Source organism: Actinomadura rugatobispora, from assembly GCF_055379765.1.
In genome coordinates this window covers 4,203,851-4,318,544 of record NZ_AP029191.1, presented here as the reverse complement: position 1 = coordinate 4,318,544, position 114,694 = coordinate 4,203,851, and the positions used below count along the sequence as shown (strand labels likewise).

Annotated in this window: 99 protein-coding genes and 1 pseudogene (2 of these 100 cut by a window edge); 62 read left to right on the top strand and 38 right to left on the bottom strand. The window is 73.2% G+C overall.

Translation table 11 applies throughout. From position 1 onward, the window contains the following. Positions 1-116, bottom strand: the 5' end (the start) of a protein-coding gene (locus tag ACZ466_RS18895) for a metallophosphoesterase family protein (protein ID WP_464044018.1). Its footprint begins 1,441 nt before the window's first position; the window shows 116 of its 1,557 coding nt (coding positions 1-116); the start codon lies at positions 114-116; its stop codon lies off the left edge, out of view. Positions 117-213: 97 nt separating this feature from the next. Between ACZ466_RS18895 and ACZ466_RS18890 the strand changes: the two genes are divergently transcribed. After that, complete coding sequence (locus ACZ466_RS18890) at positions 214-546, top strand: metallopeptidase family protein (protein ID WP_378283378.1); 333 nt, start codon at positions 214-216, stop codon at positions 544-546. Positions 547-662: 116 nt separating this feature from the next. Beyond that, the gene (locus tag ACZ466_RS18885) at positions 663-2,345 is read left to right on the top strand and encodes an MFS transporter (RefSeq protein WP_378283323.1); all 1,683 of its coding nucleotides are present in this window, start codon (positions 663-665) and stop codon (positions 2,343-2,345) included. 90 nt (positions 2,346-2,435) lie between these two features. Here ACZ466_RS18885 and ACZ466_RS18880 read toward each other — a convergent pair whose 3' ends face one another. Further along, complete coding sequence (locus ACZ466_RS18880; protein WP_378283324.1) at positions 2,436-2,795, bottom strand: PspC domain-containing protein; 360 nt, start codon at positions 2,793-2,795, stop codon at positions 2,436-2,438. Positions 2,796-3,125: 330 nt separating this feature from the next. Here ACZ466_RS18880 and ACZ466_RS18875 point away from each other — a divergent pair, with 330 nt between their 5' ends. Next, positions 3,126-4,145 carry an aspartate-semialdehyde dehydrogenase gene (locus ACZ466_RS18875; protein WP_378283325.1) on the top strand — a complete coding sequence of 340 codons (1,020 nt, stop codon included), beginning with the start codon at positions 3,126-3,128 and terminating at the stop codon, positions 4,143-4,145. A gap of 35 nt (positions 4,146-4,180) precedes the next feature. Here the strand turns inward: ACZ466_RS18875 and ACZ466_RS18870 are convergent, their stop codons facing one another. The 4 genes from ACZ466_RS18870 to ACZ466_RS18855 all read right to left on the bottom strand — a co-directional run bounded on the left by ACZ466_RS18870 (position 4,181) and on the right by ACZ466_RS18855 (position 8,681). After that, positions 4,181-4,399 (bottom strand): DUF2277 domain-containing protein, encoded by a 219-nt coding sequence (locus tag ACZ466_RS18870; RefSeq protein ID WP_378283326.1) that lies wholly within the window; start codon positions 4,397-4,399, stop codon positions 4,181-4,183. 79 nt (positions 4,400-4,478) lie between these two features. Continuing rightward, positions 4,479-5,447 carry a M28 family metallopeptidase gene (locus ACZ466_RS18865; protein WP_378283327.1) on the bottom strand — a complete coding sequence of 323 codons (969 nt, stop codon included), beginning with the start codon at positions 5,445-5,447 and terminating at the stop codon, positions 4,479-4,481. A gap of 80 nt (positions 5,448-5,527) precedes the next feature. Then, positions 5,528-7,189 carry a M4 family metallopeptidase gene (locus ACZ466_RS18860; protein ID WP_378283328.1) on the bottom strand — a complete coding sequence of 554 codons (1,662 nt, stop codon included), beginning with the start codon at positions 7,187-7,189 and terminating at the stop codon, positions 5,528-5,530. A 457-nt stretch (positions 7,190-7,646) separates the two neighbouring features. Continuing rightward, positions 7,647-8,681: an alpha/beta hydrolase gene (locus ACZ466_RS18855; protein WP_378283329.1), complete on the bottom strand. Its 1,035-nt coding sequence runs from the start codon at positions 8,679-8,681 to the stop codon at positions 7,647-7,649. A gap of 259 nt (positions 8,682-8,940) precedes the next feature. Between ACZ466_RS18855 and ACZ466_RS18850 the strand changes: the two genes are divergently transcribed. From ACZ466_RS18850 to ACZ466_RS18820, 7 genes are all read left to right on the top strand, one after another. Continuing rightward, positions 8,941-9,360, top strand: a complete 420-nt coding sequence (locus tag ACZ466_RS18850) for a T3SS (YopN, CesT) and YbjN peptide-binding chaperone 1 (protein ID WP_378283330.1) — start codon at positions 8,941-8,943, stop codon at positions 9,358-9,360. 130 nt (positions 9,361-9,490) lie between these two features. Continuing rightward, on the top strand, positions 9,491-10,261 hold the full coding sequence (locus ACZ466_RS18845; RefSeq protein WP_378283331.1) for an isocitrate lyase/PEP mutase family protein: 771 nt from the start codon (positions 9,491-9,493) through the stop codon (positions 10,259-10,261). A gap of 140 nt (positions 10,262-10,401) precedes the next feature. Continuing rightward, entirely contained in the window at positions 10,402-13,395 is a 2,994-nt protein-coding gene (locus tag ACZ466_RS18840) for a LuxR C-terminal-related transcriptional regulator (RefSeq protein ID WP_464043890.1), read from the top strand. A gap of 159 nt (positions 13,396-13,554) precedes the next feature. Beyond that, positions 13,555-14,022, top strand: a complete 468-nt coding sequence (locus tag ACZ466_RS18835) for a hypothetical protein (protein ID WP_378283333.1) — start codon at positions 13,555-13,557, stop codon at positions 14,020-14,022. Positions 14,023-14,138: 116 nt separating this feature from the next. After that, positions 14,139-16,808 carry a DUF4132 domain-containing protein gene (locus ACZ466_RS18830; protein ID WP_378283334.1) on the top strand — a complete coding sequence of 890 codons (2,670 nt, stop codon included), beginning with the start codon at positions 14,139-14,141 and terminating at the stop codon, positions 16,806-16,808. An 84-nt stretch (positions 16,809-16,892) separates the two neighbouring features. Continuing rightward, a complete protein-coding gene (locus tag ACZ466_RS18825) occupies positions 16,893-18,143 on the top strand; it encodes a preprotein translocase subunit SecY (RefSeq protein ID WP_378283335.1) in 1,251 nt (416 codons plus the stop codon). Positions 18,144-18,221: 78 nt separating this feature from the next. Beyond that, positions 18,222-19,034, top strand: a complete 813-nt coding sequence (locus ACZ466_RS18820) for an FHA domain-containing protein (protein WP_378283336.1) — start codon at positions 18,222-18,224, stop codon at positions 19,032-19,034. Here ACZ466_RS18820 and ACZ466_RS18815 read toward each other — a convergent pair. Further along, the gene (locus tag ACZ466_RS18815; protein WP_378283337.1) at positions 18,961-19,617 is read right to left on the bottom strand and encodes a DUF805 domain-containing protein; all 657 of its coding nucleotides are present in this window, start codon (positions 19,615-19,617) and stop codon (positions 18,961-18,963) included. The two genes, ACZ466_RS18820 and ACZ466_RS18815, sit on opposite strands and share 74 nt — an antisense overlap. 184 nt (positions 19,618-19,801) lie before the next feature. Between ACZ466_RS18815 and ACZ466_RS18810 the strand changes: the two genes are divergently transcribed. Genes ACZ466_RS18810 through ACZ466_RS18770 form a run of 9 tightly spaced genes read left to right on the top strand, consistent with a single transcriptional unit; the run spans position 19,802 to position 27,823 of the window. Beyond that, on the top strand, positions 19,802-20,647 hold the full coding sequence (locus ACZ466_RS18810; RefSeq protein WP_378283338.1) for an ABC transporter ATP-binding protein: 846 nt from the start codon (positions 19,802-19,804) through the stop codon (positions 20,645-20,647). After that, positions 20,644-21,408, top strand: coding sequence for an ABC transporter permease (locus ACZ466_RS18805; protein WP_378283339.1), 765 nt, complete (start codon positions 20,644-20,646; stop codon positions 21,406-21,408). Before ACZ466_RS18810 ends, ACZ466_RS18805 begins: the two co-directional genes overlap by 4 nt. Then, entirely contained in the window at positions 21,405-22,247 is an 843-nt protein-coding gene (locus ACZ466_RS18800) for an ABC transporter permease (protein WP_378283340.1), read from the top strand. The genes ACZ466_RS18805 and ACZ466_RS18800 overlap by 4 nt, the downstream gene beginning before the upstream one ends. A 28-nt stretch (positions 22,248-22,275) precedes the next feature. Next, a complete protein-coding gene (locus ACZ466_RS18795; RefSeq protein WP_378283341.1) occupies positions 22,276-23,343 on the top strand; it encodes an ABC transporter substrate-binding protein in 1,068 nt (355 codons plus the stop codon). Positions 23,344-23,385: 42 nt separating this feature from the next. Then, positions 23,386-24,756, top strand: coding sequence for an allantoinase AllB (gene allB, locus ACZ466_RS18790; protein ID WP_378283342.1), 1,371 nt, complete (start codon positions 23,386-23,388; stop codon positions 24,754-24,756). A gap of 17 nt (positions 24,757-24,773) precedes the next feature. Then, positions 24,774-25,649, top strand: a complete 876-nt coding sequence (locus ACZ466_RS18785; protein WP_378283343.1) for a hypothetical protein — start codon at positions 24,774-24,776, stop codon at positions 25,647-25,649. 5 nt (positions 25,650-25,654) lie between these two features. After that, positions 25,655-26,299 carry a GntR family transcriptional regulator gene (locus ACZ466_RS18780; RefSeq protein ID WP_378283344.1) on the top strand — a complete coding sequence of 215 codons (645 nt, stop codon included), beginning with the start codon at positions 25,655-25,657 and terminating at the stop codon, positions 26,297-26,299. Between the two features lie 49 nt (positions 26,300-26,348). Continuing rightward, complete coding sequence (locus ACZ466_RS18775; protein WP_378283345.1) at positions 26,349-26,747, top strand: allophanate hydrolase-related protein; 399 nt, start codon at positions 26,349-26,351, stop codon at positions 26,745-26,747. After that, positions 26,744-27,823: an acetamidase/formamidase family protein gene (locus ACZ466_RS18770; RefSeq protein ID WP_378283346.1), complete on the top strand. Its 1,080-nt coding sequence runs from the start codon at positions 26,744-26,746 to the stop codon at positions 27,821-27,823. Before ACZ466_RS18775 ends, ACZ466_RS18770 begins: the two co-directional genes overlap by 4 nt. On the opposite strand, the gene ACZ466_RS18765 is transcribed toward ACZ466_RS18770, so the two are convergent. Beyond that, positions 27,820-28,695, bottom strand: a complete 876-nt coding sequence (locus ACZ466_RS18765) for an NAD(P)-dependent oxidoreductase (RefSeq protein WP_378283347.1) — start codon at positions 28,693-28,695, stop codon at positions 27,820-27,822. The two genes, ACZ466_RS18770 and ACZ466_RS18765, sit on opposite strands and share 4 nt — an antisense overlap. Positions 28,696-29,352: 657 nt before the next feature. Between ACZ466_RS18765 and ACZ466_RS18760 the strand changes: the two genes are divergently transcribed. From ACZ466_RS18760 to ACZ466_RS18745, 4 genes are all read left to right on the top strand, one after another. Continuing rightward, positions 29,353-29,622, top strand: coding sequence for a GntR family transcriptional regulator (locus tag ACZ466_RS18760; protein WP_378283348.1), 270 nt, complete (start codon positions 29,353-29,355; stop codon positions 29,620-29,622). Positions 29,623-29,652: 30 nt separating this feature from the next. After that, positions 29,653-29,898, top strand: a complete 246-nt coding sequence (locus ACZ466_RS18755) for a winged helix-turn-helix domain-containing protein (RefSeq protein ID WP_378283349.1) — start codon at positions 29,653-29,655, stop codon at positions 29,896-29,898. 144 nt (positions 29,899-30,042) lie between these two features. Then, positions 30,043-30,429: a DUF2255 family protein gene (locus tag ACZ466_RS18750; RefSeq protein WP_378283350.1), complete on the top strand. Its 387-nt coding sequence runs from the start codon at positions 30,043-30,045 to the stop codon at positions 30,427-30,429. 88 nt (positions 30,430-30,517) lie between these two features. Beyond that, positions 30,518-30,700 carry a hypothetical protein gene (locus tag ACZ466_RS18745; protein ID WP_378283351.1) on the top strand — a complete coding sequence of 61 codons (183 nt, stop codon included), beginning with the start codon at positions 30,518-30,520 and terminating at the stop codon, positions 30,698-30,700. Here ACZ466_RS18745 and ACZ466_RS18740 read toward each other — a convergent pair whose 3' ends face one another. Both ACZ466_RS18740 and ACZ466_RS18735 read right to left on the bottom strand, forming a co-directional pair. After that, a complete protein-coding gene (locus ACZ466_RS18740) occupies positions 30,701-31,228 on the bottom strand; it encodes a hypothetical protein (protein WP_378283352.1) in 528 nt (175 codons plus the stop codon). A 35-nt stretch (positions 31,229-31,263) separates the two neighbouring features. Next, entirely contained in the window at positions 31,264-32,301 is a 1,038-nt protein-coding gene (locus tag ACZ466_RS18735) for a hypothetical protein (RefSeq protein WP_378283353.1), read from the bottom strand. Positions 32,302-32,447: 146 nt separating this feature from the next. Between ACZ466_RS18735 and ACZ466_RS18730 the strand changes: the two genes are divergently transcribed. After that, on the top strand, positions 32,448-33,458 hold the full coding sequence (locus ACZ466_RS18730; RefSeq protein WP_378283354.1) for a hypothetical protein: 1,011 nt from the start codon (positions 32,448-32,450) through the stop codon (positions 33,456-33,458). Positions 33,459-33,474: 16 nt separating this feature from the next. Further along, positions 33,475-33,990 carry a hypothetical protein gene (locus ACZ466_RS18725; protein ID WP_378283355.1) on the top strand — a complete coding sequence of 172 codons (516 nt, stop codon included), beginning with the start codon at positions 33,475-33,477 and terminating at the stop codon, positions 33,988-33,990. Positions 33,991-34,011: 21 nt separating this feature from the next. Here the strand turns inward: ACZ466_RS18725 and ACZ466_RS18720 are convergent, their stop codons facing one another. The 3 genes from ACZ466_RS18720 to ACZ466_RS18710 form a co-directional block, all read right to left on the bottom strand. Further along, on the bottom strand, positions 34,012-34,980 hold the full coding sequence (locus ACZ466_RS18720) for a hypothetical protein (protein WP_378283356.1): 969 nt from the start codon (positions 34,978-34,980) through the stop codon (positions 34,012-34,014). Positions 34,981-35,018: 38 nt separating this feature from the next. Next, positions 35,019-35,681: a hypothetical protein gene (locus tag ACZ466_RS18715; RefSeq protein WP_464043889.1), complete on the bottom strand. Its 663-nt coding sequence runs from the start codon at positions 35,679-35,681 to the stop codon at positions 35,019-35,021. Between the two features lie 846 nt (positions 35,682-36,527). Further along, positions 36,528-37,457: a sigma-70 family RNA polymerase sigma factor gene (locus tag ACZ466_RS18710; protein ID WP_378283358.1), complete on the bottom strand. Its 930-nt coding sequence runs from the start codon at positions 37,455-37,457 to the stop codon at positions 36,528-36,530. Between the two features lie 329 nt (positions 37,458-37,786). Here ACZ466_RS18710 and ACZ466_RS18705 point away from each other — a divergent pair, with 329 nt between their 5' ends. Then, on the top strand, positions 37,787-38,524 hold the full coding sequence (locus tag ACZ466_RS18705) for a hypothetical protein (RefSeq protein WP_378283359.1): 738 nt from the start codon (positions 37,787-37,789) through the stop codon (positions 38,522-38,524). 77 nt (positions 38,525-38,601) lie between these two features. On the opposite strand, the gene ACZ466_RS18700 is transcribed toward ACZ466_RS18705, so the two are convergent. Next, positions 38,602-39,360 (bottom strand): hypothetical protein, encoded by a 759-nt coding sequence (locus ACZ466_RS18700; protein ID WP_378283360.1) that lies wholly within the window; start codon positions 39,358-39,360, stop codon positions 38,602-38,604. 99 nt (positions 39,361-39,459) lie between these two features. Here ACZ466_RS18700 and ACZ466_RS18695 point away from each other — a divergent pair, with 99 nt between their 5' ends. The 4 genes from ACZ466_RS18695 (at position 39,460) to ACZ466_RS18680 (ending at position 45,790) form a co-directional block, all read left to right on the top strand. Continuing rightward, positions 39,460-41,475 (top strand): outer membrane protein assembly factor BamB family protein, encoded by a 2,016-nt coding sequence (locus ACZ466_RS18695; RefSeq protein WP_378283361.1) that lies wholly within the window; start codon positions 39,460-39,462, stop codon positions 41,473-41,475. Beyond that, on the top strand, positions 41,472-42,878 hold the full coding sequence (locus ACZ466_RS18690; RefSeq protein WP_378283362.1) for an outer membrane protein assembly factor BamB family protein: 1,407 nt from the start codon (positions 41,472-41,474) through the stop codon (positions 42,876-42,878). The genes ACZ466_RS18695 and ACZ466_RS18690 overlap by 4 nt, the downstream gene beginning before the upstream one ends. Before the next feature lie 2 nt (positions 42,879-42,880). Continuing rightward, the gene (locus tag ACZ466_RS18685; protein ID WP_378283363.1) at positions 42,881-45,112 is read left to right on the top strand and encodes a serine/threonine-protein kinase; all 2,232 of its coding nucleotides are present in this window, start codon (positions 42,881-42,883) and stop codon (positions 45,110-45,112) included. A gap of 72 nt (positions 45,113-45,184) precedes the next feature. Then, entirely contained in the window at positions 45,185-45,790 is a 606-nt protein-coding gene (locus tag ACZ466_RS18680; protein WP_378283364.1) for a TetR/AcrR family transcriptional regulator, read from the top strand. Positions 45,791-45,961: 171 nt separating this feature from the next. On the opposite strand, the gene ACZ466_RS18675 is transcribed toward ACZ466_RS18680, so the two are convergent. Then, positions 45,962-47,584, bottom strand: coding sequence for a GMC oxidoreductase (locus ACZ466_RS18675; protein WP_378283365.1), 1,623 nt, complete (start codon positions 47,582-47,584; stop codon positions 45,962-45,964). 237 nt (positions 47,585-47,821) lie between these two features. On the opposite strand from ACZ466_RS18675, the gene ACZ466_RS18670 reads away from it, so the two are divergent. The 5 genes from ACZ466_RS18670 to ACZ466_RS18650 all read left to right on the top strand — a co-directional run bounded on the left by ACZ466_RS18670 (position 47,822) and on the right by ACZ466_RS18650 (position 54,810). Then, complete coding sequence (locus tag ACZ466_RS18670) at positions 47,822-49,081, top strand: lipase family protein (protein ID WP_378283367.1); 1,260 nt, start codon at positions 47,822-47,824, stop codon at positions 49,079-49,081. Between the two features lie 254 nt (positions 49,082-49,335). Then, complete coding sequence (locus ACZ466_RS18665) at positions 49,336-50,802, top strand: class I adenylate-forming enzyme family protein (protein ID WP_378283368.1); 1,467 nt, start codon at positions 49,336-49,338, stop codon at positions 50,800-50,802. A gap of 10 nt (positions 50,803-50,812) precedes the next feature. Next, the gene (locus tag ACZ466_RS18660) at positions 50,813-51,817 is read left to right on the top strand and encodes an LLM class flavin-dependent oxidoreductase (RefSeq protein ID WP_378283369.1); all 1,005 of its coding nucleotides are present in this window, start codon (positions 50,813-50,815) and stop codon (positions 51,815-51,817) included. A 260-nt stretch (positions 51,818-52,077) separates the two neighbouring features. Further along, positions 52,078-53,544 (top strand): MFS transporter, encoded by a 1,467-nt coding sequence (locus ACZ466_RS18655; protein WP_378283370.1) that lies wholly within the window; start codon positions 52,078-52,080, stop codon positions 53,542-53,544. Positions 53,545-53,784: 240 nt separating this feature from the next. After that, a complete protein-coding gene (locus ACZ466_RS18650; protein ID WP_378283371.1) occupies positions 53,785-54,810 on the top strand; it encodes a phosphotransferase in 1,026 nt (341 codons plus the stop codon). Here ACZ466_RS18650 and ACZ466_RS18645 read toward each other — a convergent pair. The 11 genes from ACZ466_RS18645 to ACZ466_RS18595 form a co-directional block, all read right to left on the bottom strand. After that, entirely contained in the window at positions 54,791-55,615 is an 825-nt protein-coding gene (locus ACZ466_RS18645; protein WP_378283372.1) for a TetR/AcrR family transcriptional regulator, read from the bottom strand. The genes ACZ466_RS18650 and ACZ466_RS18645 overlap by 20 nt on opposite strands. Beyond that, positions 55,612-56,064 (bottom strand): nitroreductase family deazaflavin-dependent oxidoreductase, encoded by a 453-nt coding sequence (locus ACZ466_RS18640; RefSeq protein ID WP_378283373.1) that lies wholly within the window; start codon positions 56,062-56,064, stop codon positions 55,612-55,614. The genes ACZ466_RS18645 and ACZ466_RS18640 overlap by 4 nt, the downstream gene beginning before the upstream one ends. Before the next feature lie 34 nt (positions 56,065-56,098). After that, on the bottom strand, positions 56,099-57,355 hold the full coding sequence (locus ACZ466_RS18635; protein WP_378283374.1) for a cytochrome P450: 1,257 nt from the start codon (positions 57,353-57,355) through the stop codon (positions 56,099-56,101). Positions 57,356-57,373: 18 nt separating this feature from the next. Then, a complete protein-coding gene (locus ACZ466_RS18630; RefSeq protein WP_378283375.1) occupies positions 57,374-58,162 on the bottom strand; it encodes an SDR family NAD(P)-dependent oxidoreductase in 789 nt (262 codons plus the stop codon). Further along, on the bottom strand, positions 58,159-58,383 hold the full coding sequence (locus tag ACZ466_RS18625) for a ferredoxin (RefSeq protein WP_378283376.1): 225 nt from the start codon (positions 58,381-58,383) through the stop codon (positions 58,159-58,161). Before ACZ466_RS18625 ends, ACZ466_RS18630 begins: the two co-directional genes overlap by 4 nt. Positions 58,384-58,399: 16 nt before the next feature. Then, complete coding sequence (locus ACZ466_RS18620; protein WP_464043888.1) at positions 58,400-59,614, bottom strand: amidohydrolase family protein; 1,215 nt, start codon at positions 59,612-59,614, stop codon at positions 58,400-58,402. Positions 59,615-59,657: 43 nt separating this feature from the next. Then, on the bottom strand, positions 59,658-61,094 hold the full coding sequence (locus ACZ466_RS18615) for an aldehyde dehydrogenase family protein (protein WP_464043887.1): 1,437 nt from the start codon (positions 61,092-61,094) through the stop codon (positions 59,658-59,660). A gap of 95 nt (positions 61,095-61,189) precedes the next feature. Next, entirely contained in the window at positions 61,190-62,392 is a 1,203-nt protein-coding gene (locus ACZ466_RS18610) for a thiolase family protein (protein ID WP_378289230.1), read from the bottom strand. Continuing rightward, complete coding sequence (locus ACZ466_RS18605) at positions 62,389-62,820, bottom strand: Zn-ribbon domain-containing OB-fold protein (protein WP_378289232.1); 432 nt, start codon at positions 62,818-62,820, stop codon at positions 62,389-62,391. Before ACZ466_RS18605 ends, ACZ466_RS18610 begins: the two co-directional genes overlap by 4 nt. Further along, positions 62,817-64,028 (bottom strand): CaiB/BaiF CoA transferase family protein, encoded by a 1,212-nt coding sequence (locus tag ACZ466_RS18600; protein WP_378289234.1) that lies wholly within the window; start codon positions 64,026-64,028, stop codon positions 62,817-62,819. Before ACZ466_RS18600 ends, ACZ466_RS18605 begins: the two co-directional genes overlap by 4 nt. A 134-nt stretch (positions 64,029-64,162) precedes the next feature. Further along, positions 64,163-66,850, bottom strand: coding sequence for a LuxR C-terminal-related transcriptional regulator (locus ACZ466_RS18595; RefSeq protein WP_378289236.1), 2,688 nt, complete (start codon positions 66,848-66,850; stop codon positions 64,163-64,165). Positions 66,851-67,058: 208 nt separating this feature from the next. Between ACZ466_RS18595 and ACZ466_RS18590 the strand changes: the two genes are divergently transcribed. Continuing rightward, a complete protein-coding gene (locus ACZ466_RS18590; protein WP_378289238.1) occupies positions 67,059-68,381 on the top strand; it encodes a diacylglycerol/lipid kinase family protein in 1,323 nt (440 codons plus the stop codon). On the opposite strand, the gene ACZ466_RS18585 is transcribed toward ACZ466_RS18590, so the two are convergent. Both ACZ466_RS18585 and ACZ466_RS18580 read right to left on the bottom strand, forming a co-directional pair. Next, positions 68,374-68,814, bottom strand: a complete 441-nt coding sequence (locus ACZ466_RS18585) for an SHOCT domain-containing protein (RefSeq protein ID WP_378289240.1) — start codon at positions 68,812-68,814, stop codon at positions 68,374-68,376. The two genes, ACZ466_RS18590 and ACZ466_RS18585, sit on opposite strands and share 8 nt — an antisense overlap. A 112-nt stretch (positions 68,815-68,926) precedes the next feature. Further along, the gene (locus tag ACZ466_RS18580) at positions 68,927-70,543 is read right to left on the bottom strand and encodes an ADP-ribosyltransferase domain-containing protein (protein ID WP_378289242.1); all 1,617 of its coding nucleotides are present in this window, start codon (positions 70,541-70,543) and stop codon (positions 68,927-68,929) included. Between the two features lie 287 nt (positions 70,544-70,830). On the opposite strand from ACZ466_RS18580, the gene ACZ466_RS18575 reads away from it, so the two are divergent. Both ACZ466_RS18575 and ACZ466_RS18570 read left to right on the top strand, forming a co-directional pair. Continuing rightward, positions 70,831-71,502, top strand: coding sequence for a macro domain-containing protein (locus ACZ466_RS18575; RefSeq protein WP_378289245.1), 672 nt, complete (start codon positions 70,831-70,833; stop codon positions 71,500-71,502). Positions 71,503-71,753: 251 nt separating this feature from the next. Further along, a complete protein-coding gene (locus ACZ466_RS18570; RefSeq protein WP_378289247.1) occupies positions 71,754-73,019 on the top strand; it encodes a PucR family transcriptional regulator in 1,266 nt (421 codons plus the stop codon). Between the two features lie 32 nt (positions 73,020-73,051). Here the strand turns inward: ACZ466_RS18570 and ACZ466_RS18565 are convergent, their stop codons facing one another. After that, positions 73,052-74,203, bottom strand: coding sequence for a Clp protease N-terminal domain-containing protein (locus tag ACZ466_RS18565; RefSeq protein WP_378289249.1), 1,152 nt, complete (start codon positions 74,201-74,203; stop codon positions 73,052-73,054). Between the two features lie 125 nt (positions 74,204-74,328). Between ACZ466_RS18565 and ACZ466_RS18560 the strand changes: the two genes are divergently transcribed. The 5 genes from ACZ466_RS18560 (at position 74,329) to ACZ466_RS18540 (ending at position 80,122) form a co-directional block, all read left to right on the top strand. Next, on the top strand, positions 74,329-75,804 hold the full coding sequence (locus ACZ466_RS18560; protein ID WP_378289251.1) for a sensor histidine kinase: 1,476 nt from the start codon (positions 74,329-74,331) through the stop codon (positions 75,802-75,804). Between the two features lie 4 nt (positions 75,805-75,808). Continuing rightward, on the top strand, positions 75,809-76,462 hold the full coding sequence (locus tag ACZ466_RS18555) for a response regulator (protein ID WP_378289254.1): 654 nt from the start codon (positions 75,809-75,811) through the stop codon (positions 76,460-76,462). Between the two features lie 237 nt (positions 76,463-76,699). Continuing rightward, positions 76,700-77,188 carry a peptidoglycan-binding domain-containing protein gene (locus tag ACZ466_RS18550; RefSeq protein WP_378289256.1) on the top strand — a complete coding sequence of 163 codons (489 nt, stop codon included), beginning with the start codon at positions 76,700-76,702 and terminating at the stop codon, positions 77,186-77,188. Between the two features lie 138 nt (positions 77,189-77,326). Further along, positions 77,327-77,731, top strand: a complete 405-nt coding sequence (locus tag ACZ466_RS18545; RefSeq protein WP_378289258.1) for a hypothetical protein — start codon at positions 77,327-77,329, stop codon at positions 77,729-77,731. A gap of 102 nt (positions 77,732-77,833) precedes the next feature. Then, the gene (locus ACZ466_RS18540; protein WP_378289260.1) at positions 77,834-80,122 is read left to right on the top strand and encodes a peptidoglycan recognition protein family protein; all 2,289 of its coding nucleotides are present in this window, start codon (positions 77,834-77,836) and stop codon (positions 80,120-80,122) included. A 27-nt stretch (positions 80,123-80,149) separates the two neighbouring features. Here the strand turns inward: ACZ466_RS18540 and ACZ466_RS18535 are convergent, their stop codons facing one another. Next, positions 80,150-81,091, bottom strand: coding sequence for a cation diffusion facilitator family transporter (locus ACZ466_RS18535; protein WP_378289262.1), 942 nt, complete (start codon positions 81,089-81,091; stop codon positions 80,150-80,152). 190 nt (positions 81,092-81,281) lie between these two features. Here ACZ466_RS18535 and ACZ466_RS18530 point away from each other — a divergent pair, with 190 nt between their 5' ends. The 7 genes from ACZ466_RS18530 to ACZ466_RS18500 all read left to right on the top strand — a co-directional run bounded on the left by ACZ466_RS18530 (position 81,282) and on the right by ACZ466_RS18500 (position 91,229). Further along, positions 81,282-81,776, top strand: coding sequence for a hypothetical protein (locus tag ACZ466_RS18530; protein WP_378289264.1), 495 nt, complete (start codon positions 81,282-81,284; stop codon positions 81,774-81,776). Then, on the top strand, positions 81,776-83,167 hold the full coding sequence (locus ACZ466_RS18525; RefSeq protein ID WP_378289267.1) for a hypothetical protein: 1,392 nt from the start codon (positions 81,776-81,778) through the stop codon (positions 83,165-83,167). The genes ACZ466_RS18530 and ACZ466_RS18525 overlap by 1 nt, the downstream gene beginning before the upstream one ends. Beyond that, entirely contained in the window at positions 83,164-84,546 is a 1,383-nt protein-coding gene (locus tag ACZ466_RS18520) for a VWA domain-containing protein (protein ID WP_378289269.1), read from the top strand. Before ACZ466_RS18525 ends, ACZ466_RS18520 begins: the two co-directional genes overlap by 4 nt. An 18-nt stretch (positions 84,547-84,564) precedes the next feature. Next, the gene (locus ACZ466_RS18515; RefSeq protein WP_378289271.1) at positions 84,565-85,680 is read left to right on the top strand and encodes an ATP-binding protein; all 1,116 of its coding nucleotides are present in this window, start codon (positions 84,565-84,567) and stop codon (positions 85,678-85,680) included. 337 nt (positions 85,681-86,017) lie between these two features. Then, the gene (gene iscB, locus ACZ466_RS18510; RefSeq protein ID WP_378289273.1) at positions 86,018-87,388 is read left to right on the top strand and encodes an RNA-guided endonuclease IscB; all 1,371 of its coding nucleotides are present in this window, start codon (positions 86,018-86,020) and stop codon (positions 87,386-87,388) included. Then, positions 87,385-90,150, top strand: a complete 2,766-nt coding sequence (locus ACZ466_RS18505; RefSeq protein ID WP_378289275.1) for a DUF5682 family protein — start codon at positions 87,385-87,387, stop codon at positions 90,148-90,150. The genes iscB and ACZ466_RS18505 overlap by 4 nt, the downstream gene beginning before the upstream one ends. Positions 90,151-90,368: 218 nt before the next feature. Further along, positions 90,369-91,229 carry an LLM class F420-dependent oxidoreductase gene (locus tag ACZ466_RS18500; RefSeq protein ID WP_378289277.1) on the top strand — a complete coding sequence of 287 codons (861 nt, stop codon included), beginning with the start codon at positions 90,369-90,371 and terminating at the stop codon, positions 91,227-91,229. Positions 91,230-91,872: 643 nt separating this feature from the next. Here ACZ466_RS18500 and ACZ466_RS18495 read toward each other — a convergent pair. Beyond that, positions 91,873-92,895, bottom strand: a complete 1,023-nt coding sequence (locus ACZ466_RS18495) for a DNA polymerase IV (protein WP_378289279.1) — start codon at positions 92,893-92,895, stop codon at positions 91,873-91,875. Positions 92,896-93,065: 170 nt separating this feature from the next. Between ACZ466_RS18495 and ACZ466_RS18490 the strand changes: the two genes are divergently transcribed. Continuing rightward, positions 93,066-94,097, top strand: coding sequence for a hypothetical protein (locus tag ACZ466_RS18490; RefSeq protein WP_378289281.1), 1,032 nt, complete (start codon positions 93,066-93,068; stop codon positions 94,095-94,097). Here the strand turns inward: ACZ466_RS18490 and ACZ466_RS18485 are convergent. Continuing rightward, entirely contained in the window at positions 94,094-94,555 is a 462-nt protein-coding gene (locus ACZ466_RS18485; RefSeq protein ID WP_378289283.1) for a cupin domain-containing protein, read from the bottom strand. The two genes, ACZ466_RS18490 and ACZ466_RS18485, sit on opposite strands and share 4 nt — an antisense overlap. A 60-nt stretch (positions 94,556-94,615) precedes the next feature. Here ACZ466_RS18485 and ACZ466_RS18480 point away from each other — a divergent pair, with 60 nt between their 5' ends. After that, positions 94,616-95,179: a TetR/AcrR family transcriptional regulator gene (locus tag ACZ466_RS18480; protein WP_378289285.1), complete on the top strand. Its 564-nt coding sequence runs from the start codon at positions 94,616-94,618 to the stop codon at positions 95,177-95,179. A 40-nt stretch (positions 95,180-95,219) separates the two neighbouring features. On the opposite strand, the gene ACZ466_RS18475 is transcribed toward ACZ466_RS18480, so the two are convergent. Continuing rightward, positions 95,220-96,068 carry an LLM class flavin-dependent oxidoreductase gene (locus ACZ466_RS18475; RefSeq protein ID WP_378289287.1) on the bottom strand — a complete coding sequence of 283 codons (849 nt, stop codon included), beginning with the start codon at positions 96,066-96,068 and terminating at the stop codon, positions 95,220-95,222. Between the two features lie 99 nt (positions 96,069-96,167). After that, entirely contained in the window at positions 96,168-96,611 is a 444-nt protein-coding gene (locus ACZ466_RS18470) for a MarR family winged helix-turn-helix transcriptional regulator (RefSeq protein WP_378289289.1), read from the bottom strand. A 118-nt stretch (positions 96,612-96,729) separates the two neighbouring features. Here ACZ466_RS18470 and ACZ466_RS18465 point away from each other — a divergent pair, with 118 nt between their 5' ends. Then, the gene (locus ACZ466_RS18465) at positions 96,730-97,575 is read left to right on the top strand and encodes an NAD-dependent epimerase/dehydratase family protein (RefSeq protein WP_378289291.1); all 846 of its coding nucleotides are present in this window, start codon (positions 96,730-96,732) and stop codon (positions 97,573-97,575) included. Positions 97,576-97,755: 180 nt separating this feature from the next. On the opposite strand, the gene ACZ466_RS18460 is transcribed toward ACZ466_RS18465, so the two are convergent. Further along, on the bottom strand, positions 97,756-98,727 hold the full coding sequence (locus tag ACZ466_RS18460; RefSeq protein WP_378289293.1) for a zinc-binding dehydrogenase: 972 nt from the start codon (positions 98,725-98,727) through the stop codon (positions 97,756-97,758). Positions 98,728-98,810: 83 nt separating this feature from the next. Then, positions 98,811-99,410, bottom strand: coding sequence for a CGNR zinc finger domain-containing protein (locus ACZ466_RS18455; RefSeq protein WP_378289295.1), 600 nt, complete (start codon positions 99,408-99,410; stop codon positions 98,811-98,813). An 85-nt stretch (positions 99,411-99,495) separates the two neighbouring features. Between ACZ466_RS18455 and ACZ466_RS18450 the strand changes: the two genes are divergently transcribed. Further along, positions 99,496-100,290, top strand: a complete 795-nt coding sequence (locus ACZ466_RS18450; RefSeq protein ID WP_378289297.1) for an MBL fold metallo-hydrolase — start codon at positions 99,496-99,498, stop codon at positions 100,288-100,290. A 174-nt stretch (positions 100,291-100,464) separates the two neighbouring features. Beyond that, positions 100,465-102,288 (top strand): DUF6745 domain-containing protein, encoded by a 1,824-nt coding sequence (locus ACZ466_RS18445; protein ID WP_378289299.1) that lies wholly within the window; start codon positions 100,465-100,467, stop codon positions 102,286-102,288. 15 nt (positions 102,289-102,303) lie between these two features. Here ACZ466_RS18445 and sigJ read toward each other — a convergent pair whose 3' ends face one another. Next, positions 102,304-103,263: an RNA polymerase sigma factor SigJ gene (gene sigJ / locus ACZ466_RS18440; RefSeq protein ID WP_464043886.1), complete on the bottom strand. Its 960-nt coding sequence runs from the start codon at positions 103,261-103,263 to the stop codon at positions 102,304-102,306. Positions 103,264-103,407: 144 nt separating this feature from the next. On the opposite strand from sigJ, the gene ACZ466_RS18435 reads away from it, so the two are divergent. From ACZ466_RS18435 to ACZ466_RS18405, 7 genes and pseudogenes are all read left to right on the top strand, one after another. Beyond that, positions 103,408-103,788: a DoxX family protein gene (locus ACZ466_RS18435; RefSeq protein WP_378280441.1), complete on the top strand. Its 381-nt coding sequence runs from the start codon at positions 103,408-103,410 to the stop codon at positions 103,786-103,788. A 56-nt stretch (positions 103,789-103,844) separates the two neighbouring features. Continuing rightward, positions 103,845-104,105: an NADPH-dependent FMN reductase family protein gene (locus ACZ466_RS18430; RefSeq protein ID WP_378280439.1), complete on the top strand. Its 261-nt coding sequence runs from the start codon at positions 103,845-103,847 to the stop codon at positions 104,103-104,105. A 60-nt stretch (positions 104,106-104,165) separates the two neighbouring features. Continuing rightward, a complete protein-coding gene (locus ACZ466_RS18425) occupies positions 104,166-104,636 on the top strand; it encodes a nuclear transport factor 2 family protein (protein WP_378280438.1) in 471 nt (156 codons plus the stop codon). 265 nt (positions 104,637-104,901) lie between these two features. Further along, a pseudogene (locus tag ACZ466_RS18420) lies at positions 104,902-105,453 on the top strand (class I SAM-dependent methyltransferase); the annotation flags it as partial. Between the two features lie 61 nt (positions 105,454-105,514). Beyond that, positions 105,515-105,736 (top strand): hypothetical protein, encoded by a 222-nt coding sequence (locus ACZ466_RS18415; RefSeq protein WP_464044077.1) that lies wholly within the window; start codon positions 105,515-105,517, stop codon positions 105,734-105,736. A 443-nt stretch (positions 105,737-106,179) separates the two neighbouring features. Next, positions 106,180-113,394, top strand: coding sequence for an acyltransferase domain-containing protein (locus tag ACZ466_RS18410; RefSeq protein ID WP_378280434.1), 7,215 nt, complete (start codon positions 106,180-106,182; stop codon positions 113,392-113,394). Between the two features lie 106 nt (positions 113,395-113,500). Next, positions 113,501-114,511, top strand: a complete 1,011-nt coding sequence (locus ACZ466_RS18405) for an NADP-dependent oxidoreductase (protein ID WP_378280431.1) — start codon at positions 113,501-113,503, stop codon at positions 114,509-114,511. 14 nt (positions 114,512-114,525) lie between these two features. On the opposite strand, the gene ACZ466_RS18400 is transcribed toward ACZ466_RS18405, so the two are convergent. Beyond that, positions 114,526-114,694, bottom strand: the end of a protein-coding gene (locus tag ACZ466_RS18400) for a hypothetical protein (protein WP_378280429.1). The gene runs 902 nt beyond the window's last position; only the last 169 of its 1,071 coding nucleotides appear in the window; its start codon lies off the right edge, out of view; the stop codon is at positions 114,526-114,528.

Below are 114,694 nucleotides of genomic sequence, written 5' to 3'. Positions count from 1 at the left end.
ATACGGCCGCCCAGGAGGAGTCCCACGAGTCCACCGGCGAGGCCCGCGAATATAACGGCGAAGGCAGCACCCCAACGGCGTGCCCTGCGGCTGGTGAGGTAGCGCGGCAGCCTGATCCTGGAGAGCGCGGTCCGGACCCTGGCGAGGGCGGTCCGGAGGTGCGCGACGAGCACGGTGTCTCCTTTCGTCAAGCACAATGATGACGTGATCCAGATGACGCGAGAGGCGTTCGAGGAGCTCGTCGGGGAAGCCCTCGACACCGTCCCGCCCGAACTGACCGCGCACATGCGCAACGTCGTCATCGTCGTTGAGGACGACGCGCCAGAGCCCGGCCTGCTCGGGCTCTATCAAGGAGTACCCCTGACAGAGCGGGGCGACTGGTACGGCGGGGTCCTGCCCGATCACATCTCGATCTATCGCAACGAGATCCTGCATATCTGCGAGACGGAGCAGGATGTGATCGACGAGGTGCGGATCACAGTGGTACACGAGATCGCCCACCACTTCGGCATCGACGACCACAGGCTGCACGAACTCGGCTACTGAGCCTCCGCGGCGGCGACGGGTTCCGCGAATTGCGCACTGTAGGTCACATAACTGCCACGCAGCGTGAGTTAATAGGGAGGCCGTCCGGGAACGGGCGGACCCCGACGGGAGCGCGTGTGGCGGAGAGGCAGACCGGTCGGCATCGCCGTCCACCGGAATCGCAGGCCACCTACCGCGAGGTCTTCGCGGTGGGCGAGTTCCGCGCGCTCTGGCTGGCCCAGGCGCTGTCGTTCGTGGGCGACCAGCTGGCCCAGGTGGCGCTGGCCGTGCTGGTGTACGAGCGGACCAACTCCCCGCTGCTCACCGCCCTCACGTACGCGCTGACCTACATTCCGCCGATCGTCGGGGGGCCGGTGCTGTCCGGCCTGGCCGACCTGTTCCCGCGCCGCCGGGTGATGGTCGTCTGCGACGTCCTCAGGGCGGGCCTGGTGGCGCTGATGGCGCTGCAGGCGATGCCGTTCTGGATGCTGTGCGCGCTGGTGTTCCTGACCGTGCTGCTGGGGGCGCCGTTCAGCGCGGCCCGCGCGGCCGTATTGCCGGACGTGCTGCCGGGCGACCTGTACGTGGCCGGCTCGGCGATCACCAACATCACCCACCAGGGCACCCAGATGCTCGGCTTCCTGGCGGGCGGGGCGGTGGTCGCGGTGGTGGGCACCCGGGAGGCCCTGGCCCTCGACTCGGTGACGTTCGCGGTCTCCGCCGTGATCCTGGTGGCCGGGCTGCGGCGGCGTCCCGCGCCCAAGAAGCGGCCGGGACGGCAGGCGCTGGGGCTGTGGAAGAGCACCGTGGACGGCGGGCGGCTGGTCTTCGGCGACCCCACGCTGCGCTCGCTGGTGTCGTTCGCGTGGCTGTGCACGTTCTACGTGATCCCGGAGGGGCTGGCGGCGCCGTACGCGGCCACCTTCGACGGCGGCGCGGTGACCGTGGGGCTGCTGATGTCGGCGATGCCGACCGGGATGGTCGTCGGCGCGTTCGTGTTCAGCCGCTTCGTGCGTCCCAGCGACCGGATCCGGTCGATGGGCTGGATGTCGATCCTGGCCTGCGCGCCGCTGATCGGGGCGGCGGCCCATCCGCCGCTGTGGATGGTGGTGGTGCTGTGGGCGGTGTCGGGGGTGGGGAGCGCCTACCAGCTCGCCGCCAACGCCGCGTTCGTGGCCGCGGTGCCGCCGGCCGGGCGCGGCCAGGCGTTCGGGCTGGCGCAGTCGGGCATCCTGGCCGGCCAGGGCCTGGGGATCCTGGTCGCGGGCGCCGCCGCGCAGGTGCTGGGGCCGGAGACGGTGGTGGCGTTCGCGGGGGCGCTGGGGCTGTCGCTGGCCGCGGTGCTCACCGTTTCCTGGAATCAGGTGCGCGGCAAGGTGATCGCGTCCATGTACGAGCGGGGTGGAGCCGGGGTGGCCTCGGGGCCCGGCGGCTCCGGTACGGATTCGGGGCCCGGGGCGCCGCCCGGTGGTCCGGGGGATGAGGCCGATGCCGACGCGGGTGTCGAGCGCGTGTCGACGATCGTCGCGGTCGGAAGGGGCCGGCACGAGTCCGGGAACGGTGCGGATGCGGCGGGCGGACATGAGCCCGTGCCGGAGGGCGAGACCGGCGGCGGCGCCAACGGTGCCGGCGGTACGAAGGGGGCGGAGGCCACGGCAGCCGGCGGGAACGAGGAGGCTGCGCTGAGCGTGGAGGAGGCGCCCCCGGAGGTCGAGGTGCCCCGCCAGGCCCGGGGCAGCGGCCGGGCCAGGCGCGCATCGTCCACGGACGGCGACGAGAGGCCGCCGCGCGGTGCCTGGCGCTCCGCGCCCGCCCCCTGAGCGGGGCCGGGAGCCGGGCGTGTCCTGGGATGGAGCCGCCCGGCTCGGTCAACGGGCAGGGACGCCGGGAGCCTGAGCCGGTGCACGGGCTCAGATGCGCGTGTGGTCCCGGGTGTCCTTGGTCTCCTTGGAGGTGGTCTTGCTCACGGCGTCCTTGGTCTTCTGGACGGCGTCCTGCACGGTCGGGTTGTCGTTGGCCTTCTTGAGCAGGTCCTCGCCGATCGAGGTCGTGTGGCCCTCCTCGGGGATCAGGATCCAGGCGATCGCGTACAGCGCGATGCCGGCGCCCCCGAAGATCGTGAAGATGCCCAGGGCCAGCCGCAGGATGTTGGGGTCCACGCCGAGGTAGCGGGCGGCGCCCGAGCAGACCCCCGCGACCATCCGGCCGTCCTGGGTGCGGCGCAGCTTCTTGGGGGCGGTGCTTGAGGTGGTGCTCTTCTCCATGTTCATGCTCTGATCCTGCCCACCTGGGCGCCGCTATGACATCGGGATTCGCCCTGATTCACCCCTGAGAGAACCCCGGGTGGCCGTCCCCGCGGCCCCGACGTGCCCTGGCGTACCCGATGCCTCCCTGGCTTCTCCTGGCGATACCGCGCATGGGACGGCCCGTTCCGCGGTACTACGGCACAGGAGCGGCGGGGGACGGTGAAGCGTTGCTTAAGGTTGTGTGGAAGGGTTTTTGGCTGGACGGTCCGGCGTCACCCTGGGCAGACTCGCTGTCCCGGGTCGATGACCTGGATGGTTGACGGGCGAAGGTACGACAGCGACAGAGGGAGCGGCATGAGAATCGGGATCGTCGGCGCCACCGGTCAGGTGGGGGGCGTCATGCTCAGGATCCTGGCCGAACGCGGGTTCCCGGTGGACGAGCTGCGGCTGTTCGCCTCGGCCCGTTCGGCCGGGCGGAAGCTGGCGTGGCAGGACACCGAGGTCACCATCGAGGACGCCGCCGCCGCCGACTTCGGCGGGCTCGACATCGTGCTGTTCTCCGCGGGCAAGGGCAGCTCCAAGGAGCTGGCCCCCAAGGTCGCCGCCGCGGGCGCCGTCGTGATCGACAACTCCTCGGCCTGGCGGATGGACCCGGAGGTGCCGCTGGTGGTCTCCGAGGTCAACCCGCACGCGGCCCGCGTGCGTCCCAAGGGGATCATCGCCAACCCCAACTGCACCACCATGGCCGCGATGCCGGTGCTGCGGCCGCTGCACGCCGAGGCCGGGCTGACCGCGCTGGTGGTGTCCACCTACCAGGCGGTCTCCGGGAGCGGCCTGGCCGGGGTGGCCGAGCTGCACGAGCAGACCCGCAAGGTCGTCGAGGGCGCCGACCGGCTGACCCACGGCGGCACGGCGGTGGAGTTCCCCGACCCGCAGGTGTACGTGCGGCCGATCGCGTTCAACGTGCTGCCGATGGCCGGGGCGATCGTCGAGGACGGGCTGGCCGAGACCGACGAGGAGCAGAAGCTCCGCAACGAGAGCCGCAAGATCCTGGAGATCCCGGAGCTGAAGGTGTCCGGGACGTGCGTGCGGGTGCCGGTGTTCACCGGGCACTCCCTGCAGATCAACGCCCGGTTCGAGCGGCCGATCGGGCCGGAGCGGGCCGCGGAGCTGCTGTCGGGCGCCGCGGGCGTGGTGCTGTCGGACGTGCCCACGCCGCTGCAGGCCGCCGGGCAGGACCCGACCTACGTGGGGCGCATCCGCCGCGACGAGACGGTGGAGAACGGCCTGGCGCTGTTCTGCGCGGGCGACAACCTCCGCAAGGGCGCGGCGCTCAACGCCGTGCAGATCGCCGAGCTCGTCGCCGCCGAGTGATCTGATGACCGCCCGGCCGGACGAGCCTCGCTCGGTCAGGCTGGGCGGCGGCCTCGGACTTCCAGGGTGGCGAGGAGTTCGGCGGTGGTTCGGGCGATCTCCTCGACGGCGTGGTCGAACGCCTCGGCGTTGTGGGCGGCCGGGGCGCGGAAGCCGGAGATCTTGCGGACGTACTGGAGCGCCGCCGCACGGACGTCGTCATCGGTGACGGCCTCGGTGAACGGCGGTCGAAGGGTCTTGATGCTGCGGCACATGCCCCCATTCTCGCCAATGGGTACGACGTTCCGATCCGGCCCCGCACCGGGGCCGGATCGGAGGCCCGGCGGAACCGGGTCAGGCGCCGCCCGCCAGGGCCCAGATGGTGTGGGCGATGGAGTCGGCGTTGCGGTCCAGGGCGGTGTCGTTGATGTTGGCGGTCGAGTCGCAGGACGCGTGGTAGCAGCGGTCGAACGCGACGCCCGCCTGGCCGCCCCACAGCTGTGCCTGGGCGGTGGTCTTGCGGCCTTCGGCGCCGGTGAACGTGCCGCCCGCGGGGATCCCGGCCCGGATGAACGGCCCGTAGTCGGAGCGGCCGTCGAAGTCGGTGCCCCGGGTGGGGACGCCGATCCCGGTGAAGTAGGCGTTGATCGTGCGTTCGATCTCGGCGGATCCGGCCGGGCCGGGCCCGGCGCCGACGCCGTCGGAATTGTCGCCGTCGTAGACGAAGTAGCCGGCGTTCGGTGAGCCGATCATGTCGTAGTTCAGATATCCCTTGATCTTCGTGCGTTCCGCGGCGGGCAGGGCGGAGACGTACCGGCTGGAGCCGATGAGGCCGAGTTCTTCGGCGCCCCACCAGCCGAAGCGCAGGTGCTTGGCGGGCCGGTAGCCGCTGCGGGCGACGGCCAGGGCGGTCTCCAGGACGGCGGCGGAGCCGGAGGCGTTGTCGTTGATCCCGGCGCCCGCGCGGACGCCGTCGAGGTGGGCGCCGGCCATCAGGATCTGGTTCGGGTCGCCGCCGGGCCAGTCGGCGATCAGGTTGTATCCGGTGGCGCCGTTGTAGCTGAACGACTGGATGGCGGTCTGGTATCCGGCCGCGTCCAGCTTGGCCTTCACGTAGTCGAGGGAGGCCCGGTAGCCGGGGCTCCCGTGGGCGCGGTTCCCGCCGTTGGCGGTGGCGATCGACTGGAACTGCGACAGGTGGGCCTTGACGTTGGCGAGGGGGATGTCGGGGGCCGCGGCGTCCTGGGCCAGGGCCGGGGCCGTGGCGGTGAGGGCGGCCGTCAGGGTGGCGGCGCCGGCGAGGGCGAGAAGGCGGGATTTCATGCGGTCTCCTCCGCGGGGGCGGGTGGTGGCGGCCGTACGGGGCGGGCCGAGATCACGCCCCGTACGGCCGCGTCCGAGGGTCAGCCCGTGCAGGTCGTGGGCTCACCGCTCGCGGCCGGGACGCTGACAGCGGTCCAGGCGTCCCGGGTCCTGGTGAAGTCGGTGCAGGTGGCCTTGCCGACCTGGACGAGGTTCAGCACGGCCTGCAGGGAGGCGCGGCGGGCGGTGCCGTGGGTCCAGGTGGTGGTCTTCAGGTTGAGGGTCTCCATGAAGATCCGTCCGGCCTTCTGCACGCCGACTCCGGTGACGGTCGACCCGTTGCAGGTGGGGCTGTTGGGCCGCCCGTTGGCGGCGTCGTTCGCGTTCGAGCCCTCGGCCAGCAGGTAGAACCAATGATTTTGGACGCCGGCCGCCGCGTGCACCTCCATGCCGGGCACGGCGGAGGTGTAGCAGTTGGGGTTGTTGCGGATCGCCGAGGGGTTGTACATGTTGCGGATGGGCCCGCTGCCGGACAGGTCGACCTCTTCGCCGACGAGGTAGTCCGGCGGGTCGTAGTTGAGCAGCGCGGTCGTCCCGGAGATCTGCTCGGTGACGCGCGGTTCCCGCAGGTACCACTCGGTGAGGGCGCCGAAGATGTCGCCGGTGGACTCGTTCAGCCCGCCCTTCTCGTTGGAGCCGCCCGAGCCGCCGGGGGTGGTCTGGAAGATGCCGTGGCCGAGCTCGTGCGCGACCACGTCGGTGGGGGTGGCCTGGCGGGTGCCAGCGCTGTTGCGGCCGAAGTTGGCGTAGCTGCCGTTCCAGTAGGCGTTGGCCTGGTTGAGGCCGACGCGCATGGGCCAGCCGCGGCCGCTGCCGTTGAGGCCGTTGCGTTCGAGCCAGGTCCGGACCATGTCGGACTCGGCGGCGGCGGCGCGCATCGCGTCCACGCAGGCGGTCTCCAGGCTGGTGCCGGTGGCGTTGCCCCAGAGGTCGTCGGCGCCGGAGTAGACGGTGCCGGACTGGTTGGCGCAGCTGATCCCGGGCCGGTTGGGGTCGCGCATGCTGTACGTGCCGCCGGACGCGGTGGTGTCGATGTGCGTGGGCTGCTGCCGGCCGCCGTGGTAGAAGCCCTGGTCGTCGTCGGCGTCCTGGACCTCGTCCCACTGCTGGACGACGGCGCCGTCGCGGGCGTCGACGAGGACGTGCAGGCGGCTGGGGCGGCCGCCGGGGCCGTTGCCGTCGACGACCGTCTCGTACACCAGGCGGCCGCCGCCCGCGGCCTCGGCGAGGACGGTCAGGACCGGCGCGGAGGCGCGGCCCGGCCGGGAGATCCGGCCGCGCGAGATCGAGGCCGCCTTGGCGGCGCTCAGCTCCGGCTCGGTGGACAGCGACAGCGGGGCGCCCTGGTCGACGGAGGTGCTGAGGACGTTCCCGGCGGCGTCGGTCGCCACGACGAAGTCGCCGCCGCGGACGGGGAGGCCGGCGTGGGTGCGTTCGTAGGCGACGTACTGGAGCCCGCCGGATCCGGACGTGACGCCCAGGCGGACGATCCGGTCCTTGGGCGAGGCGTGGATCCGGGCGGCGCCGGAGGACACGGCGCGGTCGGCGGCGGCGGTGGCCGCGGCGCGGTCGATCTTGTACGAGGGGGACGGGGACGGCGGCGCGTCGGAACGGCCGCCGGCCGCCCCGTTCGCGGGGCCGGCCATCGACATGGCGAGGCCGGCGGAGAGCGCCGCGGCCGCGAGCGCGGTTCGGGGTCTCACTGGGGGGTGCTCCTTACCGAGGGCCGGAGGGCGCGGACGTCCCGTGAAGGTCCTTGTGGGAGGGCTCCGCGGGGGTTCGGGTCCGTCCGGCGACGACTGGGGAGGGACCCCGCTCAGGGTCGGCACGGACGCGGTCAGGGGGGAGGGCGCCGCGTCCGCGAGCTCCCGTGGCGGGGCACGGGACGCTTGGCGCGGGCTCCGGAACCCGCGCCGAACGACAGGGGGACGATCAGCTCATGTGAATGAGTTGTCCAGAAGTGCACCCCGATGCGGATGAAGTGTCAATGAATCCACCTCAGACCGAAAATTCAATATTTGCCAATGGCGCTGTGGAATCCCTGAAACATCCTTTTGAGCAGTGCGAACGCCGGTCGCGGCCGGGGCCTGTGACGGCCCGGCCGCGACCGGCGCGGGGGAGGTGCGGAGGAGGTGCGGGGGCGGCGCTCGGGCCGCCGGGTCAGGAGGCGGGGGCGATGCGTTCGCAGAGCCAGGCGAGGGCGAGCGGGTAGCGGTACTCGATCCCGCCGTGCGCGGCGTCGAAGAGCTCGAAGTAGACGACGTCCTCGTCCACCCCGTTGTCGAGCAGGGCCTGCCGGAACGCCTGGGCGCCGACGTCGAGGTGCCACTCGTCGCGGGTGCCGCCGTCGATCCAGATGGCCCGCTGCGAGCGCATCGCCTCGGCGTAGCGCGGCACCATCCGGACCGGGTCGAGGTCGAGCCAGCGCTGCCAGACCTCCGGCCGCAGCACCCCCGTGACCGGGTCGAACGGCAGCTCGGGCGTGCCGTCGTCGCGGGCGGAGTAGGCGGCGGTGTAGCCGATGATCTCCAGCAGCTTGGCGTCCTCCGGCCGGGTGAAGGCGACGCGGGAGGTGAAGTCGTCCCACCAGCGCGTCAGGTCGTGGTCGTAGGCGCGCAGGTGGCGGACCACGTCGGGGAAGTCGACCTGGTAGCAGTACTCGAAGAGGGCGTCGCCCGCGTGGGTGGCGAGGGCGCCGAACACGTCGGGCCGCAGCATCGGCGTGATCATCGCGCCGTAGCCGCCGGACGACTTGCCGGTGATGGCGCGGTGGGCGGGCTCGGGCAGCGTCCGGTAGTGGGCGTCGACCCACGCGACGACCTCGTCGCACAGGTAGGTGTGGTAGCGGCCGGTGCCGGGGGAGTCGAGGTACTGGCTGCCGCCGTAGGACGTCCAGGCGTCCACGTACACCACGATCGCGGGCGGGGTGCCGCCGCCGGCGAAGACCTCGTCGGCCAGCTCGGGGTAGGGGCGGCGGAACGCCGTGCGGTTGCGCCACATCGTGACGTGCCCGGTGAACCCCTGGATCACGTACACGGCGGGGTAGCGGCGGGCGGGGTCGTCGTCGTAGCCCGGCGGCACGTACACCCACAGCGGCCGCTCGTGCGGGTCCTTCAGCGGGTTGCCGCGCAGGGCCTCGCTGGTGACCGTGTGCTCCTCGACGCGTCCGGCGAGTTCGGCGGACCAGGGCAGCATGAAGACTCCTTCGTCATCGTCCGTCCTACTTCGCCGACGCTAACCCACGATGTCCAGTGACGTTCCCTTATGCGTCTCCGGGGCCTTCTGTCGAATTCGCCGGGCATTTATGGTGATACGTGAGGGCGGCGTGTCGGTCGATTCAACGCTAAGTCGTGGTTGAGCGGGGTCTGCTACCCTCTCCGGTTCGGCGCCGCGGCCATTTCGGTCATCGGCGCCTGCTGAAAAGGATGAGACCGATCCGGAAGAAAGGCCGCCCATGAGCCGAGAGACCACCGTCGCCTACGTCGACAAGATCCTCGCCGCCTACCTGGAGACCGACAGCCTCGTCAAGGACGAGGAGGGCGACGTCCCGGTCCGCCGGGGCAGCGCCCTGTACTACGTGCGCGTGGGCCACCGCGAGCCGTACCGCGTCGAGGTCGTCTCCTCGGTGCTGAGCGACGTCGAGGAGAGCTACGAGCTGCTGAAGGCGCTCAACGAGATCAACTCCGGCATCTACGGCATCCAGGCCTACCACCGCAAGGGCCGGGTGATCTTCGCCACCGACCTGCTGGCCGACACCCTCCAGGCCGAGGAGCTGGAGCGCGCCTGCGCGCTGATCAGCGGCTGCGCCGACAAGTACGACGACGAGCTGCAGGCCAGGTTCGGCGGCCGGAAGACCTTCGAGGACGAGGGCTGACACCCGCCGCGTGACACGTCTCTTCCCCCGGCGCGGGGCCGATGTCACAAAGGACCTCGCCGAGAGGTCTTCATCGTGACAGGACCGTCGCCCTGAACGGGGGGCGTCACCGTACAAGGGGGAAGAGACCGTGACCGAACGCAACGAGAAGGCCGCCCGGCTGCGCGAGCTGCACCGCCCCGGCGAGCCGCTGATCCTGCCGAACGTCTGGGACGCGGGCAGCGCCGGCGTCGTCGAGGAGCTCGGCTACCCGGCGATCGCCACCGCCAGCGCCGCCATCGCCGCGATGCTCGGCTACCCCGACCACGAGGGCGCCCCCGCGGACGAGATGTTCGCCGCCGCGGGGCGGGTGATCCGCGCCGTCACGGTGCCGGTCACCGTCGACGCCGAGGCCGGGTACGGGCTCCCGCCCGCCGAGCTGGTCGAGCGGCTGGCCGACATCGGCGCGGCCGGCTGCAACCTGGAGGACACCGACCACCGGACGGGCTCCCTGGTGGAGGTCTCCGCGCAGGCCGACCGCATCGCCGCGGTCCGGGCCGCCGCCGACGCCGCGGGCGTGGACCTGGTCATCAACGCCCGCGCCGACACCTTCATCGGCAAGGCGCCCGACCCCGTCCCGGCCGCGATCGAGCGGGGCCGCCGCTACCTGGAGGCGGGCGCCGACTGCGTCTACCCGATCATGGTGGCGTTGGCGGACGACATCGCCGCCCTGGTCGAGGGCATCCCGGGGCCGATCAACGCCAACCAGCTCCCGGGGATGGACCTCGCCCGGCTGGCCGAGCTGGGCGTCGCCCGCGTGTCGTACGGCCCCATGCCCTACCTCATGGGGCTGGACACGCTGAAGGGAATGGCCGGGCGGCTCCTGGACGGCGGGGACCCCTACGACACCTCCGGAAAATGATCGCCCGGTGAGCGTTCGCCGGGCGTTTTTAGCATCCGGCATCAAGCGTCCGGCACCTGTCCACGGGGGCGCGCTCGGGAACTAGGCACGGCGAAAACGCCGTGTGAAAATCCGAGCGAGTGGCAGGAAGGACCCCGCTGATGCCGCCTGACGACCCAGCGTTGGTGGAACGTGACGCCGACCTGGCGGCGCTGGTGGCGGCCCTGGCCCGCCCGCCCGCCCTCGTGGTGGTGGAGGGCGAGCCGGGCGCGGGGAAGACCCGCCTGGTCCGCGAGGCCCTCGCGGACCGGGCGCTGGCCGGGCGGCAGCGGCTGGCCGGGCATGCCGGGCCCGCGCCGGCCTCCTGCCCGCTGGCGCCGGTGATCGAGGCGCTCGCCGCCGCGCGCCCGCCGCCCGCGGGGCGGCTCGGCGCGCTCACCGGGGTGCTGCGCCCGCTGCTGCCCGACCTGGCCGCCGCGCTGCCGCCCGAGCCGCCGCCGCTGGAGGACCCGCAGCTGGCCCGGCACCGGCTGGTGCGGGCCGTCGCGGAGCTGCTGGCCGGGCTCGGGCCCGCCCTGCTGGTGCTGGACGACCTGCGGCGGGCCGACGAAGGGACGGTGGAGCTGCTCCGGATGATCGAGGCCAGGCCGCCGCCGGAGCTGTCGGTCGTCATCACCTGCCGGTCCGCGGCGGAGCTGCCGGTGCCGGGGCTGGGGCCGGGGGCCGTCCGGGTGCGGCCGTCGCCGCTGTCGCCCGCGGGCGCCGGGCGGTTGGCCGGGAGCGTCCTCGGTGAGCCCGGCACCGCGGTGCCGCGCGCGCTCGCCGTCCTGCTGCACGAGCGCAGCGGCGGTGTGCCGTCCGTGGTGTGCGAGGACGCGGAGCTGCTGCGGCGCCGCGGCCTGCTCCGTCCGGTGGACGGCGAATGGACCCTCGCCTCGGCCGAGCCTGCCGCCCTTGGGTCGCCGGCGCTGGAGACGCACGCGCCGGACGCGCTCGCGGTGGTGCCGCCCGCGGCGGGTGCCGAGATCGTCGAACGGGCCCGCGGGCTGGGGGCGGTCGGGGTCGCCGCCCTGGAGGCGGCGGCCGTCCTGGCCGGGGCGGCCGAGCCCGAGCTGGTGGCCCGGGTCGCCGGGATGGACGCCGAGCGGGCCTGCGCCGCCCTCGGCGACGCGGCGCGCCGCGGGCTGCTGCGCGACCACGGCCCGGACGCCGCGACCGTGCGGTTCCGGCACGAACTGGCGCGGCTGGCCGTCTACCAGGCGATCCCCGGCTACCGGCGGCGCAGGCTGCACGCCGTCGCGGCGCGGGAGCTGCTGCGCACCCGGCGCGGCGCCCTGGCGGTGCCGGCGGCCGAGCACCACAAGCGCGCCGGGGACGTCCGGGCCTGGGTGGAGAGCGCCGAGGCCGTCGCCGAGCTCGCCGCCGCCGACGGCGCGTTCGAGGCCGCGCACGCCTGCCTGCGCGAGGTCCTCCAGTCGGACGCGGTCGCCGCGGACCGGCGGGCCGGGCTGGCCGTCAAGCTGGGCTGGGCGGCCGCGGGCGGCGTGGACCGGAGCGGGACGACCGCGAGCCTGCTGGGCGCGGTGCGCGAACGCGGCAGCGGGTCCGCGGCGCAGCGGGCCGAGCTGCTCCTGCTGCACGCCTGGTCGTCGGTGGAGTCGGCGGTGCCGAGGCGGGAGACCGAGAGCGTGGTGGCCGGGCTGCGCGCCGCGCTCGGCGACTTCACCGGGCGGCCGGACCTGCGCGCGATCGCGCTGGCCGTCCTGGCGCTGCCGGACCGGCCGCCGGGCCGCGACCTGCCCGCGCGGACCGCGGACCTGAGCGAGGCCAGGGCGGCGCTCGCCGAGACCGCCGATCCGATGGCGCACGCGGTCGTCCAGATCACCACCGCGCGGCTGCTGCTCACCCTCGGCAGCCCCGCCGCCGGGCACGCGATCGCGGCGCTGCCCGCCCGCGGCGACCGCCCGGAGGTGAACCGGCAGCTCATCCGGGGCCTGCTCGACCTGGCCGAGGCCGCGGTGCACCTGGGCCAGCACGCGCGCGGGCTGGAGCTGGCGGAGCGGGGACGGCGCCTGGCGGCCGAGGTCCGGTCGCGCACCTACGAGCGCTCGCTGCTGGCCGTCACGCTGCGGGCCCGCTGGACGACCGGCGACCTCGGCGCCGAGGAGCAGGCCGGTCTGGCCGACGGGGAGCCGCCCGTCCGCGGCACCCTGCACCCGCCGTACCACCTGCACCCGCGCCTGCTGGCGGCCCGGATCGCCGCGGGCCAGGGGCGCCTGGACGCCGCGCGCCGCACGTTCCGGGCCGTCGCCGAGGACGCGTGCCGGGACGGCGAACTGGCGCTCGCCGCGGACGCCGCCGCCGAGTTCAACCGGGTCGCGCTGACCGGGGCCCACCGCCGGGACGGGCACGAGCTGGCCGTCCAGGTGCTGAACGAGCTGGCCCGCGGGCGGCTGTGGATCTGGGCCGCGCCGCTGCTGCCGTTCGCCCCCGTCGACCTGGTGCGCGCGGTGCTGCCCCGGTACCGGGGCGCGCTGGCGGGCCGGGACGCGCCGCTGGCCCGTGCCGCGCTCGGGTTCGCCGAGGCGCGGGCGCACGAGCGGCACGGCGACCCGGGCCGCGCCGCGGCGGGTTACCGCCGGGCCCGCCACTGGTACGCGGCGCTGCCGGACCCGCGGATGGCGGCGCACGCGGGCGCGGCCGAGGTGCGCGCGCAGATCGCGGCGGGGCAGGCGCCGGACGCCGAGGTGCTGCGGCAGGCGTGGAGCACGTTCACCGGCCTCGGCGCGGTCTGGGACGCCAACCGGTTGAAGCAGCTGATGCGGGCGGCCGGGCTGCCGGTGCCGCACCGGCGCGGCCGTCCCGGGTACGGCAACGAGCTCTCGCCCCGGGAGCGGGAGGTCGTCGGCCTGGCGGCCTCGGGCCACACGAACCGGGACATCGCCGCGGACCTGTGCCTGTCGGACCGCACGGTCAAGTTCCACCTGGCCAACGCCATGCGCAAGCTCGAGGTGAGCAGCCGGCGCCAGCTGCGCGACGTCCTGGAGGACGCGCCGCGCGACGGGGCCCGCCGGGACGAGGTGCGCCGCGACGACGTGCGGCGGGACCACGTCTGCCGGTGCGCGAGCTGCGGTCGCCGACTAAACCCGTCCTGATCGGACGGGTTTTCCCCCGTGAACTCCAACGATTATGAGAGAGATTCACGTTCGGCGAGAACCGGTACCGGCCCCCACTCCGCTCCCCGGCCGGTACGGGCCCGGTCGCGCCGGGCGGCGGCGGAAGGACCGCCGCGCGAGTCGAGGAGGAGGACCCCCATGAGACCCGCCAGCTACCTCGTCGGCCTCTCCGTCATCGCCGCCGCCGGCCTGATGTCGGCCCCCGCGCACGCGGCCGCCCCCGGGCTGGTCGACGGCACGGTCAGCGCCGCCGGCGCCACCTGCTCGTGGACCAACGCGACCACCAGCAACACGCCGCCGAACACCCTCACGATCAACCACACCACGATCAGCCCCACCTGCAGCGGCGGCGTGACCGTCACCCTCAGCAGCTCGCCCACGGTCACCTTCAACGACAACCCGCCGGGCACCGCCTCGGCCGCGCAGATCGACGTCACCGCCAACCTGGGCATCACCTGCGGCTACCGGGTCACCAACGTGACGGTCAACCGGCAGGGCACCACGCGCACCTACACCGGCGGCCCGTACACCGCCACCAAGACCTCGGGCAGCTTCCTGTGCCCGGGCAGCGCGACCGTGGACTCCGCCACCTTCACCTTCCACTGATCCAGGCCACGGATCACCTTCCCTGAAGGCGTCGTGCGGGGCTCTGCTCCCAGGAGCCCCGCGCGACGCCGCTGGCGCGCGCGGTCTGTCGGTGGGCTGCCCTACCGTGAGGGCGCATGAGTGATCACGGTTCCCCGTTCCACGATGAGGACGTTCTGGCCACCCCCAAGTCATGGCCGGCGGCGCTCATCCCCCGGCGCGGGGGCCGGATCTCGGTGCCCGAGGCCGTTCCGGACGGGGAGGCGATCGCCGGGCTCCGCGAGAGCCTGGAGGCGGTGCGGCCGCTGGTCCGGGAGGTGCTGGAGCGCCCGTCCCGCGATCAGGACGCCGCGGAGGCGGGCCTGGCCTACCTGCGCGGTGACGCGACCCCGCTGGGGGCGGCGGTGGTCGCCTCGGTGGAGGCGATGGAGCGCGGGCAGTCGCGGTTCACCACCGACGCCGCCTGGGCCGACCTTCTGGCCGCCGACCACGGCCTGGCCTTCGCCGCCTGCGCGTTCGCCGAGATCGACGGGATCTGGATCGAGGGTGACGGGCCCTCCGCGTTGAAGGAGCAACCCCATCATGTGGGGGGCTGCGCCTGGCGTACGGTCGCGTACTGGGCGGCGAGTCCCGCGGGCAGGCGGATGCGGGCGCTGCTCGCGGCGTCCGGCGACGGCGCGTACGCCGAGGCCGCGCGGGCGCTGGAGGGGCACCGCCGCGAACCGCTCCAACGGGTGGTCGTGTCGTTCCTGGTGCCGACGCGCACCGACTGGGTGGACGAGTGCTGCGCGGAGCCGCCCGAGCGCGAGACGTACTACACCTCGCACGGCGCAACGCTGCTGTGGCACTCGCTGAGCACCGCCGGGCAGGTCGAGGCGCTGGGTGACTGGGCGGTGCTGGAGCAGAGCGAATGCACCCCCGAGCTGGTGTTCACCCTGGTGGACGGGCTGGGTGAGGCGGCGGCCCCGGTCCTGGCGCGTTCCCTCGACGGCGACGCCGAGCCCAAGGGCCGGAAACTCGTCCTGGACGCGCTGTCGCGGCTGCCGGGCGACGAGGCGTTCCGGCTGATGGGCGGATGCCTCGACAAGGTGAACGGGCTCCCCGCGATGGAGGCGATGATCGAACGGTTCCCGGCGCGGGCCCTGCGGGTCCTGCCGGAGCTGAGCACGGGCACCTCCAAGCGGGCCGTGATGGCGGCGGGGCTGCTGCGGGCGCATCTGGCGGCACGGCCCGGCCTCGCCGCGCAGATGATCCCGAAGCTGGAGGGGGACGCCCGGGCGGCGATCGAGGCCGTCCGGGCGGCGGTCGTGCCCGAGGCGCCCGAGGACCGGGTGCCCAAGGCCCTGCGGACCGGCGGGAAGAAGGGGGCGCCGGACTGGGCGCGCCCGGAGGCGATGCCGCAGGTCCTGCTGCGCGGCCGGGAGCACGCCTTGCCCGTGGCGGCGACCGGCCACCTGATCGAGGCGTTGAGCAAGGCGAGCCCGGGGCGCGCGCCGACTAAGGGCGTCCGGGAAGCGTTCGACGCGCTCGACCCCGGATCGCTCGCCGAGTTCGGCTGGAACCTGTACGAACGCTGGCGCGTGTCGGGCGAGTCCACCCGGATCGCCTGGGCGCAGGCACAACTGAGCTGGACCGGCGACGACGAGACCGCGCGGCGCCTGGGCGGCCTGGCGCGCTCCTGGCCCGGCCAGAACGGGATCCAGCTGCCGCTGAAGGCGCTCGACGTGCTGGCCGCGATCGGCACGGACGTGGCGGTGATGCAGCTGCACATGGTCTCCGAGAAGGCCCGTCCCAAGCGGCTCAAGAAGAAGGCGGGTCAGCTCCTGGTCCGGGTGGCCGACGACCGCGGGCTGACGATGGAGCAGCTCGGCGACCGGATCGTCCCGGACTTCGGGTTGGACGCCGACGGCGGCATGACGCTCGACTACGGGCCCCGGCGGTTCACGGTGGGCTTCGACGAGCAGCTGAAACCGGTGGTGTTCGACGGCAGGGGCACGCTCCGCAAGACGCTGCCCAAGCCGGGCGCCAAGGACGACCCGGAGGCGGCGCCCGCCGCGCACCGCGCGTTCACCGGGTTGAAGAAGGACGTGCGCATGGTCGCCGCCGACCAGATCCGCCGGCTGGAGCGGGCCATGGCCGAGCAGCGGCGGTGGACGGTCGAGGACTTCCGGCGGCTGTTCGTGGGGCACCCGCTGCTGTGGCACATCGTCCGGCGCCTCGTCTGGCTGCACGACGACGGCGGAGCGGGCGACGGCATGGCGTTCCGCGTCGCCGAGGACCGCTCGTTCGCCGACGTGGACGACAAGGCGGTGGCGTTGCCCGAGACCGGTGAGGTGCGGATCGCCCACCCGGTGCATCTGGGGGCGAGCGTGGCGGCCTGGGCGGAGGTCCTCGCCGACTACGAGGTCGTCCAGCCGTTCCCGCAGCTCGGCAGGCCCGTCGACGCGTTCACCGAGGAGGAGCGTGCGGGCAACCGGCTGAGCCGGGTCGCGGACGTGGAGGTCGGCGTCGGCAGGGTCCTGGGGCTGGAACGCCATGGCTGGGAGCGCGGCACGCCGCAGGACGCGGGAATCCAGCACTGCATGACCTGGGAGGTGGCGGGCCGCACGGTCGTGCTGGACGTGAGCCCCGGCTTCCCGGTCATGTCGCCGGGCGAATGGGCGGAGCAGACGCTCGGGAACGTCTGGATCGGCGAGTCCGAGGCGGCCCACGGCCACGAGACGAAGGCGACGTTCGGCGAGCTGGACGACGTCACCGCCTCCGAGCTGCTGCTGACGCTGCGCACGCTCGCCGATTCCGCGCTCTGACCCGCCGACCCGCTGTCGGATTCGTCATCCGGTGTTCACGGGGGCGGCCCACATGTTTAAAAGACAGGGCTGTACAGTCGATCCGTGAGCGGCTTCCTGCGCACCCCCGGCCTTCCCGCGAAACTGCCGCTCACGGTCCTGGCCGTGGTGCTCTTCCGGATCGGGCAGGCCCTTCCGGCCCCGGGCGTGGACGTCGCCGCGCTCCGCGACTCCGCCGGCGCGGCCGTGCGGGACGACCCGCTGTACGCCCTGGCCGGCCTGTTCACCGGCGGCGGCCTGTTCCGGCTGTCGGTCTTCGGGCTCGGCGTGCTCCCGTACGTCGCCGCGCTCTTCGTCGTCCAGTTGCTGGTCCTGACCGTCCCGCGGATGAAGGCGCTCGCCGCGGAGGGCCCGGCCGGAGCCGCCAGGATCGAACGGCACACCGGCCTCGCCACCGTCGCCATGGGCGCCCTGATGGGCACCGCCGTGGCGGTCGCGGCGGTGCACGGGCATCTCCCGGGCGGGGGCGGGCCGGCGGGCGAGGGCCTCCCCGCCGTCCTGTCGATCGCCGCCTGCATGACCGCTGGAGCGGCGGTCACCGCCTGGCTGATCCGGCTGATCACCTCGCGCGGGCTCGGCGAGGGCCTCGCGGTCCTGTTCCTCGCGCAGCTCGCCGCCGTCTTCCCCGGCCTCCTCTGGGACGTGCGCGAGAGCGAGGGCGGCGGGGCGTTCGCCGCGGTGACGGCCGCCGTCCTGCTCTCGGGACTGCTCGTCGTGCCCGCCGTGCTCGTCCTCGACAGGGCCGAACGGCGGGTGCCGGTCCAGTTCGCGCGGCGGATGGTGGGAGTCCGCCCGCCGCCGCCCCCGGGCACGACCACCCACGTCTCGCTGCGCCTCAGCCACGCCGGGCTGCTTCCGGTGTTCACGGCGCTGGCGATGCTGCACCTGCCCGCGCTCGCCGCCCGGCTGTGGCCCGGCGGCGGGCGGCCGGACGGACTCTGGACGCTGCCCGACCAGGGCAGCCCCTGGTTCCTGCTCGCACTGTTCGCGCTGGTCGCCGTCCTGACCGTGATGAACTCGGCGGTGGCCGCGGACGTCGTCGGCGTCACCGACCGGCTGAAGCGGGACGGCGCGTTCGTCCCGGGCATCCGCCCCGGCCGCCCGACCGCCGAATACCTCGGCTACGTGCAGGGGCGCCTCGCCGCCGTGACCCCGCTCGCCCTCGGGGCCGTCGCCGTGCTGCCGTCGGCCGCGCTCGTCCTCGTCGGCGCCGGTGAACTGCTGCCGGTCACCGGCACGTGCGTCCTCCTTCTGGTCAGCGCCGCGCTGACCACACGCCGCACCGTCTCCTTCTAGAGCGCACGGTCTCCTTGGCTGGGACGGGTCCCAGGGGGTGCGTGGCATCCTGCGGGCCAGCTTGCTCTGGAGGTCGACATGAGTGATGGACAGGGGAATCCGCGCGATCGGAGGTTCCGCGCGGGACATCCGAGCCTGGCCCTCGGCGTGCCGCCGTCCACCCCCGGCACGATCTACGCCCTGACGGCCAGCGGCGGCATCGCGGTCCGGCCGCGGGACGGCCGCACCCTCGTCTTCGGGCGCAACCTCCCGGACGTGCACGTCTGCCTCGGGGAGAACGATCGCCGGGTCAGCCGCCGGCACGGTCTGCTGAGCCGCCGCGACGACCGGTGGTGGGTCCGGACGACGGGGCGGCTGCCGCTCCGGTTCCCCGACTCGCGGCTGCTGTTCGCCGACGACGACCCCGTTCCGCTCACCGAGGGGTACACGCCGCTGTTCGTCCGCGGGTCGAGCCATCGGGAGCACCTGCTGGAGCTGTACGTGGCGGGGCCGGGACCGGAGCCGGAGGGGCGGCGGCCGACGGCCCGGCACGGCCAGGCCACCCGGCCGCCCCAGAGTTGGCGGCTCACGGACGACGAGCGGCTCGTCCTCGTCGTCCTGGCGCGGCGGCACCTGCTGCACGAGCCACACCCGCGGCCGCCGACGTGGAAGGAGGCGTGCGAGATCCTCGACGGCCTGCAGCCCGGCGCCGGCTGGACGGCCAAGAAGGTCGCTCACCGGGTCGCGGCGGTCCGCGCCCGGCTGTCGGAGGGCGGTGTTCCCGGGCTCACCCGGGAGGAGGTCGGCGAGCCCGTGGGCAACGCGCTCAACCAGAACCTCATCCTCGAGTTGGTGGCGAGCTCGACTCTCGTTCCCCCGGATCTCCTTCTTCTCGGCGTCCCCGCGCCTTGACCGCCTCGTAGAGGTCGTCGGCGCCGGGCCCGTCGAGGACTTCGTAGAGGCGCAGGCGGAAGGCGCGGTCGCCGAGGACCGCGCGCTGGTCGGCCAGGAGGGTCAGGTCTTCCCCGACGTCCTGACCGGCCTCGCCGCCGTACACCACGGCCAGCGCGGTGTGACCGGCGGCCACGAGGATGTGGCCCTGCTTGGTGTACTCCCACGCGAGCCTGCGGCAGCCCTCGGCCACCGGGGCGGGCTCGCTCGGCGGGCCGAACCTGTTGGGTCCGGGGGTGCCGTGGCCGCAGCAGAGGATGAGCAGCGCGATGACCCCGTACGGGATGAGCAGCAGGAGCAGCCAGGCCGCGCTGCGGTCGGTGTCGTGGAGTCTGCGCGCGCCGATGGCGAGGGTGGCCGGGATGAAGGGCACGGCCCAGACCAGGAGCACGAACGGGTTCTCCAGCGCGGCGGCGATCGCGAGGCACGCGAAGTAGAAGAGCGCGGAGGCGAGGAGGAACCACCAGAACTCGGACCGTGAGGCGCGGCCCCACCAGTCGAACGTCTGCAGGAACCCGCGCCTGACCGCCGTGTGCATCTGCATCGTGGCCCTCCGTCACATCGTGGCAGTGGCACGGTAGGCGGGTTCGCCGGGGACCCCTCCCGGATGCGGGCGGTGAGCGGAAAGTAACCCCACTAAACAGGTAATTCACATGTCCGTAACCCCCGGCCCCGGCTTTGGATCCAAGCTTGGATCCAAAAGTTGGGCGGCCCAGGAGGGAGCGCGCATGGGCGCAGAGGCGGCGACGGGGATCCGGATCGACGGCCTCACCAAGGACTTCCGCGTCGGGCGCCGGGAGGTGAACGCCCTGGCCGGGGTGGACATCCACTCCCGGGAAGGGGAGTTCGTCTCCCTGCTGGGCCCGTCCGGATGCGGCAAGAGCACCATCCTGCGCATCCTCGCCGGGCTGGAGACGCAGACCTCCGGCTCCGCGCTCGTGCACGGCGAGACCCCCGCCGGCATGCGCAGGCACCACCACCTGGGGATCGCCTTCCAGGACAGCGCCCTGCTGCCGTGGCGGTCGGTCCGCACCAACATCCGGCTGCCGCTGGAGATCGCCGGGCGCGGCGGCGAGACCGGGCCGATCCAGGACCTCATCGACCTGGTCGGCCTGAACGGCTTCGAGGACGCCCGCCCCGGCCAGCTCTCGGGCGGCATGCGGCAGCGCGTCGCGATCGCCCGCGCGCTCGTCGTCGAACCGCGGATCCTGCTGCTGGACGAGCCGTTCGGCGCGCTCGACGACATGACCCGCCGGCACCTCAACACCGAACTGCTGCGCATCTGGACCGAGCGCCCGGCCACCACCCTCATGGTCACGCACGGCATCGCCGAGGCGGTCTTCCTGTCCGACACGGTCGTGGTGATGAGCGCCCGGCCGGGACGGGTGGAGGAGGTCGTCCCGATCGACCTGCCCCGGCCGCGCACGCCGGAGCTGATGCGCTCGGCCGAGTTCCACGCGTACGTGGACCGGCTCTCGGCGATCCTGTTCGGCTCCGCCCGCGACCGTGACGAGGCCGCCGGGGAACCGGCGCCTGGAACGATCGAACGGGAGCGGCAGGGGGTGGCGCGGTGAGCCGCACCCTGCTCCTGCGCGCGGGCGGGACGGGCGCCGTCCTGCTGGCCTGGCAGCTGCTCGGCATGACCGGTGTCCTGGGCCCCGCGATCGCGCCGCCCGCGCAGATCGTCGCGGGCGTCCTGGACGACGGGACCGCGTTCTACGGCAGCCACGTCCCGGTGACGCTGGCGACGGCGGCCGCGGGCTACGTCTGGGGCAACCTGATCGCCATCGCCTGCGCGTCGCTGGTGCTGGTGGTGCCGTGGCTGGAACGGCTGGTGCTGCAGGTCGGCATCGCCTCCGCCTGCGTCCCGCTGATCGCGATCGCGCCGATCCTGGCGGCCTGCTTCAACGGCCCGATGACCTCGGCGATCATGGCCGCGGTCTCGGTGTTCTTCACCACGCTGGTCAGCGCCGTGGGCGGGTTGCGCCGCGCCGACCCGGGCTGCCGCGACATCGTCCGCGCCTACGGCGGCGGCCGGTTCCTGGAACTGCGCAAGGTGCGGCTGCTGGCCGCGCTGCCCGACATCCTCACCGCCCTCAAGATCGCCGTTCCGGCGGCGATGCTGGGCGCGGTCATCGGGGAGTTCATGGGCCAGGAGCGCGGGCTGGGCTCGGCGCTGGTGGCCGCGCAGCAGGCCAGCGACGTGGTCCGGACCTGGGGCGTCACGCTGGTGTCGAGCCTGATCGCGGGCGTGGCCTTCCTCGCCGTGGGCGCGGTCGAGCGGGTGGCCGTCCCGTGGGCGGGCGGCGGCTCGGACGAGGGCGGTGCCGCATGACCGCCACCGAGACTCCTCGTGCGGGCGCACGCGAAAGGACCGCGGCGCTGCCCGGCGTCCTGCTGGCCGGGGCGGCGCGCGGCGCGCTCACCACCCTCGCGACGGTGCTGGCCATCGTCGTGGTCTGGACGGTGTTCCTGCGCCTCGTCAACGTCAGCCCGCTGGTCGCCAAGACGCCCCTGGACGTGTGGGACCACCTGGTCGCGGGCCCGGACGCGGCGGCCAACCGGTCCGCGCTGTGGCCGCTGCTCGTCCGCACGCTCGCCGACGCGGGCCTCGGGTTCGCGCTCGGGCTGATCCCGGCCGCGGCCATGTCCGTGCTGTTCTACTTCTCGCCTGCCGCCGAGCAGGCGTTCCTGCCCACGGTCACCGCGTTCCGCGCCGTCCCGATGGTCACCGTCGCGCCGACGCTGGCGCTGGTGTTCGGGCGCGGCGCCGCCGGGACGGCCGTCATCGGCATCGCGATCGTGTTCGTCCCCGCGCTGCTGACCATGCTGCGCGGCATCCGCTCCGCGCCCCGCGCCGACCTGGAGGTGTGCCGGGCGTTCGGCGGCTCCCGCTGGACGGCGTTCGTCAAGGTGGCGCTGCCGCACGCGGTGCCGACCTGGTTCACCGCGGCGCGCATCACCGTCACCACCTCCATCGTCGGGGCGCTGCTGGCCGAGTGGCTGGCCTCCGGGGCGGGCCTGGGCGGGCAGATGATGCGCGACGCCAACGAGTTCGAGTTCGCCCGCCTCTGGGCCTCGGTGGTGGTGCTGACCACCGTGTGCGTGGCGGTCTACCAGTTCCTCGCCCTCCTCGAAGCGCTGGTCCGCGCGCGGATGGGCGCGTCCCGATGATCCACGAAGACCCCTGGGAGCGTGACCGATGACCGCACACGACCTCGACCGGCGCCGATTCCTCGTCCGCGGGTCCCTGCTCGGCGGTCTCGCCGTGGCGGCGCCCGGCGTCCTGTCCGGATGCGTCTCGGGCGGGACGGGCGGGGACGCGTCCGGCGCCGCCGGGTTCGGCGTCGCCTCGCAGCGCCTGGCCTGGCTGAAGAACACCCAGTTCGCCGGGAGCTTCCTGGCCGACAAGAACGGCTACTACAAGCAGGAGGGCTTCGCCCGCGCCGAGCTGGTCGCGGGCGGGCCGACCGCGCCGCCCATCGAGTCGGACGTGCTCACCCGCACCTTCGCGGGGGTGTCGCAGGTGCCGACCGTCGCCAAGGCCATCGACCAGGGCGCCCCGCTGAAGATCATCGGCGCGGTGTACCACCGGTACGCGGGCTGCGTGATGTCGATGGGCGACAAGCCCATCCGCCGTCCCGAGGACCTGTACGGCAAGACCATCGGCTGCGCGTCGTCCAGCGAGGCCATCTGGCGCAACTTCCTGGCGGCGCTGCGGCTGGACACCTCGCGGATCAGGACGGTGCCCGTGCAGGGCGACCCCATCGGCATGACCAAGGGCGAGATCGACGGCTACATGGGCTACATCAACAACCAGGTGATCGAGCTGCGCGCCAAGGGCTTCGAGATCGCCACGATGCTGCTCGCCGACGTCGGGTTCCCGCTGGTCGGGCAGACCTACCTCACCACCCAGGAGAACCTGGACAAGAACCGGGACAAGGTGAAGGCGTTCCTCAAGGCCGAGATCCGGGGCTGGCGGGACGTCCTGGCCGACCCGCAGCGGGCCACCGACGTCACCGTGAACGAGTACGGCAAGGACCTGACGCTCAACCCCACGACCACCCTCGCCGCGTGCAAGCAGGGCAACGACCTGATCCGCGACGGGAAGAAGGGGCAGCAGATCATCGCCGTTTCCGACGCCGAGGCCGAGAACAACGTGAAGGCCGTCAACGCGGGCGGGCTGAAGCTGACCGCCGGCCGGATGTTCGACCTGGGGCCCGTCCGCGAGGTCTACAAGGAGAACCCCGACCTCGCCTTGGACGCCTAGCCCCGACCACCGTCCGACCCACCACCGAGCGAAGGGTTTCCCATGCCCCACCATCCCACCCCCGACCTGGTCGTCACCGGAGGGACGGTCGTCGCGCACGACGGCCGCCGCCGCCAGGACGTGGCGGTCCGCGACGGCCGGATCGTCGCCGTCGGCGAGGGCCTCGCCTGGGACGGCGCCGCCGCCACCGTCGACGCCTCCGGGCTGCTCGTCCTGCCCGGTCTCGTGGACGTCCACGTGCACCTGCGCGAACCCGGCATGACCGAGAAGGAGGACTTCGCCAGCGGGACGGCGGCCGCGGCGGCCGGCGGCGTCACCACCGTCGTGGACATGCCCAACACCTATCCGCCCGTTTCCACGGCGGAGCGCTTCCAGGAGAAGCTGGACCTGGTCGCGCCCAAGGCGCACGTCGACTTCGGCCTGTACGGGATGCTCGGCCAGGACAACGCCGAGGAGATGACCGCGATGGCCGGGCTCGGCGCCATGGGGTTCAAGCTCTTCATGGGCCAGACCACCGGAGACAACCGCTGCCCGGACGACGCCGCCATCTTCCGAGGGCTGGAGGCCGCGGCCGAGGCAGGGCTGGTCGTGGGCGTGCACGCGGAGAACGACCACCTGCTGCGCATGTTCATCGACCGGCTGCGGGCGGAGGGCCGTACCGACCCCCGCGCCCACCTGGAGAGCCGCCCCGCCTTCGTGGAGGTGGAGGCCCTCACCCGGATCATCACGCTGGCCACCGAGGCGGGCACGAAGCTGCACATCCACCACCTGTCCACGGCGGCCGGGCTGTCCAGGGTCCGGGACCTGCGCGCCCAGGGGCACCGGGTCAGCGTGGAGGCGCTGGTCGCCCACCTCACCTTCGACGACTCGGCGTACGACGTGCACGGCAACCTGGTGAAGCTCAACCCGCCGATCCGCCCGGCCGCCGACGTCGCCGCGCTCTGGGACGGCATCGGCCGCGGCGACGTCGACGTCATCGCGACCGACCACGCCCCGCACACCGCCGCCGAGCAGGCCGAACCGGACGTGTGGAAGGCGTACGGCGGCTTCATCGGGTTGGAGACGATGCTGCCCCTGCTGCTGACCGAGACGGCGGAGGGCCGGATGACGGTGGAGGACATCGTGCGGCTCTGCTCGTACGCGCCCGCCCGGCGGTGGTCGATGGCGGGCAAGGGAGCGGTCGCGCCCGGCTTCGACGCAGACCTGGTGCTGGTCGACCCGTCCGCCGGGACGGTGGTGAACGGAGCCTCGATGCACTCCAAGCACAACATCACGCCGTACGAGGGCCGGGAGCTGAAGGGTTCGGTCGTCGCGACCTACCTGCGGGGCGTGCCGGTGTATGAGAAGGGCGAGGTGATCGGGAATCCGGCGGGGCGGCAGGTGCGTCCCGGCCGTACGAGGGGAGAACGGTGACCATTCAGGAGACACCCGTGAGCGTGCTCAGCGGGTCGGGAGACGGGGCGTGGACGCTGCGGGCCGCGGTGCGGCGCTGCCAGGCCGAGGCGGGAGCGGGAGCGGGAGCGAAGGCCGCGGTGATCGCGGGCGTCGGGACGACCGCGCCGGGCGCGCTGAAAGGCCGCCTGCTGCTGGACGCCCTCGCCGCCGCGGGCGTCACACCCGCCCGCGCGGTGCCGTTCGACGACCCGCGGGCCCTGCTCGCCGACGCGGGCTGGGATCTGGCGCTGGTGCTGAGCCCGTGGAAGAAGGACGCCGCGGCGCTGCTGGCCGCCGGCACGGGCGTGCTGACCGGCTCGGCCGCGGCGACCGGCGTCGTCGACACCGTCGTCCGGGACGGCGGGCGCCTCGTCGGCGTCAACACCAACTGCTGGTCGGCGCAGGCGGCGATGGAGACGCTCATGGGCGGCCGCGCGCCCGCCGCCGTGCTGGTCCTGGGCTCGGGGGGCTCGTCCGGGTCGGTCGCCCTCGCCGTCCGGCGCGCGTGGCCGGACGCCCGGCTGGCGGGCAGCGCGCGGAACGCGGCGGCGCTGGCCGCCTGGGCGGACCGGTTCGGCGCCGACGCGGTGGCCCCGGGCGACCTGGAGGACGCCTGCCGCGACGCCCCGCCGTCCCTGATCGTGAACGCCACGACGTGGGGCGAGACACCCGAGTCCGAGGGCCGCGAGTTCGCGTTCCCGTTCAACGCCCTGGCCGCGCCCGGCAACGCGTACTTCGACCTGAACAACCGCGTCTCGTCTCTCCAAACAAGGGCATTGCAAGCGGGGATGAACGTCATGTCCGGCACGTTCATGCAGCGCGTCACCAACGCGTGCCGCGCCGCCCTGCTGACGGCCGAGGGGACGAGGTGACCCTCATGGGCGGGACGGCGGACACCGAGTCGCTCAGCGTCCGCGAGCGCGTCTACCGCTACCTCCGCCAGCAGATCACCACCGGCGCCTACACCGGAGGGATGCGGCTGGTGGAGGAGCAGATCGCCGACGAACTGGGCGTCAGCCGCACCCCCGTGCGGGAGGGGCTGCAACGGCTGACCAGCGACGGGCTGGTGCTGCGGATCCGGCGCGGCCAGCTGGTGGTGGTCGAGGTGGACGCGCAGGCCCGCGCCGAGCTGCACCAGCTCCGCGTGGCCTTCGACCAGGTCGCGGCCAAGATGCTGGCCGCCAAGACCGGCGAGGTCGACTGGGACGCCCTGTACGCGCTCCTCGACCCCCTCGCCGCGGCCCTGAACGAGCACGGCATCGGCAGCTCCCAGTTCGCGATGGCCCATCTCGACCTGCACATGGCCATCAACCGGGCCGCGTTCTCCCAGATCACCTCGTCGTTCCTGGAGCGGCAGGCGTTCCTGTACCCCACCGACGACTACGTCCAGCAGCCGGGGCACGAGCCGGTGTCGCAGCACCGGGCGCTGCTCGACGACCTGTCCAGCGGGGACGCCGAGCGGGCGACGACCGCGGCGGCCGTCCACGCGCTGCGCGGCTTCGGCAACACCACGCTGGAATGACGTGTCCCTCCACCCCGTCCGACCGACCCCCGACCCGAGGAGATGCGCAGTGCCCGACACCGTCCTGATGTTCGTCAACGGCCAGGCGATGAGCGGAGGCGAGCTCGGCGACGCCCTCGCCGGGGCCCGGTTCCTCGGCCCGGTCCGCACCGCGCCGGACTACCGGTTCTTCTCGTTCGGCGACGTCTTCCCCGGCCTGGTGCCCGCGGGGCGCGGCGCGGGCCGTCCGGTGCCGGGCGAGCTGTACGAGGTCGGCTACGCCGATCTGCGGGAGCGCCTCCTGCCGCGCGAGCCCGCGGAACTGGAGCTGTCGGTGATCCGGCTGGAGGACGGCCGGGGCTCGCTGAGCATGGTGTGCCGGGACGGCGTCCTCGGCGGCGAGGGCGTGCACGAGATCACCGCGGAGGGCGGCTGGCGCGAGCACCTGGCCACGGCCGCGCGATCGTGAGCGGGATCCTGCGGGCGGGCGAGGGAATCGCGGGCCGCTACCTGGCGTGCTCGCCGGACACCGTCTCCTGGGGGACGCTGCCCGGCCCGGGGGCGGCGCCGGTGCTCACGGTCGGCTCCGGGGAGGTGGTCACGTTCGACACTGTCTCCCAGGAGGGCCTGATGGAGGACCAGGGACGCGACCCGGCCGCCTACTTCGCCGGATTCGGCGTCCCGCGCGAGGCCGTCCTGGACGAGGCCGTCGCCCTCGCCGCCTCCGACCTGCGCAGGGAACGACCTGCCCAGGCCGGGCCGCACGTCGTACTCGGCCCGGTGCGGGTACTGGGCGCCGAACCGGGCGACTGGCTGCGGGTCGACTTCCTTGACCTGCGCCCGCGCGTGCCGTACGGGGTCATCTCCAGCAGGCACGGGCGGGGCTGCCTGCCCGACCGGCTGCCCGATTCCCCCGTGTTCAGCCGCTTCTGCTCCCTGAACGGCGCGTACGCGACGTTCGAGCATCGCGGCGGGCGCGCGTCCATCGAACTGCGGCCCTTCCTGGGGCTGTGCGGGGTGACCCCGGCCGAGCCAGGCGGCCCGTTGAGCACGATCCCGCCGGGCCCGTTCGGGGGCAACATCGACCTGCGCGAACTGGTCGCGGGCTCGTCCCTGTACCTGCCCGTGCAGATCCCCGGAGCCGGGTTCTTCCTGGGCGACCCGCACTTCGCCCAGGGCAACGGCGAGATCGCACTGACCGCCCTGGAAGGTTCGCTGCGCGTCACCCTGCGGGTCTCCGTCATCAAGCCGCCCGGCCCGCTCGACCACGCCGCCGGGCCGTTCGCCGAGACCGCCGACCACTGGGTCGTCCTCGGCCTGCACGAGGACCTGGACGAGGCGATGCGCCGCTGCGCCTGGAACGCCGTCCGCTTCCTCTCCCGCCGCACCGGCATGACGGAGAACGAGGCGTACCTCTACCTCAGTGCTGCGGGCGACTTCTCCGTCACGCAGGTCGTCGACCTGGTGAAGGGCGTCCACTGCCGCATCCGAAAACGCGACGTCCAACAGGAGAGGGCTCCGGCCGTCCATCCCGGCCTCGATTAGCTTCTCTCGCGGCGCAACACCTCGAAGACACTGGCGAAGCTGTCGTCGCCATGCCCGTCGGCCGTCCGCTGCCCGAGCAGGTTCCACAGCGGGACGTGCACCCCGGGATCGATCCCCGCGTCGAGGCTCACCCGCACCAGCGCGCCGACCCCGGCCCGGTTCATCCCCACCGGGGAGGAGGGCTCGGTGTAGTCGCCGGACCCGATCTCGCGGGCCAGTTCCGGGATGTAAGCGATCATCCCGTGCAGCCACCGGCCCACCAGCGGGACGAACTCCTCCGGCCGCACGCCCGCCGCGTCCACCAGCGCCAGCGCGTGCAGGAAACCGGCCAGCGCCGCGTAGCCCGAGCCGAGCAGGCCGAGGTCGTACACCTCCGCGGCCCCGGCGTCCTCGCCCAGGTAGTGCGCCGCCGCCAGGGTCTCCAGCAGCGCGCGCCCGGCGTCGAACACCTCCCTGGACCCGCTGTAGAGGAAGAACGCTTCGGGCGTCGCGACCGTCTCGGGCAGCGCCATCATCGCGCCGTCGAGGTAACCGGCGCCCTGCTCCGCCGCCCACGCCGCCAGCGCCCGAGCCTCCTCGGGCGTTCCCGTGGTGAGGTTGACGACCGTCCGCCCCGCCAGTTCACCGGCGAGCGGTTCGAGAACACTACGAACCGCCCCATAGTCGGCCAGCGTCACGATGACCATTGGACCGGCGGCTACGGCCTCCGCCGCCGACCCGGCGACAACGGCCCCGTCGGCCACGGCCTTACCCGGAGTCCGGTTCCACACGGTCGTAGGGTGCCCCGCCTTGATGAGCGCCGCCACGATGGCGCCCCCCATCCGGCCGAGGCCGACAACGCTGACAGGGGATCGGGATGCACTGCTGGACATGGTTTCTCGCGCCTCTCATCTTCGGTCGAATCCATGTCCAGCCTGGAGAAACGCACTTCCGGCCCGCTGCCGATCCACTGCCGCCCTATCCGGCATCGAGCGGGGGCCTGGCGTCACCACATCGCGTGATGCCTCCCGATGTACCGGGGCTGCCGCGCGGCCGCGTACGCCGTCGCGGACCCGGGCCAGCATGGCCGCGCCAACGACGAGCATCACCGCAACGAGCACGGTCACGCCGCACCCCCCCGCGAGATAGCGCAGGCGGTCGCGCGCCCTCTCGTTGTCCCCGGTTCGCAGCGGGAACTCCGCCCACAAGCGGTCCTGCCGCACGGTTTCTCGAACGCATGCATCTTCCGTCGGGCCGAAAACGGCCGTCTCCAGGCCCGCCGCTTGTTCACGGTCGGGGAGGCGGTAGTGGAGTCGCGCCGTCCAGAACTCGTCGTCCTTGTCGTACTCCAGCGGCTCCCACCGTCGCGACGCGGTGGCCCTAACCTAGTTGTCCATCGGGGCTCGACTTCCTAGTAGTCGTGTTCCGTAGGCCCCGAACGGCGCGTCACCGCCGCTCGGGGCCGTCCTTGTCGTACCAGCACGATACCCGAGCTACACCGGGTAACACCGGGTAATCCTACATTGCACGGTGTGACCCACCATGGACGGGTGGAATTCGATCTCGACCAGCCGCGCGCCGCGTACCTGATCATCGCCGACACCATCGCGGCAGAGATCCACGCGGGCAGGCTGCGCCCCGGGCAACGCGTCCCGTCCGCCCGCGAGATAGCGACAGACGCGGGTGTCGGCATGCGGACCGCGGAAGCGGCTCTACGGCTCTTGCGCGAGCGCGGCCTGACCATAGCGGTGGTCGGGAAAGCGACCTACGTCGCGGACTTGAGCGGGACCTCACTGAACGAAACCCCCGACGGCACGTGATGAAGCGGGAACGGGGCGTAACGTAGCGTCATGGTCGGCTTGGACGGCATCGCACCGTTGCGGGATCAGCTAGTCGCGGTGATTCGCGAGCGAATCGGAAGCGGGACCTATCCACGGGGTTCCAAGCTGCCCACCGCTCGCGAGCTGGGCGAGGAATTTGACATATCCGCCCGAACTGTCACCGATGCCATGGCCATCCTTCGTGAGTCCGGTGAAGTGATCGGCGTTCGTGGACGGGGCGTGTTCGTCCGGCCGGACGACACGAGCGCTGACTGAGGGGACCGGACGTCAGTGCGGCCTGCCCTACAAAGTCCGCCGCTGAAAAGAACGACGGCTGACGCCCTGGTCATGCCTCACGCCGGGGGTTCGGGGGGTGGGGGTGGGGGGCATGACCTGCGCATAGCGTTCTAGGGGGGATGTATGACGGCCAACTGGAGTGGTGAGGAGCTCAGCAAGATCGCGGGGGCGGACGAGCTGGAGGTCTCGCCGCGGCGGGAGGACGGATCGCTTCGGGGGGCCACGCCGATCTGGGTGGTCCGCGACGGGGACGAGCTCTACGTCCGGTCGTACCGGGGGGACGCGGGGGTCTGGTACCGGACGGCCCAGGGCAGTCATCGGGGGCGGATCGCCGCCGGGGGCGTGACCAAGGACGTCACGTTCGTCGAGGAGACCGACTCCGCGCGCAACGACCGGATCGACGACGCGTACCGGACCAAGTACGGCCGTTATCCGAGCCAGTACGTCGATCCCATGGTGGCGCCGGCGGCGCGGTCGGCCACGCTCAGGCTGGAGCCCAGCGCCGCCTGACACCGGCATTACCTGGCGTGACAGGTACGCACGCCATGCTTACCTCGACCTATCCGGCGTTGGGGAACACCTCGGTAGAGTCCGAAATATGCGCAAGGCCATCGCCGCAGGTGTCGTGGTCGCGCTCGTGACCGCCGGCATGGTCGCCGACCGGTCGAGCCGGAGTGAGGGCTGCGAGCAGGACGCGGCGCCCGCACGGGTGCTGCGCGTCGCCGGCGAGTCCGGTCATCGGCTGCCGCTGCCGTCCTCGGTCCTTCACTGCAAGCCCTGATCATCTGACGATGGTCGGGGTCCGGGTGGTCATCCGCCTGCTGAAGATCGGGTCGATGGCCTCCTTGTGGAGTTCGTCCAGCGCGGCGATCTGGGCCTGGGCGCGTGCGAGGAGTCTTTGCAGTTCGGGTGTCCTCAGGCCGGGTTCGCGGTCGGCCAGGGCGAGCAGGGTGCGCCATCCGGCGGCCTTGGCCTCGACGCCCAGGCGCAGGACTTCGAGTTCCTCCAGGTCGCTCAGTGGTGAACGGTTCTTCAAGCGGCCGTTGAGTTTCAGGCGCCCCGCCTTCTCGGCCGCCGCCACCGCCAAGCTCTTGTAGCGGCGGATCGGCAGGCCGAGCGACATCATGACGGCCAGCAGCGCGCCCCGGTCGGCGGCGATCTCGCCGGCCAGCCGCCGCAGCCGTCCCTCGTCGGGGCGGCCGCGGTGCGCGCGGGCGAGGGCGTGCGCCCGGGCCACGCCGCCCGCGGCCCCGGCGAGATGATCATTAAGGTAGATCGCCAGGTAGCGGCGAGCCTCCATCGAGTTCATGCCTGCCCCGTACCCCGGGAAGTCCAACGCGGAGATCAACGAATCCCCCGTGTTCGTCCCTCGGCGGCCGGCGAGTCACGGAGCAGAGGCGCGGGCTGCCGCGGCCGCACCTCGGCCTGGCTCGGCGTGGCGGCCAGGCCCGGGAGGTGGTGGGTGGCGGCGCGCAGGCCGGCGACCGAGACATGCCCCAGATCGCCCAGCATGATGTCGTAGGCGATGTCGCGGACCGCGTCGGCGCCGAGGGACGAGCCGATCACCGCTGGGGGCCCGTTGCCGGTGAACAGCTGCACCGGGACCGCGAACTCGACGCGGTCCGCCTGCCGGCGCCGCCGGGTCGCGGTGCCGCTTGCCCGGGGCGGGACCTCGACCTGGCCGAGCCCGGACAGCATCCGGAACGTCGCCAGCCCGAGCAGGCTGTTCAGGGTCAGCGCGGTCGCGCGGGTCACCGTCTCGACCTCGCCGGGCCTGCGGGTGAGGTAGCCGCCGAACGCGTAGGCGATGACCCGCTCCCGGACCGGGGAACGCAGGAACACGCGCAGGCGCAGCCCCTGGACGGGGAGCTCGAACTCGCCGTCGCCGTCGGCGACCCCGGACCTGACGTATCCACCCTCGGTCCTGGCGAGGCGGCCCGTCAGCCTCAGCTCCCCGACATTGCCCCGGCGGGTCAGCGCCAGCACGTACAGCTCGCCGTCCAGTTCGACGATCACGTCGTCGCCGATCACGGCCGCCAGCGCGCGTGCGGTCTCGTTGAGGTCGCGCAGGGTTCGGCGCGGCATCCGCGGCCGCAGCACGTTCCGGCTGGTGACCGTCCGGACGCCGATGCTCGACTCGACGTGCTCGACCTCCCGCTCGGCCTGCTTGGCGGTGTAGTGGCGCAGGCTGAACGCGACCACCTCGTTGTCGGTCCACACGGCGCACGTGGCCTTGAGGGCCTTCTTGGCGCTGAGCGGGTAGGGAAGCCCCTGCCGGACGTGCCTGGTCGCGTCCACGAACACCGGGGTGTCGTCGTCGAACGCGCGCCGGAGGTAGAACTCTTCCTTGACCTGCTCCTCGACCCGCATGGTGGAAGTCACGTGCACCTCTCCTACGCCGCTGCCTCTGGTCCGTTACCGTTGCGCGGCGGGCCCGATCGGCAACCGCGGGACCGGCACGTGCGGGTCGCCTCCCGGCGGGGACGGTCATGCGTGACATGAGGCGCGGCCCGACCCGGGGGACACCGATGCACAAGCTGACCGACTACCTGCTCGCCATCCGCACCACCGGCTCGCCGCCGGCGCCCGAGGGCGTCAAGACGGTCGTGCTGGAACCGGCCGCGGGCGACGACGTGATCGCCTCCACCCTCGCCGCCCTGCGCGCCAGCGGCCTGACCGCGGCCGACTTCCGCTCCCGGGCGATCTTCCTCGCGCCGGACGGGCCCGCCGGACTGGTCGCGTACGCGGCGCTGTGCGGGTTCTCCGGCCGCCGCGTCGACGCCTACGCCGACGGTGCCGTCCTGGAGTTCTCCCGGCTCGACCACGACGGCGCCGCCTTCCCCGACGCCGGCCCGCCGCCGGAGTTCCTCCTGTGGGCCCAGGTCGGCGGGCCGGCCGCGGACGGGATCCCCACCGTGCACCTCGGCTCCGGCGGGCCGGACCCGCTCAGCCCGGAGGCCGCCACCGTGATCCGGTACGCGGCGCGGCTGCGCCTGGTCCCGCCGGACTCGGCCAGGGACGCGCTCGTCATGTTCCTGCTCGTCGCGGCGCTGCGGCGGCGCGCCGACGACCGGTTCCCGTTCCTGTCCACCGGGACCGAGCCCGTCCCGCTCGTCAAGAACGCCCCGCACCAGGGAATCGACCTGGAGCGGCTCCGGCAGGCGGCGGCACGGCACCGCCAGGAGCAGCGCATCGCGCGCCGCGGCGCCGAGATCGTCCCGCCGATTCCGGTCTCGCCGCACAACGCCCGGCTCGCCGAGGCCGACCGGGTGGACGTCCGGGTCGTCCTGCGGCGGCTCGGGTCCGGCGCCGGCGCGGACGACGGCCTGTGGCACTGCCCGCGCCCCGGGCCCCACGGCCGCCGGGACGAGCACCCGTCCATGAAGATGTACGGGGACAACCGGACCCGGTGCCACCGCTGCGACGCCGAGAAGATCGGCCCGCTGCGGCTGGCCGTCGACGTGCTGGGAGTGACCCCGGACGAGGCCGCGACCTTCATCCTGGACTCCGATCGCGTGGTCGACCTGCGCGCCGTCTGAGGGGTGAGGGGATTCGATGGGACGAGCGCAGGGCCGCGCCGCCATGGTGCGGCTGACCGTGGACGGGCGGGACGCGGGACTGGTCCATCGCAGCGTCCTGGAACGGGTGGCCGAGATCGCCGGGCGGCTCGGCTGCCGCGCCGCGGTCGCGCTGGGCCTTCCGCCGGTCTCCTACGACGGCGCCGGGCTGGCCCGGCTGCGGCGCGACCTGGACCAGGTCATCGCGTTCGCGGACGCGTCCCGCCGCACCGGCTGGGAGCTGGGTGACCTCGCCGTCGCCCCCGGGGAGCGGCCCGTGCCGGTGCTGGACACGCCGCAGGGCGTGCTCTGGGCGGACGCCCTCCGCGGGTTCGAGCTGCGCGGGACGGGCGGTGCCGCGCGGCGGGTCACCGAACTGGCCGAGCCGCCCGGAACCGCGCGGCGCACCCCGTTGACCCGCCTCATCGAGCCGCTGGCCGAGGCGGCGGGACGCGCCCGGGTCCTGGAGGTGCGCGAGCAGGGCCACGACGAGGGCGCCGGGCGCCAGGGGTGACGCCCGGCCGCGGCCGCGCGGTCAGGGCAGCGGGGTCAGCTTCCCGAGGGCCGCGGACTGCCCGGAGACGGCGAACCGCAGCGCCGTCGGCATCCGCGTCTCCGGATTGGCGATGAGGGCGCCCACCTGGCCCGCCGCCGCCATCTCCTCCGCCACCGCCCCCGGGCGCACGCCGACCACGTAGTCGGCCTCCATCGGGTGCGCGGCGGTGACGCACCCGGCGGGCAGCGACGCGTACGCCCCCAGGTAGACCCGGCTGCCCGCCGGGATCAGCGTGGCGAGCGCGCGCACGACGATCCGCGCGGCCGGGCCCGACACGGTCACCGCCCGCGTGCGGACGAGGGCCTCCCTGATCTGCGCGAGCTGCTCCTCGGTGGTGATCCCGCCGGTGAGCAGCGCGGCCGTGTCCAGCCGCGTGCCGGTGCGGCGGCTCACCACCACCGAGCCGCCGACCTGCGAGACGACGGCGCCTATCCGGTCCCGGGACGCCCTGATCGTGTCGATGGCGCGGCGGGCCGCGGCGAGGCTGGGGAACCCCGGGACCTGGTACATCCCGTGTGTGCCGCAGACGGTCACTTCGGTGCCCTGGATGTGCACCTCGTCGACGCTCTCGTCCCGCCACAGCTCGCCCAGCAGGTGGGTGCCGCTGAGCACGTCGTAGACGCGGCCGGCCATCACCCGGTCGCCGTCGGTGCGGCTCGCGAGCAAGTCCATCCAGATCTTCGGGATCTGCGGCCGGAGCGAGTCCGCGATCCGCTCAGCGGTGAGCCACGCCTGGTCCGCCGAAAGCGGGGTCGCCGGCGCGTCCGACTGCGGAGCCTGCACCCGAGGTATCACCTGCACATGGCTCTGTGCGAGGGCCTCGGCCTGCGCCTGCGGCGGGGGCTGGGGCGCGCCGGATTGATCGGCCGGTTGGTCCTCGCCCTCCGCGGCGACACCGAGGGCCGCCCAGAAGTCCATCCCCGTGACGGGGGCCTGATGAGCCGCCATCTCCACCGTTCCTTCCGTCGAGCCGTTGAGAGATCGAGCTACTCGGAGCCCGTGAGCAGGCGCCGCCACCGGCCGTGCCGGGCGTTCGCGGACGGCGTCGCCGTCTCGAACACCGGGTCCGCGGTGACGACCCGCAGGACGTCGAAGAGGGTCGCCTCCAACTCCGGGTCGGCGTGCAGGCCGCCCAGCCGGCGGTTGCTCACCGCCTGCATCCGCTCCCGGTCGTCCGGGACGACCCCGGCGAACCTCCAGCCGGGCAGCAGGTCCATGACGTCCTCCGGGCCGCAGTCCACGTCCGCGCGGGCCCGGTTGAGGATCAGCGACAGCTTCTGCGGATCGACGCCGCCGCCCCGGGAGTGCTGCGGCGTCGTGATGGCCCGCAGCCAGGAGCGGGCGCCCTCCAGCGTCACCCGGTCGGGTTCGACGGGGACCAGGATCGCGTCGGCCTCGGGCAGGATCAGCTCGGTGAACGTGGTGTGGTGCAGTTCGGCGACCGGTGTGTCGACGAACACCAGGTCGAACGCCGCCCGCAGCGCGGGCAGGAGCCGCCGGTACAGCGCCGCGTTGATCAGCGCGGGGTCGGCGTCGACGGGGTCGGGCGGCCCGAGCAGCGCGTACAGGTCGATCTCGGGGACGCGGGCGAGGCGGTCGCGTGCCGTCCGCTCCGTGAGCGTTTCGCCGTCCTGGAGCAGGTCCAGCACCGTGGGGGGACGCCACGTTCAGGTGGCGCCCGACGTCGGCCTGCTGGAAGTTGGTGTCCACGAGCACCACCGACCCGGCCCGGCCGACCTCCTGAAGGTGCTCGGCCGCGTGGACCGCCAGGCTCACGGTCGTACTGGTCTTGCCCACGCCGCCCTTCGCGGACGCGACGGCGATGACCCGTCCCCGCCTCGCCACGGGCGCGGGGGCCGGTGTGACCCACGGCCCTCCCGGGACGGGCTCAGGACTCGCCCCCGGCGCAGGGGATTCGGAGATGCCGAACGTCGCCAGCAGTTCCGACAGACTCAGCCGGTGCCCCGTGACCCGGACCCTCGGGTCGAGGACGTCGCCGCGTTCGGCGAAGAACCCGTGCACCAGCACGGTGAACCCGTTGCCGGCCAGCCCGTTCGCCAGGACCGCCACCTCCGCGCCCGGCACGTCCTCGACGAACCCGGGCGCGAACATGAACGCGGCCGGGGGGTTGACCTTCCCGCTCCTGGACAGGGCGCGGAGCTCCGCCGCCGAGGCGGCGTCGAACACCGCGGGAAACCGGCCCGTCTCCCGCAACTTCCGGGCGACACCCGGCTCCCCCGCCACGACGAGGTTCGGCGCAGTTCCCATGACAGTGTCCTCAGAGCTCAGGTCGTCGACCGGCCGACGGGAACGGCCGGACCCTCCACGTCGGACTGTGCGGACAACGGCGGCTGCCGCCAGCGCCGGCCGCCGGACTGTCCCCCTGGAGAGCTCACCGAACCTGGGAGATGACACGCATGGCTACGTCGGCCACAACGGCGAGGTGCGGCGTGCGGCCCGCGCCGATGAAGCGGGAGTCCGGTCGCGCTCCTCGCTCAGCCGGCCCGTCCTTCGAGCTCGCGCGATTCGTCCGACGTGCCCACGAGGGGCTCGGCGAGCTTGGCCAGCGCCTTCTGCTGGATCTGCCGCACGCCCTCGCGGGACAGCCCGAGCCGCTCGCCGATGACGCGGAGCGACTGCTCCGGCTCGCCGTCGAGCCCGAACCGGCGCGTCAGGACGAACCGTTCACGGGGGTCGAGGCTCGGCAGGCCGTGGCCGGTGATGGCGCGCAGGTCGAAACGCAGCAGCACCTCGTCCTCGACACCCGGGGAGGGATCGGGCAGCCGCTCCTCCCACGGCGCGTCGTCCTCGCCCTGGCCGGGGGCGGGCGTGTGCAGGCTGTCGAGCCGGGGCGCGTCCAGGACGCGCAGCACCTGGGCCTCGGTCACCCCGGCGCGCCGGGCGACGGCGGCGTGGTCCACGGGGGCGTCCGGCCCGGCCTCCTCCAGGAACGCCCGCTCGGCGGCCAGGATCGCCGGGCGCTTCTCGAAGTCACCGGGATTCAGATTGGGGTGGTCGGCGTCCCGCACCGCGCGCAGCACCTCGCGCTGGATCGGCTTGAACGCCCAGCCGGCGAACGGGCCGCGCGCGGGGTCATAGGACGAGATCGCCCACAGCAGGCCCACCTTGCCGGCGCTCTCGAAATCCTCGACGTGCTTGCTGGACCTGGAGGTGAACATGGCGACATATCTGCGGACCAGGCCGAAATTCACGTTCAGGATGTCGTGGATGAGGTCTTCCATCTCGCGCTCGGCCCGGCGCAGCGCCAGCTCGGAGAGCATGTCCAGCTCATCGGCGTCGGCCCTGGCGCGCAGCACCGCGAGCCGCTCCTGAAGCTCCCCGCGGCGGGCGAAGAGCTCGTCGTTGCGGGCTCGGAAGTCCTTGGCGGCGGGTCGCCCGCGACCGTCCAGCTGCACGGTGTTCATCCGTCTCCTCGCCCTTGAGAGGTCATTTCCTTTGGCGGGCCGGCAATGGCGGAGGGGCGACGCGCCAAAAGAAGTGACGTTTGGGAACTCTCGTTTAAAGGCGCCGAACCATGTTTCGGCCCCCGGTTGGAGAGAAGATGACACAGGGCCGTCCGCGGCCGCCCCTGGAGAGTTCCAGGGGCCCGGGGCGGGGTGGGTGGCCGGACGCGTTCCGCGAACGGCGAAGTGAGCGTACATTCTCAAACCCGGCGGCGGAACCCGGGTTGCGGATCGGCGAACCCGCGGACTCTACACATCAGGGGACGGACAAACGAAAGGACCCGTGACCTGTGCGATCGATCCTGGGCGACCTCGGCCTCGAATCCCCGCTCGTGGGGACGGCGGTGACGGCGCACATCATGTCGAGCGGCCCTGACGGGTTCCGCTGCCTCGTCTACGACGTCGGCACCCTGCCCCCTCGGGAGGCGCTCCTGCCCCGCGCCGACGCCTACGACCTGCCCGAGGGCGCCCCCGCCCCGGAACTGGCCGCGGGCGACACCGTCATCGCGCTGGTCGTCGGCGTGTCCGGCGCCACGGGCACCGAGCGGCTCATGCTGTCGGCCACGGCACCCGAACTGGTCGAGCGCGTCCTCGCGGGCTTCGTCGACGAGATCCTCAGGGGCAAGGTCGTCACCAAGGCCGTCGCACGGGTCGCCGGAACCAAGACCAAGGTCGCCGTCGCCCCCACCACCAAGGGCGTCGACGCCCGCGGCGCCTGCATCGGCCGCGGCGCCAGCCGCCTCAAAGGGGCCGAGAAGCTCCTGAACCGGGCCTTCGGCCGGGAGCGCCTGGAGATCATCGAGTACTCCGGCGACCCGGTGACGTTCATGACCAACGCCATGAACCCCGTGCAGGTCACCGAGGTCCTCATCCGCGGCGACGACGCGGTCGTCGCCGTCGAGGAGCACCAGCTCTCCGGCGGCATCGGTGAAGGCGGCCTGAACGCCCAGCTCGCCGGCCGCCTCACGGGCCACTACGTCCGCGTCGTCAAGGCCGGCACCGACCTGCGCGCGCTCCTCGGCCCCTGATGCTCACTGGTGGTGGCGGGAGGCGGGTCAGGCCGGACGGTCGTGAGGGTGAGGGACTTCGGCGGGCGGACCCACCGTCAGGATTCGGCGGGGCGGGGCGGGCGGCGGGCGGGGAGCAGGGCCAGGTGTTCTTCTCGGACGAGGCCGAAGCGCAGGGCCGTGTCGACCGCGGCGGCGCGTTTGCCGTCCCGGCGTTCTTCCTCGAAGGGCTGCTTGACGCGGAGTTTCTGTTCCGCCAGGTAGTCGATGTGGAAATTGACCGCGCGCAGGGTGGGGTTGCGGCCAGGGAGGGTGCTGAGGCGTTCCATGACCTGGCGGGAGGTGGGGACGGCGGTGGACGACTCGTCCCGGAGGCGCGGTTCGCAGAGGGCGACGAGGACGAGGAAGTAGGTCGCGTCCTGGTCCAGGGAGAAGGCCGAGATGGTGGTGGAGCCGTCGGGTTCGTGGACCTCGATGTCGGACGACTCCAGGTAGACGTGCTGGGAGGCGTACACCTGGAAGGAGGCGGTCGGGCCCTGGGTGGACAGGACGACGCGGGAGAACTCGAAGGGCACCGGGCAGGAGGCGCGGAGCGGCGGGATGCGCAGGTACTCGCCGGCGCCCTCGGGGTTCTCCACCACGTAGGTGCGTTCGTGGCTGAAGTTGCTGAGCCGCCAGTGGTCGTCGACGGCGAGGATCTCTCCGGCCAGGCGCGGGACGGTGGGATTGTCCAGGTGCAGGTCGACGACGCGGCCGGGGGCGCCGCGTCCGAAGCTGAGGGTCTCGCCCGGCGCCAGCTCCTTGCGCACGGGGTCGCGTCGCGAGTCCGGAGGCAGGTACACCAGTACGCTCGACACGCTGTCACCTCATGGCATTCGTCCGTTTGTGGATCGTTGCACGCCTCGAGAAGACGCTACACGGGCGTCCTTCGCCGTCGATCCTCCTGAAGGAGTGGAATGGAGCCGTTACGTGCTGACGATCCGGCGCGGATCGGCGGCTACCGGCTGGTGGCGCGGCTGGGGGCGGGCGGCACGGGGCGGGTGTTCCTGGGGCACGCGCCGTCGGGTGACCTCGTCGCCGTGAAGGTCGTGCACGCGCGGTTCGCCCACCGGCAGGACCGGCGGGAGCGGTTCGCGCGGGAGATCACCGCGGTGCGCGGGATCGATCCGGCGTACGTGGCGCCGGTGGTGGACCACGACGTGGACGCGGACGAGCCGTGGCTGGCCACCGCCTACCTTCCCGGTCTCACGTTGCGGCAGGTGGTGGAGGTGCACGGGCCGTTGCCCGCGGAGTCGCTGCGGGCGCTGGGGGCGGCGCTGGCGCGGGCGCTCGCGTCGATCCACCGGGCCGGGGTCGTGCACCGGGACCTCAAGCCGTCGAACCTGGTGGTGACGCCGGACGGCCCGCGCGTGGTGGACTTCGGCATCGCCCGTCCGGACGGGGCCGAGACGATCACCGTGCCCGGGTCGCTGCTCGGGACCCCCGGCTACATCCCGCCCGAGCGGATCCGCGATCGGCGGTCGGGCCGGGAGGGCGACGTGTTCGCGTTCGGGGCGGTGCTGGTGTACGCGGCGACGGGCGAGGGGCCGTTCGGTGTGGGCTCGGCGCCGTCGCTGCTCTACCGCACGCAGTCCGAGGATCCGCGGCTGGACGGGCTGCGCGCGGCCGTCGACGACCAGGGGCTCATCGGGATCGTCGAGGATTGCCTGGTGCGGGAGCCGGGGCGGCGGCCGACGGCAGACGAGCTCGTGGAACGGTTCACCGGGGCGCCCGATCCGGCGGGGACGCGGTGGCTGCCCGACGAGGTGGCGGCGAGCGTCACCGACGCGGGGAGCCCGCGCAAGGCGCCGGATGCGGCGCCGGTCAGGCGGCCGTCCCGGCGGACCCTGCTCACGCTCGGTGTGGGCGGTGGGGTGCTGGCCGCCCTCGGGCCGTCGACGAAGAGCGCGCTCTCGGCGGGGACGGCCCGGCGGCCGCCGTCCGGTGACCGGGCGCCGTTGTGGACGTACGGCAGTCCCGACAGTGAAAACGAGCACTGGTTCACCCGGCCGACCGTTATAGGGGATGTGGTCTATCTCGGTTCGACTCTGGGAGTCCACGCGCTGGACTGCGCGCGGGGCCGGTTGCTGTGGACGGCCAACCGGGGCTCGCCCGTCCTTTCGGGCGTCTCGGTGCTGAAGGCGGGGACGGTGATGTTCAGCGACGGGCGGATGTGGGCGTTGCGCGCCACCGACGGGACGCCCGAGCCCGGCTGGCGGGAGCCGACCGTCAACTCCACCGGCGCCCCCGTCGCGGAGGGCGAGCAGGTCTTCGTGTTCGACACGGTCGGGCACCTGTCGGCCTACGACGGCCGGACGGGCGGCCGCCGGTGGCGGCTGCCGCTGGCCGCCCCCGGCGGGGGCGGCGGCATCGAGGCGGTCCGTGTCCGGGGCGGTCTCGATCCGGTGGTCGCGGGCGGTCTCGTCTACGTCGCGCCGCACGGGGTGTTCGCGGTCGATCCCAGGGCGCGGGCCGTCCGGTGGCGGTTCGGCGGGGCGACCGCCGCTCCGGTGGTGCGGGGCGGGCTCGTCTACACCGCGGACACCGGTCGCGTGCACGCGCTCGACGCGGCCCGGGGGACCGTGCGGTGGAGCCGCGACCTCGGAGCCCGGATATCGAGCGGCGTGACGGTCGCGGACGGTCTCGTGCTCGCCGGTGACGACGCCGGGCGCCTGCACGCCCTGGACGCGGCGACCGGGCGGCCGCGCTGGCGCGTCGACACCAACGGGCCGCTGCGGGCCGCCCCCGCGGCCGCCGGTGGCGTGGTCTTCGCCGGTGCGGACAACGACCGTCTCTACGCGGTCGGGACGGCGGACGGGAGGGTGCGCTGGAGCCATCCTGTGGGCCGCCAGACCGAGGTCCGCGTGCAGGTGTGGCGGGACCGGGCGCTGGCGTGCGTCGACCTGACCCGGCTGTGCGCGTTCGGGCTATGAGCGCCCGTGAGCCGGGGCGGCTGAGCCGGCGCCGCGCGATCGCGGGGCTGGGCGGGGCCGCGGTCGTCGGTGGCGCCGCCGCCTGGCCCTGGGGCCGCGGACGGGACGGGGGCCCGCGCCTTCCCGCCGCGGGCGGGCCGCTGCTGTGGACGGCCAACGTGAGTTACGCCCAGGACGAGTTCTTCGGCCCGGCCGTGGCAGGGCACCTGCTGCTGGTCGAGCGGCCGTACGCCGCGCGCGAATCAGAGCGGCGGGACGTCCTGTCGTGCCTGGACACCGCGACGGGGCGCAGGTTGTGGTCCGTCCGTCTCGACGGCTCGCCGGGGACGCTGCGGAGGGTGCTGGTCTCCGGTGCCGTCGCCCTGGTGCGGACGCGTTCGGCCCTGCACGCGTTCGACCTTCGCACGGGACGCCTGCTGTGGCGCCGGGAGCGGAACGCCGGCGGTCCGCGCTCCCTGACGGTCACGGTCGGCGGGGGGCTCGTCCACGACAGCGCCAATGAGGAGAACGCGTCGAGCATCGCGTCGCGGCACGCTCTCCAGGGCTATGAGGTGGGCAGCGGGCGGCTGCGCTGGACGACGGTCGTGCAGCCGCGGGTGTCGACGGCCGAAGCCCCGATCTACGCGGCCGGGCTGCTCCTCGGTACCGCCGTCATGGCGGGCGTGTCGTCGAACTCGGAGACGTTCGCCTATGCCGTGGACGCGGCCACCGGGCGGCAACGCTGGTCGCGCCGCCTGGGCGTGCGGCACTCGTTCACCGGCGTCGGCGTGGCGCATGACGCGGGCACCTTCTATGTCTTCTCCCAGGAGACCGGTGACCTGCATGCCGTGGACGTGTCCACGGGCGCGATCCGATGGCGGGCCAGAGCGAAACGCTCTTCCGGCAGGGGCACCCCCTCGGTCGATGAGAGGACGCTGCGTGCGGGCGTTCCCGTGGTCTCGGGGGCGACCGTCTACGTGTGCGACGAGTACGGCGTCCTGCACGCCTTCGACGTGCGCAACGGCCGGGAGCGCTGGACCTTCACCACCGACGCCAGGCCCCGCTACGCGCACCTGCTTCCCGGGCCGCGCACCGGGGGAGACGACCTGGTCTACTTCCGGGCCGGGCACACCGGCAGGAGCAGTGGCGGCACCCTCTACGCCCTGAGCGCGCGCCAAAGACGGCCCCTCTGGCAGCGGCCCGCTGACCATTCCTACAGCGGCCCGCTCCTCTCAGGGAACCTGCTGTACGTGCCGGACGCGGAGGCCATCACCGTGTACGACCCGGTCGGCGGGGCCGTCCGCCACCGCGTGGAGCTCAGGGGTCTGGGATTGGGCGGCGGAAGCACCGAACTGGTCAGTGACGGTACGCGCGTCCACGCCCTGGCCCGCATTCAGGTCCTCGCCCTTCGTTTGGAGAGCTGACGTTGGAGGCACTGCGTCCCGGCGACCCGGCGAGCATCGGCGGATACGAATGCGTCGGCCGCCTCGGGTCCGGTGGCATGGGGGAGGTGTTCCTCGCCCGTGCGGGTGACGGCGCGCTGGTGGCCTTGAAGCTCATCCACGCCGACCTCGCCGGGGACGCGGGCTTCCGCGCCCGCTTCGCCCGGGAGGCGGCGGCGGTGCGGCGGGTGAGCGGCCCGTACACCGCCCCTCTGCTGGACGCGGGTGACGTTCCGCGGCCCTGGCTGGCCACCGCCTACCTTCCGGGGCTGTCCCTGGACCAGGCCGTCACCAGGCACGGCCCGCTGGGCGTCGAGGCCACGCGGCGGCTCGGGGCCGCGCTCGCCGAGGCCCTCGGGGCGATCCACCGGGCCGGGGTCGTGCATCGCGATCTGAAACCGGCGAACATCCTGCTGACCCCCGACGGGCCGCGGGTCGTGGACTTCGGCATCGCGGGCGGCCCCGAGATCAGCACCGTCGACGGGACCGCCGGGCGGGCCGCCGGGTCGCCCGCGTACATGGCGCCCGAGCAGATCACCGGCGCCCCCGTCACCCCCGCCGCGGACGTCTTCGCGCTCGGCGGGGTCCTGCTGTTCTGCCGCACCGGATCGCCGCCGTTCGGTGCGGCTCCGCTGCCGGAACTGCTCGGCCGGATCGCGCACGGGCGTCCCGAACTGGGCGGTGTCGGCGACGCGGGCCTGCGGGACGTCGTCGCCGCGTGCCTGGCCGGGGACCCGGCCCGGCGGCCCGGCACGGAGCGGCTGGCCGCCCTGCTGTCGCCGAGCGCCGCAGGCACGGGCTGGCTGCCGGTGCCCGTGACCCACGACATCGCCGAACAGGCCACGCCGATCCCGCCTCCGGCGCCGGGCCGCCGCCCGCATCCGCGGCGCCGTGCCGTCCTGCGCGTCACCGGAGCAGCGGCGGCGGCGCTCGCGGGCATGGGGGCGGTCCGCGCGTTCGCGGACGCCGACTCTCCGCAGGCGGACGTCCTCTGGGCTGCCCGTGCCACGCTGGTGTCCGGCTACGAGTTCGGACCCGTCCTGGGCCGCGGCCTGCTTCTTCTGGACCGGACCGTCGTCACCCATTCGGGCGGCCCACGGCTGGACCTGTGCTGCCTGGACACCGCGACGGGACGCTACCGGTGGCGCCGCCCCCTCAACGTCTTCGGACGCTATCGGGGGGAGGTGGTCGCAGGCCCCGGGGGAGTCCGGGTGCGCAGCATCGACGAGCTCCACGAGGTGGACGCCGACAACGGAACCGTGCACTGGTCACAGCGACGCCGGTTTCCGGGACTCATACCTGCGACGGCCTATGCGAACGGCCTCCTGTACGACATCGGCGCCGTCGCCGGTTCCGATGACGCGGGCACCCTGCACGCGCTTGAGCCCCGTACCGGGCGAGAGGTCTGGAAGCGCGACATCGAAGGCAGGCCGGTGAGTCCCATCGTCGTCGCGGGGAGCGTCCTCTACCTCATCAGCGCCTCAGCACGAGAACGGCGTGAGCGCGTGCACGCACTGGACGCCGCCACCGGCGCCGTGCGCTGGGTGACGGGCTTCGCCGATGACAACGTGGTCGGGAAGCCGCCCTCCTCACCCATCTACACCGATGCGGCCCTGTCCGTGGCGGACGGCACCGTGTACGTCTCCGTCGAGGGCCGCCACGTCCACGCCCTCGACGCCCGTACCGGAGCGACCCGCTGGAGCGTCCGTCCACAGGTGAACCCCAACGTGCTGGGAGGCGCCAACCCGAGCGTGGCCTTTCCTGTGGCGGCCGGTGATGTGCTGCTCCTGGGCACGGGAGACGGCGTGCTGCGCGCCTTCGACCGCCGTGACGGCCGCCAGCGGTGGGCCGTCGAAACGGGGGCGCCGCCGGGCCCCGTGGGCGACTTCCGCCGCCGCCTCACTCCGCTCGTCTCCGACGGGACGGTCTTCGTCTGCGGCGGCGACGGCGTCCGGGCCCTGCGGGCCGGCGACGGCCGCGTGCGCTGGGAGCGCGGAACCGACCCGTCCGCGGGCGAGCCCGTGCTCGCCGGGGGGCGGCTGCACGTCCCCGGCAAGTGGGAGGTCACGTCGCACGACCCGCTCAGCGGCCGGATCGTGCAGCGGCTCGACCTGCGCCCCCACGGGCGTCCCCCCACCGCCGTGCTCCCCGGAAAGGACGCCCTGTACGTCCTCGCCGGGCCGGACGCCGTCATAGCCGTCGGCCTGCCCGGATGAGCAGGCCAGGCTTGACGGGCCCGGGTGCCCGCCACGGGCCGGGCCTGAGATGATGCCTCGATCATGGGTGAGATGAGCCGGCGCGCGGGAGCGGCCCGGGAACGGGTGCTGGCCGTGGCCCTGAAGCTGTTCGCGCGGCACGGTGTCGCCGGCACCTCGCTCCAGATGATCGCGGACGAGCTCGGGGTGACCAAGGCCGCCGTCTACCACCAGTTCCAGAGCAAGGAGGACATCGTCTGGGCGGTGATCGCGCCCGCGCTGGACGAGCTCACGAGGGTGGCCGAGGCGGCGGAGGCGCGCAAGCGGCGGTCCGACCAGCTCGGCGCCGTGCTGTCCGGCGTCGTGGACCTGGTCGTGAGCCACCGCCGGCTGACCGCCGTCATCCGGACCGATCCCACCATCAGCGCCCTCATGCGGGAGCGTCCCGCCCTGCGGGCGCTGGAGGCGCGCATCGACCGCGTCATCACCGGGCCCGACCCGGACACCGAGACGGTCGTCAGCGCCGCCATGGTCAGCTCCGCCCTGCTGGCCGTCGGCATGGACCCGCGGCTGGACGGCCTCGACGACGAGACTCTGCGCCGCCATCTGCTCGGCATCGCCCGCCGCCTGCTGCGCCTGCGGCCGCTGCCGCGGTCGCGGCCGGGCGGCGTGCCCGGCCGCGACGCGCACCCCGCCTAGGCTGTGTCTCAAAGTCCCGGCCTACGGCGCTCGCCTGGCGGCTCGCCCCAAACCGGGCCTTGGCGAGCGCGGCATCGCTTCGCGATCTGGCCGGTGACGCTCGCCTCCGGCGTCGCGCCACCGGCCAGGTAACGCGCTCGCGCGGTACCTGAGGCCACTTAGAGACAGGCCCTAGAAGACGGATCCGACGTCGGTGCGGACGAGGGTGGCCATGCTGTGCTCGGCCAGCGCGGCGATGGTCATGGACGGGTTGCAGGCGCCGGTGGAGCCGGGGATGCGCGCGCCGTCCAGGACGTAGAGGCCGCGGTGGCCCAGCACCCGCCCGAACCGGTCGACCGCGCCGCCCATGGGCACGCCGCCCAGGGAGTGCCAGGTGGACGGCTCCAGCGCGTTGGTGTCGACCAGGATCCCGCCGCCGGTCTGGGTGAACCGGTCGAAGCGCTTGCGCATGAGCGCCTGGAGTTCGGCGTCGCCGCTGGAGGGCCAGGTCAGCTTGGCGTCGTCCTTGAGGACGTCGTACCTCCAGGTGCCGGCGGGCTTGTTGATGCCGAAGCCGACGACGATCATCGCCTTGGCGAAGTCGGGCAGCTCGACGGGCAGCCCCGCGTGGATGATCGTGTACGGGATGGGGTCGTCGGTGGCGCGCCCGCCGACGCAGGCGGGGCCGCCCTGGGGCCGTCCGGGGTCGTCGTTCATCAGCGCCCAGGCGTAGATCCGGTCGCCGTTGTTGCCCCACTGGGTGCCGACGGCGTCGGGCAGGTCGGGCACCAGGCGCTTGGCGCGCGCCTTGACCAGCAGCCGGGTCGTGCCGGGTGAGCCGGCGTTGAGGAACAGCGCGTCGGTGGTGATCCGCTTGCGCTCCTGCAGCTCGCCGTCGGTGTTGATGCGGTCGACGTGCACGACCCAGCGCTTCTGCGCGTCCATCGCGATGTCGCGGACGACGTGCAGCGTCTCGACCCGGATGTTGCCGGTGGCCTCGGCGGCGGCCAGGTAGGTGACGTCGATGGAGTGCTTGCCGCCGTTGTTGACGCCGAAGCTGATGTCGTTGGTGGTGTAGGTCGGCGTGTACCTGCCCTCAAGCTCGCCGCGGACGAAGCTCCAGTCGACCGGCAGCGGCACCCGGAACGGCTCCAGGCCGACCTTGGGGGCGGCGTCCAGGAACATCCGGGACGAGCGGTAGGGGGCGGAGGCCAGCACGTCGTCGGGCACCGTGGAGACCTTCAGCATCCTGGCCACGGTGGGGTAGGCCCAGCTGTTCAGGGCGTCGTAGTCGTGCGCGGCCGTCGGCATGGAGAGGGCGAAGTGCTCCTCGGACGGCTGCAGCGTCATGCCGTGGTACATCAGCGACCCGCCGCCGACGGCGGCGCCGCAGTTGAGGGTCATGCCGTTCTCTTGGAGGGTCTCGATCAGCCCGGTGTAGGGCTTCCAGAACTTGATGATGCCGGGGAGCATGCTGCGGTTGGTCAGCCACGAGGTGCGGCGGTCGACGTTGGCCATCCGGGGGAAGGTCGTGGCGTTGGGGCCGGTGGGCCAGCGCAGGCCGCGTTCCAGGACGAGGGTCCGTACGCCGGCCTGGGCCAGCCGCAGGGCGGTCACGCCGCCGCCGAAGCCGGTGCCGATGATGACGGCCCGTTCGCGCTGCTCGGTGGTCGGCACCCTGCGGGCGGGGGCGGTGCGGGCCCAGGCCGTGCCGGGGGCCGCGGCGCCGAGCGCGCCGAGCGCGGCGGCGCCCAGGACGCGGCGGCGGCCGATGCCGGGGGCGGTCTGCGGGTTCTGGGGGATGTCGTCGGTCACGGAACTCAGTCCTCGTCTGTGCTGCCCGGCGGGGCGGGAACGGGGGGCATTCGTAGCCGATCGGCTACTTGGTAAGTAGCCGATTGGCTAGGCAGCAGTTCACACCATCCGCGGCGCGAAAGTTTGTTGGCGGGCGCTAAATCGGGGCCCGGAGATCCGCTCTCATGCCAGTACCCCCGCGGCTTCCGCCGGGAGAAGGTGTGGTCATCCGCCACCCGCCCCCCTGGAGTGCCCCCCATGCGCCTGCTGCCGTCGTCATTGAGAAGAGGAGCGGCCGGCGCGGCCGCGGTGTCGCTCGGCGCGGCCCTGGCGCTGACGGCGTTCGCGGCCCCGGCCCGCGCGGACGACCCGCCCGCCGGATCGGTGCCGCCCGACGAGGACCCGTTCTACGCCGCGCCCGCGAACATCGCCTCGTACCGGCCGGGCCAGATCGTGGGCAGCAGGAAGATCACCCCGAAGGTCGGCGACTACGCCACCACCACCGACACCTGGCAGATCTCCTACCGCAGCAACGACTCCCACATGGCGCCGAACCTGATCGTCACGAGCCTGCTCGTGCCGAAGAAGGCGTGGACGGGCGGCGGCCCGCGGCCGATCGTGTCGGTGCAGGCCGCCGAGGACGCCACCGGCACCCAGTGCGCCCCCTCCTACGGGCTGTCGTCGGGCAGCGTCATCGCCGGCTGGCCGGCGGCGTGGTCGGCGCACCTGCTCAACCAGGGCTGGGCCGTGGCGATGCCCGACCACGAGGGGCCCAAGTCGGTGTTCATGGCCGGCCCGCAGGCGGCGCACGCCGTCCTGGACGGCATCCGCGCCGTGAAGAACTTCACCGGCGCACCGGGCATCGGCCAGGGCAACCCCTGGACGCTGAACGGTTACTCCGGAGGCGCCCAGGCCACCGGCTGGGCCGCGCAGACGCAGCCGTCCTACGCCCCGGAGATCACGCTGAAGGGCGCCGCGATGGGCGGCACCCCGGCCGACCCCGAGGCGGTGGCCCGCTTCCTGGACGGCGGCGTCTTCTCCGGCTTCGAGGCCGCCGCGGCCACCAGCCTCGCCACCGAGTTCCCCGAGATGGACCTCGAGCCGCTCATGAACGAGGCGGGCCGCAAGGCGCTCGCCGACGCCCGCGGCAAGTGCCTGACCGAGCTGCTGACCGGGTTCGCGTTCAAGAAGCTGGCGGACTACAGCGTCGTGGCGGACCCGCTGGCGGTGCCGCGCGTGCGGGCCGTGCTGAAGCGCAACACGATGGGCGCCGCAGCCCCGGCGACGCCGATCTTCAACTACCACGCCGACACCGACGAGATCGTGCCCGTCGGCCAGGCGAACAAGCTCGTCCAGGACTGGTGCGCGAAGGGCGCCACGATCCAGACCGTCCGCGACAAGGTCGGCGAGCACGCCCTGGAGATGGTCCTCCGCAACGGCGACACGCTGAAGTTCCTGGCCGACCGGTACGCCGGCAAGCCCGCCGCCAACACCTGCCAGGCCGCCGCGGGCGCCTGACCCCGCTGCCCTCTGCCTCTCCCGGCGCTCCCGCTCGCTCGACGCGGCCACCGCTCCCCCGGTGGCCGCGTCGTCGTTTGTCAGGCCGTTTGTAGAACGCTGTTCTGACAGTTGTAGAACATAGCTGCCGTTGACACGTATCGGTAGTTCTGTTTTGGTAGAGGAACGTTCTACTTAGGACGTCTTGGCAGGTGGTCACCCCGCTCGTCCGTGGTGGCCCGCACCCCGGTGCGCGATCGGCTGGAGTGAGTGACGTGACCGTGCAGGACGCGAAGGTGACCCAGGGCAGGCAGATCGCGCGGATCGCCGAGGCGCGCCCGGACGAGGCGGCCTACCTCCAGGTGCGTCTCGACGGCACCGAGGAGGCGGTCACCTACCGGTGGCTGGACGACCGGTCGAGCCGCCTGGCCGGGGCGCTCGCCGAGCGCGGCGTCGGCCAGGGCGACCGGGTCGGGCTGGGCCTGCGCAACTCGCCGCAGTTCGCGATCAGCGCCCTGGCGACGTGGAAGCTGGGCGCGGTGCCGGTGCCGGTGCGCTGGGACGTGCCGGACTGGGAGCTGGAGCGGCTCCGCGAGGTGATCGACTGCCGGGTCTACCTCGGCCAGGACGACCTGGAGTGGATCGAGGCCACCGCCGCCCGGGACGTTCCGGAGCTGCCCGACGTGGTGGCCCCGCACCTGCAGGGGATCTGCAGCAGCGGCTCCACCGGCACCCCGAAGATCATCCTGAGCTCGGCGCCCGGGTACTTCGACCCGGTGTACAGCACGCCGATGGCCGAGGCGTGGATGCCGGTCGCGCGGCCGCAGACGGTCCTGGTGCTGGCGCCGATGTACCACGTGAACGCGTTCGTGACGCTGCAGAACCTGCTCGCGGGCGACCGGCTGGTGGTGATGGAGAAGTTCGACGCCAGGCTGGCCCTCGAACTGATCGAGCGGCACCGCGTCACGACGTTCACCGCGACGCCCACGATGCTGCAGCGGATGGCGGACGCCCCCGGGGCCGACGACCGCGACCTGTCCAGCCTGGCGTTCTTCCAGCAGGGCGCGGCGCCGATGCCGCCGTCGCTGGTGCACCGGTGGGCGAAGCTGATCGGCCCGGAGCGCATCGTCATGGCCTACGGGATGACCGAGGCGATCGGCATCACCGCGCTGCGCGGCGACGAGTGGATGGAGCACGAGGGCAGCGTCGGGCGCGGCATGCGCGGCACCGAGGTGAAGATCCTCGACCAGGACGGCCGGGAGCTGCCGGCGGGCGAGATCGGCGAGATCTTCCTGCGCTCCCCGTCGTACGGCGGCTCGACCTACCTCGGCCAGGCGCCGCAGCTGCCGGAGACGCCGGACGGCTTCCGCGGCGTGGGGGACATGGGCTACGTCGACGCCGACGGCTACCTGTACCTCGTGGACCGCCGGGTCGACATGATCATCACGGGCGGCGCGAACGTGTTCCCGGCCGAGGTCGAGTCGGCGCTGATCGACCATCCGAAGATCGCCGACATCGTGGTGATCGGGCTGCGCGACCCCGAGTGGGGGCGGCGGGTGCACGCCGTCATCGAGCCGGCGGACCCGGCGGCGCCCCCGACGTTCGACGAGGTGCGCGCCTACGCCAAGAGCCGGCTCGCGGCGTACAAGGTCCCGAAGACGATCGAGCTGGTCGACGCCATCCCGCGCAGCGCGGCGACGAAGGTCAACCGCGGCCGGCTGGTCGAGACCCGCGGCGGCTGAGGAGGCGGCGGTGGACGGGCGCGGCGCGGCGGACGAGCAGAGCCCGGCGGACGGGCAAGGCGCGGCGGGCGGGCAGGGCGCGGCGGACGGCATCTCGATCGGGTTCGTCGCGGGCGGCGACCTGCGGCGCGCGGCGGCGCTGGAGGCGCTGCCGATCGACTCGCTGTGGACCGGCGGGCACGTCGCCTCGCGCAACCCCTCGACGGAGGCGATGATGAGCCTCGCCCGCCTGTCGGCGGTCACCGAGCGGGTGCGGCTGGGCACGTCCGTGCTGCTCCTGCCGCTGTATCCGCCCGCGGTGGTGGCCAAGCAGGTGGCCGATCTCGATCGCGCGACCGGGGGGCGGCTGGTCCTCGGCGTGGGCGTCGGCGGGGAGTACCCGCAGGAGTTCCGCGCCTGCCAGGTCCCCCTCGGCGAGCGGGGGCGGCGCACCGACGAGGCGATCCCGCTGCTGCGCCGGCTGTGGACCGCCGAGGAGATCACGCACGAGGGCGCCTTCTACCCGATGCGCGAGGTGAAGGTGCATCCCGCGCCGGAGCAGCCCGGGGGCCCGCCGATCGTCGTCGCGGGCCGCAAGGAGCCGGCGATGCGGCGGGCCGCGCTGCTCGGCGACGGCTGGATCCCCTACCTGTACTCGCCGCGCCGCTACGCGGACTCGGTCCGGACGATCCGCCGGATCGCGGGCGAGGCGGGCCGCGACCTCGGCGGCTTCGAGTGGTACGCCTTCGTCTTCGTCAACGTGGACGACGACGGCCGGCGGGCCCGGGAGCAGGCGGCGCGCACGATGGGCGGCAACTACGACCAGGACTTCGGGCCGATGGTCGACCGCGTCGCGGCGGCGGGCACGCCCGAGGAGGTCGCGCTCAGGCTGCGGGAGTTCGTGGACGCCGGCGCGCGGCATTTCGTCTTCATGCCCGCGCCCGGAACCGGTGACGCCGACACGGTCGTGCACCGCCTTATGGACGAGGTCGTGCCGGCTGTCCGCGAATACGGCCCGACCGGCCACGGTACGTGAGAATCCCGTGCTCTGAACAGGACAATGATCTTCTCCCTGCTTATGGACATATGGGCTTCTCCTTATTAGGCTACGACGCATATAGCCTCTCCGGAGCAGGCCGAATTTGATGGGGGTCGAATTGGTCCGCACCGCGGAGGGGACCGCACCGGACCGATCCCACCCGACCAATTCCTGACGCGACCCGGGGCCCGCGACCGCCGTGCCTCGACAGTCACCCGGCCGAACTCCCCACCCCACCCCAGCGCCCGGAGACGTCGATGACCATCTCGCCGGACAGATCCAGCACGCCCACCGGAAGCCCCCACGCGCGCATCCTGATCGTCCTCATCGCGATCGAGGTCTTCGCGGTCTTCGAGACCGCCATGGCGATCGCCGCCATCCCGACCTTCATGAGGGTCTTCGAGGCCGACGCCGCGGCCGTCGGCTGGACCACCACCGCCTACCTCCTCGTGGGAGCCGCCTCCGCCGCCACCGCCGGGCGCCTCGGCGACATCTTCGGGCGCAGGAACGTCCTGGTGTTCGTCCTGGCGGCCGCCGCCTGCGGCTCGCTCATCAGCGTGCTGGCCGCCGACCTGTGGATGGTGACGCTCGGCCGCGGCGTGCAGGGCCTGGCCGCCGGCGCGCTGCCGCTGTCGTTCGCCCTGGTCCGCGAGCTGCTGCCGGAGCGGCGGGTGCCGCTGGCGATCGCGCTGCTCGGCGGCATCGTCCCGATCTGCGCCGGCGGCGGCGCCCTGCTCGCCGGGGTGCTGCTCGACCACAGCGGCTGGCGCCTGATGTTCATCGTGGCCACGGCGATGGGGACCGCCGCGGCGCTGACCGGGCTGATCGGGCTGCCGCGCACGCCCGGGCTCAGGCCCCGGCCCTCCGTCGACATGGTCGGCGCCGTGCTGCTCGTCCCGGCGACCGGCGGCGTGCTGTTCGGCGTCACCCAGGGCGAGAAGTGGGGCTGGACCGACCCGCGGGTGCTCCTGCCGATCGGGCTCGGGCTGGCCGCGCTGGCCCTCTGGGTGTGGTGGGAGCGCCGCGTCCGGGAGCCGATCGTGGACGTCCGCCAGTTCGGCGACCGCAAGGTGGCGCTGACCACCCTGGCGACGGTCCTGGTCGGCCTCGGGCCGATGGGCGCGTCCTCGATCATGGTTCCGGTGATCATGCAGCTGCCCGAGCGCGCGCCGGTCGGGCACGGGCTGACGGCCACGACCTCCGGCGTGGTGATGCTGTTCATCGCCGTGATCGGCTACGGCGGTGCGGCGGTGAGCGGGCGGATCGCCCAGCTGATGGGCGCCCGCTGGTCGCTGCTGACCGCCTGCGTCCTCTACATCGCCGGCGGCACCATGTGGATCTTCCTGGTGCAGAACCTGCCGGGCACCATCGGCTGCCTGATCCTCATCAACGTGGGCTCCGCCTTCGCCTTCAGCGCGCTGCCGATCCTGATCGTCGAGGTGGTGCCGTCCGCGCAGACCGGCGCGGCGACCGGGATGAACCGGGTGACGCTGAACGTCTCGATCGCCTGCGGCCTGTCGCTGACCTCGGTGATCATGGCCACCCGGACCGTGCCCGGCACGCACCTGCCGACCGAGGCGGCGATCACCTCCGCGTGCCTGCTCATCATCGGCGCGGCCGTGGTGAGCCTGGTCCTCGCCGCGCTCATCGGCAGCGTCCGCCGGACGCCCGTGCCGGCGGCGCCGCCGGCCCCCGGCCTCGGCCCGAAGCGGGCGGCCGCCTAACGAACCCACCCCCGAGGAACCACCCCCCAGTCATCCGGACACGAGCCGGCCCCCGGGCGCGAAACGCGGCACGCCATTCCCGAGAATGGCCCCGCAATGGCCCGGGGAACGGCCGCGGAAACGTCCGGAATCCAGGCCGGCGCCGTCCAGAGAGCCGACGGCGCCGGGCCTGCAGAGAACGCACACGGCAAGCAAAGGGAGAAAATGCCGAACCAAGGTTCCCTTCCAGTTCCCAGCACGATGACGGACCTGATGTCGCCGGAATGGCTCAATTCGGCGCTCGCCCCGCGTTTTCCGGGCATCCGGATCACCAGCGTCACCCCCGGGCCGGTGGTGAGCCGGGTGTCGACCAACGCCCGCTTCAGCATCGAGTGCGAGGGCGGTCTCCCCAGCGGGTTGTCATCGGAGCTGTGCGGAAAGGGCTACTTCTCCGACATCGGCACCTGGGACGCCCGCCGCGCCGGGGTCCCCGAGGTGTCCTTCTACCGGAACATGGCGGCCACCAGCGGCGTGCGGACCCTGCGCAGCGTGTACGCCGACATCGACCCCGAGACCCAGCACGGCGTGGTCATCACCGAGGACGTCGTCGCCCAGGGCGGCACGTTCCTGGACGCCACCAGCGACTACACCCCCGACCAGACCGCGCAGAGCCTCGAGCAGCTCGCCAGGCTGCACTCGGCGACCTGGGGCGACCCCGCCGCCCGCGAGGCGGACTGGCTGGCGCCGCGGCTCCAGGGCCATCTCACCCACCGCGGCGTCAAGGAGATCCGCGGCAACTTCGAGAGCGAGATCGGCGCGGGGGTTCCCGACGAGGTCCGCGACCCCGACCTGCTCTACGCGGTCTACGGGGCGCTGGCCAGGGAGACGGCCGACGAGTCGCCGTGGTCGGTGATCCACGGGGACGCCCACGTCGGCAACCTCTACCTCGACGGCGAGGGGAAGCCGTCGTTCGTGGACTGGCAGCTGGTGCAGCGCGGCCCGTGGTACCTGGACGTCGGCTACCACATCGCGTCCACGCTCACCGTGGAGGACCGGCGGCGGAGCGAGAAGGACCTCCTGCGCCACTACCTCGACAGGCTGGGCGCGGCCGGGATCGTCGCCCCGTCCTGGGACGACGCGTGGCTGGGCTTCCGCCGCGGCATCATCCACGGCTTCTACCTCTGGAGCATCACCCTGAAGGTGGCCCCGGAGATCACCAGCACGCTCCAGCGCAGGCTCGGGACGGCCGCGGCCGACCACGAGTCGTTCAAGGCCGTGTCTCGCTGAGGGGGGTCTCTCTGAGGGGGGTTGTGTCCGGGTCGCCGCGGAAGGCCGCGAGGCAGAACCCCCACAGGTGATCGGCGATGTCCTCGAAGCGCTCGTGGGGGGTGGCGAAGGCGTAGTGATGGTAAACGGACATCACCAGCTTCATCACGAACCACGCGTCGCTGGCCGGATTCGCCGGCTTGAGCAGGCCCAGGGCGGCCGCCTCGCGCAGCTCCCGCTCGATCAGGTCGGCGACGGGCTGGTTGACCTGGGCCATCTCGTCGGGGAAGAGCTGGTGGAGGCGCCAGTGCTCGGCGGTGACGAACCGCGGCCCGAAGGCGCCTCCCGGGGCGTCGGCCGCGGCGCCGTCCTGGTCCTGCGCGGCGGCGCCGCCCGGCTCGCCCAGCGACTCGAGGGTGCTGGTGAAGAAGTAGCGCAGCCGCGTCACGGGGTCGGGCAGCTCGCTCATGGCGGCGTCGGTGCGGGCGGCCGCCGTGGTGATCTCCTCCTCGAAGACGGCGAGGAGGAGCTGGTCCTTGCCGGCGAAGTGCCGGTAGAACGTCTGCAGCGCGATCCCGGCCTCCTTCGCCAGCTCCTGCGTGGTGAAGGAGGACCCCTTGGTGCGGATGAGCCGACGGGCCGCGTCCACGATCCCCTTCACCTGCCGGACGCTGCGCGTGCGCGAGCGCTGGACTGAAGGGGACCGGTCCGCGGCCCGGTCGGCCCAGGATGCCGGCGGGTCGCCGGTCGTGCCGGGACCCGCCGCCGTGCCGCCGCCGGCCGGCGTGTCGCGGCCGGCGGCGGGCATCGCATCCTTCGTCGTCACGTGGTGGTGCCTTCTCGCCTCGGGGACAGCACGACGACCGGGATGACCCGCTCGGTGCGCGTCTGGTAAGTATCGTAGTTGGGCCAGTAGCTCGTCGCGATTTTCCACAGCCGGGACCGCTCCGGCTCCGGGGCCGTCCGCGCCACGACGGGGATCTTCTCGGCCTTGACCTGGATCTCCACGTTCGGGTCGGCCTCGAGGTTCAGATACCACGCCGGGTGCTTGGGCATGCCGCCCGTGGAGGCCACGACGAGGTAGTCGTCGCCGTCCCGCCCGAAGATCAGGGCGGAGGTGCGCTCCTGCCCGCTCTTGCGGCCCTTGGTGGTGAGCAGCAGGATGTTCGCGCCGTTCCACTCGTAGCCGACCTCGCCGTCGGTCTCCCGGTAGCGCTTCACGTGCGCGGCGCCGACGAGGTCGAGGTCGGGCTTCTGGTAACCGGCTTCGGTCACGTGCGTGCTCCTTCGCAGAGGCTCATGGGGGAGGTCATCCGAAGACGACGGGGATCTCGGTGGCGCCGCGCTCGTACATGCCGATGAACCGGGGCGGCTCGCGGTCGGGGTCGAGCCGCAGGTTCGGCAGCCGGTCCAGCAGGGCGCCGATCCCGACCCGCATCTCCGCGCGGGCGACGTGCATGCCCAGGCAGATGTGGGCGCCGCCGCCGAAGGCGAAGGACGCCTTGGTCTTGCGGGTGATGTCGTAGTCGTCGGGGTTGTCCCAGCGGGCCGGGTCGCGGTTGGCCGCGCCCAGGCAGATGTGCAGCACCGAGCCCTCGGGCAGGTGGACGCCGTGGAAGTCGATGTCGCGGGTGACGTACCGGGAGAACATCGGGTCGGTGGGCACCCAGCGCAGGGCCTCCTCGATCGCCGGGCGCAGCAGCGTCCGGTCCTCGTTGACCTTCTTCAGCACCTCGGGGCGCTGGAGGAGGGCGGTGAGGGTGATGCCCATCTGCTTCCAGGTGGTGCCCGACCCGGCGGTCAGCAGCAGGACGGCGAAGGAGTAGATCTCGTCGTCGGTGAGGCGCTGCGGGACGCCGTTGTCGTCCTTCATCTCGGCCTCGACCAGGATGCTGATCAGGTCGTCCTGCGGGTTCTCCCGGCGGGCGGCCACGATCGGCTTGATCATCTCGACCAGGTCGCCCGGCCGGGACTGGGCCTCCCGGATGTCGAGGGCCTGGTCGACGGGGACGCCGAAGCTGCCGGTGATGGTCAGGACCGGGATGGCGGCGCAGAAGTCCACGTTCAGCTCGGCGCGGCCCTCGGCGGCGAACCCGTCGATGAGGTGGTGGACGGTCTCCTCGATCCAGTTGCGGATCCACCACTCGGCCTTGGCCGGCACGAAGGACGGCTGGACCAGCTGGCGGTAGCGGCGGTGCTGGTCACCGCCCATCGACAGCATGCTGTTCATGGCGTCGTAGTTGCCGTTGTTGGGGTCGACCGGCTGCAGCGAGGCGGAGAACACCTCGGCGTTGCGGTACGCGGCGTCGCACGCCTCCCAGGTGAAGGCGGAGAAGTGCGGCCGGTCGGGGTGCGGCAGGCCCTGGAAGAACGCCGGCCCCTCGAACCCGGTCAGCTCGTGGACGATCCCCGGGTGCACCGGGGCCTGCTCCCGCAGCCGCTTCCAGATCGGGTACGGGTCGTCCCGGTACCCGCCGCCCATGTGCGCGTTGTAGGAGCTGCGCAGGTCGAACAGTTCGCGTACGCGGTCACGGTCGAGCTGTTCCGTCGTGCTGTTCTCGGTCATGTCGCTCTTCTCTTCACGTCACTTCGCCACGTAGCCGCCGTCGACCGGCAGCAGCACGCCGGTGATGTTGGCGGCCCGGTCGGAGGCCAGGTAGACGGCGGCCTCGGCGCAGTCCTCGGCCGTGATGGGACGGCCCAGCGGGTGGTTCTCCGCCGTCTGCCGGGTCACCGCCTCCTGGGCGGCGCCGCCGGTGTCCAGCCCTCCGGCGGCCATGAAGCCGGTGAAGGGCATCCCGGCCGGGCAGATGGCGTTGGCCCGGATGCCGAACGGCGCCCCTTCGATGGCGACGGCGCGGGTGAGCTGGTGCACCGCGCCCTTGGTGGCGCCGTACACCGACCCGCCCCAGGCGACCATGCCCGCGACCGAGCCGGTGTTGAGGATGACGCCGCCGGTGCCCTGCCGCTTGAACTGCAGGACCGCGTGCTTGGAGCCGTAGAACACGCCGCCGAAGTTGACCCCGACCAGGCGCAGGAAGTCCTCGGCGGTGTGGTCCTCCAGCTTGGCGCCCAGGCGCGGTGTCGGGACGCCCACGTTGTTGTAGATGACGTCGAGCCGGTCGAAGCGTTCGGCGGCCGCCGCCACCATCGAGACGACGTCGTCCTCGCGGGAGACGTCGCACTCGACGGCGACGGCGGTGCCCCCGGCCTCCTCGATCCGGCGGACCGTCTCCTTGACCGTCTCCAGCCGGATGTCGGCGCACACCACGCGCGCGCCCTCCTCGGCGAACCGGACCGCGGCGGCCTCGCCGACCCCGGAGCCGGCGCCGGTGACGATGGCGTTCTTGCCTTCGAGCAGCTTGCCGCTCACTTCTCTGCTCCGTCCGTGTCCGGTGCGTGGTCGGTCAGCCGGATCGCGCCGGTGGGACAGGCGTCCACCACGGTCCGGAGGGCGTCGAGGGAATCCGCCGCCGGGTCGACGACGACGGCCTTGGCCTCGTCGTCATGGGCGAAGGTCTCGGGCGCGTACACGATGCACATGCCGCTGCCCAGGCACAGTTCCCGGTCGACGGTGACGGTCGGGTCGGTCATGTCGGGTCCGGTCCGTTCAGGCGGTGGCCAGGACGGGCGGCTCGGCCGGGGTGAACCGGTAGAGGCGCTCGGCGTTGCCGCGCAGGATCTTGTACTGGGTCTCCTCCGGCAGGTGGTTGATCCGGTTCTTGATCACGCTGATCGAGTCGGGCCACGTGGTGTCGGAGTGCGGGTAGTCGGTCTCGCACATGATGTTGTCCTCGGGGATGTGACCGAGTTCGATGCTGGCGATCGCGTGCGCGTCGTCGATGATGCAGCCGAAGATGTGGTCCCGGAAGGTGCCCCGGATGTCCAGGGTGTCCAGGTCGATGCCGCTGGCGCCGGCGTGCTGCTGGAAGCGGACGCCCTTCTTGACCCAGTGGCGCTGCTTGTCGAGGACCTGCTCGGCGCGCTCCAGGAAGTAGGGGATCCAGCCGGCCTCGCCCTCCGACAGGGCGATCTTGAGGTTGGGGTAGCGCTGGAACAGCCCGCTGAACAGGAACGACAGCATCGTCCCGGAGGTGCGGGTGGCGCCCCAGGTGAGGTTGGCCATGAACGGCGCGTCCTTGCAGATCTGCGGCAGCTGCGAGGAGGAGCCGACGTGCATGGACACGACCATCTCCAGGTCGTTGGCCGCGGCCATGACCGGCTCCCAGTAGCCGTCCTTGTCGTGGATGGTCGGCAGGCCGAGGGGCTCGGGGTTCTCGGAGAAGGCGAAGGTGGTGGCGCCCTTGTTGGCGCAGCGCTCCATCTCCTTGACCGCCAGCCGCGGGTCCCACAGCGGGATCAGGATCAGCGGGATGTAGCGGCCGGGCGCCGACCCGCACCACTCCTCGATCATCCAGTCGTTGTACGCCTTCAGGCACACCAGGCCGAAGTCGCGGTCGCTGGCCTCCATGAACAGCTGCCCGCAGAACCGGGTCACCGTCGGGAAGCACAGCGAGGCGAGGATGCCCGCGCGGTCCATGTCCTTGATCCGGGCCAGCGGGTCGTAACAGCCGGGGGCCATCTCGCTGTAGGGGAGCGGCTCGGGGCTGAACTCCTCCTTGGACTTGCCGACCACGGCGCTCAGGCCGGAGCTGGGGTACTTCTTGCCGTCATAGACCCAGAAGTCCATGCCGTTGTCGTCGTACCCGATGTGCGGGGCGCGGTCGCGGTCCTTGGCCGGGACGCGGTCGGTCCACACGTTCGGGGGCTCCAGGACGTGGTCGTCGACCGAGATCAGCCAGTCCAGGTTGAGGTTGGAGGTCATGGGTCCCTTCCTTCCTTGCTACGGGCTCCTTGCGGGGGTGGGCTCAGCGGAGCTCGCCGACCACCATGTGCTTCACTTCCTGGTAGGCGCGGATGCCGTCGGTTCCGCGCTCGCGGCCGAGGCCGCTCTGCTTGTAGCCGCCGCCGGGGGCGTAGGCGCTGAACAGCGCCGTGTTGACGTTGACCGCGCCGGTGCGCAGGCGCCGGGCGATCGCCGTGGCCTGCGCGGTGTCGGCGCCGTAGACCTGGCCCGACAGGCCGTACTCGCTGTCGTTGGCGATCCGGACGGCGTCGTCGAGGTCGCGGTAGCCGATGATCGAGATGACCGGGCCGAAGATCTCCTCCTGCGCCGCCGGGTTGGAGTTGTCGGGCAGGTCCAGGACGGTCGGCTCGAAGTAGTAGCCGCGGTCCAGACCCGCCGGGCGGCCGCCCCCGCGGGCCACCCTGCCGCCGTTCTCCACGGCCAGGGCCACGAAGCGCTCGCAGCGCTCCCGCTGCGCGGCGCTGACGACCGGCCCCATCGTGGTCTTCGGGTCCGTGGGCGCGCCGACGACGAGGGCGGAGTAGGCCTTGGAGACCGTCTCGATCACCTCGTCCTTGCGGTCCTGCGGCACCACCATGCGGGTGGCGGCCACGCACGCCTGGCCCGCGGTGGTGGCGACGACGGCGAGCGCGCCGGCCGCGACCTTCTCGACGGCGTCGGGCAGGTAGATCTGCGCCGACTTGCCGCCCAGCTCCAGCGCCACCCGCTTGATCGTGGGCGCCGCCTGCGCGAGGATCGCCCGGCCCACGACGGTGGACCCGGTGAAGGAGACCATGTCCACGGCCGGGTGGGTGGTCAGCAGCTCGGCACCGGCCGAGCCGCCCTCCACCACCACGCTGAGCACGCCCGGCGGCAGCCCGGCCGCGTCCGCCGCGGCGCCGAACACCAGCGAGGACAGCGGCGTCAGCGGGCTGGGCCGCAGGATCACCGAGTTGCCCGCCATCAGCGCCGGGATCAGCTTCTGGATGGCCATGATGATCGCCCCGTTGTACGGGGTGATCGCCGCCACCACGCCGACCGGCTCGTGCCGCCGCAGGCTGAGCGCCACCCGGCCGCGGAGCAGCTCGTCGGTGGGGACGGGGTTGGTCTCCTCGTGCGTCATCGACAGGTAGAGGTCGATCGTCCCCCGGGCGATCGCCAGCCCCGCCTGGAACTGCGCGCGCTCGGCGAAGGACGTGGGCTGCCCGGCCTCGGCGATCATCGTCGCGACGAGCGCGTCGCGCGACGCCGCGAAGTGGTCGAGGAAGGCGTACAGTACGCGGGCCCGCTCGGCGGGCGCGAGGTCCGCCCACACCCCGCTGTCGAAGCTGCTCCGGGCCTCGACGATGGCCCGCTCGACCTCGGGCAGCGGGGTCGAGGGGAGCTCGGTCACGGTCGACTCGTCGGCCGGGTTCTCCACGGCGAAGGGCTGGTCGCCCTCCACCCATTTACCGGCCACATACGAGCGCCGTTCCGAGAGGATGCCTTCCATGGGCGCGTTCCCTTTCTCGCCGCCGGGCGGCGTAACTGCCGGTCGCGTGTGAGCGGCCGGGGTCACCCGGGCTCGTTGGTGTAGACGACGGCGCCCCCGTAGTGGGGCGAGGAGTGGCAGGCCAGCCCGACCGTCACGTTCCGCCGCTGGCGCTCGCCGGCCCGTCCCGACAGCTGCAGGTAGCACTCCAGCATCTGCGGGATGCCGTGCATGCGGCCGTTGCCGATCGCGCCGCCGCCCGACAGCGCGGGCAGCGCGGCGGGGTCGTCGCTGTCGATGCCGCCGTCGGTGATGAAGCGGTGCGCCTCCCCGACCGGGCACAGGCCCAGGACCTCCAGCCAGAACCAGATGAAGGGCGAGAACCCGTCGTAGACCTGGGGCAGGTCCACGTCGGAGGGGCGCAGGCCGCTGCTCTCCCACAGGCGGCGGGCCGTCTCGGCGCCGCCGGTCATGATGTCGTCCAGCGGCCAGTGCAGCGGGAGCCTGCGCCTGGGCGGCGGGCTGGAGGCGTAACCGGCGACGTGGACGGGCTTGTGCGGCAGGTCGCGGGCGCGCTCGGCCGAGGTCAGGACGAACGCGGCGACGCCGTCGACCGGGATGTCGGCGTCGAACCGGCACACCGGGTCGTTGATCATCGGCGCCGCCATGTAGTCGTCCACCGTCAGCGGCCGCTCGTACCAGTACGACCACGGGATCCGGGCGCCGTTCTTGCGGGCCTCCACGACCGTGGCCGCCATCGCCTCACGCTTGGCGCCGTAGCGCTGGAGGTACTCGTTGTAGGGCAGCCCGATCATCGCCAGCGGCCCGAAGAACCCGGCCGGGGCCGTGTACTGCTGCGGGCCCGTGGCCTCGCGCATCGGGTTGGCGTGGTACTTGCCCGCCGGATTGTGCAGCGCCCGGTGCAGCACGACGTAGTCGGCGGCGCCGCTGGCGATCGCGTTCACCGCGATCGAGACCGAACCGGAGATCTGCCCGATCCCCTGGAAGCCCGCGACGTAGCGGGCGTCGGCGCCCAGGCTCTCGGCCAGCCAGTTGGCCGACACGATGCTCACCCCGTCCTCGACGGCGTGGGCGCCGGAGGTCGGGAACAGCGACGCCGTGACGAAGCCGTCCACCTGGGGCACCTGCAACCCGGCGTCGGCGATCGCGTCGCGCGCTGTCTCGGTGGCGATCGCGCCCAGCGGGCGCTTGGCGTGCCGCTGGACGGCGCTGTGCGCGTAACCGACGATCGCGACCTGGTTGGAGGACTTGAACCGTGCGCTCACGCGCTCTCCTCTCCGAGCACGAACGCGGGAACGGAGACGCCCTCGGCCACGTCCTCGAACGCCACCTTCACGGGGGCGCCGATCCGCAGGGGCGCGTCCGGGCCGTCCAGGAGGCGGCCGATCAGGCGCAGCTCCTCCTGCTCGGCCAGCTCCACGTCCACCAGCACGAACGGCACCTCCTCGGCGAACCCCGGCAGGAACGACTGCCGCATCACCGTCCAGGACCGCACGCTGCCCCGCCCGCTCACCCGCTCGAACGTGAACATCGGCTCGGAGGTGTGGCAGTTCGGGCACGCCTGACCGGGCGGAACCACGTACGACTCGCAGCGGGAACAGCGCGCCACGACCAGGGTGTGCGCGGCCGCCGCCTCCCAGTAGGGGGCGGAGAGCTCGTCCGGCGCCGGGACGGGGCGCTGGGCCGCGGTCACGGGATCGCCCCCGCGTCCTTGAGTTCGGCGATCTGCTCCCAGGAGTAGCCGAGTTCGAGCATGACCGTCTCGGTGTGCTCGCCGTGCTCAGGCGCCCGGCCCAGCGCGGCGGGCCGCTCGTCGAACTGCACCGGGACGTTCGGCAGCGAGTACTTGCGGCCGTCCTCGGTCTCCACCTCGCCGATGTAGTCGTTGGCCAGCACCTGCGGGTCGGTGAGCAGCTCCTCGACCGCCTGGACGGGCGCCCACGGGGCGTCGATCCCGGTCAGCAGCTCCTTCCACTCCTCGAACGTCCGCTTGGCGAACTCGGCCTCCAGCTCGGCGACGCACGCTTCGAGGTTCTCCGCGCGCGCCTTCAGGTCGGCGAAGCGGGGGTCCTCGATCAGCTCCTCGCGTCCGACGAGCCGGCAGAAGTCCGCCCAGTAGCGGTCCGCCTGGAGGAAGACGAGCTGGATGTGGCGGCCGTCCTTGGTCCCGTAGGCGCCCACGAGCGGGTTGACCGCGCCGCCGCGGCCGGCGGTGGCGCGGGGCTTCCCGCCCGCGAGCGCTGCGAGCACGTCCGACGACAGCGTCCACATCGCCGTGGCCAGCAGCGACACGTCCACCACCGAGCCCTCGCCGCTGCGCTCGCGCTTCAGCAGCGCGGTCGCGATGCCGAACGCCAGCGCCATGCCGCCGTTGCGGTCGCCGAGCGCGCCGCGCTGGTTGATGGGGTGGTCCCGGTCCGGCGGGGTCAGCACGTGGGCCATGCCGCCCTGTGCCCAGAAGGCCGAGGAGTCGTAGCCGGGCCGGTCGGCCCCCTCGCCCCGGACGCCGAAGCCGTGGCCGCGCGCGTACACCAGCTTGGGGAAGCGGCGGGTGAGCTCGGCGGAGTCGAGGCCGTACCGGCGCAGGACGGCGGGGCGGAAGTTGGTGAGGAAGACGTCGGCGGTCTCCAGGAGCTTGTCGAGCAGCTTCCGGCCCTCGTCGGTGCGCAGGTCCAGCGCGACCGAGCGCTTGCCGCGGTTCGCGAGGGCGACCGACAGGTTGATGCCGTCGCTGTCGGTCCCGATGCCCTGCGTGGCCAGACCCCGGTACGGGTCGCCGGCCGGGTTCTCCACCCTGATGACGTCCGCGCCCCAGTCGGCGAGCAGCGCGCCGGCCACCGGAACGAACACCCACTGTGCGAGTTCGACGACACGTATGCCGTCGAACGCATCGTTGCCCACCCGGGAACCTCCTGTGCGCCGCCCTCGGTCAGCTGAACGACACCAATGTAGAATGAGGCTCTACCTTTTGGGAAGTTGTGTTTCGAAATATGTAGAGGGCGCAACTCACCAGGGCGGATGCGTGCGGAGGGGTGTCAGGAGGCGCTCCGGCGGGCGGGCGCGCCGGAACCGGGGCCGAGGAGCGACAGCTGCCGGGCCCGCCTGACCGCCGCCCCCCGCCGCGTCACCGCCAGCTTGCGGTAGATGTTCCGCAGGTGGGTCTTGACGGTGTTGACCGACAGGCACAGCCGGTCGGCGATCTCCTCGGTCGTCATCATCTGGGCGAGGAGCCGCAGGACGTCCAGCTCGCGGCCGCTGAGCCGTTCCACCGGAAGCGGCTCGGCGCCCGGCTCAGGCCCTGGCCCCGGCTCCGGGGGAGGCGTCCCGCCGTTCCGCGGCGCCAGGCCCAGCGGCTCCAGCAGCCGCCTGTGCTGCCGCGCGAGGTCCGGATCGCGGTTCAGCACGGGCAGCAGCCAGCCGCGCGCCATCGCGAACGGCCTCCCGATCCCCTCGCGGCCCGCCAGCCGCAGGGCCCGGTCCAGGCAGCGCCGGCCCCGCGAAGGATCGCCGAGCCCGAAGGACAGCCCGGCGTCGAGCAGCCACGCCTCCACCCGCGCGTCCGCGGGCGCCTCGAACGGCCCCCGCAGGGACCGCCTGAGCAGCCGGGCCGCCGCGTCCGGCGCGCCGTCGCCGAGGTCGGCGCGGGCCAGCGCCACCGCCGCGTCGAGCTGCCCCCGCCCGCCGGCGCGCTCCGCCGCCGCCCGCGCCGGGCCGCTCTCGCCGCGCAGGGCGTGCGCCTCCGCCGACACCAGCGCCAGGCGGCGCGCCAGCCAGGCCGGACGCGGGACGATCATCTCGGCGGGCCGCAGATCGTCCAGGGCCCGCTCCGGCCGCCCCCGTCCCAGTTCCGTGCGGGCGGCCAGCAGGGCGTGCACGACCGCCGGCAGCGGATCGGGCGGGGCCGGGAACGCCAGCGCGGCGCGGGCGAGCTCGGCCCGCGCCGCGTCCAGGCGCCACTGCTCCAGATCGACCCAGGCCCGGGCGAGGTGCAGCGTCACGGCGCCACGGCTGCCCGGGGACGCCGGCGTCCCGGACCGCCGCCCCGCCCGCGCCACCAGGCCCGCGGCCCGCCCGACGTCGCCGAGCAGCGCCCGGGTGAGCGCCAGGTCGCCCAGGCACTCCAGGCTCTGGGCGGAGCCGCCCGCTCGTTCGGCGGCGGCCAGCGCCTCGCCGAACAGCCGCGCCGCCTCGCGCAACTCCCCGCGCCACAGGTGGGAGCGCCCGCCGCACGCGTGCGCCAGCGCCAGCAGGTCCGGGGACGCGTCGAGAGCCGGCTCGGGCACTTCACGGCACAGCGCCGCCACCCTGGCGAAGGTCCCGGCGGCCCCGGCGAACGCGGGGAGGCCGGGCCGGCACAGCTCGACGGCCGCCAGGCACAGCCGGGCCGCCGGATCGGCACCGTCCGATGACGGCCCGAGCCCCGCGCGGGCGTGCTCCAGCGCGGCGGCGCACGCGGGATCGTCCCCGCGCGCCGCGGCGGCGGCCGCCGCCACGATGGCGGGCTCCGGGCCGGCGCAGCCGAGCACGGCCTCACGCGGCATGGCGTCGAAGGCCCGGTCCAGGTGCTCGCGCGGCGCCAGGCCCAGGACGCCGCCGATCGCGAGCCGGTCGACGACCAGGCGCGCCGCGTACCGCCAGTCCCCGGCGCGGGCGGCCTGCCCGACGGCCTCGCCCAGCAGGCCCGCCCGCTCGAACCAGGCCGCCGCCCGCCGGTGCAGGACGGGGGCCAGGCCGGGCGATTCGCGCTCCAGGACGGTCCGCAGCGCCTCCCCGAACATCGGGGGATAGCGGTACCAGCCGTGCCCCAGCGGCACCGCGAACGCGTTGCGCCGGACCAGGTCCGGGAAGGCCCGTCCCGCCTCACCGGCCAGTCCGCCGGCCAGCCCGGCGTCGATCCGGTCGGCGACGCTCGTCGCCAGCAGCAGCTCCCGCGTGCCGGGCGGCTGCGCGTCCACGACCTCCTCCCGCAGGTAGCCCACGACGCCGTCGTCGTCGCCGGAGAAGCGCGCCGCGACCGCGTCCGGGTCGGGACGGCCCGCCATCGCCATCGCCGCGAGCCTGATCCCGGCGGGCCAGCCGCCGGTCCGCTCCTGGAGCGTCCGCAGCGCCGCCGGGGCGAGCCGCACGCCGTGCCGGGCGAGCACCGCGGCGCTCTCGTGATCGGCGAACGCCAGGTCGCCGGCCCGGATCTCGGTCAGCTCGCCGGCCAGCCGGTGGCGGTGCAGCGGCAGGGACGGTTCGCCGCGGGCCAGGACGACCGCGCGCAGGACCGGCCGCGCGTGCCGCAGCAGGCAGGTCACGACCTGGGCGGGCGCCGATCCGGGCCGCGCCGGGAAATCGTCCAGTACGACGATGACGGGCGCGGCCAGCTCGGACAGCGCTTCGCCGAGCTCCCACGAGAGGGCTTCGTCGTCGCCCCCGTCACGGCGCCCGGACGGGGCGACGGGCAGGTCGATCCCGGCCCGGCGCAGGCTCGTGATCAGCGCGCGGCAGAACCGCCCGACGGTCGCCGTCGTGTCGTCGCAGGTGATCCAGCACAGGGCCGCGGGCCGCCACGTCCCCGTCGCGGCCCAGGACGAGACCGCGACCGTCTTGCCCGCGCCCGGCGGCCCGGTCACCAGCGTGAGCGGGCCCTGGACGCCCCTCCTCAGCCGCTCCTCCAGCCGGGGCCGGCGAACGACCCAGCCGGGGAACGCCCTCGTGATCTGCGACTGGACGGCCATGCGCCTCACCTGTGACGGCGGTTCCATCGCTGCGACCCGGCCGTGCATCCGGCCGGCTCACTTCAAGGAGAGCCCCTGGACAAGTCGGAGATCAAGGGACTTTCCGCCCTCATTGCACCGGCGTGGAACCCCGCTGGCCTGGGCCGGGCCCCGCATCACCCGTGCGAGGTGATGCGGGCCGGCCGCGCGGGCGGGTGGGATGTCCCCTGTGCCGGATACCAGCGACAACCATGCCGGGGAGCGCCGGGCCGCGCGGGCCTCCCTGGCCCTCGGGGCCGCCGCGACGCTGCCCGTGATCCTCGCCGCCGGGCTGCGGAGCGTCGCCCTGCTGGTCACGGGCCTGGCGGGGCTGGCGGTGGCGACCGCGGCGGTCTGGTGGTTCCTCACGAGCCGCGGCGCGCCCCGGCTGCTGGCCGGGGTCCTGGTGGTGGCCGCGCCGGTCGCCGTCGTGGTCCATTACGCCGTAGTCGGGGTGCTGTGGGCGGTGCTGCTGTCCCTCGTCCTCTGGGCCCTGGCGGTGGGCGCCGGGCGAGCCGCGCTGAGCGGGGGCGGCGGTGCGCGCGGCACCGCCGAGCGCCCCGCCCGGCGCCCCCGGCACCCCTTCCTGATCATGAATCCGCGTTCGGGCGGCGGGAAGGTGGAGCGGTTCCACCTGGCCGACCGGGCCAGGGAGCTCGGCGCCGACGTCGTGGTGCTCGACCCCGACTGGCCGCAGGACCTCGCCGCGCTGGCCCGGCACGCCGTGCTCGACGGCGCCGACCTGCTCGGGGTGGCCGGAGGCGACGGGACGCAGGCCCTGGTCGCCGGGGTCGCCGCCCGCCACGACGTCCCGTTCATGGTCATCTCGGCCGGGACCCGCAACCACTTCGCCCTGGACCTCGGCCTGGACCGGAGCGACCCGTCCACCTGCCTGGACGCCCTCACCGACGGCGTCGAACTGCGCGTCGACATCGGCCGCGTCGGGGACCGCGTCTTCGTCAACACCGCCTCGTTCGGCGCCTACGCGGCCGTCGTGCAGAGCCCCGAGTACCGCGAGGACAAGGCCGCGACCACCCTGCGGATGCTCCCCGACCTCCTGACCGGCCACCGCGGCCCCCGGCTGACCGTCCGCGCCGCGGGCACGGTCATCGACGGGCCGCAGGCCGTCCTGGTGAGCAACAACCCCTACCAGGGCGGCGATCCCGCCGGTCTGGGACGCCGCGAGCGGCTGGACTCCGGGGTCCTCGGCGTCCTGGGCGTCACCGTCGACAACGCCGTCCAGGCCGCCGGCATGCTGCGCGGCCGGCACGGCTCCGGCCTCACCGCGCTGACCGCCGGCGAGGCCGTCATCGACGCCGACATCGCCGAGATCCCGGTCGGCGTCGACGGCGAGGCGCTCACCCTGCCGGCACCGGTGCGATGCCGGATCGAGCCGGGCGCCCTGCGGGTGCGCGTGCCGCGCCACCGCCGCCGCGGCCCCAGGCCCAGGCCGCGCCTGGACTGGCCGCGCCTGTGCAGGCTGGCGTTCACCCGGAACGGCGGGGTCAGGTGAGGATCTTGGTCTTGGCGCGTGCGTACTCGTCGTCGCTGAGGGCGCCGCGCTGCTTGAGGTCGGCCAGCTTTGCCAGCTCGTCGGCGTGGGTAGCACTGGCCTGCTCCGGCGCGTGCTCCGGCGTCCCGGCGGCCTCCTGGACGTAGGCCCGGAACCGGGCGTCGCGCTTCTCGATCTCGCGCTGGTCGCGTTCGCCCATGCCCTTGCCCCGCGCGACCAGGTAGATCAGGGCACCGAGGAAGGGCAGCACGATGACCAGGACCGTCCAGCCCGCCTTGGCCCAGCCGCTCAGCCGGTCGTCGCGGAAGACGTCGGTGAGGATCCTGAAGAGCACCATGAGGAAGACGACCCACAGGAAGAACCACAGCATCGTCCAGAAGAGGTTCAGCAGCGGGTAGCCGGTCGCGGCGACGGGTTGTGCGAGTTCGTTCATGGCCATCCTCCAGTGGCGTGGACCATGAGACCGACCGTCGTGCGCGGCGCCGTCGCGGGCATCACCCGCCACAGGTGATTTCCCTCAGTCACGGCGGCCAGGCCGTGTTCGTTCAGGACACCAGGGTCTGCTCGGGCAGCTCGGTCAGCTTCACGGTGCACAGGCCGCCGCGCTCGGCCTTCACGTCGGTCACCTTGAGCTGGGTGCCGGGCGGCAGGATGAACTCCTCCTCGCCGGTGAACGCGGAGAAGGACCGGATGCCCACGGCGCGGACGGGCGTCACCTCGAAGAGCGTCCGCTTGCCGCGGTGGCCCAGGAACGCCCGGGCCACGCCGATCTCCGACGTGCACGAGGACACGCCCCACCAGGTCACGGTCCGGCCGAGCGGATACTGCGCCCGCAGGTCCAGCGACACCCCGCGCCACAACGGCTCCTTGCGGGCCGGCAGTCGCGACACGGCCGAGAAGAGGAGCCGCAGGTAGGGCAGGTACGGGACGGCCCGGGCGCGGTCCGGGTCGCGCAGCGTCGCGTTGATCTGCCGGTAGAACGCCGATTCGCAGGTGTAGAGGTAGAGGGCCGCGATCTCGTCGGCGGACAGGCGGCCGTCCACGGCGTCCGCCTGCCTCTTGCCGAACCCGTGCGACCGCGTCACGTGCCCGTCGAGACCCCGCAGCAGCCCGGCCACCGGGGCGACGGCCTCGCGGAAGTCCATGAGCGGGGTGTCGAACACGCCCGCGATGGCGGGAAGGACCAGCCCCTCGTCTTTGACGCTGGCGAGCCGTTCGAGGTAGAGCTGGTGCAGCTCCATCGTGGACGCGATGAACGCCCCCATGCGGTCGGCCGTGCCCGCGTCCGACCCGCCGCCCTGCGCGGCGGCCTCGTTCCACCCCGTGCTCGGCAGCCAGTCGACCTCGTCGGCGCCGACCGACGCGAGCGCCGCGTTCACCAGGCGGAAATGGTCGCCCTCGCAGAAGATATCGCCCTGCGCCGCGGGATTGGGATGGTCGATATGACGCACCTCGACCCCGGGGTATTTCTTCTGGAGTTCGAGGACGACCTTCTTCAGATTGCGCGCGTGCGCCCCCCACCACGCGAAGACCACGCCGCGGTCCTGCTCGTCGGCGTCCTGCTTGGCCTTCAGGATCTCCTCGACGAGCCGTTCGACGACCGGCCGCCAGAACGCGGTGTGCCGGTCGGTGGCCATCGCCCCGTCGGTGCTGGCGGTGAGCGCCGCGTTCAAAAGCAGCACGCCCTGCGTGAGCATCGCCTGGAACCATTCCGGCGGCTGCACGGTGTCCTGCTGCTTCAGCAGTTTGCGAATATCGGCGATCGGCGTCTTCTTCGGGATGCCGTACTTCCACATCGCCGCGGCCTTGATGATGCAGCGGATGCTGACGACCCTGCCGAACTGGCTGTCCTTCCAGTCGTGGAAGGTGTTGTCGAACATGGCGATGCCGGTGGCGCTCTCCGGCCGCGGGTAGGGGTTCTGGCCGAAGACGACGACCTTCCACTTGTGCGGCGGATTGGGCTTGAGCGCCTGGAAGGTCAGCTCCCGGACCGGGACCACCGCCGGGCCGCGGCCCGGCCCGATGAACGTGGCCGCGGCCGGCTGCGCCTCGATGACGGGCTTCAGCAGCGGCAGCCACGGCTCGCCGCCGCCCTTGAACAGTTCGGTGAGGGCGAGCGGGTCGTTCGGGTCGTTCGGGCCGGGGGAATCGGCGTCGCTCATCGTGGCTCCAGAATTGCGAAACGTGCCCGTGGCGGCACGGTCGACCGGGGGCGGTGAATGGTCCGCGCGAAGGCCCTGGAAGCGATGGAGAAGAACCGGGGTGGAGCGATGGGATTTCCCGGCTTTCAAGGCCCGGCCGGCGGAAGCACACGGCAGAGTAACACCCGGTCATGACACTCGCAATCACGAAGATCGGCCGTGCTTCTCCGGCGGCCGGCCGTTTTGTCAGAGGCTCGCGGTAGGTTCGTGGCAGCCGGAAAAAGCCCCCTCGCGAACCGGAGTGATCCATGACCGTCAATCGCATGCCGCCGCCGCTCAAGGTGGTACTGACCGACATCAACGCTAAAGTCGTCGAGGCGTGGCAGGCGGCGTTCGCCGACACCCCCGGGATCGAGATTCAACGGGGGTCGATTCTCGACCGGCGCGTCGACGCCTGGGTCAGCCCGACCAACGCCCGCGGGCGGATGGACGGCGGCGTCGACGCGATCATCAAGCGCCATCTCGGCGCGGGCATCCAGTTGCGCGTCCAGCGCGCCATCCGCGACGAGTTCGGGGGAAGGCTCCCGGTCGGGAGCGCGGTGTGCGTGCCGTCGGGGGCGACGAACCCGGGGTTCCTGATCTCGACGCCGACGATGGAGCAGTCGTCGCAGGACGTGAGCGAGACGCTGAACGTCGCCCTGGCGTGCGCCGCCGCGTTCCAGGCGATCCACCTGCAGAACGAGCGGGCGCCGGGCAGCGTCGGCTCGGTGGCGCTGGTCGGCATGGGCGCGGCGACGGGCCGGGTGTCGCCGCGGGTGTGCGCCAACCTGATGTGGACCGGCTACACCCTGTTCAACGACTTCTCCTTCCGCGACTACGACGACCTGCGCGACACGGTCGTCGCGCAACTCGACGACATCGAGAACGTCCCCGAGACCGAGCGGGTGCGGATCAGGCCGCCCGAGCGCCCCCGCCGCTGATCCGTCCCCGGCGGCGTTCCGCGCGCCTCTCTGGCGCTATACCGACATCAGTGTCGAGTCGACGTTGTGAGCAAGGGGAGGAAGGTGGGGAGTTCAGCGTCTCTGGGGGCTTGACGTCTGGCTGGGGCGTGCTCATAGTGGGTGGCCAAATAACCGACATCAGTGTCGGTTGTGACGCCCCCTGCGGAGGAGTTCGCCGTGGACGGCCCGACTCCAGACGACCCCTGCCCCGCCCACCGGCACCGGCGCGCATGACCACGCAATCCCCACCCAGACCCGACCGGCGGGCAGGCAGGAAGGCCCGGCGGCGCGACGAACTGGCGCGGAGTCTCGTCGAGCGTGCCCGCCTGCCCGAGGCCGCCCCCTCGATCGCGGTCGCGGCGGCCCATGCCGCGCGCTCCCAGATCCTCGCCTACGAATGGGGCCCGCCTCCCAGCGAGCCCCGGGCCGCGCGCGAGCCGTACCGGCCCGATCTGCTGACGCAGGCGATCCAGGAGGCGCTGTGCGGCTTCCCGGCGGCGCTCGAACAGGACGACGCCGTCCCGGCCCCCGTCCTGGACGTCTTCTGGCTGCTCGGCGAGGCGGAGGCCCGCGCCGGGCGCGACCTCGCCGACCTCCAGGAGGCCCTGTCCATCGCCGGCGGGGTCGCGACGCAGCGGCTCACCGAAGGCGCCCTCGGGCACGGTTTCACCACCACTCCCGACGAGGCCGGGCGCCTGGTCCGCAGCGGCCTGACCTACATCAACCGGCTGCGGCACGCCGCCGCCGCGGGGTACGCGGCGGTCCTCGCCAGCGGCGAGCCGGCCGCCGGGGCCGACCGCGCCCGCCGGCGGCTCCTCGAAGCGCTCCTGCGCCCGGGTTGCCGGCCCGACGAGCTGGAGAAGGCCGCCGCGGACGCCGGCTGGACGCTGCCCCGCACGCTCGCCGTGGTGGCCGTCGACAGCAGGCGCGTCCCCACGCGGGTGCCGCGCTTCCTGCCGCCGGACGTGCTGCCCGCGCTGCACCTGGACGGCCCGTGCCTGATCGTCCCGGACCCCGCCGGGCCCGGCCGCCGGGACGTCCTGCGCAGGATCCTGGGCGACCACCCCGCCGTCGTCGGGCCCACGGTGGAGCCCGGCCGGGCGGCGCTGTCGCTGCGGCTCGCGCGGCGCGGCCTGGACCGGCTGCCGGCCGAGGTCATCGCCGCCCGCACGCCGGTGCACGTGGCCGAGCACATCCCCACGCTGCTCCTGCTGCACAGCCCGGACCTCACCCGGTACGTGATCGATCGGCGGCTGGCCCCCTTCGAGCGCTTCCGCCCGTCCCAGCGCGACCGCCTCGCCGAGACGCTGCTGGCCTACATCGAATGCGGCTTCAACGCGGTCAGCACCGCGGAGCGCCTGCGGGTCCACCCGCAGACGGTCCGGAGCCGCATCCGGCACCTCAACCACCATCTCGGCCCCGACATCTACGACCCCGAGCACGCCCTGGACTACCTCATGGCCCTGCACGCCTGGCGGCTGCGGTCCGTCCCCTGACCCGGCCGGGCCGGCCCTTGGGGAAGGAGGGATCAGTGTCCGAGGGTGCGGCGGAGTTCGCCGGTGTCCACGCCGACGGCGGCCAGGAGGGCGTCGCACGGGTCGTCGGGGTCCGCCAGCAGGACGGTCAGCAGGTGGGTGGTCCCGGCGGAGCCGTCCTCGCGTTCCTTGAAGTGCAGGCGTGCGCGGGTCATCGCCTGCCGGGCGGCAGGGTGGTCGGTCGGGTCGGGCGAGTCCGGACGGTCCTCGTCCACCGGGATCAGGTCGGCGGCCGCCTTGACCGCGGCGGGCAGCGTGACGCCCCGGCCGCGCAGCAGCTCGGCGCCGGTGCTGTGCTCGGCCAGGCCGGCGCGGAGCCGCTGGCCGGCGGCGGTGAGCTGGTCGTCCACGGCGAGCATGGCCAGCAGCAGATGCACGGTCGTCACGTGCGAATGCCCGAGCCGGACGGCCTGGCACCTGGCCTCCAGGCGCACCGTGGGCAGGACGGGCGACCCGAATCCGCCGCTGGAGAGGGTTCTGGCGAGGCCGCCCCAGAGCCGGCCCCGCTGGGTGAGCATGCCCATGTTGCGCAGTCCGTCGAGGCTGAGCGTGTGCGGTGTGCCGTCCTGGCGGGCGCTCGGGTGGACGGCGAGCCGGGCGATGAGGTCGTCCCGATCCATGCGCCGTTCGAGGAGCGCCTCGCCCGCCCGGTTGCCCGGATCGTGCATCAGTCCCATGAGCATGTGGGTCTCGTTCGCCCGGGAGGCGCCGAGTTCGCGGGCGCGCAGGAAGGCGTGGGCGAGCGCGGCGGCGAGCGCTCCGGTGGGCAGCGGGCGCCCGTTCTCCGGCGCCGCCCGCTCGCCTCGCCGCTCCTGCCGCTGCGACGCCAGCCACTCCGCCTCGCGCAGCAGCGTCGCGACATCGGGGGTGTCGCCGGCCGTCGCCGCCGCGTCGCCGGCGCCGTCCGCGCTCACCCAGTCCTCGTCCTCCTTGGCCGCGATGACCCCCATCAGCGTTCCGCAGACGCGAGTCGTGGGCGCGAGGAGCTCCTTCGCCGCGGATTCGCCTTTCAGCAGGGCGAAGAGCAGGTGCTCGGTGCCCACCGCGGAGTGGCCGAGCCGGACGGCCCGCCTGAACGCCTCGACCAGCGGTTCCATCACCTCGCGGGAGGCGTCGGTGCCGGCGGTGTGCGGTTCCAGCCGCATGCGGATCCCTTCGTGAGCCGATCTCTCGCTCCGCAGCCTAGGAGCGCGACAGGGGCCGGGGCGTGTGCCGATCGTCCCGACGGCGTGGCCGATTGGCCATGATGTGCGGGTAGATCGGACTGAAGGTGAGGTGTCCGCAGATTTCTCCGCTGCTCGAAGGGGCTCGTCCGCTCGGAAGGACGCGTTCGGCCGCGGCGGCCGTCGCCCGCGAGGCGGCGGAGGCGCGGGCCGCCGCGCGCTCCGCGCCCCGGCACGTGGTCGCGGGCGAGGTGGCGGCGTTCGTGGTGGCTTTCGCCGTCGGGTTCTTCCCGCTCGCGATGGAGCGGCCGTCGCCGGGCCTGGTCGCCGCCACCGCCGCGAGCGCGTGCTGGGCGGCGCTGCTGGTGCCCGCCCGCAGGCGCTGGCCGGTCGCGACGCTGCTCGCCACCGCGCCGGTGTTCGCGGGCGAGAACATCGGTGCGCTGGCGGTCCTGCCCGTCGTCACCTACGCGGCGGCACGGCGCGTCAGACCCGCCCGGCGCCTGTGGACGACGGTGCTGGTGACCGCGGGCATCGACACGCTCCTGCTGCTCGCGGTCGCGGTCGCGGTCGGGACCGGTGGGCCGCACGGACTCGCCGAGACGCTCGCCGGTCACGCCATGAGCGCCGCGCTGCTGCTCCTGTTCCCGGCGCTCGCCGGGGGTCTGCTGGGGCAGCGCCGTCCCCTGGTCCGGGTGCTGCGGGAACGCAACGACTACCTGGAACGGGCGCAGGTGCTCAACGCGGAGAAGGCGCGCATGAAGGAACGCGCGCGCATCGCCGCCGAGATGCACGACATGCTCGGGCACCGGCTCAGCCTCATATCGATGCACGCCGGGGCACTGGAACTCACCGCGGCCAAGGACGCCCCACGGGTGAGCGGTCAGGCCGAGCTCCTGCGCACCACGGCGGCGACGGCGATGAGCGAGCTGCGCGAGATCCTGGAGGTCCTGCGCGATCCCGAGGAGGGCGCCGCCGAGGCCGATGGCGAGCGGAGCGGGACCCGGGCCGACATCGCCGGCCTCGTGGCCGAGTCCCGGCGGGCCGGTGGCGACGTCGAGCTGGTGTGGACGGGCCCGGACCTCGACGGTGCGGATCCGCGGACGCGCCATGCCGTGCACCGCGTCGTCCGGGAAGGGCTGACGAACGTGCACAAGCACGCCCCGTCCGCGCGCACCAGGGTCGAGGTGGCCGGTGAGGCCGGCCGCGTCCGCGTACGGGTGATCAACGGCCCGGTGCCGGGCACGCGCCCGCGCGCCCCCGGCACCCGCCGGGGACTCGTCGGCCTGGAAGAACGGATCGCTCTGCTCCGCGGCTCCTTCACCGCCGGTCCGACGCCCGAGGGCGGCTTCCAGATCGTGGCCGACCTCCACCGGCACCCGCCCGTGCCCGTGCCCGTACCGCCGCCCGCGGCCGCGGGTGCGCCCTCGGTCCCGGTGGACGAACCGGAGCGGCCCGCCCCGCTCGACGCCGAAGTGCTCACGCTGCCGCGGGCGCTGGGCGCCGGATGCCTGGGGCTGCTCGCGGTCGTCCCGGTCGTCACCGGACTGGCCATGCTGATCGTCCTGAAGCTCCTAGAATGACCCGGTGATCCGGACCCTCATCGCCGATGACGAGGCGCTCATGCGCGCCGGGATCCGCCTCATCCTGGATCACGCCGACGACATCGAGGTCGTGGCCGAGGCGCCGGACGGGCCCGCCGCCGTCCGCGCCTGCCGCGAGCACGAGATCGACGTCGCCCTGCTGGACGTGAACATGCCCGGCGGCGACGGGCTCACCGCCGTGGCCGGCATCGTCCGCGACTCCCCGCGGACCAACGTCGCCATGCTCACCGCGTTCGGCGACGACCGGAACGTCGCCCGGGCCCTGCGCGCCGGCGCCGTCGGATTCCTGCTCAAGGACACCGCGCCCACCGAGCTCATCCGGTCCGTGCGCGTCGCCGCCACCGGCGAGTCGATCCTGGCGCCGCAGATCACCCGCCGGCTCATCGAGCGCCACCTGCTGGCCGGCTCGGACGGCGCCGAGACGGCCCGGCGCCGGATCGAGCGGCTCACCGGCACCGAGCGGGACGTGCTCCGGCTGGTCTCCGCCGGGCTGTCGAACGCGGAGATCGCCGGGCGGCTCCACATGGGCGCGGGCACCGCGAAGGCGCACATCAGCCGGATCCTCACCAAGCTCGACTGCGCCAACCGGGTGCAGGCCGCCATTCTGGCGCACGACGCCGGGCTCTCGGCGGACTGACGGCCGCGCACCGCCGTCCGGGTTGAAAACTCAATGGAAATTTATATCCATCGCCCGGTCCCAGATCTCCCAAGAACATCAGTCATGGTGTGTTAAGGGAGCAGTCAAAAAACGCGGATGAAAGCGGATCTTCGCGTCGTCCTGTGTTGTGGTGGAAGTGCGGCCTCATTTCCGGAGAGGTCGCACGAAAAGGGCGGGCCGTGTTCGGTCCGCCGCCACCGAGTCGAGGAGGAACGCATGCCGGCACCGCCGTTCCAGCCGCCCCCACTGAAGTACCCGCCGCCGACCCAGACGCCGAGCGTCCGGAAGTGGCAGCAGCAGATGAGGGACCGCGGCTGGCACATCGCCGTCGACGGCGATTACCGCGAGGAGAGCAAGCGGCTGTGCGCCAACTTCCAGATGGAGCACCGTCTGGAGATCGACGGCATCGTCGGCTCCGACACCTGGAAGGCCACCTGGGAGGCCCCGAGCACGAAGCCTCCGCAGGCGCCCAGCCGCACCCTGAAGAAGGGCGACATGAACAACCCTGACGTCCGCAAGTGGCAGCGGCAGGTGAACAACCGCGGGTGGCCGTCACTCCAGGTCGACGGCGACTTCGGGGACCAGACCGAGCGGATCTGCAAGGAGCTGCAGCGGTTCAGGGGCGTGCCGGTGACCGGCGAGATCGACCGCCGGACCTGGGACGTGGCCTGGCAGGAGAAGGTCACCGTGGCGGCACCCATGTGAGCGCATCGTCCTGATCCCGGGCCGGCGTCCCGCCGAGGGCGCCGGCCCTCGCGTGTGCGCGGCCGTAACCGGCCAGCGGCGCGGCTGCCACCGCGCGGGCGGGTGAACAATCATGACCGGGGACGAAAGGACCCGATCGTGGCGACTCCTCCTCGTACCACCCTGCCGGTCCGTTACAACCCGCCGTTCGCGTGGGCGGTTCTGGCGATCGGCCTGGTCAACTTCGTGCTCGCGTTCCTGGGCACCGGACCTCTGATCAATCTGGTGCTCGGCGTGCTGTTCATCGTGTTGGGCGCGCTCTTCCTCGGCCGCCCGTACTTCGCCTACACGCCCCAGACCCGCACGCTGGAGGTGATCGCCCCGATCGGGATCCGCCGCCCGTTCGGGGGCGCGGGCGGGGGCGGCCTCGTCGCGGAGGGCGGCCGGATCTTCCTCGTCCAGGCGGACGGCCGGCGCAAGAAGGTGCCGGTCAGCCGGTGGATGGCGCGTCCCGAGGAGTGGGACGCGGTCGCCGAGGCGATCGGCCGGCCGCCCACTGGTTGATGTGTGACAAATGTTCGATGTGCGGCGCTTGTGTGAGTGGGGGACGGGGACACGCTCCCACCTCCGGCGGCCGATTCCCGGCCGTGTCGTGAACGGAGAACCATGCTCAAGCGCTCACTCATCGGCGGCTCCCTGCTGGCCGCGGTCACCGCCGCGGCCGTGGCGTACAGCGTCGCCGGCGAGTCCGACGCCGGGATGTCGGCTGTGCGTGCCGCGCCCGGAAGGGCCTACGCCCATGCCCTGAAGGACCTGCCGGGCAGCACGGCCGCCAAGAAGGTCCAGGGCCTTCCCGCCGGTTCGGCCGAGCCGTTCAGCCTGCTGGGGGTCAGCTGGGACCGGCCCGGCTCCGCGCTGAGCGGAAACGTTCAGGTCCGTACCCGCGACGCCGCGTCCGGTGCCTGGTCCCGCTGGCAGGGCCTGGAGGCGGGGACGACCGACGCTCCGGACGGCCGGGAGAAGAGCGCCAAGGGCGCCCGGGGCGGAACCACCGCGCTGTGGGTCGGCCCGTCCAACGGCGTCGAGGTACGGGTCACCGGGAAGGGTGGGTCGCTTCCCGCCGGGCTGCGCGTGGACCTGATCGACCCCGGTACCGGCAAGCAGTCGCCGGGCCCCCGGGCCAAGGGGAACGCTCCCGGCGCACGGCTCGCGGCCGCCGCCGCAGCGGCCGAGACCAGCACCCCCACGCCGGACCCCGCGGCCACCGCGACCGACCCCGCCGCCACACCCGGCCCTGAGGACACCCCCACGGACACCCCCACGGCCACGGGCACGGCCACTCCCTCGCTGGAGCCCTCCGCCCCCACGGAGACGGCGACCCCCACCGCTCCCTCGGCCCAGCAGAAGGCGGGCGCGACCACCTTGGCGGCGGCACCCCGGCCCGCGATGACCTCCCGGGCGCAGTGGGGCGCGGACGAGACCCTCGTGACCGAGCCGCCCGCCTACGACACGGCCGTGAAGGCGGCGTTCGTCCACCACACCGACACCGGCAACGCCTACACCTGCGACCAGTCGGCCTCCGTCATCCGCTCGATCTTCCTGTACCACGTGAAGAGCCTGGGCTGGGCCGACATCGGCTACAACTTCCTGGTCGACAAGTGCGGCACGCTGTTCGAGGGCCGCGCGGGCGGCGCCGACCGTCCCGTCCACGGCGCCCACACCTACGGCTTCAACACCGACACCACCGGCATCGCCCTGCTGGGCACCCACACCGCCGCCACCGACCCCACCCCCGGCGTCGCCCCCACCCAGGCCGCCCTGGACGCCACCGCCAGGATCGCCGCCTGGAAGCTCGACCTGGCCGGCGTCGACCCCACCGCCACGACCACGCTGACCTCCATGGCGCCCAACGGCACCGGCGGCAAGTACCCCTACGGGACGCAGGTCTCGTTCAACACCGTCAGCGGGCACCGCGACGGCTTCGCCACCGCCTGCCCCGGCGAGCAGCTGTACGCCAAGCTCGGCGTCATCCGCACCGCCGCCAAGCAGTGGACGACCCCCACCGCCTCCCTCGCCACCACCGTGACCGGCGCCACCAAGGTGGGCACGCGCTACTACACCAAGAGCACGGTCACGCTCGGCTGGGAACCCGCCGCCGTCAGCTCGTACGAGCTCCGCGTCGACGGCGCCACCGTGGCCCGGCCCAGCCCGTCGTCCACCTCCGCGACGATCACCCTCGCGCCCGGCGCCCACAGCGTCCGGCTGCACGCGACCAACGCCGACGGCAGCGCCGCCGCCTCCGCCGACCACCCCGTGACGGCCGACCCCACCCGCCCGGTCTTCAACCCGGCCGCGACGCTCTACCTGCGCCGCAACACCGTCAACACGACCGCGCTGCCCGTCACGCTGTCCTGGAAGGCCACCGACAACGCGCTGCTGAGCTCGGTCAGGGCCACCTCGCCGGCCGCCGCGTCCTTCGCCACCACGGCCACCGGGTGGAACGCGACCGCCAAGCCCGGCACCACGCAGAACTGGTCGCTCACGGCCACCGACGCCGCCGGGAACGCGACCACGTCCGCCGCGAGCCGGTACTCCGCGCTCGTCTCCGAGTTCAGCGCGACCCGCACCGGCACCTGGAAGACGACCACGACCGCCTCCTACCTCGGCGGGAAGGGCCTCTACAGCAGCAGCAAGGGCGCCAGTGCGAGCTGGAAGTTCACCGGCCGCACCATGGGGCTGATCGTCAAGCGCGCGAGCAACCTGGGCGCCGTCATCGTCTACGTCGACGGCGTGCGGATCGGCACCCTCGACACCCGGTCGTCCACCACCGCCTACCGGCAGCTCATCTGGACGAGGACCTGGAGCGCGAGCGGCACCCACACCGTCAAGATCGTCGTCGCGGGCACCTCGGGCCGCCCGACCGTCGGCATCGACGGCATCGCCTACCTGCGGTAACGGCGGAGGGGCGGGGCCGGCGGCGGTTCACCAGCCGACCTCGTCGCAGCCCTCGTGGCTCTCGGGTTCGACCTGCAGGGTCGCGTGGGCGATGGCGTGGCGGTCGCGGAGCAGGTCGCGCGCACGGTCCAGGACGGCGTGCGCGTCGGCCTGCTCGGCGGTGACCAGGTGCGCGGTCGCCACGTTCATGCCGGACGTCAGCGTCCACAGGTGCAGGTCGTGCACGTCCCGGACGCCGTCGACCGCGGCCAGCTCCCCGGCCACGGCGTCGACGTCGAGCCCGGCGGGGGCGTGCTGGCCGAGCACCGCCAGCACCTGCCGTCCCAGGGCCACGGCGCGGACGATGACGAACACGGCGATGGCGAGCGCGACCAGGGTGTCGAACAGGACCTGGCCGGTGGCCGCGACCAGGATCCCGGCCGCGATCACGCCCACCGATCCGGCGGTGTCGGCGACCACCTCCAGGTAGGCGCCCCGGACGTTCAGGCTCTCGGCGGCGCCCGCGCGCAGCAGCACCAGCGCGGCCGCGTTGACCGCCAGGCCCAGCGCGCCGACCACCAGCATCGGCCCGGCGGAGACCTCGGCGTGCGCGCCGATCCGGGACAGGGCCTCGACCGTGATGTAGACGGCGGTGCCCAGCATCACCAGCACCGCGAACCCGGACGCGAACACCTCGGCACGGTAGGACCCGTAGGTGCGGCGCCCGGTGGTGTCCGGGCGGATCGCGATCTTGGTGGCGGCCAGGGCCGCGGCGAGCGTCACCACGTCGGCGGCCATGTGGCCGGCGTCCGACAGCAGCGCCAGCGAGCCCGACAGCAGCCCGTACACCAGCTCGACCGCGAAGAACGAGCCGATCATGGCGAAGGCCGCGCCCAGCCGCCACCGGTGCCGCCCGCCGGCGTGCCCGGCGACCCCGCCCGCGCCGTGCCCGTGCCCGTGCCCGTGCGCGTGCCCGTGTCCCACGCCCATCACCGCCCCCGTTCCGGCCGGGCGCCGATGTCTGAAGATCTGTTCATATGACGAAGCGTCGCCGAGACGCCGCCTCCTTGTCAACCGGTACCCGTCTCCGCCCAGGTCACCGGTGGCGCCGGATTCTGTCGGAGGAGACCGGTAGAACTCTTGGCATCCGACGGGCCGCGAAGGTGGAGGTCGACAACTCATGAATTCCGGCGAGGCCGGGTGGGAGGAACGGAGCGCGGTGCGCGTGGTGCCGCCCGTCCAACCACGCAAACTGGTCAAGGTGCCGTTCGTCGAATTGGCGGAGGGGCGCCTGCAGGGGGTGGTGTCGAGCGGTTCGGACATCGCCCGGGTGTACGTTTCGTCGATCGCGGCGGAGACGCACCATTTCAATTGCAGCACCAACAACAACCGGCCGTGCGGCGGCGCCGGCGGGAACTACCGCTGCAAGCACCTCAAGGCGCTCATCGACGAGGCGGTCAAGCAGTACGGCCTCGAACGCGTCGCCCGCTACCTGAAGGTCGAGGCGTCCGACGGGGACGACCTGAACTACCTCCTCCAGGGCACCCAGGAGAAGGCCCCGGCCGCGATGGTGTTCAGCCGGTTCCTGCGCCACCTGGCCTACCTGGAGGTTCCGGCCAGCCCGGAGCCCCTCACCGAGATGCACTGGTTCCCGGCCTTGGGGGCGGTCCGCTGATGCAGGGAGTACAGCTCGCCGGGCTGCTCGCCGAGACGCCGCCGGGCGTCGGGGAGGCGCTGGACGCGGTCGCCGGGTTCGACGCCGCGCTGACCGACGGCCTCGCCCGGCTCGGCCCGAAGCACACCGAGGCCCTCAACGCGCTGGCCGGAGCGGTGGGCGCGTCCCCGCTCGGCCCCGCGGTGGCCGACGCGTCCGCGGGGCTCGGCACCGGCTCCATCGGCGTCGCCGAGCTGACCGCGCTGGCCGGGGCCCGCGCCGCGCTGCTCGGCTCGGTGCACGACGCGCTGCTCGACCGCCTCGACGGCGCGCTCGGCCGCACCCGTCCCACCTGGGAAGAGGCCTCCGCCGGGGAGGAGCCGGTGCCCGCCGACCTGCTCGCCGGAGGCCGGTCCTGGCTGCAGGAGCTGGCCATCGCCGGCTGGCGGGGCGTCGACGACGGGCTGGTGTCGGCCGCCGACCAGGCGCTCGAGTCGCTGTGGGCCGAGCCGCGGCTGCGCCGCCTCGCCGTGCTGCTCGACGGCCTCGCCGCCGAGCTGCGCGCCTCGTGCCCGGTCGCGACGATGGAGCGCATCCCGGAGCGCCGCTGGGCCGACCTGTGGACGCGCGCGGTGCTGCTCTCGCATTCGGGGAGCTGGACGGGCGGCACGGCCGCCGTCTCCGGGCGGCTCCTGCCCCTGGGCGTCGACGTCCACGAGCACGGCACGCTCGTCCAGGCGCAGCTGCACGCGGTGCTGGAGCCGGCGGGGGAGGGGCCGGTGCGGCTCGTCCGCGTCGCCGTCGCCGCCGCCAAGGTCGACACGATCCTCGGCCCCGCGGTGTGGAAGCTGCTGGAGGCGTACCCGACGCTGCTCGCGGCCCTCGCCGAGCACCGCTCCGTCGACGTCGACGGCATGTCCCTGACCTCCGGCGGCGACCTGCTCTGGGACGAGGAGCGCGCCACCGCCGGCAACCCCGCCGACCCGTTCGCCACCGCCCGCGTCCGCCTCTCCGACGCGCAGGCCCCGGCCGTCCCGCCGCTCGACCGCCACCCGGTGCGCGTCGCCGAGCCGGTGCTCGTCGAGGGCTACAAGGCCGCGCGCGACGGCACGTTCGACCTGAACGGCGAGACCCTCGCCGTCGACCTCGACCGGCTGCCGCCCAGCGGCCCCCTCACCCCGCAGCTGGTCGGCGCGTCCACCGCGTGCATCGGCCTGCTCCGCTGGGACGCCGGGCGCTGGACGCTCCAGCCGCTCGCCGTGCAGGGCGCCGTGAAGAAGCAACCGGTCGAGGCGCACAACGGCGACTGGGCGCAGGGCCCCACCGACCCCAAGGTCGTGAAGGCGCAGGCCCGCTCGGGCGACGCCGTGGCCGTCCTCACCGAACGCGCGGGAAGGCTGCTGCGGAAATGACCGAGAGCGATGAGGTCCGCCGGCAGGTTCTGCTCTGGCGGCTGCTGGGACGGGTGTTCGACGCCGAGGAGCAGCCCGCCCTGGAGGCGGCGAGCCTGGCCGTCGTCGAGGAGCGCGGGCTCCCGGCGGCGCTGCTCGACCCGGGTGTCACGGTCGACACCGTCCTGCAGCGCTTCCCCGAGCTGGAGCCGGAGATCCGCGACCCGCTGGCCGAGGGCGACGGCGGCGACCGGGTGCGGCGCGCGGCGCTGGTGTCGAAACTGCTGCTGAACGCGTTCTGCACGGGCTCGGGCGACGTGTCGGCGACGCGGCTCGCCGCCTGGCAGCGCGACGCCGAGTGGCTGCGCCGTGCCCTCGGCGCGTGCGCGGGCGACGGCCCCGGCCAGGGCACGGGCACCGGGCAGGGCGGCGGCACCGGTACAGGCGCGGACGGCGGCAAGAGCGGCGGGCAGGGCCGCGGATCCGGGGCCGGTTCGGGATTCGACGTCACCGACGCCGACCTCAACGCGGTGCTGGCCAATCTGGAAGGCGACCTCGTCCGGCGGATGCGGCTGCGCGAGGTGCTCGCCGACCCGGCGCTGGCGAACAAGCTCACCCCCAGCATGTCGCTGATCGAGCAGCTGCTGCGCGACAAGCACAACCTGTCCGGCGAGGCCCTCGCCAACGCCAAGGCGCTGATCAGGCGGTTCGTCGACGAGGTCGCCGAGGTCCTGAAGACCCGGGTGGAGAAGACCAGCACCGGCAAGATCGACCGCAGCGTCCCGCCCAAGCGGGTGTTCCGCAACCTCGACCTCGACCGGACGATCTGGAAGAACCTGGTCAACTACGACCCGGCGGAAGAGCGCCTCTACGTCGACCGGCTGTTCTACAAGCACACCGCCCGCCGCACCACCCCGGCGCGGATGATCGTGGTGGTCGACCAGTCCGGGTCCATGGTGGACGCGATGGTCAACTGCACCATCCTGGCCTCCATCTTCGCCGGGCTGCCCAAGGTCGACGTGCACCTGATCGCCTACGACACCCGCGCGATCGACCTGACGCCGTGGGTGAACGACCCCTTCGAGGTGCTGCTGCGCACCACGCTCGGCGGCGGCACGCACGGGCCGGTCGCGATGCGGATGGCCCGTCCGAAGATCGCCGACCCGCGCAACACGGCGCTGGTCTGGATCTCCGACTTCTACGACGACCGGAGCCTGCTGAGCGACTTCGGGGCGCTGCGCCGGTCCGGGGTGAAGTTCATCCCGGTCGGCTCGGTCAACAGCTCCGGCCAGGCCAGCGTCGACTCGTGGTACCGGCAGAAGCTCAAGGAGCTCGGCACCCCGGTGATCTCCGGCCACATCGACAAGCTCGTGTTCGAACTGAAGAACTTCCTCACCTAGAGACGGAGTCCCCCCGACATGACCGACGACATGCTGCGCGCCCCGGCCGAGGTCAAGTACGCCGAGGAGCTCGACCACCTGGAGTCGATCGACGACGGGCCCAAGCCGTTCTCGTGGCGGCTGAGCCCGCGGATGGTGCGCACCTTCATCCTGGGCTCCGAGCGCTCCGACGGCCTCGACCGCGACGTCCCGCAGAAGTGGTTCGGCGACCGCACCTTCGTCGAGCGCGCGATCGTCACCCTCGCCTCCGACCGCGGGCTGCTGCTGATCGGCGACCCGGGCACCGGCAAGTCCTGGCTGGCCGAGCTGCTGTCGGCGGCGATCAGCCGCAACTCGACGCTGGTCGTGCAGGGCACCGCCGGCACCACCGAGGACCACATCAAGTACTCCTGGAACGTCTCCATGGTGATCGCCAAGGGGCAGTCCCGGGAGTCGATGATCCCCTCGCCCATCATGACCGCGATGGAGCGCGGCGTGATCGGCCGGTTCGAGGAGCTGACCCGCTCCACCAGCGACGTGCAGGACGCGCTGATCTCCATCCTGTCGGAGAAGTACGTCTCCATCCCCGAGCTGGACACCGACAACACCGTGTTCGCCCAGCCCGGCTTCTCCATCATCGCGACGGCCAACAGCCGCGACCGGGGCGTCAACGACCTGTCCTCGGCCCTCAAGCGGCGCTTCAACTTCGTCCGCATCCCCGTGGTGACCAGCAAGAAGGCCGAGTCGGAGATCGTCCGGTTCCGGACCAGCGAGCTGCTGCGGCGGCACCGGATCGAGCTGGAGGTCGCGCCGTCCCTGCTGGAGGTGCTGCTGCAGAGCTTCGCCGACCTGCGCGCCGCCGCCGCGTCCGCCCGCAGCGACGACGAGAAGCTGGAGTCGGCGCTGTCGACCGCCGAGCAGATCGGCGTGCTGGAGGACGCGATCCTGCACAGCCAGTTCTTCGGCGAGCGCGCGCTGCGCGCCGAGACCCTCGCGTCCTCGCTGGTCGGGTCGCTGGCCCGCCGCACCCCGGAGGACCTGGCCATCCTCAACAAGTTCTGGCACGGCGTCGTCGAGCCGCGCAGCAAGAAGGAGGAGGGCGAGTGGCAGGGCTTCCTGGCGGGCGGCCGCGAAGCGCTGGCGAAGCTGTCGTAACGGGATCCCCCGCCTGAGGGCGGGAGCTCTCGGCCCGCGTGGTCGAGGCCGCCGTTACCAGACCTGCCGACATACGAAGGAGGTGACCTTGTCGGCGACGTTCCATGCAGGACGGAAGACCCACCCCCCTGTGCTTCCTCAGCAGGTGGCGCTGGAATTCGAGTCAGTAGACAACCCCAGGATCAGGGACGAAACAGGACTCGAAGACCGCCTCATGCAGGTGGTACCCGGTGTGGGACATGGTCGAGGGGAGACCGCCGGTGGTTCACCTGCCGTCGGCGGCGTCACCCCCGGACCCGCCCGGGTCGGGGAGAGGCACCGTGAGGTGCACCCATCGGTGTTCGTGCTCGACAAGCACGGCGCACCGCTGCAACCGACCACGCCCGCCCGGGCGCGCAAGCTGCTGACGTCCGGCCGGGCGGTCGTGCACCGCCGTACTCCGTTCGTCATCCGCCTTAAAGATCGCACCGTCTCAGAATCCGAGGTGGAGGGTGTGGAACTGGGCATCGACCCCGGCAGCGCACACACCGGCATCGCGGTGTTCACCGCACGGGCCGGTGAGCGGCGCGGCCGATACGGCATCCGACTCGGCCATCGCGGTGCGACCATCCGCGAAAGGCTTCAACAACGCGCCGCCTACCGGCGCGGCCGCAGGTCACGAAACCTGCGGTACCGCGCCCCGCGGTACCGCAACCGCCGCCGCCCGGACGGGTGGCTTCCTCCAAGCTTGCGGCACCGGGTGGACACTACGGTGGCGTGGGTGGACCGCTTGACCCGCTGGGCGCCTGTCCGTGCGGTGCATGTGGAGCGGGTCGCGTTCGACACCCACGCCCTGTCCGCAGGTCGCCCACTGGAGGGCGCCGAGTATCAGCACGGGACCCTGCACGGCTACGAGGTCCGCGAATACCTCCTCGCGAAATTCGGCCGGGCTTGCGTGTACTGCGGCGTCAACGGGGTGCCATTGAACATCGACCACGTCCACCCCCGTAGTCGGAGCGGCTCAGACCGTGTCTCGAATCTCGTCCTGGCCTGCGTGCCCTGTAACCAGGCCAAGGGCAACCGGCCGGTCGAGCAGTTCGCCCCCCAGCGGGCCGCCCAGATCCTGAGGCGGGCCAAGGCCCCGCTCCGGGATGCCGCGGCGGTGCAGTCCACTCGGTGGGCGCTGTGGCGGGAACTCGACGCACGGCTTCCCACCCACGTCGCGTCAGGCGGCCGCACCAAGTGGAACCGCACCCGCAACCGCGTGCCGAAGTCCCATACCCTCGACGCACTATGCGTGGGCACGCTCGACATCATCACCCAAACCGTTCACCAAGTGCTCGTTGCAGCCTGCACCGGCCGCGGTCAGTACCAGCGGACCAAGCCTGACAAGTACGGCTTCCCGCGCCTCCGCCTCCCACGACTCAAGCGGTTCTTCGGCTTCACCACCGGAGACCACGCCCGCGCCGTCGTTCCGACGGGGAAGTACGCCGGCACCCACACAGGCCGCGTCGCCGTACGCGCCTCCGGCACATTCACCATCCGCACCCGGAACGGCCACGCCACCGCGCACCACCGGCATTTCACCCTGCTTCAGCGTGCCGACGGCTACGCCTACACCATCCATCCCGAGGAGCCCTCCCGCCCGATGCCGCACCGCGCCGCGTCCGCGGGACTCGTCTCCTCCCCGCCTGAAGGCGGGGTTCTTCACGCGAGGAGTTCCCAATGACCGGCCCGGCAATCGACAACGCGACCGATCTGGGCGACGTGGGTGCGGGGCCGTTCGGCGGGCTGCGCGGGCAGCTGCTCGGGGCGGCCGAGCGGTTCGGGTCCGGGCCGGTGGCGGAGATCCTGGGCGGGCTCGTCGAGGACGTCGACCGGGCGCTGCGCGAACCGCTGGAGATCTTCCCGGTGTGCCACCACTCGCCGTCCTCGGCGACCGCGATGGCCCGCCGGCTCCGGGAGAAGCGGCCGAAGGTCGTCTACCTGGAGCTGTGCGAGGACCTGCGGCCGCTGCTGGACGAGCTGCACAACTGCACGCTGCCGGTCGCGCTGCAGTCGTTCGCCACCGACATCGACGGATTCCCGGCGAAGTGGGCGCCGCTCAGCGTGGTCGCGCCGCTCACCGAGGCGTCCGCCGAGTACCAGGCGATCTCGTACGCGCTCACCACGCCCGGCGTGGAACTGGTCCTGGTGGACCGGTCGACCGACCACGTCTTCCAGTGGGAGCCGCGCGAGGACGCCGAGGCGGGCAACGCCGACGACGACGAGACCGCGCTGCACGGCGACGCCGTCGGCGTCGAGATCGGCGACCTGCGGCCCCGCTTCGCCGAGCTGGAGGAGCACCTGCTCCACCACGGCAAGGTGCGGCACTGGTCGGAGTGGTGGGACCAGTACGTCGAGCAGCCGCTGGTCGACGCCGACCACGACACCTACCGGCAGGTCATGGTGCTGATCGGCAGCCTGTTCCGGCGGCTGCGGCCGGAGGGCTCCGACCGCACCGCCGTCGACGAGGACCGCGAGCGCTACATGTGGACGCGGATGCGCGAGCATCTGGCGTCCTCGGGCGCCGACCCCGCCGACTGCCTGTACGTGTGCGGCGCCTTCCACGCGGCGAGCCGGGTGGAGGAGTTCGGGCTGCACGGCACGGGCACGTTCGAGATCACCCCGCGCACCGCCACGCGCTGGCAGTACGGGCTGATCCCGTCCAGCCACTCGGCGATCGAGGCCCAGTTCGGCCTCGCGCCCGGCTCGGTGTCGATCGCCGCCGCGACCTGGGCGAAGGCGCTGCGGCGCAGCGGCCTCAAACCGTTCCGGCTGGGCAAGCGGGCACCGAAGAAGGCTCCGGCCGCGAAGCCGCCCGCCCCGCAGGCCCCCGTGACCGACCGGCTGTCGGACTTCCTGACGGCGGCGCCCGCCACCGACGGCCTCGACGAGCAGGAACTCCTCGGCTGGTGCGTCGACATCGTCCGGCTGGCCCGCAAGAACGGCTACGCCTCCAGCACCGCCGACGCCATCGCGGTGTACGAGACGTCCATCCTGCTGGCCGGGATCCGCGGGCGGCGGCGGCCGACGCCGTACGACTTCCAGGACGCGGCGATCACCTGCATCGAGAAGGACGCGGTGCCGGGCCGCCGCGACGTCGCCCGCCTGTGCGAGATCCTGCTCGGCGGCGACCGGGTGGGCGAGGTCGGCTACGACGCGCTGCCGCCGCTGGCCCGCGACGTCCTCGACCGGCTCAAGCCGCTCGGCCTCGACCTGGAGAAGCGCACCATCCAGCGGGCGCTGCTCAACCTGGACGCCGACCCGCACCTGCGCCCGTGCTCGGACCTGCTCTGGATCCTGCGCCGGCTGGTGCCGCACGACGCCGTCCAGCCCATCATGGGCTCGCGCCGCCTGGGCGAACGCTCCATCCAGGAGAGCTGGGACCTGGCCATCGGCCGGAACATGCGCTCGATCGTCGAGCTCGGCTACGAGGGCGTCACCATCGAGCAGGTGCTCGAGCAGCGGCTCCGCAAGGCGGTGCACGCCCCGCAGGCGACCGCCGCCCACGCCCTCGAAGCCGTCGAGGACGCCATCCTCTACCTGGGCGCCAGGCGCTTCACCGACGAACTGGGCGCCCGCGCGGTCGAACTTCTGGCCGCCGAGCGCACGGTGGACGACGCGCCCGAGGTCCTGCGCCGCGTCCGGCGGCTGCTCACCCACTACCAGGCGACCGAACCGGAGTTGCCGGAGTGGTGCCAGGCGTTCGTCACCGCCGGGTACGCGCACTACTGCACCCTCCTGCCGACCGCGTTCACCGACGACGCCACCGGCGTGCGGCAGGTCGCGGCGATGCTCGGGTTCCTGCTCGGCATGGAGAGCCTGGCGCTCTCGCTCGGCTGCGACCACACCCAGCTGGAACTGGCCGTCCAGCAGTCGCACCCGGAGGCCCCCGCCAAGGTCGCCCTGCTGTGGGCGGCGCAGACACAGCTGGGCCTCCTCCCCCTGGACGAACTGCGGCGGCGGTGCGACGAACTGCTGGACAACCCGCTGGTCGTCCCGTCGTTCCCGCTCTACCTGAGCGGTTTCGTCCAGGCCCTGGAACCCGCCCCGGCACTCGCGTCGCTGGTGGTGGAGGTCCTGTCCAAGGCGTTCGCCCGGCTGCCCGACACCGTCCTGCTGCCGTGGCTGCCGAAGCTGATCACCACCCTCAAGGACCACGCCGCGGAGATGGTCCCGGTGCTGGTCAGAGAGGCGGGCCGCACGTTCCCCGCCACCACCCAGGCACTCGACGCATGGGTCCCGCCCTGGTCCGCCCAGGCCGCGCCGCCCCCCTCCACTCTCGCCGGAGGCCCCACCAGCGAACTCCTGACCACCCATCCCGCGACCTGTGACGCCGTCGCCGCCCTCCTGGGCCTCTCACCCGACTGGCCCACCACAACGACCGGCTCCGCCCTCCTGACCGAGTACCCGACCACCACCAACGCCATCGCCGCCCTCCTCAACTGAACGACACCCCCGTCCGGGCGGCAGGCCCTAACCCAGCCCGCCGCCCGGACACGCGCGCGACCCGATAGGCAACACCGCTCCACCCGCAGGTCACGTCCGGTGCCTGACCGGAGCCCGGCGCCGAGCGTGGATGCGACATGCGGCCCGGCTCCGGTGGCGCTGTCTCAGGCGCCGCTAGGCTTGATCGATCCGGGCGGGCTGAAGAAGGGAACGGCACTGTGAAGCTTTCTGGGGTCGGCGTGTGGAGCCAGCAGCTGCGGTACGGCGACGCCGCGGAGTCGGCGGAGGCCGCCGCGGAGCTGGAGGAACTGGGCTTCCGCGCGCTGTGGGTTCCGGACATCGGCGGACCGGTCTTCGACGCGGTCGGCCACCTTCTGGAGGCGACCCGCGAGACGGTCGTGGCGACCGGCATCCTCAACCTGTGGATGCACACGCCGGAGGAAACGGCCGCCTCGTTCGCGTCGCTGTCGGCGGCGCACGGTGACCGGTTCCTGATGGGCATCGGGGTGAGCCACGCCCCGCTGGTGGACGCCTCCGAGCCCGGCCGGTACCGCAAGCCGCTGGCGGCGATGACCGGCTTCCTCGACGGCCTGGACGGCGCGGATCAGCCCGTGCCCCGGGAGAGCCGGGTGCTCGCCGCGCTCGGCCCCAAGATGCTCAAGCTCGCGGCCGAGCGGGCCGGGGGCGTCCACCCGTACCTGGTCCCGCCGGAGCACACCCGGCAGGCCCGCGAGGCAGTGGGGGACGGGCCGCTGGTGCTCCCGGAGCAGACGGTCGTCCTCTGCTCGACGCGGGACGAGGCCCGCGCGATCGGCACCGACTGGCTGCGCGGATACCTCTCCCTGCCCAACTACGCGGGCAACCTGCTGCGCCTGGGCTTCTCGGCCGAGGACGTGGAGTCGGTGAGCGACCGCCTGTTCGACGCCCTGATCGCCTGGGGCGACGAGGACGCCATCAAGCGCCGAGTGGACGAGCACCGCGCCGCCGGTGCCGACCACGTGTGCGTCCAGGTGCTCACCGCCGACTCGAGCGCCTTCCCCCGCGAAGAATGGCGCCGCCTGGCCACCGCCCTCCGCTAACACAACCCCACCTCGAACAAGGCCCCGCCGCCACACCCCGCCCCTCACGCAAGGCGGGGCCGCCAAACCCCGGCCCCGCCTCCCGTGCGTGCCTGCCTCCCGCCCCGATCTGCCCCCACGTCGGGCCCGCCTTCAAAGCCCGCCCCTGTCTTTTCGTGCCGGGCCCGCCTCCGCGTCGGGCCCCGCCTTGCGTGACCGGGTTTGCCTGTCGGTTCGCCTCCCGTGTCGGGCTCGCCTCCCGTGGCCGGGCTCGCCTATCGTGACCAGCCCTGCCTTCCGCGCGTGCCTGCCTTCCGTGCCGGTCTGGCCTCCCGTGTCGGGCTCGCCTTCCGAGCCTGGCCCTGTCTTTCGTGCTGGACCCGCCTCCCGCGCCCGGGCTTGCTTTTCGTGCCGGGCTCGGCTTCCGTGACTGGGCCCGCCTTCCGTGCGTGCCTGCCTCCAATGCCGGGCTGGCCTCCCGCGTCGAGCCCGCCTTTTGTGGCCGGGTTCGCCTTGTGCCGAGCCTGCCTCCTGCGCCCGAGCTCGGCTTTCGTGGCCGGGCTGGCCTTCTGTGCTGGATCCGCCTGTTGGGCGGTGGGTCTGTCTTTTGGTAGGGGCCTGTTTCGTGCCGGGCTGGTCTTTCCGGTTGGGGGTTGGGTTTCGCTTAGCGGGCGAAGTCGGTGCGGACGCCTAGCAGGCGTACTGGGCGCCGTTCGGTGAACTGGGCGAGGGCGGCGAGGGCTGCGGTCTCGATCTGGGACGCCTCGGTTGTCGGGGTCTCCAGGGTCCGGCCGTGGGTCTGGGTGATGAAGGGCGCGTAGCGGACCTTGACGATGACGCGGACGGTGTCCCTTCCGTCGTCCGCGACGTCCTTCGCGACCTTGCGGGCCAGGTTCGCGACCTCGCGGCGGACGTCCTCCCAGTCGTCGAGGTCGTGCTGGAAGGTGGTCTCCCGGCCGTGGGAGCGCGGGACGTACGGTGCGCTGGTCACGGGCGAGTGGTCCTGCCCTCGGGCCAGGCGCACCAGCCATGGCCCGGTCGTGGGGCCGACGTGCGCGGCGAGGGCGGACGGATCGGTGGCCGCGAGTTCGCCGACGGTGCCGATGCCCAGCGCCTTCAGACGCTTGGCGGTCTTGGCGCCGATGCCCCACAGCGCGTCGGTGGGCCGGGCGCCGAGCACCTCGAACCAGGTCTCGTGGGTGATCCGGAAGACGCCGGCCGGTTTCCCGAAACCGGTCGCCAGCTTGGCCTGGAGTTTGTTCTGCCCGATGCCCACCGTGGATTCCAGGTCGGTGGCCGCGCGGATCCGGTCGCGGATCTCGTCGGCCGTGGTCTCGGGGTCGTCGGTTTCGACGGCCAGGAACGCCTCGTCCCAGCCGAGCACCTCGACCACGGCGTCGAACCCCCGCAGCGCCGCCATGAACTGGGACGACGCGGCCTCGTAGACCTCCCGGTCGACGGGCAGGAACACCGCGTCCGGGCAGCGCCGCGCCGCCGTGCGGAGCGGCAGGCCGGAGTGCACGCCGTGGACGCGGGCCTCGTACGAAGCCGTGCTGACCACCCCGCGCTTGGTCGGATCGCCGTCCCCGCCGACGACGACCGGGCGTCCGCGCAGTTCCGGGTGGCGCAGCACCTCGACCGCGGCGATGAACTGGTCCAGGTCGACGTGCAGGACCCAGCGAGCCATAACTCACGTTATCCCTGGTCCAGGTGGGCCGTTCTCGCCGCGGGGCCCCACGGCGAACGGGATCCGTGAAGGGTAGATCTTTTGGCGCCGGACCGTCTGCCGCGCATGTTACTGCTGCTCAGGGGCGGGTAGCGGGCCCGGAGGGCCACGGACCGAGCCCGGGGGGAGCGATGGGCCACGAAGAGCCGGAACGGCGGCGAAGCGGATCCGGCGGCGGGGCGGAGGACCCGGTCGGTGCGCCGGAGAGGCGGGTCCGGGTCGACGAAGAGCCGGACGTCGATCTCGACGTCCCGGAGCTCAAGGTCGACGAGATCTCCCTCAAGGTCGAGAACCTGGAGGCGCATGTCTCACTCGTGGCGCAGGTCCTCGATCTGCTCAGGCTGTCGGTCGGCGCGGACGTGGCCCTCGGCAAGGTCGAGCTGGACATCAAGGGGGTCGAGGCGGAGGCGCACCTCAAGGTCCGGCTCGGCAACGTCGCCGTCATCGTCGACCGCGTGCTGACGACGCTCGACCGCAATCCGGAGATCCTTCAGCACATCGGCCGCGGCCTGGAGTCGGCCGTGCGCGACATCGGCGCCGGAACCGGCTCGGCGGTGGACGAACTCGGCAGGGGTACTGGCGGAGCGGTCAGGGACGTCGGCAGGGGTGCGGGAAGCGCCGTGGAGGACGTCGGCAGGGGCGCAGGCGGCGCGGTCGAGGACGTCGGGAAGGGCGCTCGGGGCGCGGTGGAGGACGTTGGCAGGGGTGCTGGGGGCGCGGTGGAAGGTGTTGGGAGGGGTGCTGGAGGTGCCGTGGAGGGGCTTGGGAAGGGTGCTGGGGGTGCGGTGGAGGGTGTTGGAAGTGCTGTTGAGGATGTTGGGAAGGGGACGGCTGGGGCGGTGGGTGATGTCGGGGCGGGTACCGGCGATGTCGTCCGCGACGTGGGTGAGAAGGCGACGAAGGGCGAAGGTGCCGCGCGTACGAAGCCCGGCGGATCCGCGGACGACCCCGCGCCGCCGACCAGGCGCAGGCGCAGGCGAGAGGCCGACCCCGGGCGAGAACGAACGCGCGACCCTGATCCGGAGGAGGTCACGGCGCTTCAGAACGCGCTGCACGAGGCCGAGGATTCGGTGCGCGATCTCGGACGGACGCTGCTCAGGATGGTCTCCCCTCGGCACTCCGGCCCGTCCGGCGAGAGGGACGGGCCGGGGCCGGGTGGCTAGGGCTGCTCTTCGTAGGTGATGTCGTACTTGGCGGCGATGGGGTTGAGTTTGGCCGGGTCGAGCCTGCCGTTGGTGGTGACCTTGGAGCGGTCTTCGAACATGTCCTCGATGAAGCACTCCCAGCCGCCCGGCGAGGAGATCTGGAGGAGCCTCGGCGGTGTCGAGCCGGGGCGCAGGGCATGGGGGACGCCGTGCGGCAGCAGGACGAACCGCCCGGCGGTGGCCGTGTGCGTCCGGTCGTCGAACTCGACGATCAGCTCGCCGTCCAGCACGTAGATGCTCTCGTCGGCCTTGTGGTGGACATGCCGGGGGATGCCCTGGGCGAGTGTCACCTCCAGGAGCGAGAACTTGCCCTCGGTGTCGGCGGTCGTGGCCTTGACGGTGAACGCCGGGGGGACCGGGACGCGGGTCGGGCGTCCCTCGGCGGCGTCCAAGAGAATGAAGCGGTCTGCGGACATGATGCCCTTCCGGAATCGGAATCCAGTTCCGGATAGAGTCTAGACGAAGGACTGCACCGGATGTCAGAGCAAGCCGCCCGCAAACCGCGCGCCGACTCCGCGCGCAACCGTGTCCGCGTGCTGCAGGTGGCCTGCGACCTGTTCGCCGAGCGCGGGGACGAGGTGCAGATGGCGGAGGTCGCCCAGGCGGCCGGGGTCGGCGTCGGCACCGTCTACCGGCACTTCCCGACCCGGCAGGCCCTGGTCGACGCCGTCGCCGAACGGCGTTTCGCCGAGATCCTGGCGTTCGCGCGGACGCGGTGCCTGCCCGACCCCGACGCGCGGCGGGCCCTGGCCTGTTTCCTGAGCCGTATCGGCACGGTGCACGAGCAGGGGCGCGGCCTGTCCGAGGCGATCGAGAAGGCCCTGGGCTCGACCGAGCCGCGGGGTGAGGTGGGCGCCGAACTCCTCGCGCTGACGGGCGCCTTGCTCGAACGCGGCCAGGCCGACGGCGCCTTCCGTGCGGACGCCACCGTCGCGGACCTCTACATGATCGCCGGAGCCGTGGCGGCGATCAGCCGGCACACCTTCGGTGATTGGCGGCGGTTCATCGACCTCGCGCTCGACGGCCTGCGCCCGCGATGAGCACTCTTGCCGGCCGAGCCGACGGCGGTCGACGCTCGCGTCAGCGGGGCGGGCCGGCCTCGATTCGGCGGACGGCGGCGTCGTACTCTCCCGGCTGGGGCCGGAAGCCCTCCAGCCACCAGGTGGCGCCCGCGTCCGCGATGGGCTCGACCGTCTTGCGGGCCGCGCCGGGCTCGTCGGCCGGGGTACGGCCGGTGATCACCACGTCGAACGGCCCGGTGGTGTCGCGCTGCTCGCCGATGTGCGCGACGACCTCGGCCACCACCTCCGCGGTCGGCGTCCAGGAGCCGTCCGGTCCGAACACCATCGGGACCACGCCGTCCCAGCGGGCGGCCCGGCGCAGCGGCACCCGGTTGGGCCAGTTGCAGCCGATCCACACCGGCGGGCGCGGGCGCTGCACCGGGGTCGGCGCGAACGTGACGTCCGCGGCGGTCACGTGCTCGCCGTGGAAGTCCACCCGCTCACCGGACCACAGCCCGGCCAGCACTGCCAGGCCCTCGTCCAGCCGCTGCGCGACGACCCGCGGTTCCACCGGTTCGCCCCAGGTGCCGAACTCGGCCTCCAGCGTGAATCCGAGGCCCGCTCCGAACACCAGCCGCCCGCCCGAAAGCCGGTCCAGCGAGGTGGTCTGCCGCGCCAGTGTTCCGGGACGCCGCCGGGCGACCGCGGTGACCAGCGGGCCGAGCCTGATCCGTTCGGTCGCCGTGGCCGCCACCGTCAGCAGCACCCAGGGGTCGGCCACCTCGTACCGCCGGCCGTGCGGGAAGACGACGTGGTCCCAGACGAAGAAGCCGTCCCAGCCGGCCTCCTCCGCCCGGCGGGCGAGGTCCGCGAAGTGACGCGCGTCAACGAACTCGTCGAGATTGGGCACGCAGATGCCGTAGCGCATGCGGGAAGTCAACTATGGAAACCCCGCCGCGGCCAGAGTGACTCCGCGGGCGCAGGTGTCTCCTGGCACGTCAGGAGGTGTTGGCCACAACCGGCGCCGTCAGGGTGTCTTCGGGCGTAGCCGCAGGGAGAGCCGGTGGAGGGTGTCCAGGTCGCCGGAGGACAGCTCCGACAGGATGGCGGGCGGCTCGTAGAAGCGGCTCATCAACTGCGTGCGCAGCTGCCTGCCGCGGCGGCTCAGGACGACGACCTTGACGCGCCTGTCCTTCTCGTGGGCCTGGCGCTCGACCAGGCCCTGCTTCTCTAGGCGGTCGACGATCCAGGTGACGGTCGAGGCGTCGCAGCGCCACATGTCGGCCAGCGCGCGCATAGGTTCGCGATCGCCAGGGACGAGGCGCATGAGGGCCTTGAGGTCGCCCGGGCTGACACCGAGCTCGGCGATCGACTCCAGGTGGCGCTCGTGCTCGTCCAGGAAGAGGTCGTACAAGGCCTCCCAGAGCTCGGACCTGAGCCGTTCGTCCTGCTCGGAACCGCGTTCCTCCATGACGGTCATCGTACGGCCGTCGCACGGTGCAGAATATTTGATGGCTCCAAAGGTTGGATATATCCAAGCTTCTGCTAGCGTCGGCACCGACAGCACATCGAGCCTTCGGGAGTCTCGTATGACCATCCTGGTGACCGGGGCGACCGGCCGGGTCGGCAGCCGGTTCGTCCCCCGCCTGCTCCAGCAGGACGAGTCCGTGCGGGTGCTCGTCCGCGATCCCGTCCGGGCCGAGCCCCTCGAGCGGCTCGGCGCCGAGGTCGTCGTCGGCGACCTGCGCGAGACCGGCGACCTCGACGGCGCGCTCAAGGGCGTCGACGCGGTCGTCCACCTCGGCGCGGCGTTCCGCGGCGTGCCGGACGAGGAGGCGGTCAGCGTCAACCACACCGCCACCGTCGAACTGGCCGAGTCGGCCCTTCGGGCGAACGTCACCCGTTTCGTCTATGCCGGGACCACCCTCGTCTACGGCCCGGGGCACGGCCGCCCGGTCCGGGAGGAGGACGACCCCGTCCCCCCTGACCTGGCCTACACGACGAGCAAGACCGCGGCCGAGAAGGCCCTCCTCGACCTCCACCGAACCGAGGGACTGCCGCTGCGCATCGCCCGGCTGGCGTTCGTGTACGGCGAAGGCGACGCGCACCTGGCCGAGTCGCTGATGTGGGCGCGCGACTGGCCGCCGCACAAGCGCCTGCACATGGTGCACCACGCCGACGTCGGCCAGGTCCTGCTGCGGGCGCTCCGGGCGGACGGCGTGGACGGCGAGATCTTCAACGTGGCCGACGACGCGCCCGTCACCGCCCTGGAACTGCTGGACCTCAACGGCGAGCCGGCCGCCGAGGAGGCGGCGGGCAGGACGCTCGACGATCCGTGGGAGGGCATCGTCGACACCTCAAAGATCCGCCGCCTGCTCGGCTTCCGCCCGGTCTATCCGACCGTCTACACCGCCAAGGACGCCGGGGCGCTCTGATCGCCTCAGCGGGGCGATGAGCGGGACGCGCTCGGCGGGGCCGGTCAGCGCCCGGCCGCTCGTCCAGCGGCCGGGCCGTTCACCTGCACCACGACGGGGCCGGTGGCGTGCCCGGCCCGGTACGCCTCGACCGTGCCGCGCAGCGCGTCCGAGTCGAAGACCACCAGCGTGACCCGGATCTCAGAGCAGGAGCAGGGTCTTGCCCAGGGCGTCGCGGGTTTCGATGGCGGCATGTGCGTCCGCGGCGCGTTCCAGTGGGAAGGTCTGCCCGATGACCGGGCGGATCCGGCCGGCGGCGGCTTCCGCCATCACCTGCTCGGCCCAGCGGCTCATCTTCGGCCCGAACCCGTACAGCTGCTCGATCCCGAGCACCTCCACTCCGCGCCGTCGCGCCTGGTCGGCATCGATCGCCGTCGGCTCGCCGCTGGAGGCGCCGTGCACCGAGAACCGGCCGTCGCGGGCCGTCACCTCGAACGCGGCCCGCCCCACCTCACCGCCGACACCGTCGAACACCACATCGGGGCCCGCCCCGCCGGTCGCCGTGAGCACGTGCCGGGTCCAGTCCGGCTCGGAGTAGTCGACCACGGCCTCGGCGTCCAGGTCGCGGACCAGGTCCAGCTTGCGCGCGCCGCGTGCGGCCCCGACGACCCTGGCGCCGGCGGCCCGGGCCAGTTGCGTGAGCAGGCTGCCCACGCCGCCGGCCGCCGCCTCGACCAGCACCCAGTCCCCGGGACGGATTCCGGCCGCCTCGACCAGTCCGAACGCGGTGCTGCCGTCGGTGTGCAGGGCGGCGGCCTCGGGCAGCCCGAGCCCTTCCGGCACCGGGATCAGTTCCCGGACGTCGGCGACCGCCCGCTCGGCGAACCCGCCGGTCTCCCCGGTTCCGGCGAGGACGCGCCGTCCCGACCAGCTCGGATCCACCGCCTCACCGAGCGAGCCCACGCGGCCGGCCACCAGACCGCCCGGCACGTACGGAAGCTCGGGCTTGGCGTGCCACCTGTCGACGCCGCGCCGGATCTGCGTCTCGACGAACGTGATCCCCGCCACCGAGACCTCGACGACCACCTGACCCGGTCCGGCGACCGGATCGGGGGCCTCGCCGGGTACGAGCACCTCGGGACCTCCGAAACGCACCGCCTGCACGACGCGCATGCACATCACCCTCCACGTTCCGATTCGGCACCGCCACAGCAGAGCCTTCAACCTCAACCAGGGTCGAGGTCAACTCGGGAGTGTCAGTCTTCTTTCGGCTGGGTGCGGCGGGCGTAGGCGCGGGCGGCGCGGGCGCGGTCGCCGCAGCGGGTGGAGCACCAGTGGCGGCGGCCGTGCCGCAGCAGATAGCGGTTGCAGGGGGCGGAAGCGCAGGCGGTGAGGCGTTCGGCGTCGGGTCCGGTGAGGAGGTCGGCCGCGTTGGCGGCGAGGGTCGCGAGAGCGTGGTCGAGGATCTCGTTGGTGGGGCACGGCGCGGCGCGGTAGGGGCCGTTCTTCTCGTCCCAGTGCAGCAGGGGAGCGGTGGGGACCCTGCTCAGCGCGTCGTTGACGGCGGACAGGGCCCCGGGCAGCGCGGGAAGGCCGGCGACGCGGGCGGAGAACAGCGCCCTGACGTGTTCGCGCAGTGAGCGCAGCTGCGTCGCGCACATCTCCTGGATTCCGGCGTCGGCCGGGGCGAGGCCGCGTTCGAAGAGCCACCGGTTGGTTCCGGCGGGCGTGCCGAGGAGATCGACGAAGTGCCCGCCGGGCAGCGCGACGGCGCTGTTGACGAAGTCGAGGGCGAGGTGGTCCTCCGCTCCCGGCGCGGGCGGCGGGGCGGATTCGGCGGTCGGGGACTCCCTCATGGCTCTCATGGTACGAGTTGCGCCCGTCCGTGAGAAACGGTTACCGTCCTTCACGGATAGACCGCTTCTCATCCGTGAGGTTTCGATGACCGGTTCCAGCACCAGCGCGACCCGCGAGCGGATCCCCGTCCGCGTCCTCGGCGGCCCGACCGCCCTGTTCGAGTACGGCGGCCTGCGATTCCTGACCGACCCCACCTTCGACGCCCCCGGCGAGTACCCCGTCCCGGGCGGCCGGCTGACCAAGACGGCGCCCTCCGCCGCCGCACCGGACGACCTCGGACGCATCGACGTGGTCCTGCTGTCCCACGACAAGCACCCCGACAACCTCGACGACTCCGGCCGGGCGCTTCTCGCCGGCGTGCCGCTCACCCTCACCACCCCCGGCGGCGGCGAGCGCCTGGGAGGCGGCGCCAAGGGACTGGCCGACTGGGAGCAGGTCGAGCTCGACCGCCCCGGTGGCGGGACGGTCACCGTCACGGGCGTGCCCGCCGTCCACGGCCCGGGCGCCCGCGAAGAGGTCGAACCGATCACCGGCCAGGTCGTCGGCTTCGTCCTGACCGGGGAGGGGCTGCCCACGGTCTACGTCAGCGGCGACAACGCCTCCCTCGACGCGGTCGAGCAGATCGCCGGACGCTTCGGCCCGGTCGACACCGCCATCCTCTTCGCCGGGGCTCCCCGCTTCGACATCCTCTTCGACGGCGCGCTCATCGTCCTCGACAGCGCCCAGGCCGCCGAGGCCGCCAGGATCCTCGGCGCCCGCCGGGTGGTGCCCGTCCACTGCGACAGCTGGGCCCACTTCACCGAGGGCCGCGACGAACTGGTCGCCGCCTTCACCGCCGCCGGGCTGGCCGACCGCCTGGACCTGGACCGTCCCGCCTGAGCGGGCGGACGGGCCGGGCGGCGCCCGAGGCCCGGCCCGTCTCGGCTTCGCCCAACGAAAGAACCCTCTGGTGCCCGCCGGGCCGGCCGCCGCCGCGGCGGCGTTTCGGGGGAACCCGGACGGCCCCGCGGGTCTCAGAATGAAGATCCATCCGCCGAACACCGAGGAACACCCATGGGACCAGAGGACCGGCTGACCGCCGAGCAGCGCAGGCGCGTCGACGAGCTGTGCGGGCGGTGGGAGGCGCGTGCCGCCGACCCGGACCGCCGCGATGCCGAGCGGGCACTGGCCGAGTTGTACGACCACCGCGGCTGGGAGCGTCCCAAAGCCGTGATCTGGCTGGAGTCCCCGCTGGCGGGCGCCATCGCGGCGCGGACCCTCTTCTACGGCCACCGGTACCTCGACGGCGACCTGCAACTGGAGGCGCACCGCACGTGGATGAGCGCGACCACGGCACGCCTGGAAAGGACGTTCGGCCGCAAGGAGCCGGACTCCTTCGAGGAGAACGAGCCCGCCGCCGCCAGGTGGCGGCTGCCGGACGTGCGCTCGGCCCACAACCTCTCCTACGACCTGGACGAGCCCGACCTGGCGGCCGTGTTGCGGCGCGTCGGCGAGCCCGCCTGGGCGATCAACAGCGGGGTCGCGCCCTGGTTCCAGCAGGAGGCGCTGTCGCCCGCCGCCCCAGAACGTTTCGCGGCCGTCGGCGCCGGCGTCCACGCGCTCCTGCTCCGCGCGCTGGAACCGGTGTTCCCGGCGGGGGAGTGGGGGACGGTCGGTGCCGCGCTGCGGTCCTGCGCCGACGCCCCGCATACCGGCGACTGGAAGCAGTGGCGGCAGGTGTGGGGGGCGGTGCGCGCCCCGGAGAACCACGCGACGCTGATCCTGGAGGCCGTGCGCGGCGGAAAGGCCGGAAAGTCCGGGCCGCTCCAGGCGCGGCTGCGCCTGGCGCCGGCGGTCGGCTGGTGGTGGGCGCTCAACGACATCGCGCTCCTCACCCCTCCCCCTGCCGAGGTCCACACCGACGACTCGGGACGGCTGCACCGCGAGGACGGGCCGGCCGTGCGCTACGAGGGCGGCTTCGCGCAGCACTGCTGGCGGGGGCAGCCGGTGCCGTCCGACCTCATCGACCCCGGATGGAGCGCCGCCGACATCGCCTACGCCTCCGACGAGGAGCTGCGGCAGCGCGCGGTGCGTGAGTTCGGTACCGCCTCGTACGCGGCCGTCCTCTCGGCCGAGAACGTCGCCCCGGATCTGCGCCGCTGCGCGCTGGAGCGCCTGGGCTGGCCCCGGTTCGCCGCCGAGGCGCCGCTGGCGGCGGTCGCCGGGCCGGTGGCCGACCCCGGCGATCCCGGCTGCGAGCTGGCGCTCTACGACGTCCCCGCGACGGTGTTCGGCTGCGAGGCCCGGGTGGTGGTGCGCACCGGAGGCGCCCGCCACGGAGCCGCGCTGCCGGTTCCGCCCGACGCGACCGATCCGGTGGACGCCGCGGCCTGGCTCGGCGACGCCACCCGCCCCCCTTCGCCGGAGCCGGAACTGCTCACGCGCATCCGCCAGAGCGAACCGCTGCGAGATGAGCTGGCGCGACTCGATTTTGAGATGTCCCATCCCTCGCATCTCGAGCCTGTCGAAGAGCTCCACCTGCTCGGAGGCGCCCGCCTGGAGCCGATCGGCGGGCACGGCACCGGCGGCACCTACTTCCTGTGCGGCGACGGTCCCCGCCGCCCGGTGCTGTACGCCGACTCCGAAGGCGGCTACCAGATCCTGGGACGCGACCTGACCGAGGCCCTGGAGTTCATGGTGAGCGCCGAGCCCGCCGGCGACGACCCGGAGGAGGAGGACACCGAGGCCGCCGAGGCCCTGGGCGTGCGACCGCTGTCGCCGGAGGAGTACCGGAAGCGCCTGGACGAGGCCGAGGCGCTGGCGGGCGCCCTCATCCTGGTGATGACCGCGGAGGGCAACGCCTACGAGTACCGCCGCCAGACGTGGTTCCGGTGCTGATCGGCCGAGGGCGTTTCAGCGCGTCGTCCAGGAGCGGAGCTTCTCGGGGTTGCGCACGGCCCAGATGTGCTTGATCCGGTCGCCGACGACGTCGAACGCCACCACGACCACGGTGACGCCGTCCAGCCGCGCCGCCAGACCGGGCTGCCCGTTGACCGTGCGCTCCAGGATCTCCAGTCCGGGCGCCTTGACGGCGACGTCGACGAAACCGCGCGCGACCTGCTCGTCGCCTTCGATGGGGCGGAGCACGGCGGGGACGAGGCCGCCGCTGTCGGCGATCGTCCTGACGTCGGGGTCGAGGAGGCCGATGAGGGCGTCGATGTCCTGGGCCTCCCACGCCGCCTTGAACTCGCGGACGATGCCGGCCTGCCGGGCGGACGGCGTCGCGGGCTCGATCGCCGTCTCGGCGGCCCGCGACGCGCGGATGCGGCGGCGGGCCGAGGAGGCCAGCTGGCGGCACGCCGCCGGCGTCCGGCCGACGATCTCGGCCACCTCGGCGAAGGTGTAGCGGAAGACGTCGTGCAGGACGAACGCGACGCGCTCGGCCGGGGTCATCGATTCGAGCACGACGAGGAAGGCCATGTTGACCGACTCGTCGAGGGTGATCCGGTCGGCCGGGTCGCCGGTGGCCGCGCCCGCCCGCCCGGTGGCCCACTCCGTGCGGTCGGGCAGCGGCTCCGGGATCCACGCGCCCACGTAGCGCTCCCGGCGGGCCCGTGCCGAGCCGAGCAGGTCGAGGCAGATGCGGCCGGCGACCTTCGTCAGCCAGGCGCCGGGTGACGCGATGGCCTCCTGCTCCCGCCGGGACAGGGCGTACCAGCGCGCGTAGGTCTCCTGGACGACGTCCTCGGCCTCGGCCAGGGAGCCGAGCAGCCGGTACCCGAGATTGATCAGCCGGCGCCGCTCGCTGATGACCGCGCTCAGGCCCGGATCGAGCGCGCCGCCCTCCGGCTCGGGTTCGGATGGGGTGCTCATGGTGTCGACGACCCTCCTTCGCGTCCGTCCTCACCGGTTCGACGAGATGACGCGCCCAAGTGTGAGGCCGGAGCGCCGCCTCACATTCCGCGGGGCCGTGTCGTCGAACCGCTGAGACGAACCGGCCGTCCGAGGAGAACGCTCATGAACATCACCCTGTGGATCATCGCGGGACTGCTGGCCGCGGTCTTCCTGGCCAGCGGCGCCATGAAGTTGACCCGGTCCAGGGAGAGGCTGGCCGCCTCCGGGATGAGAGTCGTCGAGGACTTCAGCGCCGGCGGCGTCAAGGCCATCGGCTCGCTCGAAGTCCTGGCCGCGGTGGGCCTGATCCTGCCCGCCGCGCTCGACGTCGTGCCGGTTCTGGTGCCGCTCGCCGCGGTCGGAGTCGTGCTGCTGATGGCCGGCGCCGTCGTCGTGCACCTCCGCCGCCGCGAGACGCAGACCGTCGTGGTGCCCGTGGCCCTGCTCGCCATGGCCGCCGTCGTGGCGTGGGGCCGCTTCGGCCCCCAGTCCTTCGCCGGCTGACCCGGCGCGACGTGCGGCCCGGCCGCATCGACCCCCGACAGAAGAGAGAAACGATCATGGAATCCGTGCACGCCGCGATACACGGCGGACAGGAGTCCACCCTCCTCGCCTTGGGAAATGTGTTCTACCACTGGGGCGGCATCATCGTCCCGCCCGGCTACACCGACCCCGTCCAGTTCCAGTCGGGTAATCCCTACGGCACCTCCCATCGCGCCGCCGATGGCCCGCCCGACGATGTGGCCCTCGAAGCGGCCCGCCACCAGGCTCGGCGCGCCGTCGCCATCGCGGCCTCTCTCAAAGTCGGTCGTGCCGCCTGAACTGGGCGGACGTGGGAAGGAAGCGGTCTTGAGGAACGCACTCCGCGACAGGAGAAACCAATGAGCGACGACTTCCGGGCCATTGTCGACCGCTTCGAGATCGAGGCGCTGCGCGGCGAATTCACCGACGCGGGGATGATGCGGGACTACGACCGCTTCGCGTCGCTGTTCACGCACGACGGCGTGTGGCGGATTCCCGACGCCGGCGTCGAACTGGTCGGCGGCGAGGAAATCCGCGCCGGGATCGAGCGGCTGCAGGGTCTCTGGGAGTTCTTCGTGCAGAACGTGCACCCGGGAGTCATCCGGGTCGACGGCGACACCGCGACCGGCCGTGCCTACGTCTCGGAGTTCGGACGCTTCCGCGACGGCCGCTCTCAGCTGAACTACTCCCTGTACCACGACCGCTACCGGCGCACCTCGGACGGCTGGAGGTTCGCGGAGCGCGTCTATGAGGTGAGATACGTCGACGCCACCCCGCTGGCGGGCTCGGCGCCGACCTCCCGGCCTCAGGAGAGGCACGAAAAGGGGTGACCCGCGCGCACGGCACGCCCACTCCGGGGGTTCATACCTGCTGACCTGCGGCTGAATCGGCGCGCGATCCTGCTCGGGCGTATTCCGGTCAGTCCCTCGCAGCGGTGTCGGCCGGTCTTTTGGCGCGAGCGCCCACCGCTCTGTGCCTCCTGGGTCACGGTGGTCTTACGTGACCGGCGTTGGTGCCCCGGCGGACTGTCATTACTATTTGTGATTAGTCCATCACGGAACGCACTGGGGGTCGGCTTTTTGCGTGCCATCGACGATGCGGCTCCCGGCGGTGACGTTCCGTCCCGGGGGCAGCCCATCGCGGTCGCCGGAGCGACCTGCCGGTTCCCCGTGGCACCCCCCGGACCAGCGGTGGACGGCGCTCCCGAAGCCGGGAGCGCGTCCACCGCGCCAGGGTCGAAACCGGAACACACCTGAGGTGACCATGACCAGCACGCCCAGCGAGGCCGACGTCCGCGCAGGCTTCGCCGCCTATACCCCCCGCAGCCTCCGGACCTACGATCTGGGGGTGGCCGTCACCTGCTCCCTGTTCTGGGGGTGCCACAAGAGAGAGCTGCGCCGCCAGTACTCGCAGAACGTCTCCGCGGAACATCTCGACATCGGGGTCGGCACCGGCTACCTGCTCGACCACTGCCGGTTCCCGACCGCCACCCCCAAGATCACCCTGTTCGACATGAGCCCCCACGCCCTCAGCTACACCGCGCGCCGGCTGGCGCGCTACGACGTCAGCACGTGCCGGGGGAACGTCCTGGAACCCTTCCCCCTGCCGCGCGCCTCCTTCGGATCCGCGGCCATGAGCCTCATGCTGCACTGCGTCCCCGGCGACCTGGAGAGCAAGGGGGGTCGCCCTGGAGCACGCCGCGGCCTGCGTGCGGCCGGGCGGCAGGCTGTTCGGCAGCACTGTCCTGTCCCGAGGAGTCCACCTCCCGCTGCACACCCGCCTGCTGCTGCGCCGCCTCAACTCCGACGGCCGCTTCAACAACACCGCCGACAGCCTCGACGATCTGCACGCGCAGCTGAGGAGCCGGTTCTCCGACTACACGGTCACCGTGCACGGCTGCACCGCCCTGTTCGAGGCCACGGTCCCCTGACCATCGGAAACCCTCTGCCCTCCGTGGCACGGTCGTCGGCCGCACCCGAGTCGGCCGGTCCCGTCGTTCGCCGGCCGCCGCCCTTGGCGGGCCTCATCGGCGCGCTCACATGCCGTGACCGCACCCCCCGGACGATGACGACGACCGGCGGCCGCTGACCGCCGCGCACGCGCTGCGCGGACGGCCGTGTGGCGGCCGCGTGCCGCGGACGGCCGCGGGACGGCTGCGGGCGTCCATCGCTCCGCACCGATCCTCCCGACCGATCATGCCCTGATCCCCCCGAGCACGAGATCCGCGGACGGGCGCGACACCGCGGGTCCCCCACCGGGCCTGCCGGGGCCTGCGCGCGCGTTCGGCCCGCCATCGCCGGGTTCGCCGCGTTCCGCCGGCATCGAGCCCGGAGCACCTCTCCTTCACGTTCCCACGCTGCCTGAGGAGGCCATGTGTCCCCTGCACGCCCCGAGCCGATCGCCATCTGCGGAATGGCGTGCCGCCTGCCCGGCGACACCGACACCCCGGAGGCACTCTGGCGGCTGCTGGAGGAAGGCCGCCACGTGGCCACCGACCTGCCCGCGGACCGCGGCTGGGACCTCAACGCCCTCTACGACCCCGCCCCCGACGCCGAGGGGAAGACCTACGTCCGCAAGGGCGGGTTCCTCGGCGACGTGGCGGGCTTCGACCCCGGCTTCTTCGGCATCCCGCCGCGCGAGGCCGAGGCGATGGACCCGCAGCAGCGGCTGGTCCTGGAGACCGCCTGGGAGGCGTGCGAGCACGCCCGGCTCGACCCCGCCACGCTGCGCGGCAGCTCGACCGGCGTCTACGTGGGCGCCTACGACAGCCGCTACCCCGACGCCGGCGACCTGGGGGCGGGGAACGTGTACGGCGGGCTCGGCCTGGCGATCAGCATCATCGCCGGCCGCATCGCCTACGTCATGGGGCTGCACGGGCCCGCGCTCGTGGTCGACACCTCCTGCTCCTCGGCGCTGACCGCGCTGCACCTGGCGGTGCAGGCGCTGCGCGCCGGCGAGTGCGAGTCGGCCATCGCGGCCGGGGTGTCGGTGATCGCCGGGCCGCGCTTCCTCATCGACTTCAGCACGATCCGCGCGCTGGCCTCCGACGGCCGCTGCAAGGCCTTCGACGAGTCGGCCGACGGCTTCTGCCCGTCCGAGGGCGCCGTCGCGCTGCTGCTGATGCCGCTGTCGCGGGCGCGCGCCACCGGCCGCCCGGTGCTGGCGGTGATCCGGGGGACGGCGCTGAACGAGGACGGCACCGGCACCGGGTTCACCGTGCCCAACGGCGCGGCGCAGGAGAAGGCGATCGGCCTGGCGCTCGCCGACGCCGGGCTCGCCCCCGCCGACGTCGATCTGGTGGAGGCGCACGGCACCGGCACGCCGGTGGGCGACCCGATCGAGGCGGGCTCGCTGATCTCCGCCTACGGCGCGCACCGTCCCGCGAGCTCCCCGCTGTGGATCGGCTCGCTGAAGTCCAACATCGGGCACACCCAGGCGGTCGCCGGGCTGGCCGGTGTGGCGAAGGTCGTGCTGGCGTTGCGGAACGAGACGATGCCGCGGACGCTGCACATCGAGCGGCCCAATCCGGCGGTCGACTGGTCATCGGGCACGGTGCGGCCGCTGGTCGAGCCGCGTCCGTGGCGGACCAACGGGCGGCCGCGCCGGGCGGGTGTGCTCGCCTACGGGATCAGCGGCACCAACACGCACATCATCGTCGAGGAGGCGCCGCCGTCCGACGCGTCCGCCGGTCAGGACGACGCTCCGGGCGGGGTGACCGGCCCGGCGCGGGTGTGGCTGGGCGCGCCGCCGGCGGTCTGGACGGTCTCGGGCAAGAGCCCGGAGGCGGTGGCCGCGCAGGCGGCCCGGCTGGGCGAGCACGTGCGCGCGCGTCCGGACTTGAAGGCGGGCGACGTGGGGTGGTCGCTGCTGGCCACCCGTACCGCGTTCGAGCATCGCGCCGCGGTGGTGGCCGGCGACCGGGACGCGCTGCTGGACGGCCTCGACCGCCTCGCCCGTGGCGAGACCGGCCCCGACGTGCTGACGGGCACCGTCCCCGCCCGCGGCACGGACCCGGACACCGATCCGGCCGCGGCGGACCCGGCCGGCGACGCGACCGACGCAACGGATGCGCCCGGCGGCGGAACGCAGGACGACGGCGTTCCGGCGACCGCGCCGAGCGTGCGCCCGGCCGGGCCGGTGCTGGTGTTCCCCGGCCAGGGGGCTCAGTGGGCGGGCATGGCCGCCGGGCTGATGGACTCCTCCCCGGTCTTCGCGGCGGCGATGGAGCGCTGCGCCAAGGCGCTGCAGCCGTGGATCGGGTTCGACCTGCTGGAGACCGTCCGGGACGCCGGCGCCCCGGGCTTCGAGCGCGCGGAGGTGGTGCAGCCCGCGCTGTTCGCGATGTACGTGTCGCTGGCCGAGCTGTGGCGGGCCCACGGCGTCACTCCGGCCGCGGTCATCGGGCACAGCCAGGGCGAGATCGCCGCCGCGTACGTGGCCGGCGCGCTGAGCCTGGCCGACGCCGCCAGGGTGGTGGCGCTGCGCAGCCGGGCGCTGGCGCCGCTGGCCGGACGCGGCGCGATGGCCTCGGTCGGGCTGGGGGCCGAGGACGCCGCCAAGCTGGCCGAGCCGTGGCAGGGCCGGATCGAGGTGGCGGTGGTCAACGGCCCGGCCGCGACCGTGCTGGCCGGGCCCGCCGACGACGTCCGGGAACTGCTGGAGCTGTGCGAGCAGCGCGGGGTGTGGGCGCAGCGGGTCCCGGTGGACTACGCCTCGCACTGTGCCCAGATCGAGCCCGCCCGTGACCGGATCCTGGCCGACCTGGACGGCGTCGAGCCCCTTCCGCCGCTCGTCCCGATGTACTCCACCCTCACCGGGGGGCCGCTGGAGGACAGGCCGCTGGACGCCGCGTACTGGTACGACGGCCTGCGCAACCCGGTCCGCTTCGCCGCCGCGGCCGAGGCGGCGCTGGCCGACGGCCACCGGCTGTTCATCGAGGTCTCGCCGCACCCGGTGCTGGCCGCCCCGCTCACCGACGTCCTGTCCGCCGCCGACACCGGCGACGCGGGGACGGCGGTGGTGGCCACGCTGCGCCGGGAGGAGGGCGGGCCCGACCGGTTCGCCGCCGCCCTCGCCCAGGCCCACCTCGGCGGCGCCGCCGTCGACTTCGGCCCGCTGTTCCCCGGCGCCCGGGAGGTGGATCTGCCGACCTACGCCTTCCAGCGGCGGCGGTTCTGGCCGAAGCCCTACCGCGGCACCGCGGGCACCGCCGCGGGCGGGCAGCGGGCGTCGTCCCACCCCATGCTGGGCGCCGAGATCGAGCTGCCCGACGGCGGCCTGATGCTCACCGGGCGGCTGGTCCTGTCCCAGTTCCCCTGGCTGGTCGACCACACCGTCCACGACGCCGTGCTGTTCCCGGGCCTCGGGATGATCGAACTGCTGACCCACGCGGGCGACCGCGTCGGCTGCGACACGCTGGAGAACGTCTCCATCCACGCCTTCCTGACCCTGCCCGCCGACCAGCCGGTGGAGCTGCAGATCGCCGTGTCCTCGGCGGACCCGCAGGGGAGCCGGGACGTGGTGCTGCGCAGCCGTCCCCACAACGCCCCGCCCGGCCAGCCCTGGACGGAGCACGCCGACGCCGTCCTGAGCGACTCCGCGACCCTGGCTGCTGCGGGGGCGGCCGTCCACCCGCCCGTCGCCGAGCAGCAGCAGGGGCCCTGGCCGCCCGAGGGGGCCGAGCCGATCCCGCTGGACGGCTTCTACGACCACCTCCTGGAACGCGGCCACGGCTTCGGCCCCACCTACCAGAACCTGACGGCGGCCTGGCGCCGCGGCGACACCCTCTACGGCGAGGTCTCGCTTCGCGCGAGCGTGGACGAACAGGACGCCTCCGGCATCGACCCCGAGGGCTACATCGTGCACCCGACCCTCCTGGACTCGGCGATGCATCCGCTGCTGTCGGGCCTGACGCATGACGGCGGTATGGCGCCGCGCGCCATCGCGTCGGTCCGCATGCTGGCCTCCGGCGCGACCAGCATGCGCACGACGCTCACCCCGACCGGCCCGAACCAGGTCACCGCCGCGCTGCACGACACGGCCGGGCGTCCCGTCGCCGTCGTCACCGACCTGCGCGGCATGCTGGTCAGCCACCAGGAGATCCGGGACGCGCTGCGCGGCCCCGACCTGGGCTACCGGCTCGACTGGAAACCCGTGTCCCTCCCCGAGACCGCGCCCGGCGGGGGCGAGGGCGACGGCCTGGGCGGCCACCCCACGCCGGCCGAGGCCCGCGCCGCCGTGGCCGGTGGCGCGGCCGCCCCGCCGGTGATCGTTCTCGACCAGCGCTCCGAGCCGTCCACCGACGTCGCGGCGGAGCCCGTGCACCGCAGGACGGAACACCTCCTCGGCGTTCTCCAGGACTTCCTCGCCGACCCGGCGCTGGCGGAGAGCCGGCTGGCCGTCATCACCCGGGGCGCGCAGGTCACCGGCGAGGACCCCACCCTCGACCGCGTCGGCGACCTGCCCGGCGCCGCGCTGTGGGGGCTGGTCCGCGCCTCGCAGCTGGAGTACCCCGGACGGCTGCAGCTGATCGACCTCGACGGCCGCTCGGGCGCCGCCCCGCCGGCCACCCTGCCCGCCGCCCTGGCCTCGACCGAACCGCAGCTGGCCCTGCGCGAGGGACGCGCCCTGGTGCCCCGGCTGGTGGCCGCCGCCACCTCCGAGATCCTCACGCTCCCGGACGGCCTGGAGCCCTGGCGACTGCAGGCCACCGGCGGTGACGACGCCGTCCAGCTCGTGCCGGCACCGGAGCTGCGCCGCCCGCTGGACCCCGGCCAGGTACGCGTCCGCGTCGAAGCGGCGGGCCTCGGCCGGCCTGACGGCGCGGGCGGCTCCCTCGGGTTCGAGGTCGCCGGTGTGGTGGACGAGGTCGCTCCCGACATCACCGACCTCATCCCCGGCGAACGCGTCATGGTGGCCCAGGCGCCGGGAGCCGGCGATGAGCCGGACGGGCTGGCCTCCCTGCTGTCGACCGAGCGGCGTCTGGTGCTCCCGGTGCCCCCGGCCTGGACGCCGGAGCAGGCCGCGGCGTCCCCGGCCGCGTACCTGAGCGCCCACGACGGCCTGGTGCGCCTCGCCGGAGTGCGGGCGGGCTCCAGGGTGCTGGTCGACGTGGCCGCCGGCATCGGCCTGGCCACCGTCCAGCTCGCCCGTGCCCTGGGCGCTCAGGTGTACGCGCTGGCCGAGCCCGCCGACCTCGACCCGCTGATCGAGGCGGGCGTTCCGGCCGGTCACGTCATCACGTCCCGCGGCCCCGACCTGGAAGACCTGGCCCGCGCCGCCGGCGCCATCGGACTGGACGCCGTCCTGGGCCGCCTCACCGGAGAGCCGTTCGACGCCGCCCAGCGGCTGCTGGCCGCTGGCGGCCGCTACGTCCACCTCGGCACGGCGGACGGGGACGGCCAGGACGCGGACGCGGTGCACCCGTCCGGGGGCTTCTCCGGAGGCTTCGACTCCGCTCCGCCGGCGGAGCTCACCGCTCTGCTGCGGCACGGCGAGCCGGTCCCGCCGCAGGTCACCGCGCTGGACGTCCGGTATGCCCGGCACGCGCTCCGCCTCGCCGCCCGCGAGCCCGGCGGCCGGGTCGTGCTGTCCCTCCCGCGCTCCCTGGACCCCGACGGGACCGTGCTGATCACCGGTGGCACCGGGGTCCTGGGCACTCTTCTGGCCCGCCACCTCGTCACCGCGCACGGCGTCCGCCGCCTGCTGCTGGTCAGCCGCCGCGGCCCGGACGCCCCCGGCGCCGCCGACCTGGCCGAAGAGCTCAGCGGCCTCGGCGCCGACGTCACCATCGCGTCCTGCGACAGCGTCGACCGGGTCGCGCTGGCCGAACTGCTGGACGGCATCCCGGCCGAGCACCCGCTCACCGCCGTCGTCCACGCCTCGGGCGTCCTGGACGACGCCGCCCTGCCCAACCTCACCCCGCGCCACCTGGAGAACGTCCTGCGCTCCAAGGTCGACATCGCGGTCAACCTGCACGAGCTCACCAAGGACCTGCCGCTGGCCGCGTTCGTCCTGTACTCCTCCCTGGGCGGCCTGATCGGCAACCAGGGCCAGGCCAACTACAACGCGGCCAACAACTACCTGGACGCCCTCGCCTACCACCGCAGGGGCGAAGGGCTGCCCGCCGTGTCCATCCCCTGGGGACTGTGGGACCAGACCAGCGACATGTCGGCCACCTTCAGCGCGGCGAAGCGGATCCGCACCGGCCTGCGGCCGATGAGCACCGCCGACGCCCTGGCGGCGCTCGACCTCGTCCTGCGGCGCGGGCAGCCGCTGGTGGTGGTGACCGGGGTGGGCGACCCGGCGCAGGCGACCGAGGCCCCCGACATGCTGACCGGCGTGCTCGGACGGTACGCCCGGCAGCAGGCGCACAACGCCGACGACGCCGAGACGCTGCGCCACCTGGGCACCCTGCCCGCACCCGAGCGCGTCCGCGAGCTCCTCCTCCAGATCCGCGCCAACGCCGCGGCCGTCCTCGGCTACCCCGACCACGGGACCATCCCCGCCGACCGGCCGCTGCGGGAGGCCGGGCTGGACTCGCTGTCGGTGACCCAGCTGCGGACCCGCCTCACCAAGCTCACCGGACTGCGGCTGCCCGCGACCGTCCTCATGGACCATCCGGTCCCGCGGGACCTCGCCGAGCATCTCAGCGAGCTGATGGAGCCCGGCGAGCCCCGGACGCCCACGATTCCCGCCCCCAGGTCAGGCGAGGACGCGGACGCGGCGGCGACGGCCGATACCGGCGGCGCCTCGCTGGCCCGGCTGTGCTCGCGCGCCTGGAGCGCCGGCGACGAGGACGAGGCCAGGCGGCTGGTCGCCGACGCCGTGCGGCACCGGCCCGTCTTCACCGCCGCGCCGGAAGCCCGCGGGAAGGAGCCCGTCCCGCTCGCCCGCGGCACCGCGAGCCCCGGCGTCATCTGCCTGCCGAGCTTCATCGCCGGCGCCGACGCCGGGCAGTACGAGCACATCGCCGCCCGCTTCGACGCCGAACGCGACGTCCACGTCCTGCTGCTGCCCGGCTACCAGGACGGCGAGCTCCTTCCCGCGTCACGGGAGGCACTGCTCGACGCCCTCGCCCAGGACGTCCAGGAGTGCGCCGGCGGCCGCCCCTACGTCCTGCTCGGCCACTCGTCGGGCGGAGCCCTCGCCCACAGTCTGGCCCGGTACATCCAGGCCCGGCCCGGAACCGAGCACCACACCGCCGGGGTCGTCCTCCTCGACACCGTGTCGTCCATCGACTCGGCCGTCGTGGCCCGGTACAACCTGATGGGCAGGCTGATGGACCGCGAGCTGGCCGGCCACAGCACCCCGGACAGCGCCTTCACCGCCATGACGGCGTACTTCGAGCTGTTCGACGGCTGGGCCCCGGAGCCGTCCCCCGTCCCCACCCTGTTCGCCCGCGCCGCCGGGAACACCGATCAGCTCACCTGGCCGCTGCCGCACGACCGCGACAGCATCCCCGGCGACCACTTCACCATCCTCCAGGAGCACGCCGCCACCACCGCCGACGCCATCCGCGCGTGGGTGGCCGGCGTTCCCCGCGACCGGGACGGGGCCGTCCGCCCGCAGCTGGCCCCGCTCGACTGACCCGTCCACATCGCCCTGCCGGGAGCCGGGACCCGACCGGTTCCCGGCAGGGCGTCCTCGCCACGTGCGTCCAGCTCTCGAAAGGCACGAAAGGAAGGCGCAGCGCATGATCCCCGCAGCGGGCCGCGAGGTCCGTTTGGCGGCCCGCCCCGACGGAGCGGCCGACCCGTCCCACTTCGAGCTGGCCGAGGCACCGGTCCGCGAGCCGGGCGAGGGCGAGATCCTGGTCCGGAACGAGTGGCTCTCCGTCGACCCGTACATGCGCGGGCAGATGGACGACGCCAGGTCGGCCATGCCGACCTTCGAGCTCGGCGAGCCGATGGGCGGCAGCGCGCTCGGAACGGTGATCGCGTCCAGGTCGGAGGTCCCGGAGGGGGCCACCGTGGTGCACCTGCTGGGGTGGCGCGAGTACGCCACGGTCGACGCCGCGAAGGCCCGCCCCGTCGATCTCGGCCTGGCCCCGGCCCCGGCCCACCTCGGCGTGCTCGGGTTCATCGGACTGACCGCCTACGTCGGGCTCACCGAGATCGCGTCCGTGCGGGACGGCGACGTGGTCTTCGTGTCCGGTGCCGCCGGGGCCGTGGGCAGTGTCGCCGGGCAGATCGCCCGCCTGCTCGGCGCCTCCCGGGTGATCGGGTCGGCGGGCGGGCCGGTCAAGACCGCCAAGCTCCTCGACGGCTTCGGCTTCGACGCCGCGATCGACCACCGCGAGGGCGATCTCGAACGGCGGCTCGGCGAGGCGGCGCCCGACGGGATCGACGTCTACTTCGACAACGTCGGCGGTGATCACCTGCGGGCCGCGATCGCCGTGCTCAACGATCACGGAAGGGTCGCGCTGTGCGGAGCCGTGTCACAGTACGACAAGGCCGAACCCGATCCCGGGCCCGACAACCTCATCGAGGCCGTCTTCAAGCGCCTCACCTTGCGGGGCTTCGTCGCGATCGACCACTACCCCGAAGTCATGGACGAGTACGTCCGGCGCGCTTCCGGCTGGCTCCGGGAGGGCTGCCTCCACAGCGAGGAGACCGTCGTGAAAGGCATCGACAACGCCGTTGACGCCTTTCTCGGGATCTTCGCGGGGCGCAACGTCGGCAAGATGCTCGTCCGCCTCGACTGAGCGGACGGGGCCGCTCAGCTGAAGTTCTCGATGAACGGGGTCTTCTTGTCGGGTGCGGTGGCGGTGCCCGTGCTCACCACGGCCGTGGTGCCGGGGCGGTGGTCGGCGTCGGTGGCCTGGACGGTGCCCGTACGGGACGGTCCGTTCAGGGTGGTCCAGGTCGAGCCGTCGTAGTGCATGTAC

Coding starts and splice junctions, on each gene's coding strand:
- ACZ466_RS18485 (WP_378289283.1), bottom strand. CDS start 94,555: ATGTCCGCAGACCGCTTCATTCTCTTGGACGCCGCCGAGGGACGCCCG.
- ACZ466_RS18840 (WP_464043890.1), top strand. CDS start 10,402: ATGCCGCCTGACGACCCAGCGTTGGTGGAACGTGACGCCGACCTGGCG.
- ACZ466_RS18680 (WP_378283364.1), top strand. CDS start 45,185: ATGAGCCGGCGCGCGGGAGCGGCCCGGGAACGGGTGCTGGCCGTGGCC.
- ACZ466_RS18495 (WP_378289279.1), bottom strand. CDS start 92,895: ATGGCTCGCTGGGTCCTGCACGTCGACCTGGACCAGTTCATCGCCGCG.
- ACZ466_RS18490 (WP_378289281.1), top strand. CDS start 93,066: ATGGGCCACGAAGAGCCGGAACGGCGGCGAAGCGGATCCGGCGGCGGG.
- ACZ466_RS18585 (WP_378289240.1), bottom strand. CDS start 68,814: ATGAACGAACTCGCACAACCCGTCGCCGCGACCGGCTACCCGCTGCTG.
- ACZ466_RS18880 (WP_378283324.1), bottom strand. CDS start 2,795: ATGAACATGGAGAAGAGCACCACCTCAAGCACCGCCCCCAAGAAGCTG.
- ACZ466_RS18855 (WP_378283329.1), bottom strand. CDS start 8,681: ATGCTGCCCTGGTCCGCCGAACTCGCCGGACGCGTCGAGGAGCACACG.
- ACZ466_RS18810 (WP_378283338.1), top strand. CDS start 19,802: ATGGGCGCAGAGGCGGCGACGGGGATCCGGATCGACGGCCTCACCAAG.
- ACZ466_RS18875 (WP_378283325.1), top strand. CDS start 3,126: ATGAGAATCGGGATCGTCGGCGCCACCGGTCAGGTGGGGGGCGTCATG.
- ACZ466_RS18765 (WP_378283347.1), bottom strand. CDS start 28,695: ATGTCCAGCAGTGCATCCCGATCCCCTGTCAGCGTTGTCGGCCTCGGC.
- ACZ466_RS18725 (WP_378283355.1), top strand. CDS start 33,475: ATGGGACGAGCGCAGGGCCGCGCCGCCATGGTGCGGCTGACCGTGGAC.
- ACZ466_RS18515 (WP_378289271.1), top strand. CDS start 84,565: ATGACCGACGACATGCTGCGCGCCCCGGCCGAGGTCAAGTACGCCGAG.
- ACZ466_RS18730 (WP_378283354.1), top strand. CDS start 32,448: ATGCACAAGCTGACCGACTACCTGCTCGCCATCCGCACCACCGGCTCG.
- ACZ466_RS18405 (WP_378280431.1), top strand. CDS start 113,501: ATGATCCCCGCAGCGGGCCGCGAGGTCCGTTTGGCGGCCCGCCCCGAC.
- ACZ466_RS18550 (WP_378289256.1), top strand. CDS start 76,700: ATGCCGGCACCGCCGTTCCAGCCGCCCCCACTGAAGTACCCGCCGCCG.
- ACZ466_RS18695 (WP_378283361.1), top strand. CDS start 39,460: ATGGAGCCGTTACGTGCTGACGATCCGGCGCGGATCGGCGGCTACCGG.
- ACZ466_RS18445 (WP_378289299.1), top strand. CDS start 100,465: ATGGGACCAGAGGACCGGCTGACCGCCGAGCAGCGCAGGCGCGTCGAC.
- ACZ466_RS18815 (WP_378283337.1), bottom strand. CDS start 19,617: ATGCAGATGCACACGGCGGTCAGGCGCGGGTTCCTGCAGACGTTCGAC.
- ACZ466_RS18745 (WP_378283351.1), top strand. CDS start 30,518: ATGCGCAAGGCCATCGCCGCAGGTGTCGTGGTCGCGCTCGTGACCGCC.
- ACZ466_RS18670 (WP_378283367.1), top strand. CDS start 47,822: ATGCGCCTGCTGCCGTCGTCATTGAGAAGAGGAGCGGCCGGCGCGGCC.
- ACZ466_RS18865 (WP_378283327.1), bottom strand. CDS start 5,447: ATGAAATCCCGCCTTCTCGCCCTCGCCGGCGCCGCCACCCTGACGGCC.
- ACZ466_RS18460 (WP_378289293.1), bottom strand. CDS start 98,727: ATGCGCGTCGTGCAGGCGGTGCGTTTCGGAGGTCCCGAGGTGCTCGTA.
- ACZ466_RS18690 (WP_378283362.1), top strand. CDS start 41,472: ATGAGCGCCCGTGAGCCGGGGCGGCTGAGCCGGCGCCGCGCGATCGCG.
- allB (WP_378283342.1), top strand. CDS start 23,386: ATGCCCCACCATCCCACCCCCGACCTGGTCGTCACCGGAGGGACGGTC.
- ACZ466_RS18435 (WP_378280441.1), top strand. CDS start 103,408: ATGAACATCACCCTGTGGATCATCGCGGGACTGCTGGCCGCGGTCTTC.
- sigJ (WP_464043886.1), bottom strand. CDS start 103,263: ATGAGCACCCCATCCGAACCCGAGCCGGAGGGCGGCGCGCTCGATCCG.
- ACZ466_RS18520 (WP_378289269.1), top strand. CDS start 83,164: ATGACCGAGAGCGATGAGGTCCGCCGGCAGGTTCTGCTCTGGCGGCTG.
- ACZ466_RS18635 (WP_378283374.1), bottom strand. CDS start 57,355: ATGACCGAGAACAGCACGACGGAACAGCTCGACCGTGACCGCGTACGC.
- ACZ466_RS18465 (WP_378289291.1), top strand. CDS start 96,730: ATGACCATCCTGGTGACCGGGGCGACCGGCCGGGTCGGCAGCCGGTTC.
- ACZ466_RS18535 (WP_378289262.1), bottom strand. CDS start 81,091: ATGGGCGTGGGACACGGGCACGCGCACGGGCACGGGCACGGGCACGGC.
- ACZ466_RS18870 (WP_378283326.1), bottom strand. CDS start 4,399: ATGTGCCGCAGCATCAAGACCCTTCGACCGCCGTTCACCGAGGCCGTC.
- ACZ466_RS18505 (WP_378289275.1), top strand. CDS start 87,385: ATGACCGGCCCGGCAATCGACAACGCGACCGATCTGGGCGACGTGGGT.
- ACZ466_RS18780 (WP_378283344.1), top strand. CDS start 25,655: ATGGGCGGGACGGCGGACACCGAGTCGCTCAGCGTCCGCGAGCGCGTC.
- ACZ466_RS18455 (WP_378289295.1), bottom strand. CDS start 99,410: ATGAGGGAGTCCCCGACCGCCGAATCCGCCCCGCCGCCCGCGCCGGGA.
- ACZ466_RS18580 (WP_378289242.1), bottom strand. CDS start 70,543: ATGAGCGACGCCGATTCCCCCGGCCCGAACGACCCGAACGACCCGCTC.
- ACZ466_RS18480 (WP_378289285.1), top strand. CDS start 94,616: ATGTCAGAGCAAGCCGCCCGCAAACCGCGCGCCGACTCCGCGCGCAAC.
- ACZ466_RS18890 (WP_378283378.1), top strand. CDS start 214: ATGACGCGAGAGGCGTTCGAGGAGCTCGTCGGGGAAGCCCTCGACACC.
- ACZ466_RS18835 (WP_378283333.1), top strand. CDS start 13,555: ATGAGACCCGCCAGCTACCTCGTCGGCCTCTCCGTCATCGCCGCCGCC.
- ACZ466_RS18830 (WP_378283334.1), top strand. CDS start 14,139: ATGAGTGATCACGGTTCCCCGTTCCACGATGAGGACGTTCTGGCCACC.
- ACZ466_RS18710 (WP_378283358.1), bottom strand. CDS start 37,457: ATGAACACCGTGCAGCTGGACGGTCGCGGGCGACCCGCCGCCAAGGAC.
- ACZ466_RS18750 (WP_378283350.1), top strand. CDS start 30,043: ATGACGGCCAACTGGAGTGGTGAGGAGCTCAGCAAGATCGCGGGGGCG.
- ACZ466_RS18740 (WP_378283352.1), bottom strand. CDS start 31,228: ATGAACTCGATGGAGGCTCGCCGCTACCTGGCGATCTACCTTAATGAT.
- ACZ466_RS18655 (WP_378283370.1), top strand. CDS start 52,078: ATGACCATCTCGCCGGACAGATCCAGCACGCCCACCGGAAGCCCCCAC.
- ACZ466_RS18525 (WP_378289267.1), top strand. CDS start 81,776: ATGCAGGGAGTACAGCTCGCCGGGCTGCTCGCCGAGACGCCGCCGGGC.
- ACZ466_RS18530 (WP_378289264.1), top strand. CDS start 81,282: ATGAATTCCGGCGAGGCCGGGTGGGAGGAACGGAGCGCGGTGCGCGTG.
- ACZ466_RS18565 (WP_378289249.1), bottom strand. CDS start 74,203: ATGCGGCTGGAACCGCACACCGCCGGCACCGACGCCTCCCGCGAGGTG.
- ACZ466_RS18755 (WP_378283349.1), top strand. CDS start 29,653: ATGGTCGGCTTGGACGGCATCGCACCGTTGCGGGATCAGCTAGTCGCG.
- ACZ466_RS18820 (WP_378283336.1), top strand. CDS start 18,222: ATGAGTGATGGACAGGGGAATCCGCGCGATCGGAGGTTCCGCGCGGGA.
- ACZ466_RS18575 (WP_378289245.1), top strand. CDS start 70,831: ATGACCGTCAATCGCATGCCGCCGCCGCTCAAGGTGGTACTGACCGAC.
- ACZ466_RS18540 (WP_378289260.1), top strand. CDS start 77,834: ATGCTCAAGCGCTCACTCATCGGCGGCTCCCTGCTGGCCGCGGTCACC.
- ACZ466_RS18625 (WP_378283376.1), bottom strand. CDS start 58,383: ATGACCGACCCGACCGTCACCGTCGACCGGGAACTGTGCCTGGGCAGC.
- ACZ466_RS18425 (WP_378280438.1), top strand. CDS start 104,166: ATGAGCGACGACTTCCGGGCCATTGTCGACCGCTTCGAGATCGAGGCG.
- ACZ466_RS18570 (WP_378289247.1), top strand. CDS start 71,754: ATGACCACGCAATCCCCACCCAGACCCGACCGGCGGGCAGGCAGGAAG.
- ACZ466_RS18720 (WP_378283356.1), bottom strand. CDS start 34,980: ATGGCGGCTCATCAGGCCCCCGTCACGGGGATGGACTTCTGGGCGGCC.
- ACZ466_RS18800 (WP_378283340.1), top strand. CDS start 21,405: ATGACCGCCACCGAGACTCCTCGTGCGGGCGCACGCGAAAGGACCGCG.
- ACZ466_RS18595 (WP_378289236.1), bottom strand. CDS start 66,850: ATGGCCGTCCAGTCGCAGATCACGAGGGCGTTCCCCGGCTGGGTCGTT.
- ACZ466_RS18470 (WP_378289289.1), bottom strand. CDS start 96,611: ATGGAGGAACGCGGTTCCGAGCAGGACGAACGGCTCAGGTCCGAGCTC.
- ACZ466_RS18850 (WP_378283330.1), top strand. CDS start 8,941: ATGAGCCGAGAGACCACCGTCGCCTACGTCGACAAGATCCTCGCCGCC.
- ACZ466_RS18430 (WP_378280439.1), top strand. CDS start 103,845: ATGGAATCCGTGCACGCCGCGATACACGGCGGACAGGAGTCCACCCTC.
- ACZ466_RS18620 (WP_464043888.1), bottom strand. CDS start 59,614: ATGACCTCCAACCTCAACCTGGACTGGCTGATCTCGGTCGACGACCAC.
- ACZ466_RS18475 (WP_378289287.1), bottom strand. CDS start 96,068: ATGCGCTACGGCATCTGCGTGCCCAATCTCGACGAGTTCGTTGACGCG.
- ACZ466_RS18450 (WP_378289297.1), top strand. CDS start 99,496: ATGACCGGTTCCAGCACCAGCGCGACCCGCGAGCGGATCCCCGTCCGC.
- ACZ466_RS18650 (WP_378283371.1), top strand. CDS start 53,785: ATGACGGACCTGATGTCGCCGGAATGGCTCAATTCGGCGCTCGCCCCG.
- ACZ466_RS18795 (WP_378283341.1), top strand. CDS start 22,276: ATGACCGCACACGACCTCGACCGGCGCCGATTCCTCGTCCGCGGGTCC.